The sequence below is a fragment of the Lentzea pudingi genome, assembly GCF_014646255.1.
In the GTDB taxonomy this organism is placed as follows: Bacteria; Actinomycetota; Actinomycetes; order Mycobacteriales; family Pseudonocardiaceae; genus Lentzea; species Lentzea pudingi.
On record NZ_BMNC01000007.1, the window covers coordinates 103,771 to 216,436 of the forward strand.

Genomic DNA, 112,666 nt, shown 5'->3' on the forward strand with positions numbered 1-112,666 from the left:
GAGGCCGAGGCGGGGATGAACGGGCGGACGGCAAGGTCCAGGCGGGGAGGGAGCGGACGGAGGGCCAGGCAGAGCGGGGCGAGTGAGGCAGTGGCAGCTAGGCGGAGGCGCGGGGGCGCGGGGGCGCGGGGTGGCGCAGGGTGGAGGCGCGGGGTGGCGCGGAGACGTGGCGCGGCGTGGAGGCGGAGCCTCCGATCGCACGCGATGCCGCAGGCGAGCCGTCCCTCGCTCTTGCGATGCCGCAGGCGAGCCGTCTTTTCCATAGGCACTGGGCGGTGGGGTCCCATCACGAGTCGCGCCATAGCACTTGCTGCATGCCTGAAGGGGTGTCAACTCGACACGCTTTTCGTCGAGTTGACACCCCTTCAGGCATGTGGCCCGCTCTTGGCTCGGCTCGTGATGGGACCCCACCGCCAACGCAACCCAGCTACGCAACCGGCAGCCGCCCTGAGCAACAGGCGTGCCATCTACCTACGAGTGGCGCGGGCCCCCTGATCAGATTGCCGGGGGTCTGGGGGCAGCGCCCCCAGGGGAAGCCCGCAACAACCCGGCCGCCCGCAACAGCAACCACCAACAAAGTCAGCGTCAGACCAGCCCCAACGCAGCCGGCGCCTTCGGATCCGAGTCGGCGAGGAACCGAGAGCACCGCTCCCACTCCTCATCCTCCCCAATCTCCCGAGCAGCCAGAGCCAACGCCCCCAACGCCCTCAAAAACCCCTGATTGGGCCGGTGATCCCAAGGAACAGGCCCAAACCCCTTCCACCCAGACCGACGCAACTGGTCAAGCCCGCGGTGGTACCCGGTCCGGGCATACGCATAAGCAGCAACAGGGTCCCCACCAGCCAACGCACGCTCAGCCAGCAACGCCCAAGCCTCGGAGAAGTCCGGATACGCACGGACGATCTTGGCGGGATCAGTACCGCCATCAGCGGCAGCCTGCGCCTCAGGACGTTCGGGAAGACGGGTCGGCTCGGGCCCGAGGAGGTTCTCAACCATGGGACCCATCGTGCCGCATGGACGAATCGGGGCTAGCCGAACGTCCTCATCCTGGGACTGGTCCGGGAGCTAGATGAACATCCTCAGCACCGCCGCCACCACGGCCAGCATCAGCACGGTGACGAGCACCCCAGCGATGACCCGCTGCTTCGTGGTCGCCTTGTAACTGTCGGTCTCGGAGCTCATGGCCGTGCACCTTGCCCTGACCACCCGACCAACTTCAACGCCGTTCACTCCATCGTGCACACGAACATGGACACGAACATGCGCACGAACATGCACACGAATTGAAAACATCAGGGTAAAACCAGGGCCAATCAGCCCACCTGGCCCCCAACAACCAGCTCATGATGTTCGGATGATCCAGGGGGCACGGCAGTTCAGGGACCAGTACTGGGAGCGGGGCACACCGGGCAGGGAGACTCCGGCCAAGCTCACGAAGCAGCTCTACCAGCTGTGGCTCGTCGGTCTCCTGCTGAAACTCATCGGCTCGTCGTGGGACGTCTCGTGGCACTTCAAGTGGCTCAGGGACGACCTCGCGCCGCCGCATCTGATCAACACGGTCGGCACGGTGACCGTGGTCGGGCTGACGTTGTTCCACACGTTCACCGGCTACGGCGGCGACAAGCTGACCATTCGGTTGATGCAGGTCGGCAGCGGCATCTTCCTGATCGCGCTGCCGATCGACATCATCAACCACCGCGTCAACGGGCTCGACATCACGAGTTGGAGCGGGTCGCACGCGCTGCTCTACCTGGGTACGGCGGTGATGCTGGCCGGCGCCATCCGCGGCTGGATGAAGTTCTACCCCGCGGGCAACGCCAAAACTCTCGGCCTGGCCGCGCTGTGGTTCTTCTTCCTGGAGAACGTCTGGTTCCCCAACCAACACCAGGAGTACGGCGTGCGCGCGTTGCAGGCCTACGACAACGGTAGGGCCGAGGCAGAGCCGATCCTGTTGCAGTTCGCCGCGGATCAACTGGGCGTGCCGGTCGGCAGAGAAGCCGTCGTGCACTTCGCGCTGCCCATCGCGGACTGGGTCTCCCCGGTCTGGGGACTGGTCGCGGCCGCGATCGTGCTGGTCATCGCCAGGCGCACGATCAACAAGCGCTGGGCGGCCACCGCCGTCGCGGCCGGGTACGTCGCCTACCGCTGCCTGATCTGGCCGATGCTCGCCGGGATCGACTTCCCGAAGTCCGCGGTGCCGCTGTTCCTGGTCCTGGTCGGGCTCGCGATCGACGCGGCGCACGCTATCGAGATGCCGACGCCGGCCGCTGCCGTGCTCGGGTCCGCGGCCGTCACGACGGTCGGGTACGTCGGCATCTGGTTCCAGCAGGAGTACCTGTGGGGGCCGCCGATCTCGTTCTCGTCGGCGGCGGTCACGGCCGTGCTGCTGGCGGTGCTGTGGACGGCCGGGGACGTGGTGCTCCACCGGCCGCAGACCCGGCAGCTGATCGCGTCACGCCTCGAGCTGGGCTGACAACCTGCTGGTGATCCGGCCGAACAGGTCGGCCAGCGGCTCGCCGACGTCCCGCCCGAACTCAGTCAACCCGTAGGTGACCTGAGGCGGGGTCGTCGGCGCCACCTGACGCCAGATCAGGCCGTCGTCGACGAGCCCGCGCAACGTCTGGGAGAGCATTTTCTCGCTGATGCCGCGGATGCTCTCGCGCAGCTCGAAGAACCTGAGGTCGTTGGTCTGCAGGGAGATCAGCACCCAGATGCCCCAACGGCTGGTGACGTGGTCGACCATCTCGCGTGCGGGGCAGGTGGTGTGAAACACCTCATACCGCTCTGTCGCGCCGGACCGCGTGAACTGTTTTCCGACCTCCACGTCCGGAGCTTACCTCCAGGTACGTCCTTACGAAAAGTAAGCCTGGTTCCTAGCGTCGTGCCCGAAACGACGACGAAGGAGCCAGAAGATGATCGTGGTGACCGGGGCGACCGGCAACATCGGACGACCCCTCACGAAGGCACTGGCCGAGGCGGGCGAGCAGGTGGTGGCCGTGTCGCGGCACGCGGCGGAGGTGCCGGACGGCGTGCGGCACCAGGTGGCGGACCTCTCCGATCCGGCGAGCCTCGACCTGAGCGGTGCGAAGGCGTTGTTCCTGCTGCTGTCCGGCGACCTGCACGCCGTCGGCGCCCGCCCCGCCGAACTGGTCGAACGGGCCGCCGCGCAGGGCGTGCGCCGGGTGGTGCTGCTGTCGTCGCTGGGCGTGCGGACCAGGCCGTTCGGCACGACGCGGGTCGAACTGCGCGGGCTGGAGGACATCCTCCGGAACTCCGGGCTCGACTGGGCGGTCCTGCGGCCGGGCGGGTTCGCGTCCAACGCCCTGTGGTGGGCCGAGGCCGTGCGCACACAACGGACCGTCGCGGCGCCGTTCGGGGACACCGCCCTGCCGATCATCGACCCGGCGGACATCGCCGAGGTCGCGGCCGCCGCCCTGCGCAGCGACAGGAACGGCGTCCTGGAGCTCACCGGCCCGGAGGTGATCACGCCGCGGCAGCAGGCGGAGGCGATCGCGGCCGCGCTGGGCGAACCCGTGCGGTTCCACGAGCTCACCCGCGCCGAGGCCAAGGCCGGCATGGAACAGCTGATGCCGGGTGAGCTCGCCGACGACACCCTGGACATCCTGGGATCGCCCACGCCGGACGAGGTGGCGGTGAGCCCGGACGTCGAGCAGGTCCTCGGCCGCGCCCCGCGCACGTTCGCCGACTGGACCGCACGCCACGTCGAGGCGTTCCGCTGACAGCAAGAGGGCCCCCGGAGACCGGGGGCCCTCTTCACCACGAAGATCAGCCCGCGATCATGCGGCCCGACGACTTGAGGTGCTCACAGGCCTGCGCGATGCGCGCGCCCATGGCCGTCTCGGCGGCCTTGAGGTAGCTGCGCGGGTCGTACGCCTTCTTGTTGCCGACCTCGCCGTCGATCTTCAGCACACCGTCGTAGTTCGCGAACATGTGCGCGGCGATCGGACGGGTGAACGCGTACTGCGTGTCCGTGTCGATGTTCATCTTGATGACGCCGTACGACACGGCCTCGTGGATCTCCTCGAGCAGCGAGCCGGAGCCGCCGTGGAAGACCAGGTCGAACGGCTTCGAGCCGGCCGCGAGGCCGAGCTTCTCCGCGACGACGTCCTGACCCTGCTTGAGGATCTCCGGGCGCAGCTTCACGTTGCCCGGCTTGTAGACGCCGTGCACGTTGCCGAAGGTCGCGGCCAGCAGGTAGCGACCCTTCTCGCCGGCGCCGAGGGCCTCGACGGTCTTCAGGTAGTCCTCGGGCGTCGTGTAGAGCTTGTCGTTGATCTCGTTGTCGACGCCGTCCTCCTCGCCACCGACGACGCCGACCTCGATCTCGAGGACGAGCTTCGCCTTGGCCGACAGGTCGAGCAGCTCCGAGGCGATCTGGAGGTTCTCGTCCAGCGCGACGGCCGAGCCGTCCCACATGTGCGACTGGAAGAGCGGGTTGCCGCCCTTGTCCACCCGCTCCTGGCTGATGGCGATCAGCGGACGCACGTACCCGTCGAGCTTGTCCTTCGGGCAGTGGTCGGTGTGCAGCGCGATGTTCACCGGGTACTTGGCGGCGACGACGTGCGCGTACTCGGCGAGCGCGACCGCGCCGGTCACCATGTCCTTGACCTTGGTGCCCGAGGCGAACTCGGCTCCACCGGTCGAGACCTGGATGATGCCGTCGCTCTCAGCCTCGGCGAAGCCGCGCAGAGCCGCGTTGAGCGTCTCCGACGACGTGACGTTGATGGCGGGGTAGGCGAACTCGTTCGCCTTGGCCCGGTCCAGCATCTCCGCGTAGACCTCGGGAGTTGCGATGGGCATCGGTGGTCCTCCTCAGGCGCCCTGAACGGGTGTCAGCCCGCATCCTACGAGGCGGGGTCACGGGGCCGCGCCAGTGGCCGTCCTCACAGAAGGATCGATCAAGTACCAGCTGACCAGCCGGTCCGCACTACTCGTCAGTACGGCGGATAGTGGATGACATGGCAACTGCTCAGTGGAACGGCAAGATCATCGCCTCGAGCGACGACACCGTCGTGGTCGAAGGCAACCACTACTTCCCGCTGGAGTCCGTCGACCCGGCCGTGCTGAAGCCGACGGACCACACCTCGCACTGCCCGTGGAAGGGCGACGCGAACTACTACTCACTGCAGGTCGACGGCGCCGAGAACACCAACGCGGCCTGGTACTACGCCGAGCCGAAGGAAGCGGCGAAGCAGATCAAGGGCCACGTGGCGTTCTGGAAGGGCGTCGAGATCAGCGCCTGAGCCCCAAAGCGCCGGCCAGTTCCGCGTAGTGGCCGTTCAGCGACTGGACGGCCACGTGGTCGGCACCCGCGTCGACGTGCGCGCGCAGCTTCTCGGCCACCTGGTCCGGGCTGCCGTGCGCGACCAACGCGTCGATCAGCCGGTCGGAGCCCTGCACGTCCTCCTCGGAGAACCCGTACCGGCGCCAGTTGTTCACGTAGTTGGTGAGCCCGAAGTAGATCGCCAGCTTCTCGCGCGCGAGGGCACGTGCCGCTTCTGGATCGTCGTCGACGACGACGGTCACCTCGGGCGCAAGGAGCTTGTCGCCGAGCGCCTTGCGTGCCTCCGCCGTGTGCTCGACCGGGACGAGGTACGGGTGGGCGCCCGCGGTCCGGTCGGCGGCGAGCTTCAGCACCTTCGGGCCGAGCGCGGCGAGCACCAGCTTGTCGGCGGGCACGTCGAGGCGGTCGAGGTAGCCCACGAGCTTGTCGTAGGGCTTCTCGTAGGCCTGGTCGATCTGCCGGTGGCCCACGCCGACGCCGAGCAGGAACCTGTCGCTCGCGAGGCGGTGGAACCCGGCGGAGACCTCCTCCGGTTCCGACTGCCACACGTTGACGATCCCGGTCGCGATCGTGATGGACGTCGTGGCGCCGAGCGCCTGCTCGACCTGGGCGAGGTCGGGCGAGCCCCCGATCCAGAACGTGCCGTAGCCGAGGGCCTCCAGCTCCGCGACCTCGCCGTACTTCTCCGCCCACTCGTAGTGCGAGCCCCAGACACCGAACGTTCCCAGCATGCGAACCCCAATCGTCGTGGCGGACTACCTTTCGCAGTATGCCGATCTTGAGCACCACAGACCTGGACGTGGCCCGCCTCTGCCTGGGCGGCAACGTGTTCGGCTGGACCGCCGACGAGGCCCAGTCGTTCGCCGTGCTCGACGCCTACGCCGAGGCGGGCGGGAACTTCGTCGACACCGCCGACGTGTACTCGGCCTGGGCCGACGGCAACTCCGGCGGCGAGTCGGAGACGATCATCGGCAGGTGGCTGGCGAAGCGCGGTGACCGCGACCGGATCGTCGTGGCCTCGAAGGTCGGCATGCTCGCCGGCTTCAACAACCAGAAGCGCGACACCGTGCTGACCGCGGCCGAACGCTCGTTGAAGCGCCTCGGCGTCGACCACATCGACCTCTACTACAACCACGTCGACGACCCGAACACGCCTCTCGAGGAGACGCTGGCCGCCTACGACCAGCTCGTGCGGGACGGCAAGGTCCGCTACGTCGCCGCGTCCAACTTCTCCGCCGAACGGCTGGTGAAGGCGCTGAAGATCCAGGAACGCGAGGGCTTCGCGAGGTTCGTCGCGCTGCAGCCCGAGTACAGCCTGGTCAGCCGCGAGAAGTTCGAGGGCGAACTGCAGGACACCGTGGCGAAGCACGGCCTCGCCACGCTGACCTACTCGTCGCTCGCCAAGGGCTTCCTGAGCGGCAAGTACCGGCCCGGCGTCGAGGTCGAGAGCGCACGGGCCGGCGCGGCCTCGAAGTTCCTCGACGAGCACGGCCTGCAGGTGCTCGAGGTGCTCGACGAACTGGCCGAGACGCACGGGACGACGGTCTCGGCGGTCGCCCTGGCGTGGCTCGCCCAGCAGCCGACGGTGGCCGCGCCGATCGCGTCCGCCCGCACGTTGGAGCAGCTCAGCGACCTCGTCCCGGTGCTCACGCTCGAACTGACCCAGGCGGAGGTGGACCGCCTGAGCGCAATTTAACTTGCCAGTAGCTTACTGGGAGTAGGTTGCGTTACCGTGACGGGCATGGACGTCACGGGCAAGGTGGTAGTGATCACCGGCGCGGCCAGGGGCATCGGCGCCGAGGTGGCGAAGCAATTGGCCGCGCGCGGGGCTCGTCTCGCGCTCGTCGGGCTCGAGAAGGCCCAGCTCGAAGAGGTCGCGCGGGAGACCGGTGGCAAGGCGTGGGAAGCCGACGTCACGGACTGGGACGTGCTCGACCGGGTCATGAACGAGGTGGCGGCCCACTTCGGCGGGATCGACGTCGTGGTGGCGAACGCGGGCATCGCGGCCACCGGGTTCATCCGCTCGATGGACCCCAAGGCGTTCGAACGCGTCATCGAGGTGAACCTGCTCGGTGTGTGGCGCACGGTTCGCACGGCGCTGCCGCACCTGATCAAGAGCCGTGGCTACTGCCTGGTCGTGTCGTCGCTCGCGGCGATCGTCCACATCCCCGGCAACGCGGCGTACTCGGCGGCGAAGGCGGGCTGCGAGGCGTTCGCGGACAGCCTGCGCGCCGAGGTCAGGCACCTGGGCGTCGACGTCGGCACCGCGTACTTCTCGTGGATCTCCACGGACATGGTCAACAGCGCCGACGAGCACCCGGTCTTCGGCAGGCTGCGCCAGGGCATGCCGGGGCTCGCGAGCAAGAAGTACCCCGTCCGCAACGTCGGCAAGGCCGTGGTCAGGGGCATCGAGAAGAGGTCGAAGGCGGTCCACGTCCCCGGCTGGGTCGGCGCTCTGAAGTACTTCCGCGCGTTCACGCCGATGGTCGTGGACCGCCAGGCGGTCGAGGAGGTGGCCGACGCGGACCGCCAGATGGCCGCGAACGACACCTCGGGGCTGGTCGGGCCGGGCGGCCAGGCCGCCAGTCGTTGATCGCGAGTTCGTGTCGGTCGTCCGGTCAACCGTTCACGCCGGAATCGGCGAAGCCTATTTCGGTGTGAACGATTCGGCCGGACGACCGACTTCAAGACGAACTCGCCGCCGCGCCGCAGGCGCGGCCATGTCACGCGATCCAGGGGCCCATCAGCGGGTTCCACTCGCGGATCGTCCACTGCGCGACGTTCGCGGGCGTGTACGGGTCGGCGGCGATGATCTCCTTCAGGGACGCCTCGTCCGCCGCCTCGTAGATGATCAACGCACCGAGGTCGTCCGCGTACGGACCCGACGCGAGGATCACGCCTTTCTCGACGAGGGAAGCGATGTACTCGCGGTGTTCGGGTCGCACCGCGAGGCGCTTCTCACGATCGGGACCGAACACCAATTCGACTGCAAAGCGGGCCATGCCACCACCGTAGTGAAGCTGACCGGTACCGTCCTACCTTGTGGTTGGCGAAGAAACCCCGCGCACCGTGCAGGACACCCTGACCAACCTGCGAATCAAGGACGGCGTCGCAGGTCCTCCCACAGGGCCCCTCACGCTCGAAGACCTGTACAAGCAGCACCGCATGCGCCTCGTGAGGCTCGCGCTGCTGCTCGTCGACGAGCCGTCGACGGCCGAGGACGTGGTGCAGGAGGCCTTCACCGGCCTGCACCGCAACTGGAAGGGTCTGCGCGACTCCCAGGCGGCCGTCGGTTACCTCCGCACGGCCGTGGTCAACGGCTCCCGCAGCGTGCTGCGCCGCCGCAAGACGGCCCGCGACTACACGCCGCCGCACGTGGCGAACGCACGTTCGGCCGAGTCGCTGGCGATGCTGACCGCGGAGCACCAGGCAGTGGTCAAGGCGTTGCAGCAGCTGCCGCCGCGCCAGCGCGAGGTGCTCGTCCTGCGCTACTACGGCGACCTGTCCGAGGCGGAGATCGCCGAGGCCACCGGCATCTCGAAGGGCACCGTGAAGTCGACGGCGTCCCGTGCGCTCGACGCGCTGCAGAAGATCATGGCGGGCTAGCGTCCCGACCATGACGGTCATCCTGTCCGTGCCGTCCGCAGGGGCGGCACCGGCTCTGCAGTTGCGCCCGTGGCAGCCCGGCGACCTGCAGGCCCTGCTCGCGGCGCACCGCGATCCGCTGCTGCGCCGCTGGCTCGCGACCTCCCTGACCGACGAGGCCGACGCCCGGCGGTGGCTGGACGCGCAGGCCACCGGCTGGGCGGACGCGACCCGGTTCAGCTTCGCCGTGATCGCCGGCGGCCCGGTGGGCCACGTGGTGGTGAAGACGGGGCCGGACGGCACGTCCGAGGTCGGCTACTGGACGGCCGCTCAGGCCCGTGGCCGGGGTGTCGCCGTCAGCGCGGTGAACGCCGTCTCGCGGTGGGCGTTCGACGTCCACGCGCTCACCCGGCTCGCCCTGCTGCACGCGGCCGGCAACGAGGCGTCGTGCCGGGTCGCGACCAGGTGCGGTTACGTCCTGCAGAACGCGCTCCCCGCCGCACCACCCGCGTTCCCCGCCGAGGGACACCGGCACGTGCGCACTGCCGCCGACCGGGCACGCCAGCGGTAAGCAAACTTCACCGTTTCCCCAGCTGAGGTCGTTTTGACCGATGCGAGTGGTTTCAACTCGTAAGACCACCCGCCCAAATCGGCACTTGGTATAGACCAATAGGCCTCCCATGCCGCAGGATCAGATCCCGTGGCACGCAGACACGTGGTCGCCGTTGACATCGGTGGCACCGAAACCAAGGCGGCGCTCGTCACCGGGACCTCGGAGGCGGTGGCGGCGCAGAAGCACGCGCGCCGGGCGACTCCCGGTGAGCTGGAGCCCCTCCTCGACGTCATCGCTGAGCTCGTCGACGAGCTCAGCAACGCCTCCGAGCACGACATCGACGCCGTGGGGATCGTGGCGCCGGGCATCGTGGACGAGGCGAACGGCGTCGGCGTGTACACGTCGAACCTGCCGTGGAGCCAGTTCCCGTTCAGCACCGTCCTGACCGAACGGTTCGGCGTCCCCGTCGCGTTCGGCCACGACGTGCGCGCCGCGGGCCTGGCCGAATGCCGCATGGGTGCTGCGAAGGACCTGCGCAACGCGGTGATCATGCCGATCGGCACCGGGATCGCGGGCGCGCTGCTGCTCGACGGGAAGATCTACAGCGGCGGGGGCTTCGCCGGTGAGATCGGTCATGTGAACGTCGGCCACGGCGTGCCGTGCGCCTGTGGCCAGATCGGCTGCGTGGAGACAGTGGCGTCCTCCGCGGCGATCGCCCGCCGGTACACCGCACGTACCGGCACCTCCGTCAAGGGCGCCGCTGAGGTCGCACTCAGGGTCCGTGACGGGGAGGAGGACGCCGTCGCCGTGTGGCACGAGGCCGTGGACGCGCTCGCCAGGGGGATCCTGGTGCTGGCGACGTTGCTCGGCCCGGAGGCCGTGGTGCTCGGCGGTGGGCTCGCGCTGGCAGGAGACCTGCTGGTGGATCCCTTGCGGGAAAGGCTGGACGGGCTGATCGCCTTCCAGCGCCGACCGGAGCTTCTGCTCGCGGCGCTCGGCGACGAGGCGGGCTTCCTCGGCGCGGCGCTGCTGGCCATCGACACGCTGGAGGCGTGATGAGCACGTGGGGTGGACCAGTCGACGTGACCCTGACCGGGGGTCGGGTCGTCACGCCGGGAGGGGTGCTCGAGAACGGCTGGGTGAGCGTCCGGGACGGCAGGATCGCCGCGGTCGGTGAGGGCGCCGCGCCCGACGGCCCGACGACCAACGTCGGCGGGGGCACGATCGTGCCGGGCTTCGTCGACATCCACTGCCACGGCGGTGGCGGTGCCGCGTTCACCAGCGCCGACCCGGCCAAGGTGCGCAAGGCCGCGGCCGCACACCGCAAGCACGGCACCACGACGATGCTGGCCTCGCTGGTCACCCGGCCGGTGCCGGAACTGGCCGACCAGGTGGCCGCACTGGCCGAGCTCGTCCAGGAGGGCGTCGTCGCGGGCGTCCACCTCGAGGGCCCGTTCCTGTCCGCCGCCCGCTGCGGCGCGCACGACCCGGCGATCCTGTGCCCGCCGGAGCAGACCTCGGTGACGAAGCTGCTCGACGCGGGCAAGGGCACCGTCCGCATGATCACGATCGCGCCCGAGCTCGAAGGCGCCGTGAACGCCGTGCGCCAGCTCGTGGACAACAACGTCATCGCCGCCATCGGCCACACCGACGCCACCGAGGCCCAGGTCCGTCCCGCAGTGGACGCCGGCGCGTCCGTGGCGACCCACCTGTTCAACGGCATGCGCCCGCTGCACCACCGCGAGCCCGGCCCGATCGGCGCCCTGCTGGACGACGAACGCGTCACCGTGGAGCTCATCTGCGACCTGGTGCACCTGCACCCGACCGCGGTCCGCCTCGCCGCCCGTCACGCGGGCCCGCAGCGCACCGTCCTCATCACCGACGCCATCGCGGCGGCGAGCGTGGGCGACGGCGTGTACGACATCGGCGGCCTGGAAGTGCGCGTCGTCGACGGCGTGCCGACGCTGGCCGGTGGCGCCTCCCTGGCGGGCAGCACGCTCACGATGGACATGGCGTTCCGCAACGCCGTCAACTCGTGCGGCCTGACCCTCGTGGAGGCCGCGTACGCCGCCTCGACCCGCGGCGCCGAGCTGCTGGGCCTCGACACCGGCAAGCTCGAGGCGGGCCTCGCGGCGGACATCGTCGTCCTGGATGCAGAATTGAAGCCGCAGGACGTGATGGTCAGGGGCGAGTGGGTCAAGGACTAGGTGCATGGCGGACGATCCGGAACGACTGGTGACCGACGCGTTGCGAGCCCAGGCGACCAGCACGAATGCCGGATTTGTCGCACATGTCCCAATCGCCGAAGAGCCGCCCGCGCAGATGTCGGTGTGGTGGATCCTGGGTCTCGCGTTGATGTTGGGGCTGGCAGCGGGCACGGTGGCGGCCGTGATCACGCTGAGCTGACCTGTACCGTTGTCGCCGTGACGATTGCCTTGGGACCTGACTGGCTGGACCCCGTAAATCTGCTGAGCGGCTTCGGTCCGTACATGCTGATCGGGCTGTGCCTCATCGTCTTCGCAGAGTGCGGGCTGCTCGTCGGCTTCTTCCTGCCCGGTGACTCGCTGCTGTTCACGGCGGGTCTCTTCGTGGCGGCGGGCACGATCGACACCCCGCTCTGGCTCGTCTGCGTGTTGCTGACGGTGTGTGCGTTCGTCGGCAACGTCGTGGGCTACTACATCGGCAAGAAAGCCGGTCCGGCGCTGTTCAGCAAGCCGGAGTCGAAGATCTTCAAGAAGGAGTACGTCGACAAGACGCAGGAGTTCTTCGACAAGTACGGCGCGCGCGCCATCGTCCTCGCCCGGTTCGTGCCGATCGTCCGCACGTTCATCACGGCGATGGCCGGTGTCGGGCGGATGGACCCGAAGAAGTACTTCACGTACTCCGCGATCGGCGGCGTCGCGTGGGCGGCGGGTCTGACGATCCTGGGCTACTTCCTCGGCCAGGTCGAGGTCATCAAGAACAACCTCGAGATCACGCTGCTGGCCATCGTCTTCCTGTCGATCGTGCCGATCATCATCGAGGTGATCAAGGCGCGCAGGGAGAAGAAGACGCTGGTGCAGGCCGAGGCCGACGACATCACCCAGGTCATGCAGGCCCAGATCGACGACGACTCGACGCAGATCATCCCCCGCGTCGAGCGCTGACCGGACACACGTGAAGGCCCGCTTGCCCCGGCAGGCGGGCCTTTTCCGGTTCTCGTCCCGGTACGAACGAACACCTGCTCGCACTATTGCGGCGGACCGGACATCGGCCCTAGGTTTCTTTGGTCTGGACCACTGGGGTGGAGGCCACCGATGTCGTTGTTCCGCAAGGGGTTGGCGGTCGCCCTGGCCGCGCTGTCCGTCTCAGCCGGCACCGGTGTCGCCGACGCGTCACCGAAGAAGATCGTCGGCGCCTACTACGGCAACTGGTACAGCGGCTCGAAGCCGATCTCGTCCATCCCCACGAACACGCCGATCACGCACCTGTTCTACGCGTTCTCCACGATCGAGAACGGCAAGTGCACGATGGCGGCGGAAACCGCCCCGAAGGACTTCGCGGACATCCGGGATCTGAAGAAGCGCAAGCCGTCGTTGAAGGCCCTGATCTCGCTGGGTGGCTGGGGCGCGGGCGGTTTCTCCGACGCGGCACTGACCGCTGCCTCGCGCAAGGCGCTCATTCAGTCCTGTGTGGACCTTTTCTTCCGCGACGGCACGTTCGACGGGATCGACATCGACTGGGAGTTCCCGGTCTACGGCGGCCCGGTCGAGATCACGGACCGTCCCGAGGACAAGCGCAACATGACGCTGCTGACTCGCGACTTCCGCAAGGCGCTGGGTTCGCGCAAGCTCGTCACCGCCGCACTTCCGGCGGGCCGCCTGCAGACCGACGGCCCCTACGACCCGGCGAAGTCGTTCGAGCTGCGCGAACTCTCGCGGATCATGGACTTCATCAACGTCATGACCTACGACCTGGGCACGGGTTTCTCACCCGTGGCCACGTTCAACGCCGGGTTCCGCGAGGTGGCGAACGACCCGATGCCGGCTGCGGACCGCAAGTGGAACAACGTCGTCGGAGCCATCGACTACTACCAGCGGCACGGTGTGTCGCCGCGCAAGATGGTGCTCGGCACGCCGTTCTACGGCCGGGGCTTCAACGTCAAGACCGAGGGACCGCAGCACGGTCTCTACCAGCCCTACGACAGCGCGTTCTGGGTCGACGGCTACGCCGAGGCGTTGAGGCTGAAGGCGACGCCGGGCTGGAAGGAGTACTGGCACCCGGTCGCGCAGTCGCCGTGGCTGTACAACGCGGCGGAGAAGAAGTTCGTGTCGTACGAGAACCCGCGGTCGATCGGGATCCGCGCGGACTTCGCCAGGTCACGTGGGCTGCTCGGCACGTTCATGTGGGAGCTCGGGCACGACGACGCCCAGCACTCGCTGCTCGACGCCATGTCCCGTTGAGCGGTGCGGCAGCAGACGGAGGACCGCATCGCGTTGCTGCGCCAGGCCTTGCGCAGCCGCAACGCCTGGCAGGTGTCGGCCGCGCTGGAGTACGTCGCGGAGCAGCTGGACCCGGAACACCGCGCGGCGCTGGTGCCGGAGCTCGTCGAGCTGAGCACCAGCCCGCTCTGGGCGGCCGACGCCCGCGAGGTGCTCGAAAGGATTTGAGTCTCACGTAACGTCACGGTGTTGGTTGAACGGCATGACAACCACACGACGTGAAGTGCTGGGATGGCTGGCCGGACTCGGTGCGGCAGCGGGTGCGGGCCTGCTGCCCGGCGAGGCGAGTGCCTCGGCGAACGTCACGGCACTGCGCGGTGCGACGCTCATCGACTCGTCCGGCGTCCGGTCCGGCGCGACCATCGTGCTGGCGGGCGACAAGGTTCTCGCGGTCGGCTCGTGCGACCTGCCGTTGCCGCGCGGCTCCACGGTGCTCGACGTCGCCGGCAAGTTCGTCATCCCCGGCCTGTGGGACATGCACGTGCACGGCGCGTTCCTCGACAAGATCACGTTGCCGCTGTGCCTGGTCAACGGCGTGACGGGCATCCGCGAGATGTGGGGCTTCCCGCCGATCTACGAGCTGCGCGAAAGGATCGAGCGCGGCGAGGTGTTCGGCCCGCGGCTGGTCGTCGGCAGCACGATCATCGACGGACCGCACTCGACCCTGCCCGGCGCGACGGTCGTCAGCACGCCCGAGGAGGGCCGCCAGGCGGTGCGGGACGCGAAGGGCGCGGACTTCGTGAAGGTCTACTCGTACCTGGACCGCCCGACGCTCGAAGCCATCGCGGACGAGTGCGGCCGGCAGGCCATCACGTTCGCCGGGCACTGCTCGAACCACGTGCCGCTGGGTGACGCGAGCGACCTGGGGCAGCGCACGTTCGAGCACATGTACGGCCTGCCGCTCGCCACCAGCACACGGGAAACCCAGCTGCGCCAAGCGATCGCGGACCTGCCGCTCGACCCGGCGAACCCGTTCGCGTGGTTCAAGCAGGTGCTGGAGTTCGAACGGCGGGCAACGCTGACGCACAGCCGCGGCAAAGCAGTCCAGCTGGCGAAACGTCTGCAGCGCAACAACTCCGCGTTGTGTCCGACGATGGTCGCGATGCGGGTGTACGCCAGCCCGGCGGACCGGTTCGCGAACGACCCGCGGATCAGGTACATGCCCGCGTTCTACCGGGACTTCTGGCGCGACGGCCTCACGAACTGGGTCCCGGTGACCGACCAGGAGATCCGGCAGCAGGCCGCGTTCTTCCGGCGCCGCCAGGAACAGGTCGCCGAGATGCACGCGCTGGGCGTCGAGGTCCTCGTCGGCACCGACGCGGGCAACCCGTACTCGTTCTCCGGCTTCTCGGTGCACGACGAACTGGAGTTGCTCGTCGAGGCGGGCCTGTCGCCGAAGGCGGTGTTGCAAGCCGGTACTCGCGGTGCGGCGGTGAAGCCCGGCGCGGACGCGAACCTCGTCGTGCTCGACGGCAACCCGCTCACGAACATCCGCAACACGTCACGGATCCACACCGTGCTGACCCGAGGCCGGGTGCTCGGGCCGGCGGAACGGCAACGCATGCTCGCGGACGTGGAGAAGGCCGCCCAGGAACCGTTCCCCACGGCTGTCCGCACCTGTTGCTAGAGACCGAACATCGAACCGGGGTTGAACAGGTTCTCCGGGTCCAGCGCGCGTTTGATCTCGCGGTGCACCCGGAGGCCGACCGGCCCGATCTCCTTCGCGAGCCACTCGCGCTTGATCTTGCCGATGCCGTGCTCGCCGGTGACCGTGCCGCCCAGCGCGAGCCCCACGGCCAGGATGTCGTCGAACGCCTTCTGGGCGCGCGCGAACTGGTCGGCGTCCGCGGGGTCGTAGACGATCGTCGGGTGCATGTTGCCGTCGCCCGCGTGGCCCACGACGGCGATCTTGAGGCCGACCTCCTTCGAGATGTCCTCGCAGCCCTGGATGAGCTCGGCGATGCGGGTGCGGGGGACGCACACGTCGTCCGTCAGCCACGAGCCGTAGATCTCCAACGCGGTGAGGACGGCCCTGCGTGCCGTCAGCAGGTCACGGCCCTCGTTCACGTCGGTCGTCGAGTAGACGAGGTCGGCCTCCAGGCAGATCTCCTCGATCTTGGCCAGTTCGTGCCTGGCCTGCTCGCCGCCCGCGTCGGACTGGCAGATCAGCAACGCGGCGCAGCCCGGTCCGGCGCCCAGCTCGGTCTTCAGGTACGTCTCGGCGGCCTCGATCGAGGTGCGGTCCATGATCTCCATGAGCGACGGCACCAGGCCCTCGCGGACGATCCGGCTGACCGCCGCGCCCGCGGTGGCGGTGCTGCCGAACGCGGCCACCAGCGTCGCCGGGGCCTGCGGGAGGGGCCGCAGTGCCAGCGTGGCCTTGGTGATCACGCCCAGCGTGCCCTCGGAGCCGACGAAGAGCTTGGTGAGGTCGTAGCCCGCGACGCCCTTGACCGTGCGACGGCCCGTCCGGAGCACCTCGCCGTCGGCCAGGACGACCTCCAGGCCGAGCACCGAGTCCGTGGTGACGCCGTACTTCACGCAGCACAGGCCGCCGGCGTTGGTGGAGAGGTTGCCGCCGATCGTGCACCAGTCGTAGCTGCTCGGGTCCGGCGGGTAGAACAGGCCGTCCTTCTCGACGGCGCCGCGCAGGTCGAGGTTGACCACGCCCGGCTCGACGACGGCGAGGCGGTTGTCGGTGTCGATCTCGACGATCGCGTTCATCTTGGTCATGACGAGGACCACGCAGCCCTCGACGGCGTTCGCGGCGCCGGACAGGCCGCTGCCCGCACCTCGCGGCACGATCGGGACGCGACGGCTCGCGCAGGCCCTCACCACCGCCTGGACCTGCTCGGTGTTCAGCGGGAACACCACCGCCAACGGGCTGCCGTGCGGCGCCAACGGCATCATGTCGCGCTGGTAGCTCGCGGTGACGTCGGCGTCGGTCAGGACGCCGGAGTCACCCACTGCGGTGCGGAGTTCGGCGAGCAAGGTCTCCATGCGCTCCACGCTAGTGGGGCGGCTGGGCGAGGTGGCGAAGAAAATTTCAGGCCTGGTGAGACCCCTGCCAGCTCGCGATTCTCGCGCGGCGTCGAGTCGAAGCGCCCCGCTTCGTCCCGTTCGCCTGGTTCACTCGAAGGTGATCTCGATCGAAGGGAGTTCACGTCGTGACCCAGCGTGCTCAACCCAGATTTCGCCGACCCGTCGACCCGCTGTCGCCGCGCCGCCGGCACAGCACGACGTAGGCTGGCTCACCGTGGCGCATGCTTTCGCCTCGCTGGAGACCGCGGGTCCGGTGGCCGTCTGGGTCATCGTGCTGAGCTTCATCTTCGTCGAGTGCGCTTTCATCTTCGGGCTGTTCCTGCCCGGTGACTCGCTGCTGTTCGCGGCCGGCGTGGTGCTGGCCAGTCACAACAGCGAGTTGTCGGCGTGGCTGCTGTCCCTCGCGGCCCTGATCATCGCCGTCGTCGGGAACCAGGTCGGGTACTTCATCGGCCGGGGTACCGGCACGCGCGTGCTCGCACGCAAGGGCGGCAAGGTGCTGAACCGGCAGAACCTGCAACGCGCGGGCGAGTTCCTCGACCGCCGCGGGTTCTGGGCCGTGGTGCTCGCCCGCTGGATCCCGTGGATCCGGACGCTGGCGCCCATGATCGCGGGCGCGGCCAGGATGGATCTCCGCAAGTTCACGCTCGCCACCACCATCGGTGCCATCGCCTGGGTGCCGACGCTGGTGCTGGCCGGGTACTACGGTGCGGGCATCCTGCAGCAGCTCCCGTGGCTCGAGACCGCGGCGATCGTCGTCAGCGTCGCGTTCTTCCTGGTCGGCACCGGCTGGGGTGTCTGGCGCTACCGCCAGGAGATGGCGAAGCCGATCGACGAGACCAGCGAGGACCTGGAGCACATCAGCCACCCGCACGCGCGCTGATCCGGTCGCCTGCAGGCTTTAGAGCACCTCGGTGATCAGCAGGTCCGCTGACCCCTTCGACGAGTTCACCATCAACGCGTTGACGTGGTCCGTGCCGTGCAGCACCCGTTCCTCCGCCTCCGACAAGGTGCGCCCGTACCGCAGGTGGCGGTCGATCAGGCGCTGCACGCGCACGTCCTCGTCGATGAACAGGAACCACGCCTCGTCCAGGATGATCCGGACGCGCTTCCACTTGTCGTAGTTGAGCAGCAGGTAGTTGCCCTCGGTGACGACGAGCGGGACGTCCGGGTGCACCGGCACGGCGCAGGCGACCGGTTCCTCGATCTCGCGGCGGAACTCCGGTGCGTAGATCATGTCCGGTCCGCACGCCTTGATCCGGCCGAGCAGGTCCACGTAGCCGGGGATGTCGAACGTGTCGGGCGCGCCCTTGCGTTCGACCAGCCGCAGCCGTTCGAGCTCGCTCTGCGCGAGGTGGAAGCCGTCCATCTCGACCAGCACGGCCTGACCGTCGAGGGCCTCGACGAGCCGGCGCGCGAGTGTCGACTTGCCGGAACCGGGTGCGCCGCCGATGCCGAGAATCTTGCGCTCACCCTGGTCGGTGAGCACCCGAGCCCGTTCTAGCAGCTCGTCGAACCTGACCTGCTGTCCTGCCACCGCGCCAGCTCCTCAACCCAGTCCCCGACCGCACCGACGCGAACGGCGGCCGCCTCCGACGCGAAACCGATGGCAGCCACCGGGTCCGCGCCTGACGCCAGCGCGTAGGCGTACGCGCCGTGCCAGACGTCGCCGGCACCGTTCGTGTCCTTCACCTCCACCGCGGGGACGGGCAGCTCTCCGGCCGAGCCGTTCCGCGACCAGGTGACCGGCTTCGCACCCTGCGTGCGAATGACCAGCGGCACCCCGTAGGAGTGCACCTCGGCCTCGGACCGCTCGAACCCGGCGGAGCAGGCGGCCACGTCCACCAGCGGCAACAGGTGATCGAGGACAGGTTTCCAGCTCCCGGCGTCGAGCACCACAGGCAATCCCAGTGCTTTCGCCTGCCGGGCGGCGGGGATCACCAGCCCGTCATGATGTCCGTCCAAGAGGACGACGTCCGCGGCGGCCAGGAGATCGGTCAAATCCGGCGCGATCACCGGCACGGAGGCGTTGCGGGAGACGACCGTGCGCTCCCCATCAGCGTCTCTGACGACGACCATGCTCACGGGCGTCGTGCCCTCCACGGCGGTGACTTGAACAGGATCCAAGGACGCCCGGACGAATTCACCCAGTGCGTCGGCACCCAGTGCGGTGAGCAACGACGCCCGCCCGCCCAGTGCCGCGACCGCACGGGCCGCGTTCGCCGCCGGACCACCGGGCGAGAGCACCGCACCGAGCGAGCGGATCTTCTCGCCGGGTCGCGGGAATTCACCCACCCGTTGGGTCACGTCGAGAGTTGTGAGCCCGACACACAGCACGGCGGCCATCTGGCCTTCCTCCAAACGGGTATGGTCCCAGGTCATGGTCACCATGCGGGATGTCGCGGCTCTCGCGGGGGTCTCCATCACCACGGTGTCACACGTGATCAACGAGACGAGGCCGGTCGCCGGGGACACGCGCGAGCGCGTCCAGAAGGCGATCGACGAGACCGGGTACACGGGGGACGCGATCGCGCGTTCGCTGGTCATGGGCGGCACGAAGTCGCTGGGCCTGGCCGTGTCACTGGTCTCGCACCCGTACTTCGCCGAGCTGATCGCCGCCATCGAGTCCGAGGCGACTCGCAACGGCTATTCGCTCGTGCTGATCGACACGAGGGACACCCCCGAATCGGAGCAGACCGCGGTCAGGATGCTGCGCTCGCGAAGAGTCGACGGGCTGCTGCTCACACCATCGGCCGGCGCCGGGGGGAGCCTCGTGCTGCCGGAGCTCAAGAGGCTGAACATCCCCACGGTGCTGGTCGACCGGCTGACCGTGGCCAAGGACATCGACCAGGTCGGCCCGGAGAACGTGCAGGCCACCTCGGGCCTGGTCAAGCACCTCGCGGAACTGGGACACCGCCGGATCGGCATCGTCTGCGGCCAGGCGGGCGTGGCGACGACCGAGGAACGCATCCTCGGCTACCGCCTCGGCCTCGGCCGCGCGGGCCTGAAGTGGGACGAGGCGCTGGTGTCCCAGAGCGGCTGGCTCGCGCCGCTGCTCGACCAGGAGGACCCGGCCACGGCCGTCGTCGCGGCCGACCACCTCGTCACCGTCGGCATGCTGCACGAGGCGCGGGCCCGCGGTCTGAAGCTCGGCACGGACCTGGCCGTCGTCGCCTACGACGAGGTCGAGTGGGCCACCCTGATCGAACCGCCGCTCACCACCCTGGCCCAGCCGGTCGAGGAGATCGGACGGACCGCGGTGAAACTGCTGCTCTCCCGCATCGCCGACCCGGAGAGGGCACCGGAGACCATCCGGCTCGCGCCCTCCCTCATGCACAGGCAGTCCTGCGGATGCTGATCCCCGGGCTCGTCTCGGTCACGTTCCGGCAGCTCACCGTCTCCGAGATCGGTGAGCTGGCGACGGAGTGCGGGCTGCAGGCCGTCGAGTGGGGCGCCGACGTGCACGTGCCGCCCGGCGACTTCGCGGCGGCACGGCGGGCGCTCGACACCGGTCTGAAGGTGGCCGCGTACGGGTCGTACTACCGGGCGGGCGTGTCCGACCGCGCCGACCTTGCGCCGATCCTGGAGACCGCGGCCGAACTGGACGCGCCGTTCGTGCGGGTCTGGGCCGGCACGTCCGGCTCGGAGGAGTGCGCTGACCGGGCGCCGGTGGTGGAGGCGCTGCGACACGCCGTCGAACACGCCGAGGCGATGGGCACGAAGATCGCGCTGGAGTACCACCGGAACACGCTGACAGACACGCTCGACTCGACGGTGCAGTTGCTGGACGAGGTCGACGGCGTGGTGTCGTACTGGCAGCCGAGCGGCGGTCAGGACGTGTTCTCGGCCATGCACGAGGTGCGGACGCTGGAACCGGTGACGGCGCACGTCTTCTCGTGGGGTCCCGGTGGCTTCAAGGAGCGGTTCCCGCTCGCGCAGCGCCGTGACCTGTGGAAGCCGGTGCTGACCGAGCTGGCGCGCGACGGCATCGAGCGCAACGCGCTGCTGGAGTTCGTGCTGGACGACTCGCCGGAGCAGTTCCGCGAGGACGCCAAGACGTTGCTGGGCTGGCTCAGGCCGTAGCGACGTCCATGCCGTGCCGTTCGAGCAGGGCGGCCGCCTCCAGGCACATCCAGCCACCGAGCTGGACGGACAGGTCGCGGCCCTCGTTCTCGTCGGCCGGGACCGACCACTCGGGACCGAACAACGGACCGCTCACGGCCATCACGCGGTTGAGCCACGCCGCTTCCGCCGACTGCACCACGAGTTCCCGCGCCAGGTCCGCGGTCTCGTCCCGGTCGGGGTCGAGGTCGGGGATGATCAACGCGGCCTGGGCGAGGTAGCGCGTCAGGATGCCCGCGAACAGGCCGCCGTCGCCGCCGCCCTGGCCCCTGATCACACCGTTGGTGGCGAGGTCGTCGTGCACCGCGGTGATCGTGCGAGCGGCCTTGTCGAGCCACTTCTCGGGCTGGCCGTGCTGGGCCAGTTCGACGCACGCGCCGATGAGAACCCCTTGGCAGTACGTGTAGATGTTCTTCTCGTACTCGCGGATCTCACCATTGGGGTGGACGTGCAGGCCGTCCCACGCGAGGCCGTTCCCGGGGTCGACGAGGTGCTCCTCGACCCAGTCCACGATGGACCGCGCGCGGGCGAGGTCGGTGCGGTCGTTCTGACGGGCCAGGAAGATCGCGGCCGGTCCGTTCGCCGGGACGTTCTTGAAGTCGTCCTTGCGCTTCCACCAGATGCCGCCGCCGGCGTGGTCCGTCCACGCGTCGCGCAGCTGCTCGGCGATCGCGCTCAGGGCCTTGGGCTTCGCGATGCCGACCTCGCGCTCGGCGCGTTGCAGGGCGAGGCCGAGCCACGCGATGTCGTCGTAGAAGTCGTTGGTCCAGCCCAGGATGTTCCGGACCCGGATGCCCCGCACGACCTTGGTGATGGCCGTCTTGCGCAGCTCGTTGGGCGAGCGCAGGTAGCCGTCGATCATGCAGTCCAGCAGGTGCGCCTGCCACCAGTAGTTGAAGCTGGTGTGGATCTTGTCCCGGAAGAGCGGGGGCCACGCCCTCGCCCCGAGGAGCGTGCCCGGCACACCCCAGACCCGCCGAAGGTGCCTGGAGTACACCGCGCGCTCCGCGACGCCCGCGCGCGCCGCCAGCAGTTTCGCGATCGCCACAGGATCATGGTGCGTGCTTGACCGGTCAAGAAGCTCGGTGAATCGCCCAGTGGTACAGGCCCATGGCCACAGAAGTTGTCAGGTTGTAACTGCTGACCTTCTCGCGCATGGGCAGCCGCACGATCCGCGACGCCTTCGCGCGGACCTCGTCGGACAGCCCGTGGCGTTCCGAGCCGAACGCCAGCACGGCGTCGTCGGGGATCGGGCCTTTCAGCAGGTCACCGTCCGCGTCGAACGCGATCAGCTCACCGGGGAAGTCGAGGCTCGTGACCTTGGCGACCGGCAGCGCGAAGTGCAGGCCAGCGGACCCGCGCAGCACGTTGGGGTGCCACGGGTCGATGTCGCCGGTGGAGATCACGCCACCCGCGTCGAGGCCGGCGGCCACCCTGATGGCGGCACCGAAGTTGCCGAGGTTGCGCGGGTTGTCGAGCAGGACGACCGGGGCGGGCCGGTCGAACGGCAGGTCCGGCTTCTCCGCGAACCCGGCCACACCGGTCGGGTGCGTGCGGCCGACGCGCAGCTTGAAGTGGTTCTGGTCGACCTCGGTGGCGGCGGCGAACCGCTCGCGCAGATCAGGTGCGTGCGTCTCGGCGAGGCTGATCGCGGCGGCGAGGTCCGTCGTGATCAACGGGTGCACGGCGGCGCCGAAGCGCAACGCGTGCTTAACAGCGTGAAAGCCTTCGAGCAGCACGGTGACCAGCATAGAAGCCGGCCCACGAGAAGATCACGATCGACCCCAGCACCAGCTGGACCAGCGTCGACGCGCTCTCCGGGTACCAGACGCCGTCGATGTAGTGGTCGATGAACCCGGTCTCCAGCACCGGCATCCCGGCCAGCGCCCGCAGGTCGTTCTCCCACACCGTGAGCGGGCACACGGTCGGCGTGATGATGCTGAGGACCGCCCACGCGGCCAGTGCGAGGTGCGGGTAGATCACCCAGTGCCAGCGCCACGCGAGGAAACCGCCCGCGAGCAGGAACGCCAGCACCGTGAAGTGCAGCACGACCACCGCATCGGCGAGGAATCCGGCCATTCTCACCACCCCGTCCTCCAGACTAAGACGGGGTGGCTCGAAGCGCTCTCAATAAAACCTCAGGCGAGCCCGAGGTCGTTCAGGTCGAGCAGGTAGCGGTACTGCAGCCCCTCGGCCTCGATGGCCTCCTTGGCGCCCGTACCGCGGTCGACGACCGTGGCGACACCGATCACGTCAGCGCCGTGCTCGCGCAGCGCGTTGACGGCCGTGAGCACCGAACCGCCCGTGGTGGAGGTGTCCTCGACCGCGAGCACCCGCTGGCCGCGCACGTCGATGCCCTCGATCTGGCGCTGCATGCCGTGGGCCTTGTTCGCCTTGCGCACGACGAACGCGTCGAGCACGTCACCGTCGGCACCGGCGGAGTGCATCATCGCGTAGGCGACGGGGTCCGCGCCGAGGGTCAGGCCACCGACCGCGACGAAGTCCCAGTCCGACGTGAGCTGCCGCAACAGCTTGCCGATCAACGGGGCCGCCGCGTGGTGCAGCGTCGCGCGGCGCAGGTCGACGTAGTAGTCGGCTTCCTTGCCGCTGGAGAGGGTCACCTTGCCGTGCACCACGGCCAACTCGCTCACGAGACGAGCGAGTTCCGACTTAGCGTTCGCGTCCAAGACCACTTCAGTTCGCACGGGTCGTCAGCTTCGCACATGCGCGCGCTCGACGCCTCGTACGCTGCATCACCGTGAGCACCCTGTACGTGGAACAGCCGTGGACGTTCCTGAGCCTGCTGGCCCGGCCGCACTACCGCGTCGAGGTGTTCGACGAACGGGACGCGCCGGTCGCCGTCGTCCGCGAACGGACCGGGCCAGGCCTCCAGCGGCCGCTGCGGCACACGGGATTCTCCGGCTGGACCGCGTTCGACCTCGACGTCGTCGGGCCTGACGGCCGGCCGCTCATGCGCATCGACAGGGGGTTCGGGCGACGCTCGCGGGTGCGGGTCAGCACGCCGCAGGACCAGTTGATCGGGACCATCGAGACGCACGGCCCGTGGCAGCAGTCACTGCACGACGCGAACGGTCAGCAGCTCTGCTTCTTCGGCGACGTCGCGCGGATCCAGACCGGCGGGCGGGCCAAGCGCAACGGCTCGCGGGTGCGCCGGGACGTCGTGCAGATAAACCCGGCGGTGACCGAACCGTTGCGGTCGCTGGCGACCGCCTGCGCGGTGGCCTTCGACGTCGTTCGCGGGACTGGGACCAGTCACACCAGCAGCGGCGGCGTGGACTGGCCGGTCTGACTTACCAGGCGTCCTTGCGGAAGTGGGTCGGGCCGTCGTTCTCGCCGGTGACCTTCTCGTAGATCCAGTTGACGCCCTGCAGCTTCCACCCGGCAGCCTCGATCAGCTCCTTGGTGGTCTGCCTGCCGGGACGGTTCTCGGCGGCCGCGTTGAGCGCGACCGACGGGTCCTGGACGTCCGCGTACGCCGTGGTCATCGGCCACCGCTCCGACGCGCCGTTGGGCCGAACCGTTCCGCTCAGGTGCGTCCGCGCCCACCCGCGAACCGCGACGCCATCCGGCGCACGAGTGCCCGCGGCAGCAGCCTCGAGATGGTCACGATCGCCTTGTACTGCAGGCCGGGGATCGACAGCGGCTTGCCCCGGCGCAGGTCGCGCAGGGCCTCGTGGACCAGCCTGTCGACGTCGACGTAGAGCCAGTTCGGCGTCTTCGACATGTCGATCTGCGCGCGCTTGTGGAACTCGGTCCGCACGAAACCGGGTGCCAGCGCCATGATCCGCACGCCGGTGCCCTCGGCCGCGAGCGCCGTGCCCTCGGAGAACGCCGTCACCCACGCCTTGTCGGCGCTGTAGCTGGTGCCGCGGCCGGGCAGGAAGCTGGCGACGCTGGACACGTTGATCACGTCGCCCTTGCCCCGCGCGATCATGGCCGGGATCGCGGCCCGGCTCAGCCGCAGCACGGTGGTGACGTTGACGTTCAGCTGGTTCTGCAGCTTCTCGACGTCCGTGGCGAAGAGCTCGCCGTTGTTCGCGAAGCCCGCGTTGTTGACCAGCAGGTCGACGGGCGACTCGGCCAGCCGCTGCTCGACCTTCAGCCGCTCGTCGTGGTCGCTGAGGTCGGCCGGCAGGACGTCGACCTGCACGCCGTGACGCTCGTGCAGCTGCTTCGCGAGCTCCTCCAGCGCGGACGCCGTGCGCGCGACCAGCACGAGGTCGTAGCCCTCGGCCGCAAGCCTGCGGGCGAAGGCGGCCCCGATCCCGACGGTCGATCCGGTCACCAGTGCGGTTGGCATGCCACCGAACGGTAGTCGGAAAGTCGCCGGGGTCGAAGGCCGCCGATGATCACACTTCGTTCTTCGCCGGGCGGCGGAGCACGAACAGGCGCAGCGCGAGGCCGGAAACGACCATCGCGACCCCGCCGAACAGCAACCACCCGACCGACGCACCGGTGTTGGCCAGCGTCACCACGGACGCCGTGCCGGCGACGGCAACGGGTGTGACTGCCTTTCCTCCGTACATCGTGGATCCCTTCCGGGGTTGGGGGACACGACGGTCGTGCTGTTCGGAGTATCTGAATCAGGGCCGAATGTTTTACACGGAGCGAAGTGTGATGTGAGTCACAGCACTTTGGATACGGCCTGGAATAGCGCTGGTCGGAGCGCTACGAACTCCGGTACAAAATTTTGTTGATCACCCAACGTCACATGAACCAGGCGTGCGCCGGGCATGAAGAAGCCGCTGCCGGGTGTCCGGCAGCGGCTCGGGTGAAGGTTTCGTCAGGGCTGCTTGCGACCGAACGACGGGCGGTAGACCTCGCCGCCCTCGTCCTCCTCGGCCACCGGCTCCTCGCGCTCGGACGGGTCCGGGTCGAACGGGTCGATGACGTCCGCGAGCTCACCGACGTCGCGCAGCAGCCGTTCGAGGCGGGCGGGCGACGAGTTCGGCGGCGCGGCGGCCAGCACCCAGTCGTTCTCCATCCAGACGACCGTGACGTCGCCACCGATCTCCTCGGCGGCGTCGATCAGGTCCGGTGTGATGATCTTGCGAGCCGCCGGCACGTCCGTGACGAACGCGTACCGCGACCCGACCGGCCCGAGCATGTCGGGCATCGGCTTCTTGTCGTCGTCGCGCTGGAACGGGACCGTCGACAGCCACAGCTCGATCACCACCGACAGCGCCCTGCGGCAGCGCACGCCGACCAGCACGGAGTTGACCTTGCCGCCTGTCTCGTGGTCGAGCACGTAGACCTGCCTGCGGCCGTCCGCGGTGAAGGTGGAGCCCGCGACGACGTCACGGGCGAGGCCCGTGCCGTAGTACGCGATGGCCCCGGCTTCCCACCGGGTCGGCAGCACGTGGTCTGTCTCCTCGAACTGCCAGCCACGCAGGGCAGCCCAACGGCGCCGTTCACGATTACGCGCGGTTCGTTGCGCCCGGTCGGTCGCGAGCAGGGCGAACCCCGCCACGCCCGCCACCGCGGCGACGGTGAACCAGACCCACGCCGGTATGCCCACAGCCAGAGCCTAGTGGGTCGGGGGCGAGGAACGAAGATCACTTCCGCGCGTCGTGACCTGGGCGTGCCTTTCCTCAGGTCAAGACGCCGCACGAGTGCGGCACCACGACGACCTGGTCGGCGTCCTCGTAGACGATCCGGCCGGGGTCGTCGCTCTCCACCCGCTCCCACGCCACCCCGTGCGCGTCGAGCAGGGCCAAGTACCCCGGCAGGCGTTCCTCCAGGTGCGTCGCCTCCGCCTTGAACCACGCGCGGGCGCCGGGGTTGACCTCCCGGTCGTAGACCGTCGGGTCGACCGTGGAGGGGTCGGTGTAGGCGGCGTTGTACCAGGCGTTGTTCACGCGTACGAACTCTTCTTGCTCCGCGGTGAGCTCACCGCGCCGGCGCAGGCCGTTCACCAGCCCGAAGACCCCGGGGAAGTTCCCGTTGGCGTTGGCCTGCGCCGCCTGGTACCTGGCGAAACGAAAATCCCCCATGAGGCCGAACCTACCGACCTCATGGGGGACCCGGAACTCACGCCGTGCGGCCGACGATCAAACCGCTGTTGTCGTCCAGCACGTCGACCCGCACCGCGTCGCCGTCGCGCACCTCGCCGGCCAGCAGTTCCTTCGCGAGCTGGTCACCGATCGCCGACTGCACCAGCCGCCGCAACGGCCGGGCCCCGTAGATCGGGTCGAAGCCGTTGAGCGCCAGCCAGTCGCGGGCCGACGGCGTGACGTCCAGCGTCAGCCTGCGGGCCGCGAGCCGGTCCGCCAGCCTGGCGATCTGGATGTCCACGATGGACGTCAGCTCCTCGGTGGCGAGCGCGTGGAACACCACGACGTCGTCCAGCCGGTTCAGGAACTCCGGCTTGAAGTGCCGTTGGACGACGGCCATCACCGCGTCGCGGCGCTCCAGGTCGGTGAGCGACGGGTTCACGATGGTCTGCGAACCCAGGTTCGACGTGAGCACCAGGATCGTGTTGCGGAAGTCGACCGTGCGGCCCTGACCGTCGGTCAGCCGGCCGTCGTCGAGGACCTGCAGCAGCACGTCGAACACGTCCGGGTGCGCCTTCTCGACCTCGTCCAGCAGCACGACCGAGTACGGGCGGCGGCGGACCGACTCGGTGAGCTGGCCGCCCTGGTCGTAGCCGACGTAGCCGGGAGGCGCGCCGACCAGGCGGGCCACCGAGTGCTTCTCGGAGTACTCGCTCATGTCGATGCGGATCATCGCCCGCTCGTCGTCGAACAGGAACGCGGCCAGCGCCTTCGCGAGCTCGGTCTTGCCGACGCCGGTAGGGCCGAGGAACAGGAACGACCCTGTCGGGCGGTCCGGGTCGGCGACTCCGGCGCGCGTCCTGCGCACCGCGTCCGACACGACGCGCACGGCCTCGGCCTGCCCGACGACCCGCCGGGCCAGTTCGTCCTCCATCCGCAGCAGCTTGGCGGTCTCGCCCTCCAGCAGCCGTCCGGCCGGGATGCCGGTCCACGCCGACACCACGTCCGCGACGTCGTCGGGGCCGACCTCCTCCTTGAGCATCGCGGCGTCCTGTGTGGACTCCGCGGCGACGGCGAGCTCCTTCTCCAGCTCGGGGATCCGGCCGTAGCGCAGTTCGGCGGCACGGCCGAGGTCGCCGTCGCGCTCGGCGCGTTCGGACTCGCCGCGCAACGACTCCAGCTGCTCCTTCAGGCCACGAACGCGGTCGATGGAGCTCTTCTCGTTCTGCCAGCGGGCTGTCAGCGCGGACAGCTCCTCGCGCTTCTCCGCGAGCTCGGCGCGCAGGGCGTGCAGCCGTTCGACCGAGGCCATGTCCGACTCCTTGGCCAGCGCCATCTCCTCGATCTCGAGACGCCGCACGGCACGTTCGACGGTGTCGATCTCGACGGGCCGCGAGTCGATCTCCATGCGCAGCCGGGACGCGGCCTCGTCGACGAGGTCGATGGCCTTGTCCGGCAGGAAGCGCGCGGTGATGTAGCGGTCGGACAGCGTCGAGGCGGCGACGAGCGCGGCATCGGTGATGCGCACGCCGTGGTGCACCTCGTAGCGCTCCTTGAGCCCGCGCAGGATGCCGACCGTGTCCTCCACCGAGGGTTCGCCGACCAGCACCTGCTGGAAGCGGCGTTCCAGGGCGGCGTCCTTCTCGATGTGCTCGCGGTACTCGTCCAGGGTCGTGGCACCGACCATGCGCAGCTCACCGCGGGCCAGCATCGGCTTGATCATGTTGCCGGCGTCCATCGCCGACTCACCGGTCGCGCCGGCACCGACGATCGTGTGCAGCTCGTCGATGAACGTGATGACCTGCCCTGCCGAGTCGGTGATCTCCTTCAGCACGGCCTTGAGCCGCTCCTCGAACTCACCGCGGTACTTGGCACCGGCGACCATCGAGCCGAGGTCCAGCGACACGACCTTCTTGCCGCGCAACGACTCCGGCACGTCACCGGCCACGACGCGCTGCGCCAGGCCCTCGACGATCGCGGTCTTGCCGACACCGGGCTCGCCGATCAGCACGGGGTTGTTCTTGGTGCGCCGCGACAGGACCTGCACGACCCGGCGGATCTCGGCGTCACGGCCGATCACGGGGTCGAGCTCGCCCTTGCGCGCCCGTTCGGTCAGGTCGACGCCGTACTTCTCCAGCGCCTTGTAGGTGCCCTCGGGATCGGCCGACGTCACCCGCGCCGACCCGCGCACCTTGGCGAACGCCTCGGTCAGCGCGTCCGGCGTCGCACCGTGCCGCCGCAGCAGGTCGGCCACCGGCCCGCCGTGCTGCGCGAGCCCGACGAGCAGGTGCTCGGTGGACACGTACTCGTCACCCATCTCGGTGGCGAGCTCCTGCGCCTTGTTGATCACCCGCACGGCGTCGCGCGAGAACTGCGGAGCGGACACGGTCGAGCCGGAAGCACTGGGCAGCGATCGGGACAGCTGCTCGAGCTCCTTGCGCACCTGCGCCGGGTCGGCCCCCACGGCCGACAGCAACGGCGCGGTCAACCCGTCCGTCTGCGCCAGCAGCGCACTGAGCAGGTGCACCGAACCCACGTCGGGGTTCCCGTTCAGCGTCGCGGCCTGCACCGCCGCGGAAACCGCCTGCTGCGTCTTGGTCGTCGGGTTGAAAGCGTCCATTCCTCCACCTCGTGGTCAGCCTCCAGCATGGACCATCATCCCGCACAACGTCAGAAAAGTTGAGCGTGTTCCGCTCAACCTTGAAATCAGTTCAGATCACACGCCGACCAGGCGATGATCACGCCCATGACGTCCATCATCCACAGCATCACGATCGACGCGCGGGACTCCTACGAGATCGCCTCGTGGTGGAGCAAGGTCCTGGGCCTGCCGATCCACCCGGACGACAACCCGGGCGACCCCGAGGCGATGATCGAACTGCCGAACGGCATCCGCTACCTGTTCATCAACGTCCCGGAGAACAAGGAGCTCAAGAACCGCCTGCACCTCGACCTGCAGCCGTCGGACACCACCCGCGACGAGGAGGTGGAACGCCTCGTCGGCATCGGCGCGACGGTCTTCGACGATCAGCGCAGGCCCGACGGCAGCGGCTGGGTCACCCTGCGCGACCCGGAGGGCAACGAGTTCTGCGTGGAACGCGGCGCAACCGAGCGCACCGCAACCTCCTGATCGCCATCACTCGAAAGCACCAACAGCTTGTCCACAGCGGACCCAGACTTGTCCACAATCCGCAGGTCAGTATCCACAGGTGAGTCAAGCTCAGTCGCGACCGTCCGTGCACCAGAACCCGTTGGGGTGACAATCGCGTCGTCCACCGAGTCCCGCAACGGCTGCTCCTTGATCAGCAACACCGCGATGACCGTGAACACGGCAAGACCAGCGGCGATGAGGAACAACTCACCCATCGCGTCACCGTAGGAATCACGCACCACCGGGGACAACGACGCAGGGTCGAGCGTCTTGGTGCTCACAGAGGCAGCCAGCACAGCCCCGAGCACCGAGACGCCGGCCGTCCCACCCAACGACCGCAGGAACGTGGCAGTGGAACTGGCCGCACCGAGATCAGCCATCCCCACCCCGTTCTGCACGGCCAGCACGAGGTTCTGCATGGTCAGCCCCACACCGACGCCGACCAGCGCCAGGTAGCCGCCCATCAACACCAGGTTCGTCCGGTGATCGATGGTCCCCAACAGCGCCAGGCCCGCCACCAGCGAGAACGACCCCCACACCAGGTAGCTCTTCCACTTGCCGCTCTTGGCGATCAACTGCCCGCTGACGGTCGACGAGATGCTCAGCCCGAGCACCAACGGCACCGTCAGCAGCCCGGCCTTGGTGGGCGAGAACCCACGGGCGATCTGGAAGTACTGCCCCATGAACACCGAGGCCCCGAACATCGCCGTACCGACCGCGACCCCACCCAGCATCGCGAGCACCACGGTCCGGTTCTTGAACAGGTGCAACGGGATGACCGGCGCAGAAGCCCGCCGCTCCACGAAGTAGGCCCCGATGATCGCCAGCAGCGCACCGCCCACGAACAGCGCACTCTCCCGACTCACCCAGGCGAAGTCCTTACCCGCGAACGACACCCACATCAGCACCAAACTGACACCACCGGTGATCAGCGTGGCCCCGAGGTAGTCGATCTTCACGTGCTGCTTCTTCACCGGCAGGTGCAACGTCTTGTGCAACACGGCCAACGCCACCAACGCCAACGGCACGCAGACGAAGAAACACCACCGCCACCCAGGCCAGTCGACGAGGAACCCACCGACCAACGGCCCGCCAACGGTCCCGGCGGAGATCACCATCCCGGTGTACCCGCTGTACCGCCCACGCTCCCGAGGACTCAACAGCGCCCCGACGACAACCTGCCCCAGCGCCTGCACACCACCCATCCCGAGCCCCTGCACGACCCGGAACGAGATGAGCTGCTCCATGTTCGAACTGAACCCGGACAGCACAGACCCGACGACGAACAGCACGATCGCCGCCTGCAACAACTTCTTCTTGTCGAAAAGATCAGCAAGCTTGCCCCACAACGGCGTACTGGCCGTAGAAGCGAGCAACATCGCCGTGATGACCCACGTGTACTGCGTCTGCGTGCCTTTGAGATCAGCCAGGATCGTCGGGAGAGCGTTCGAGACGATGGTGGAACTGAGGATCGCAACGAGCAACGCCACCCAGATACCGGACAGCGCTTCGAGGATCTCCCGATGAGACGAGGGCCGACTCAAACCGGCACACCTCCAGCAATTAGTTGATGTCATACAACTATATCTGGAGATACTTAGCAAGGCCAACTAATTCGGTGGCTGATCGGTCACACCCAGGGTCACGGACCCCGCTCGAGCCCGGATCGCACGCTCACGCAGGGGTCCCCCGCAGCGGAAGGTCCCCCGCGACCCAACGTAGTGAGCAGGTCTGACAGTCCCGCGAAGCCGCAGGGCGGCGTGAGGCGCGGTGTGAGGCGCGGTGTGAGGCGAGACGCGGTGCCACAGGCGCGACCTGGTGGACGCGATGCCGCAGGCGAGCAGTCCCGACGGCGAAGCCGAGGCGCTTGGCTCTTCGCTTTGAGCCAAGACCCAAGGGTGGTGTGTCCCATCACGAGTCGCGCCACAGCCCTTGCTGCATGCCTGAAGGGGTGTCAACTCGACACGCTTTTCGTCGAGTTGACACCCCTTCAGGCATGTGGCCCGCTCTTGGTGCGGCTCGTGATGGGACACACCACCAACGCACCCAGCTACGCAACCGGCGGCCGCCCAACGCAACAGGCGTGCCATCTACCTACGGGCGGCGTGGGCCCCCTGATCAGATTGCCGGGGGTCTGGGGGCAGAGCCCTCAGGGGAAGCACGCAACCGCAAGCTCGCCGCCCGCAAGGTGACCACCCACCAGGCCGCGAACCGCAAGGCAACCACCCGCTCAATCCGCGTCAAGCATCAACCTGAGCCCTCTTCCGAGCCTTGACCTCGAAAAAGTCCCCACCCTTCCGCCGAACGTCATCCGTCCCCCACTCCCGAACCCGATCAACAGGAACCATCCGGGGTATGTGCTTCCGACAGTGGATGTAGGCCTCCTCAACAGTCACCACCACCCACCGCTCGACCTTCCGCTCCTCAAGATCAGCAAACTCAGGAAACTCCTCAACCGCAGCGATCCGAGCCCCTCCGTTCACATGCAGCCCGATCAAATCCTCGGTGAAGTCCACCATCAACATTCCGACGTGCGGGTTCTCCATGATGTTCCCGAGAGAAGCCATCACCCCGTTCCCCCGGTACTCGGGATACACCAGGGTCCGCGAGTCGACCACCCGCAGGAACCCAGCCGCCCCAGCCCGCAGCGAGGAGTCGCACTCCCCGTCCGCATCGGCGGTCGAGATGAACGCCATCTCCATCCGGCCGACGAACGCGGCCATCACGGGGTTGAGGTGATCCAGAACCTGGTCCGAGTAGAAGCGCGTGGCGCGATCGGACGTCTCCAGGGCACATTGGAGGAAGTGCTCACCGCGTGAGCCTGGTTGCTCAACACGGTCGGGTGAGGTGGTTTCAGTCAGCTCAGGCAGGGACACGCGCCCAACCCAAGCACGCAAGCACGCAACCCGGTACAGACGGACCCTCACATTCACACTGTTGCGGTAACAACTAAACACATACAGTGACCATGCTTCGCTCGAAGGTGGCATCAAGGAGTCAAACAGCCCGATCAGGGGTTACTGTCCACCCTGTCGGGGGACGGATGCTTGACGAGGACGAGCGCCTTGCCGGCGCCACTGAGAACGACGATGAAGAACGTGGAGACTGCGCGCGGACCATGACTGCGAACGCTGTGCTGAGCCCCATCCCTACCCCGCCCCACCGAGAACCCCCGCCTGGTGTCACCGCGATGGTGCGGATGATCCGGGAGAGCTTCGCGGTGGTGGAGCCGCACTCCGAAGAAGTGGCGAAGTTCTTCTACGGAATGCTCTTCTCGCTCTCGCCTGCCACACGCGAGATGTTCCCCGCGAACATGGAGGTGCAACGCAGCCGTCTGCTGCGCGCCCTCGTGCACGTGGTGCAGATGGTCGACCGCCCGGACGACCTGATCCCCTTCCTGCGTCAGCTGGGCCGTGACCACCGGAAGTTCGGTGTCATCAACGTCCACTACGAGGCGGTCGGGACCGCACTGCTGTCCGCGGTGAAGAAGTTCTCCGGCGCCGCCTGGACGCCCAAGGTCGAGATGGCGTGGGCCGAGGCCTACACCCTCATGGCCAGGGCGATGCAGGAGGCGGCCGACGCCGACAACGGGCCCGCCTACTGGCACGCGACGGTGCTGGAGCACCAGCGCGTCTCGTGGGACCTCGCCGTCGTGCGCCTGCAGCCGGACCACCCGGTGAGCTACAAGGCCGGTCAGTACGTCAGCGTGGAGACGCCGCAGCGCAAGCGCCTGTGGCGGTACTACTCGCCGGCGAACGCACCGCGCGAGGACGGCGTCATCGAGTTCCACATCCGGTCCGTCGACGGCGGCTGGGTGTCCCGCTCGGTGGTCGGCCACACGCAGGCCGGCGACACGTGGCGCATCGGACCGCCCATGGGACGTCTCTCGGTCGACCGCACGGCCGGGACCGACATCCTGATGGTGGCCGGCGGCACGGGTGTCGCGCCGATGCACGCGATCATCGACGAGATGGCGCAGTACGGCGAGAACCCGCGCGTGCACCTGTTCTACGGCGGCCGCACCCGCGAAGACCTCTACGACCTGGACAACCTGCAGCGCATCGCGACCACGAACCCGTGGCTCACGGTCGTGCCGGTGCTGGAGTCGGACCCCGGCGTCCGGGGCGTCGAGCAGGGCAGCCTCGCCGACGTGGTCACCCGCTACGGCGCGTGGGAGGACCGGGACGTCCTGGTCTGCGGCAGCCCGGCCATGATCAGGTCGACGGTGTCCCGGATGCTCGTCGCCGGAACTCCTCTCGACCGGATCAAGTACGACCCGTTCACCCTGGACTAAGCTCGGCACGTCGTAAGCGACTGGCGTGCCGAGGGTGGAACTGACCACCGGGAAGCGACGGCCGAGCGCACCGAACGCCTGGGTGCCCGGCACGGAGTGATGCCGTGCTGCGCGAAGTCGATCCCGAGATCGCCACCCTCATCCAGGCAGAAGAACGTCGTCAGGCCAGCAAGCTGCGCATGATCGCGTCGGAGAACGACGTGTCGGCGGCCGTGCTCGAGGCAACGGGCTCGGTGCTGACCAACAAGTACTCCGAGGGCTACCCCGGTAAGCGGTACTACGAGGGCCAGCAGGTCGTCGACCAGGTCGAACAGCTCGCCATCGACCGGGCGAAGTCGCTGTTCGGCGTGGACCACGCGAACGTCCAGCCGCTGTCCGGCGCCCCGGCGAACCTCGCCGTCTACCTGGCGTTCCTGCAGCCGGGCGACACCGTGATGGGCATGTCCCTGCCGATGGGCGGGCACCTCACGCACGGCTGGGGAGTGTCCGCGACCGGCAAGTGGTTCACCGCGGTCCAGTACGAGGTCCGCAAGGACACCGGCGTCGTCGACATGGACGAGGTCCGCGCGCTCGCGCAGGCAGAACGCCCGAAGGTGATCTTCTGCGGCGGCACGGCGATCCCGCGCACCATCGACTTCCCGGCGTTCGCGGAGATCGCGAGGGAGATCGGCGCGGTCCTGGTCGCCGACATCGCGCACATCGCCGGCCTCGTCGCGGGCGGCGCCCACCCGTCGCCGGTCGGGCACGCGCCGGTGATCACCACGACCACGCACAAGACGCTCCGGGGCCCGCGCGGCGCGATGATCCTGTGCGACGCCGAGCACGCGAAGGCCATCGACCGCGCGGTCTTCCCCGGCCTGCAGGGCGGTCCGCACGACCACACGACGGCCGCGATCGCCGTCGCCCTGAAGGAAGCCTCGCAGCCGGAGTTCCGCGAGTACGCGCACACGATCGTGAAGAACGCGCAGGCGCTCGCCGACTCCCTCCTGGAACGCGGCTTCGACCTGGTGTCCGGCGGCACGGACAACCACCTGGTCCTGATCGACCTGACGTCCAAGCTGGTCGGCGGCAAGCCGGCGGCCAGGGCCCTGGACCGGGCGGGCATCGAGCTGAACTACAACGCGGTCCCGTTCGACACCCGCAAGCCGTTCGACCCGTCCGGCATCCGCCTGGGCACGGCGGGGGTCACCACCCGAGGCCTCAAGCCCGAGCAGATGCCGTTGATCGCGAACTGGATGGACCGCGCGATCGCCGCCCACGACAACGACCAGGCGCTGGACCGCATCGCCGCCGAGGTCGGGGAGCTACTCGGCTCCCTCTAGCCGTCCGACGGCCGCACGCACCTCGCCGAGGGTCCGGCGGGCGACTTCCGCGAAGTCCCCGCCGGTCCCAAGCCAGCGCTCGTAGCCGTGGTTGAACGCCAGCACACCGAGCTCCGCGGCCACGGAGGCCTCCAGTTCCGGCACCCCGCGCTGCTTCAGCGCGTCCGTCATCGCGACGGCGAACCCGACCATCTTCAGCGCGGCCCGCTCGCGCAGCTCGTCGTTGCTCGCGATCACCGCCAGCCGCTGCGGCCCGTGCGCCCGCCGCTCGTCGGTGAACGTCACGGCCGTCGCCACCAGCGCCGCCTCGACCACCTCCAGCGGCCCGGCCTGTGCGGGAGCGCCTGAGATCGCGCCTGTCATCAGCTCGGCCAGCACGTCCTGACCGCCGAACAGCACCTCGCGCTTGTCCCGGAAGTGCCGGAAGAACGTGCTCTTCGTGAGGCCCGCGCGCTCGGCGATCTGCGCGACCGCGGTGTTCTCGTACCCCTGCTCGCCGAACAGGTCGAGTGCGGCGCGCACCAACCGCTCCCGCGCGTCCGGCTCCCATCGACCCATGACGCACATCCTAAGTGATGCGACTAAGTCCCATCACTCTGCTACGGTGATGAGACCAAGTCCCATCACTTAGGAGGACAAGCACATGAAGGTCTTCGTCACGGGTGCCAGCGGCCACGTCGGCTCAGCACTGGTCCCGGAACTGCTGCGTGCGGGCCACCAGGTCGTCGGCCTGGCCCGTTCGGACGCCTCCGCCGCGAAGCTCGACGCCCAGGGCGCCGCGGTCCGGCTCGGCGACCTGGACGACCTCGACGGGCTGCGCAAGGGCGCGGCTGAGGCGGACGCGGTGATCCACTTGGCGTTCAAGCACGACGAGATGTACGCGGGCGACTACCAGGGCGCCTCGGACGCCGACCTCGCGGTGGTCCAGGCGTTTCTCGACGAGCTGTCCGGCACCGGCAAGGCACTGATCGGCACCGGCGGCACGCTGTCGTACTCGGGCCTCGGCCGCACCGCCACCGAGGCGGAACGGGTCTCCAGCGAGAGCCCGCGCGGCGCCGCACGCAACGCCATCGTCGACGCCACGGACGTCCGGGGCGCGGTGGTGGTGCTGCCGCCGACCGTCCACAGTGCACTCGACACCGCCGGGTTCATCCCGATCCTGGTCAGGACCGCCCGCGCCACAGGGGTTTCCGGCTATCCCGGCGACGGCACGAACCGCTGGTCCGCCGCGCACACGCTGGACGCGGCGAGGCTCTACCGGCTGGCGGCGGAGAAGGCTCCGGCCGGCTCGGTGCTGCACGCGGTCGCGGAGGAGGCCATCACGATGCGGGAGATCGCCGAGGTCATCGGTCGGAAGCTGGACGTGCCCGTCGAGAGCATCCCGGCGGAACGCGGCCAGGAGCACTTCGGCCCGCTCGCATTCATGGTCTCGCGGGACGCGCCGACGTCCGGGGCGCGCACGAAGGCGTTGCTGGGCTGGGAACCGGAGGAACCCGGCCTCCTGGACGACCTGGAGACCGGGTTCTACTTCGAGCAGAGATGAGCTTCGAGCTCCGCGTGCGCGTCGGAGAGCACACCGCTGGAATCCGGCTCGCTCAAAGCCGCTTCCTCCAGCAAGGCAAGCGTTTCCGGTGTCCGCGACCACGTGGTCAAAGGGCCTTCCTTCGGCCCTTCGCGCACGAGCCCGGCCAACGCGACCGGTGTGGCGAGGAAGTACTCGCGGACGGCCGCCTGCTCACGCGGGTCGCCCTTCGCGTAGGCCTCGGCCACCAGGCGCAGCCAGAAGAAGTCCGCTTCCAGTTCACCCGCCGCGATCAGCTCCATCACGCGCGGGAGCAGGTAGCGCACGAAGTCGTCGTCGCCGATCGTCCCCGACTTCAGCCAGAACCTCCCGACCTGGTCGGAGGTCAGCTCTCGCAACGGAACGGTCGTGAACGGCGCCACGGCCTCCGGTGTGACGCAGTGGTCGCAGAACTCGACCACTCGCGGACGCGGCATCGCGAAGACGTCGTACAGGCGCTCGATCATTTTCGGGGCTTCGGTTTCCAGACGACGAGGGCGGTCTCCTGCCGAATAGGCACGAGATCACGACGGTAGGAAGCGTGCACCGCGGCGGCCGTGGAGTCGGCCGCCGCCAAGGCTTGTGCGAGTTCCTGCTGGAGTTCTACAACCCGCGACCGCAGCGCGTCGACCTGGTTTTCCAGGTCGATGATCCGCTTGATGCCGGCGAGGTTCACGCCCTCGTCCTGCGAGAGGCGCTGGACCTCGCGCAGCAGCACGATGTCCCGCATGGAGTACCGGCGACCGCCACCGTTCGTGCGGCCCGGCGAGACCAGGCCCAGCCGGTCGTAGGACCGCAGGGTCTGGGCGTGCAGGCCCGACAGCTGGGCAGCCACCGAGATCACGAAGAACGGCGTGTCTTCATCAGTTCCTGGGGGGAACGGAAAACCCACCGGACTCACCGCCCTTCGAGCAGCGCGTTCAGGTCACCGCGCGGGTCATGATCGGTCGTCACGTCGGCGTACGCCTCGAGGGCCTTGCGGGCCTCGGACGAGAGGTTGTTCGGCACGGCGACCTCCAGGGTGATCAGGAGATCCCCCGCGGTCCCGTCCCGCTTCGTGATCCCCTTGCCCCGCGCCCGCAGCACGCGCCCCGAAGCCGTACCGGCGGGCACCTTCAGGGAAACCTTGCCGTCGAGCGTGGGCACGGTCAACGTGGTTCCGAGCGCGAGCTCGGAGAACGTCATCGGCGCCGTCAGCGTCAGGTCGTTGCCCTGACGGCCGAACACGCTGTGCGGGTTGACGTGCACGCGCACGAACAGGTCGCCGCTCGGGCCACCGTTGCGCCCCGGTTCGCCTTGTCCCGCAAGGCGGATCCGCTGGCCGTCGGCGACCCCGGAGGGGATTCGGACGGTCAGCGTGCGGGTGCGGGTGCTGACGCCGTCGCCACCGCACTCGAGGCACGGGTCGTCGATGATCCGGCCGGTGCCGCGGCAGTCGCGGCACGGCTCGCTGAACGCGAACGCGCCCTGCGACCGCGTCACCAGGCCGGAACCCGAACAGGTCGCGCAGGTGTGCGGCGTGGTGCCCGGCTTGGCGCCGGAACCGTTGCACGTGGTGCAGGCGGCGGGGGACGACAGGCGCAACGGCACCGTCGCCCCCTTGACCGCCTCGGTGAAGTCGATGCGGACGTCGGTCTCGACGTCCTCGCCACGACGCGGACGCGTGGGCGAGCCCGCCGCCGCGCCGCCGCGCCGGTTGAACAGGCCGCCGAGCAGGTCGCCCAGGCCGCCGCCACCGGTGCCCTGCGCGGCACGGCCGAACAGGTCGTTGACGTCGAACCCGCCGGAGCCGAAGCCACCGGAGCCCGGGAAGCCGCCGCCCGCGAACAGGCGGCGGGCCTCGTCGTACTGCTTGCGCTTGGCAGCGTCCGACAGCACGCCGTAGGCCTCGGAGACCGCCTTGAAGCGGGCCTCGGCCTTGGCGTCACCGGGGTTCGCGTCGGGGTGCAGCTCGCGGGCGAGCTTGCGGTACGACTTCTTGATCTCGTCCGCGGACGCCTCGGAGGAGACGCCCAGCTCGCGGTAGAAGTCCTTCTCGATCCAGTCCCTCTGACTCACCGGACGGCTCCTCCTCCCTAGGCTTCTTCAGACGGCGCCGCGGCGGCGGGCTCGTGGTCGGTCACCGCGACGAGCGCGGGCCGGACGAGCTTGTCGCCGAACGTGTAGCCACGACGCAGGACGGCCGTGACGGTCGGGCCGTCGACGTCCGGGGACGTGCTGTGCTGCACGGCCTCGTGCACCGACGGGTCGAACGCCTCGCCGTCGTGCGCGAACGGCTCCAGACCGGTCTTGGCGAGCGTGGACACGAGCTTGTCCGCCACCGCCTTGAAGGCACCGGTCAGGTCGCCGTGCGCGGCGGCCCGCTCGATGTCGTCCAGCACCGAGAGCAGTTCGGAGGCGACGGACGCCTTCGCGTTGTTGATCACCGCTTCCCGGTCGCGTTCCACCCGCTTGCGGTAGTTCGCGTACTCGGCGGTGAGCCGCTGCAGGTCGGCGGTGCGCTCGTCGAGCTGGGTCTTCAGCTCGGCGGCCACCTCGTCCACGACCTCGGCGACCAAGGGCTCTTCCACCGGAGCGCTGTCCTCGGCAACGTGGGCCGGCGGCCGGACCTCACCCGTTTCGGGGTCGATCCGGCGCCGGTCGTTCACGACTACCTGAGGCTGCTCCTCGTCAGGGGCGGCATGCCTCGGTTCGGTCACTTCTTCTCGTCCTCGTCCACGATCTCGGCGTCGACGACGTCGTCGTCCTTCTTCGCGTCGGCGCCCGCACCAGCGGCACCGGGGGCGTCCGCACCAGGGGCCTCGGCGCCGGGGGCACCCGGAGCGTTGGCGTAGATCGCCTGGCCGATGGCCTGGGACTCGGTCGCCAGCTTCTCGACCGCCGTCTTGATCGCGGCGATGTCGGTGCCCTTGAGCGCCTCGTTCGCCTCCGCGATCGCGGCGTTGACCTTGTCCTTGATCTCGGCCGGGAGCTTGTCGTCGTTCTCCTTGACGACCTTCTCCGTCTGGTAGACGAGCGTCTCGGCCTGGTTGCGGACCTCAGCCTCCTCGCGGCGGCGCTTGTCCTCCTCCGCGTGGGCCTCGGCGTCCTTCACCATGCGGTCGATGTCGTCCTTCGGCAGCGCGGAGCCACCGGTGATCGTCATCGACTGCTCCTTGCCGGTGCCCAGGTCCTTCGCCGACACGTGGACGATGCCGTTCGCGTCGATGTCGAAGGTGACCTCGATCTGCGGCACGCCACGCGGGGCGGGCGGCAGGCCGGTCAGCTCGAACATGCCGAGCTTCTTGTTGTGGGCCGCGATCTCGCGCTCGCCCTGGAAGACCTGGATCTGCACGGACGGCTGGCTGTCGTCAGCGGTCGTGAAGGTCTCGGAGCGCTTCGTCGGGATCGTGGTGTTGCGCTCGATCAGCTTGGTCATGATGCCGCCCTTGGTCTCGATGCCGAGGGACAGCGGGGTGACGTCGAGCAGCAGGACGTCCTTGACCTCGCCCTTGAGGACACCGGCCTGCAGGGCGGCGCCGACGGCGACGACCTCGTCCGGGTTCACGCCCTTGTTGGGCTCGCGGCCGCCGGTCAGCTCCTTGACGAGCTCCGCGACGGCGGGCATGCGGGTCGAGCCACCGACGAGCACGACGTGGTCGATGTCGCCGACGGAGACGCCGGCGTCCTTGATCACGTTGTTGAACGGCGCGCGGGTGCGCTCGAGCAGGTCGTTGGTGATGCGCTGGAACTCGGCACGGGACAGCGTCTCGTCGAGGAACAGCGGGTTCTTGTCACCGTCGACCGTGATGTACGGCAGGTTGATCGAGGCGTTGTTGGAGCTCGACAGCTCGATCTTGGCCTTCTCGGCGGCCTCGCGGATGCGCTGCAGGGCCATCTTGTCCTTGGTCAGGTCGATGCCGTTGGCCTGCTTGAAGCGCTCGACCAGCCAGTCGACGACGCGCTGGTCCCAGTCGTCGCCACCGAGGTGGTTGTCACCGGAGGTCGCACGGACCTCGACCACGCCGTCGCCGAGCTCGAGCAGCGAGACGTCGAACGTGCCGCCACCGAGGTCGAAGACCAGGATGGTCTGCTCCTTCTCGCCCTTGTCGAGGCCGTAGGCCAGAGCGGCCGACGTCGGCTCGTTGACGATGCGGAGCACGTTGAGACCCGCGATCTGGCCGGCCTCCTTGGTGGCCTGGCGCTGCGCGTCCTCGAAGTAGGCGGGGACGGTGATGACCGCGTCGGTGATCTCTTCGCCCAGGTACGCCTCGGCGTCGCGCTTGAGCTTCATCAGCACGCGCGCGCTGATCTCCTGCGAGGTGTACTTCTTGCCGTCGATCTCGTCGGTCTGCCAGGTCGTGCCGACGTGGCGCTTGACCGAGCGGATCGTGCGGTCGACGTTGGTGACGGCCTGGTTCTTCGCGGGCTGGCCCACGAGGACCTCGCCGTTCTTGGCGAAAGCGACGATGGACGGGGTCGTCCTGGAGCCCTCCGAGTTGGCGATGACCGTCGGCTCACCGCCTTCGAGGACTGCGACGACCGAGTTGGTCGTCCCGAGGTCGATGCCGACTGCACGCGCCATTGGAGTTCCTTCCGCTAGTACTTGTTGAGCGTTGCTGGCTCAAGTTTGCCACCCGCTCAAACCTGAGCCTACCCGACTCAAGCTTTCTGACTGGCTCAACGGCTGGGAATGTCTGCTTGTTCCCTCACAACGCGACGAGGGCCACCCCTTGTGGAGTGGCCCTCGACACATTCACCCTGGCCGGACTCAGGCGGCGAACACCTGGACGTCCCCGGAGTCCGCGGTGAGGCTGAGTTCGAGCGATGCGCTGGGATCGGTCGGGACGTGGATCGCACGCTCACCGCTGCCCGACGATCCGGTGATCTTGAACGGGCCTCCCGGCACCCGGACGGTGACGCCGCCGGACCCGCTGTTGGCCCTCACCGACTTCGCCGCCGACAACGTCAGGGCGATGTCCCCGGAGTCGGCTTTGGCGATCACCTCGTTCTCGAGCGAGGTGCCCTCGATGTCTCCGGAACCGGTGTCGAGCAGCGCCTTGCCCTTGACCGCGTCCAGCGCGATCCGGCCGGACCCCATGTCGGCCGTGACGGCGCCACCGATCCTGGTGCCCTCGAAGCCACCGGACCCGTTCTTCACCTTGACGTCTCCCGCGATGTCGCGGGTGGTGATCCTGCCGGAGCCGGTCTTGAACTCGACGGACGCCAGCCCCTCGATCATCACGTCGCCCGAGCCGATGTCACCGACCACCGTGGTGTTCGCGGACGGCACCAAGACCTCGTAGTTGATCTCGCAGTCCCTGCCGCAGCCGTCCAGCACCAGGGTGTTGCCCTCGACCCGGTGCGCGACACCCGACGGCTTGTTGTTCTTCTCGTGCTGGACCTTGCGGTGGATCTTCGTCTCGTTCAGCCCCTGCTGGTACCGGATCGTCACGTCGCCGGAGTCCTGGTCACTGCGCACCTTCACCGAGGTGAACTTCTCCGCGACCACGTGGTCGTCGGAGAACTCGTACATCATGATGCGGATGCCCCCACAGGCGGTCGACACTGTGAGCACCGCCCCCGCCACCAACGCCACCAGCGCCGTCCTCATCATGGACTCAAAACTAGAGGCGATGGCGCTCGGCTACACGGTTGCAAGCCCCCGAAGGCGGGGTGGGGTTGTCCCTACCCAGGACTCAGACGAGATCTTCGAGCACCGCGCGCAACGCCGGTGCGGTGCGCGCGGGGTCGTTGAGGAACCGCGTGGACGCGAGCACGTGCGCCGGCGCGATGCGTTCCCACAGCAGGCCGTCGACCGGCACCTCGGCGATGTGCAGTTCCACGCTCTGCGCCCACCTGCCGATGCGCGACTCGATGCCGCGCAGCACGTCCCCCATCGGTAACGCGGCGGGGCTCTGCACGCGGTGCAGCTGCTCGATGCCGGGCTTCAGCGCGAGCACGGCGGCACGGCTGGCGGGACGGGTCAGCAACGCCTCGGCGTCCTCGGGGGTGGCGGGCTCGACGCCGCCCCTGCACGCGTCCAGCGCGTCGGCCCACCAGCCGGGCCACTCGGCGGTCACGGCGGAACGGTCGGTGCCCAGCGGCACCTGGACGGGCAACGACGGGTCGAGGCCCGGCACGTGCGGTTCGACGTCCACCGACAGCGCCAGCGAATCCCGCACGTAGAGCGCGGCGAGGAGGCCCAGGCTGACCCCGTGGCTGATGCCGGACACCTCTCGCGCGAACTTCATGACCTCATTCTTCCCGCGGAGCGGCCGTGGATTCGTCGCGGCCGCGGATCAAGAAGGACACGATTGGCTCCAGCTCGTCCTCGTTCGGAGCAACGTCGGCGATCAGGCCCTGCATCAGCAGCCCGTCGATGGCCGCGAGGAACGCGCGGAACGCGACGGGGTCCGCCGGCCGCGCGACCTCGGTCGCCAGGTCGAGCCACCGGCGTGCGGCGGGCTTCAGCTCGGGACGCCGGCCCGCGAGCAGGTACAGCTCGTACTCGGCGAGCGTGCGGCCGCGGTTGGTGTCGACCGCCGTCGCGAGGCTCCGCGCGATCTCCCGCGCGGTGCCGCTGGCGATGATCTTCAGGACGTCGTCGCACATCGCCTCGGCCGACCACAGCAGCGTCGCGATCAGCAGGTCGTCGAGCGTGGCGAAGTAGTAGGTGGGTGCCGTCGTCGGCACGCCGGCCTCGCGGGCGACGCTGCGGTGCGTCACGCCGGAGACGCCGTCGCGTTCGATCACGCGCAGGGTCGCCTCGACGATGGCGCGCCGCTTCTTCTCGCCGCGCGCCTTGCGTCCGTCGACCTTCTGCAACTCCACTACCGCGGTCAGTGCGTCCTCCCGAGTTCGAGCGTCACCACGCCTCCGATGATCAGGACCAGCCCGATGACCATCGTGGGGTTGAGGGTCTCGCCCAGGAACCTCCAGCCGATGATCGCCACGGATGCGACACCGATAGCGGACCATACGGCGTAAGCGACGCCCACGGGCATACCCAACTTCAACGCGCGCGAAAGTGCGGTGAAGGCGATGGCGTAGCCGAGGACGACGATGACAGACGGCCAGAGCCTGGTGAAGCCTTCGGACAACTTCAACGAGACAGTGGCGGCGATCTCCGCCGCGATCGCCGCTGCCAGATACACGTACAACAAGGTGACCCCCGGGCTGCTCAGGACAACTACTTGAACAAGTGTTCCACAAGTTTTTGATCAACTTATGGGTACTTGACCGGTACTCCACGAGACACCGGCCACGTCCAAGTGGTTACTCGGCAGTAACCTGGCCTAGAATCCCGCCATGACCCTCCAGCTGGTTCTCGGACTCGTCGCCGTGGCGGTGAGCGTCGTCGCCTGGGGCGTGTTCGTCGCCGCCGTGCTGAAGCAGATCAAGATCATTCGGCTCGGCCAGCCGGACGGCACCCGCTTCGGACCGTTCGTGCCGCGCATGAAGACGATGATCGTCGAGTTCGTCGCGCACACCAGAATGGCGAAGTTCCGCTCGGTGGCCCCGTGGCACTGGATGGTGATGTGGGGCTTCCTCATCGGCTCCGCGGTGCTGTTCGAGGCGTACGGCGAGGTGTTCGACCCGCGCTTCCACTGGCCGATCATCGGCACGTGGTCGATCTGGCTGCTGCTGGTCGAACTGCTGGGCGTCGGCACCGTCGTCGGTGGTGTGGCCCTGGCCGTGATCCGCCAGCGCAACCACCCGCGCCGCGCCGACCGGGTCTCCCGCTTCCAGGGTTCGGACTTCAAGTCCGCGTACTTCGTCGAGGCCGTCGTCATCATCGAGGGCGTCGGCATCCTGCTGGTCAAGGCGTTCAAGCAGTCGAGCGGTCTCGAGGCCGCCCCGCTGTGGACGTCGTTCGTGACGCAGCCGCTCGCGCAGATCCTGCCCGCCGCGCCGATCTGGGTGTCCGTGATGGCGCTGGTCAAGCTGCTCAGCGGCATGATCTGGCTGATCGTCGTCGGCCGGAACCTGACGATGGGCGTCGCCTGGCACCGGTTCTCGGCGTTCTTCAACATCTACTTCAAGCGCGAGGACGACGGTGGCGTCGCCCTGGGCGCGCTGAAGCCGATGATGTCCGGCGGCAAGGTCCTGGACCTGGAGGAGGCCGACCCGGACAAGGACGTGTTCGGCGTCGGCAAGGTCGAGGACTTCACCTGGAAGGGCGTCCTCGACTTCTCCACCTGCACCGAGTGCGGCCGCTGCCAGTCGCAGTGCCCCGCGTGGAACACCGGCAAGCCGTTGTCCCCCAAGCTGGTCATCACGCAGCTGCGCGACCACATGTACGCCAAGGCGCCGTACCTGCTGGCCGGCGGCTCGAAGGACATGGGCGGCGACGAGGTCGGCATCACCGAGGACAAGTACGAGGACTACAAGAAGCGCCTCGAGTCGATCGACGTGCTGGCGATGGCCGAGGCCGAGCGCCCGTTGATCGGCGGCCCCGACGAGCTGGGCGTCATCGACCCCGAGGTGCTGTGGTCCTGCACGACCTGCGGCGCGTGCGTCGAGCAGTGCCCGGTGGACATCGAGCACGTCGACCACATCGTCGACATGCGCCGCTACCAGGTGCTGATCGAGTCGAACTTCCCGACCGAGCTCGGCGGGATGTTCAAGAACCTGGAGAACAAGGGCAACCCGTGGGGCCAGAACGCCAAGGACCGCCTGGCGTGGACCGAGGGCCTCGAGTTCGAGGTGCCCGTGTTCGACGGCGACCTGGGCGACGCGGAGTACCTGTTCTGGGTCGGCTGCGCCGGTGCGTTCGAGGACCGCGCGAAGAAGACCACGCGTGCCGTCGCCGAGCTGCTGCACACCGCGGACGTGAAGTACACGGTGCTCGGCCCGGAGGAGACCTGCACCGGTGACCCGGCCCGCCGCGCCGGCAACGAGTTCCTGTTCCAGATGCTCGCCCAGCAGAACGTCGAGGTGCTCAACTCGGTGTTCGAGGACCGGCCCGCCGGCCAGCGCAAGATCGTCGTCACGTGTGCGCACTGCTTCAACACGCTGGCGAACGAGTACCCGCAGGTCGGTGGCACGTACGAGGTCGTGCACCACACGCAGCTGCTGAACAAGCTGGTGCGCGAACGCCGCCTGGTGCCGGTCGCGCCGGTCACCGAGGACGTCACGTACCACGACCCGTGCTACCTGGGCCGCCACAACAAGGTCTACGAAGCACCGCGTGAGCTCATCGGGGCGTCGGGCGCGACGTTGCGCGAGATGCCGCGGCACGAGGAACGCTCCATGTGCTGTGGTGCCGGTGGCGCCCGCATGTGGATGGAGGAGCGGATCGGCAAGCGCATCAACGTCGACCGCGTGGACGAGGCGCTGTCCACCGCGCCGTCGAAGATCGCGACGGGCTGCCCGTTCTGCCGCGTGATGCTGACCGACGGCGTGACCGCGCGTCAGGCCGACGGCCAGGCCGGTGCGCACGTCGAGGTCGTGGACGTGGCGCAGATGCTGCTGGAGTCGGTGCGGCGCGGCACGGAGAAGAAGGACACGCCGACCGACGAGGTCCCGACCGGTACGCCGCTGCCGGACGAGGACAAGTCGAAGGTCTGAGTCTGGAGCAAGAGAAAGGCCCTCGGTCCGTTGTGGACCGAGGGCCTTCTTCGTTGTTGTTCAGTCGTTGTCGGTGATCTTGTCGTAGACCACGTTGAGCACCCAGCCGGTCAGGGCGACGATGATCGCGCCCCAGAACGCGGGCCAGAAGCCGTCGACGCGGAACGGCAGGTCGAGCTGCTCGGCGAGCCAGCCGGTGAGCATGAACAGCAGCGCGTTCACCACGAGCCCGATGAGGCCCAGCGTGACCAGGTAGAACAGGCAGCCGAAGAACTTCACGAGCGGCTTCACGATCGCGTTCACGAGGCCGAAGATGACCGCGACACCGATCAGCGTGAGGATTCTCGACCCGGTGGAGCCCTCCCCGAGGTCGATGCCGGGGAGGGCGGTCGACACCCAGACCGCCACGGCAGTCAGCAGCACATGCACCAAGATGCCCATGCCGCGCAGACTAGCCGTGGCGGGTCCTATGTGGTCAGGACCGGCGACGGCGCGCCATGAAGAACGCGCCCGTTCCCGCCGCGAGCAGCAGCGTGCCGAGAGCGAGGAAGCCCAGCGGCGAGGCGCCCGTGGACGCGAGACCTGTCTTGTTGCCCGCCTTGGCCACGGCCTGCGTGGTCGTGGTGGTCGGTGCGGCGGCTGTGGTGGTCGACGTGGTCGGTGCGGTGGTCTCCGCGCTCTTCTCGACGACCTTCACGGGGAACTGCAGGAGGTTGTCGCTCTGGTCGACGTCGGTCAGGCCGGCGAACGATCCGAACTCGACCAGCTTGAAGAGGGTGAAACTGGTGTTACCGGGCACGAACGTCAGCTCGATCTCGGCCGTCTCGCCGGGCAGGACCCGGTTGCGGAGCACGAACTGGGTGGCGCCCTCCGCCTCGAGGTTGTCGCTGTGCCGCACCACCTTCGCGTCGTGCAGGCCGAGCCCCACCCGCGGCGCGACCGGCGCGTCACCCGAGTTGACCAGCTTCACCTGCGCGGTGATCTGCTCACCGACCAGGTAGGTGTCCTTGGCCGGCGAGAGCGCTCCCTTGACGGTGATGTTCGCCTTCGCGACGAAGTAGCGCAGGTCGACCTGCTCGGTCTTCCCGGTGCTCGCGACGGAGATCGCGCGGACGCCGGTCGCCCAGTCGACGTCGGTGGCGGCCCTGGGCTTGGCGAGGGCGAGGCCTTCACCGAGGAGCGGCGCCATGAGCGTGAACTCGCCGAGCGGCAGGTCGATCGCGTAAGAACCGTCCGCACCCGGCGTCGCGGCCTGGTCGACCGCGGACCCGTCCTTGGCCTTGCCGGCCACCTTGATCTCACCGGTGGTCGGCTTCTCGTCCGCCTGCCGGGTGCCGTCACCGTTGGTGTCGACGAAGGACAGTCCCTTGACGAGGTGGCCGACGAGCGGGAAGTCGCCGTCGGTCACGGTTCCCGAGGCCGTGAACGAGGTCTTGGCACTCGTGTAGTTGACGAGGTCGAGGTTCTCCACCAGGTAGGTGGACTTGGCCAGGTTGAAGACCCCGTACCGGCCGTCGGCGCCGACCGCGAGGGTGAACGTGCGCCCGTCCTTCTGGTCGGTGACCCGGACACCGGCGCCCCACGCGCGGACGCCGTCCCCGGCGTCGTACGCGTCGTTCCCGTTGTGGTCGAAGTAGAAGCGGCCGGCGATGTTCATCTTCTCGTCCTGCGCGAGGGCAGGAGCGCCCATCGCGAGCAGCACGAGGGCAGCCGTCGTCCCGGCAGCGAAGATTGTGCGCACTGTGTCCCCCAGCGATCGATTCATCCACTTAGGACATCGGTACGCCGGGGGTCAGTGTTGCGTGTTGCAGGTCACTCGGACAGCGGATAGCCACCCATCTCGCACCCCTCCCTCTCGTGCCAGTTAGCACGATATCGGATAGTACGAGTTCGTAGCAATTACTCCTTGCTGTCGAGTGCGAGCCTGGTGCGACGACGGGCGGGCCCGAGCTCGCCGGACAGCACCTCCATCACCTGGCGCAGCAGGTCGCGCAGGTGCTCCAGGTCGCCGCCCGGCAGTGCGGTGAGGAGGTCGCGCTCCCGTTCCGCCTGGCCCGCGACGATCTGCAGGAAGATCTCGCGACCGGCGTCGGTCAGCGTCGCGGGCAACGACCGGCGGTCGCTCGGGTCGAGCTCGCGGACCACCAGGCCTGCCTTCTCCAGCCGGTCGAGCCGGCTCGTGATGGTGGTGGCCGGGCTCAACGTGCCGTTCGCGAGCTGCTTGGGGGTGAGCCGGTGAGGCGGCCCGATCCAGAACAGGCGCGCGAGGATCTCGTAGTCAGCACGGTTCAGGCCGTGCGGCGCAGCGATCTCCGTGGCGAGGAAGTCGAGGTACTTGCTGATCTGGTGCACCCGGTCGACCACGCCCTCGACCACCGGATCGATCGCCGGAACCATGGCCCTCCACGACTCGACCTCGGCATCGGTGTCGTCCGCACCACGGTTGCCCATCCCGCAATGGTAGTTGCGCCCGCATGCAGAACGGCCCGCGTCTCTCCCGGACGCGGGCCGTTCCGCCTTACCCCCTGGTGATCAGCGTTCCCCCCGGTGCGGATCCCGCCTGTAAGACACCCCAGGGGTGCCGGATGTTGCCCTTGCCGCCGAATGTCACTCGAATGCAGTAGCGCTCACACCTGCTCGCTGCCACCGGATCTCCGTCGCGCGCAACGGGTGCGGGCACGTCAGGAGGCTTAGGGTGATCATCCATGAGCGAGAAGCCGCAGGGCTCAGGCGAAAGCAGCCTCACCGTCGTACTGGCTCTGCTGGTGAACCTGGCGATTGCGGTCATGAAGGCCATTGCGGGCGTTTTGACCGGTTCAGCCGCAATTCTCTCCGAGGCCGCGCACTCGGTGGCCGACACGTTCACCGAGGCGCTCCTGCTGACCGCACTGCGCCGCTCGGACCGCCCGGCCGACCGCAGGCACCCGTTCGGCTACGGCAAGGAGCGCTACTTCTGGTCGCTCCTCGCAGCGGTCTCGATCTTCGCCTCGGGCGCGACGTTCGCGTTCTACGAGGGTTTTCGCACGGTCTTCGGCGAGCCGGAGGAACAGACCAGGCCGCTCGTCGGCTACATCGTGCTGGGCCTCGCGTTCGCACTCGAGTCCGTCTCGTGGACGCAGGCGTTCCGGCAGGTCCGTTCCGAGTCGGCCGCACACGGCCGCGGCTTCTGGGACTTCCTGCGCGTCTCCGACGACCCGACCGTGAAGACGGTGTTCCTGGAGGACTCGGCCGCCCTGGTGGGCCTGGTCCTGGCCTTCGCGGGCCTCGGCCTGCACCAACTGACCGGCTCGTCGCTGTGGGACGGCCTCGCGTCCCTGGCGATCGGCGCACTGCTGGCGACGGTCGCCTACGTGCTGGCCCGCACCAACCGGGGCCTGCTGATCGGCCGCCAGGCAGACCCGGTGATGGTGAAGGCGATCTGGCGCCGGCTCAGCGAACTGCCCGAGGTCGACGCCGTGGTGGACGTGCTGACGATGCTCATCGGCACCGACCGCGTGCTGCTCTGCGCCCGCCTCGACTTCGACGACGCCCTGACCGCACACCAGCTGGAAGACGCGTGCGTACGCATCTCCGCGGAGCTGCGCACCGCGTTCCCCGACCTGGACGAGATCTTCCTCGAACCGGTGCCGCGCACCGACCCCGACCTGCGCCGCCGCGTGCTGGAGCGCTACGGCGACCTGAGCTAGCGACGCGTGTCGGTCTGGTGGAAGTTGAGGTAGGCACGGCTGGGCGTCGGCCCGCGCTGCCCCTGGTACCGGCTGCCGGCCTGCGCAGAGCCGTACGGGTGCTCCGCCGGGCTCGACAGCTTGAACAGGCACAGCTGCCCGATCTTCATGCCGGGGTGCAACGTGATCGGCAGGTTCGCGACGTTCGACAGCTCCAGCGTGATGTGACCGGAGAAGCCGGGGTCGATGAAGCCCGCCGTGGAGTGCGTCAGCAACCCGAGCCGCCCGAGACTGGACTTGCCTTCGAGCCGCCCGGCCAGGTCGTCCGGCAGCGTCACCATCTCGTAGGTGCTGCCGAGCACGAACTCGCCGGGGTGCAGCACGAACTGCTCACCCGCGGGCGTCTCGACCAGGCTCGTCAGCTCGTCCTGCTGCTGCGAGGGGTCGATGTGCGTGTACTTGGTGTTGTTGAAGACCCGGAAGAACCGGTCCAGCCGCACGTCGATGCTCGACGGCTGGAGCATGTCGACGTCGAAGGGGTCGAGGGCGAGACGGCCGGACTCGACCTCTTTGCGCAGATCCTGGTCACTCAGCAGCACCCGGACAGGCTAACCGAAGACGGTGGCACCGCCCCCGTCCGCGTCTGTGTATGATCGGCCACGAGCTTGCTCACGCGGGTGTAGTTCATTGGTAGAACGACAGCTTCCCAAGCTGTAGAGGCGGGTTCGATTCCCGTCACCCGCTCCACGCCGAGGCCCCGGCGAGTCACCCCAGACTCGCCGGGGCCTTCGTTTTGCCCTCTTCTCGCCGATTCATTTATCGAAGATGAAACGCTGGCCGCTCGCCGTGGAATGCTTCACTCGATCAGGTGACGCTTGGCGCGCCTTTACTGTATCGGCGGGTAAGAAGTAGCTCGGCCGGTCGCTCTTTCGATATCGGACCTACACCCCGAACGAGTGATCAGCACACAAGACAACCCCGCTCTGTTAGTCCGAATTAACCCGGAGTCACCCCTGAGACGCGAAAATCGAGTCGCATTCGACGTCCTCGCGCAGGCCCTCGCGCAGTGTCATGCGGATCGAGTCACCGGAGCGTTGCGCATTGTGGGCAATGCGGGTGGGCTGTTTCATTTGCGCGACGGCGCGGTGATCTCGGTGGAAAGCCCTGGTTCGCCCGGAGTGGAGTCCTTGTTGCTCAGCTCCGGCCGGATCGAGGAAGCGGACTGGACCGCGGCTCTCGTGGAGAGCGTCGAGACGCGGTCGCTGCAGGCGGCGCTCGTGGGTCGCGGGGTCATCGGTGCGGCCGAGCTCCAAGGTCTGGTGGTGGACGGTGTGCAGGACGGGGCTTTTGCCGCGGCCGTGGGTGAGATCGAGCGGCACGTCGTCGACGAGGGCAGCGATCCACCGCTGTTACCTGCGACGGAGGGTGTCGCGCCGGACTTGCTGCTGGCTGCCACCGGCCGCCGGCTGGAGGCGATCGCCTCGTTCTCGCTGTCGCCGTACCGGGACCGCGTGGTGCCCGGCGGCGCGGCGGAAGAGGCTTCGACTGCTGCGCGGCGGGAGATCGTCGCGCTCGCCGACGGACGGCGGACCGCGCGGGACCTGGCGTTCGCGCTCGGGCGCAGGCTCTACCCGGTCACCGTCGAGATCGGCCTCATGCTCGCTGACGGACTGCTCGAAATCGCCCCGCCCGCGACGTCTTTCCGATGTTCGCACTGGGGACTGGCCGCGCTGCGCCCTCGGGCGGAGGTCCGGCCGGATCTCGGAATCTCCCTGAAGTCTTCGGAGGTGTGATGTTTGTCCTGAGCGGTTCGACATTTCCGATTCTGAAAGGGAGTGAATTGGACTACGACGCTCTGAGCGCCGAGCTGCGAAAGCTCCGGGAGAACGTTGCCGGTGTGACCGACACGGTCATCGCCGCGTCCGACGGAATTCCCATCGTCGCCGACGTGGCGAAGAACATCGATCCCGCCCACATCTCCGCGCTGGCCGCCGCCGACCTCGGCATCGCGCGGCAGGCGGCCGAGGTCATCGGCCTGGGCACGCTCAGCCAGACGGTGGTGTTCGGCAGCGAGGGCTACATGGCCGTGTACGCCATCGGCAGGTTGTCACTGATGGTCGTGCTCGGGGACAAGGGCCTGAACCTCGGGCGGCTCCTGCACGAGACGCGGCCCGTGATCGAACGGGTCGGCGCGATTCTGTCCGCGTAGACGCCCGCGCGAAATTGGTCGCAGCACATGTCCACGATCGGTTCATGGCTCTCGTCAATGATGCCTCCCTCGTGGAGGCAGGTCCGCACACGGCCGAGGCACGGCAAATCGGATGCGCCGCCCTGGCCACCAGACGACATAGGGAAGTGGAGTTTGATGAACATCGATACCGCGTTGAAAGAGGCCATGTCCATCTCCGGCGCTGTCGGTGTCGCGCTGGTCGACTACGACAGCGGAATGTCGCTCGGCACCAGCGGCGGGGGCGACTGGCTCAACCTGGAGATCGCGGCGGCCGGGAACACCGAGGTCATCCGCTCGAAACTCCGGGTGATGCAGTCGCTCGGGCTCAGCGACACCATCGAGGACATCCTGATCACGCTCCACCGGCAGTACCACCTGATCCGGTTGATGGGCGGCGTGAAGAACAGGGGTTCGCTCTTCCTCTACCTGGTGCTGGAAAGGGACAACGCGAACCTCGCACTGGCCCGGCACCAGCTCAAGCGAATCGAGAACGACCTGATCGTCTAGAGGCACCCCGCGACAAACGCCGAAGGCCCTCTCGTCCGAGAGGGCCTTCGGCATTCAACGAATTCAGTCGACCGGCAGGCCCCACGGCCGGCGGTCCAACTCGACCCAGCCGCCACCACGTGCGAGTGCAGCGCGCACACCGGCCACGTGGTCGGCGAACGACGCCAAGTCGCCGTGTAGCAATTCGGCGCGCTCGACGTCCAACGGGTGTGTGTCGTCATGCCACAGGTCGACCGCGAACGAGGCGACGAACGACATCGACTGCAGGAGCTGCAACAGCGCAACGGAAGGGCGCGGGTTCTCGTCGAGGTAGGAGAGGCGGATCTCCTCGCACACGGCGAGCAGCGATCGGACCTGGCGGATGGCGTCAGCCGGCGTGCCGTCCCACGACGGGTCCGGCCACACGCGGTCGCTCAGCTCCAGCCAGAGCCGCCAGCCCGTGGCGAGTTCCTCGTCGTCTGCAGGAGACCACTTACCCATGCATCCACTGTGCATGCGCGAGCAACAAGAGTCTCGTGACGATGACGCACGCCACGGCAACCGATGCGCCACACGTACGTCCTGTAGCGCATGACGCGTAGCTGGCAAGGGCAAAGCGTGAAGAGCCTCGCGAGAGGGCTCGCCCTGGGCGTGGTCCTCACGGCGCTCGCCCTCCCCGCACTCCGGTACGAGATCACCGACCACGCCAACCTGGTGACGCGCGTGCTGGCCTACGGCTTCCTGCTCGTGCCCTTCGCGGTCGTCACGGTGCTGAGGAGCGACTTCCCCGTCACGCACACGACCGGACTGGTCGCGGGTGCGACGGTGGTACTGGCGGGCACGGCGCAGACCTACACCGGCACGCCGATGCCCTACGTGTGGCTCGCGGCGGCGACCCTGTTCGGGTGCGCCGCCGCGAGGATCGTGCGGAACGAAAGGCTTACGCCTTCACCTTCTCCGGTTCCGGCTCATCGGAGTTGAGCGAGTCCAGCAGCACGTCCCGCTCGGTGGAGGGCTCCTTCTTCAGGAAGCCGATCGCCAGATAGAGCACCAGCGAGAGCAGCAGCGGCCACGACACGAGCACGCCCTTGGTGACCCAGGCTGCCTTGTTCATCTGCTCGATGTACAGGAACGCCCACATGCCCAGGCCGCCGACGACCGAGGCGATCGCCGCGGTCGAGCCGATCCTGCGGAACCACGGCAGCAGGCCGAGCATCAACGGGATCGCGATCGGGCCCATCGTGGCGGCGACCAGGTCGACCACCACCTTGAGCACGAAGCCCTGGCCTCCCGAGGCGATCGCGATGATCATGCTGATGCCGATGAAGGCGAACGTCGTTATGCGCGCCAGCTTCAACTGGTTGTCCGCCGAGAACGTCTTCACCTTCTTCCACAGGTGGGGCAGCATGTCGCGGTTGATGACCGCGGCGATGACGTTCGCGTCCGACGACACCATGGCCATGGTGTGCGAGAAGAAGCCGGCCAGGACCAGACCGATCATGCCCGCGGGCAGCATCTGCTTGCCCATCTCGATGTAGGCGTTCTCTGCCTGCGCGCCCTCGAGGCCCGGCACGATCAGCGGCGCCGCCCACATCGGGAAGAACAGCACGAGCGGCCACACGAGCCACAGCGCGGACGAGAGCAGCGCGGAGCGCTTGGCCGCGAAGCCGGACGGCGCGGCCATGTAGCGCTGCGCCAGGTTCCACATGCCGCCGTTGTACTCGAGCGTCTTGATCAGGAAGAGCGCCATGAGGAACGTCGACGTGTAGGGGCCCGCCAGCGGGTCGCTGTGGCTTTCGGGGAGCTTGTCCCAGATCGTCACGGGGAAGTCCCAGCCGAGCGTGCTGGCGACGGCGAAGAGCATCGCGAAGCCCGCGGCCGCCTGGATGATGAACTGGCCGAAGTCGGTGAGCGCGTCGGCCCACAGGCCGCCGAGCACGGAGTAGACCATCGTGACCAGGCCGATGATGATGATGCCCCAGGTGATGGGGACGCCCGCGAAACCGCGGAGCAGGATCGAGACGGCCGCCCACTTGGCGGCGATGTCGACGACCTTGAGCAGCGCGCCGGCGTAGGCCATGACCTGCTGGGTGGGCACGTTGTACCGCTTGGCCAGGTACTCGAGCGGTGACTTGACGTCGTGCTTCGCGCGCAACCGGTTCCACCTCGGCGCGAACAGGAACGCACCGATGCCGACGCCGATGCCGATGGTCAGCGACCACCAGACGTAGACGGTGAGTCCGAGCCGGTACGCCTCAGAGGCGAACGCCACGAACATGACGGCGCTGTAGCCCGACATGTGGTGGGAGATGCCCGACAACCACCACGGCATCCTGCCGCCTGCCGTGAAGAAGTCGGCGATGTTGTGGACTCGCCCGCGCGACCAGAGCCCGATCCCGACCATCACGAAGAAATAGCCGACAACCACGATCCAATCGAGGGTGCCCATGTGACCTCCTTGCGTGCACACACGTGTGCCCGCGAGAGCACCAGGCCTCATGGCGGCGGAACCTGGCACATCCGCACGGGATATGTGACGTAGGTCTTACGAGACTGTTGCCCCGTGGCGGAAGAGTTTCGACGGTCTTGAATCACATTCGTGACCCTTGTTCATCTACATGAACCGTCTCAGGCTCTTGTCGGCCCTGAGCTCATTGCCTGACCCATTCCGCGTCACGCGGAAGAGGGAACGCCGTCACTCCTCTGGAAGCACGAACGGAGGTGCTGATGCTCCCGCCAAGCCGACCTGCTCCCGGCGTCGCGCTGATCGACCCAGTGCCGCTGTACCGCGAAGGCCTGTCCGCCCTGGTCAGACGCACTCCCGGCCTGCGCTGGCTCGGCTCGACCGGCGATCTGCACGCGGCCGTTCGCCTGCACGAACGCCTGCGTCCCGACGTCCTGCTCGTCGACTCCGTGCTCGACCCGGTGGGCCACCTGGCCCGCCTGCTGGTGGAGCGCGATCCGACGCTGCTCGTCATCGGGCTGGTCCGCGACGCCCACTCGCACGCCAACTACGTCACGACGGCGCTGGAGGCGGGTGTCCGCGGTGTCGTGCCGCGCAGTGCCCAGCCTGAGCAGATCGTGCGGGTGATCGCCGAAACCTGCCGTTCACGCGGCTACGTGCACCCCGACCTGCGACCGACGGAACGGCCGACGCTGACCAAGCGCGAGTACGAGGTGCTCACGCTGATCGCTGAAGGCCTGGAGAACCAGCAGGTCGCGAAGGAACTGATCGTCTCCGTGGAGACCGTGCGCACCCACGTGAAGGGCATCCTGCGCAAGCTCAGCGCGCGCGACCGCACGCATGCGGTCTCGCTCGCCTACCGCTCAGGCCTGCTGATCGGCAGCCCAGCCGTGCTCGAGTAAGCCGAACACCTCGGCGGCCGCCTGCTCGCGGTCGGACCGCTCGAAGATCACGTCCCGCGCCTCCAGCGCGAACCGGGCCAGTGCCGCACACCGGACGTCGTCCGCCGGCGCACCCGCCTCCTCCGCGATGGCGCGGGCCAGCGCGCCCTGGTGACGCGTCCACATCCGGTGGCCGTACTCGCGCAACGCCGGCGTCTCCAGCACGAGCCGCTGGAAGACCTCGAACTGCGGGTGGTCGGCGTGCCCCCGCGCCGCCTGCACGAAGTGGTCGCGCAGCGCCGCCGGGATCGACCGGCCCTCGCGCTTGCGCACCGCCTCGACCAGTGCCGACTCCTGCTCCTCGTCCTCGTCGAAGAGCAGCGCCTCCTTGCTCGGGAAGTGCTTGAACAGCGTCGTGACCGACACGTCCGCCGTGTCGGCGATCTCCTTCACGCCCACGTCCTCGAAGCCGCGTTCGAGGAACAGTCTCGTCGCCGCGTCGGAGATCGACTGACGGGTCTGCAGCTTCTTCCGCTCACGGCGGCCGGGCTCGGTCACCCACCGATCATACCACCTCGGTTTAGTCGGTTCAAAAGTGTAGTGATTGCACTTTCGCAGTCGATACGCTTTCATGGAGCCATGACCTCACCACGCATCGCCATCGCCGGAGCCGGCATCGGCGGCCTCACCTGCGCCCGCGTCCTCCAGCTGCACGGCTTCGAGAACGTCACCGTCTTCGAGCGGGAGGCCTCACCGGAGGCCCGCCAGCAGGGCGGCACCATCGACCTGCACGCCGACAGCGGCCAGGAGGCCGTCCGCGCCGCCGGGCTGTTCGACGAGTGGCGCGCGCTCGCCCGGTTCGAGGGCCAGGAGCAGCGCAAGGTCGACCACACCACGGCGGCGTTGCTCGAGCACGAACCCGCCGAGGGCGACTTCCGGCCCGAGATCGACCGCGGCCAGCTCCGCGACCTCCTGCTGGGCTCACTCACCCCCGGCACCGTCACCTGGGGCCTCGGCATCGACTCGGCGGAGCCGGGCGAGGTGCGGTTCCCCGACGGCTCGACCGCCGCGTTCGACCTGGTCATCGGCGCGGACGGAGCCTGGTCGCGGGTCCGCCGCGCCCTGTCGCCGGCCCGGCCGGAGTACACCGGCGTGCTCTTCGTCGAGATCCGGCACGACCACGACGAGCAGCTGCTCGCCCTCACCGGCCAGGGCACGATGGTCGCCGACGGCGACGGCCTGATGATCTGGTCGCAGCGCAACAGCGGCGATCGCATCCGCGCGTACGCGTGCATGCGCGCGAGTGAGGATTGGAAGCCCTCCAACGCCGACCTGCGTGACCTCTACGCGGACTGGCACCCGTCGCTCACGGCGTTCCTGGAGGGCGAGCTGATCCACCGGCCGCTGTACTCGCTGCCGGTGCCCCACACCTGGGAGCACACCTCCGGCGTGACACTGCTGGGCGATGCGGCCCACCTGCAGCCACCCCTGGGCGTCGGCGCGAACCTCGCCATGCAGGACGCGGCCGATCTGGCGCTCGCGATCGCCGAGCACGGCGTCCACGAGGGCGTCCGGGCGTACGAGGCCGTCATGGTGCCGCGGGGCGTGAGTTGTGCTGAGCGCACGAACCCGGCACTTCTGGAGATGGTGCCCGAGCGACCGGTGCGGGTCTGAGGGCCGCGGGGATGCCTCGAACAGGCCCACGCGGTCGCAGCGCCGTCCCACGTCCGGGACGCGACCACGGGCCTCACGGAAAGCCTCCACCTGGCTGCGGTGCCGCCCGAAACAGCGCCCGACCCCTCGGATCCGCCATCCCACCCGTCCAGCCGACCTCACGGCGCACATCCGGTTTCCAAGCACCCACACGCGTCTGACCGGCTCTCATGCCCGATTCAGGCCATGCGGAGGAGTGTCTGATTCGCCACCAGTGGGTGGTCGGCCTTGCCGGGGTTACTGTCGGGTAATACTCTGTTGTTACCGGTCAGTAGGCGACCCCGCCGCGACCCTGAGGAGTGAGCTGACGAGATGGGCCACTACAAGAGCAACGTCCGGGATCTCGAGTTCAACCTGTTCGAGGTCTTCAACGTGCAGGACCACCTCGGCACGGGGCCGTTCGAGCAGTCCGACGAGGACACGGCGCGCAGCGTGCTGGCCGAGGTCAAGAACCTCGCGGAGGGTGTCCTCGGGGACTCCTTCGTCGACGCCGACCGCAACCCGCCGGTGTTCGACCCGGCGACGCACTCGGCCACGCTGCCCGAGTCGCTGAAGAAGTCGTACCAGGCGGTGTGGGACGGCGAGTGGTACCGCCTGTTCCTGCCGAACGAGCTGGGTGGCTTCGGCACGCCGCCGTCGGTCACGTGGGCCGCTTCCGAGCTGCTGCTCGGCGCGAACCCGGCCGTCTACATGTACCTGGCGGGTCCGAGCTTCGCGACGGTCGTCTACAACAACGGCACCGAGCGCGACAAGCAGTGGGCTCAGCTGATGATCGACCGCGGCTGGGGCGCCACGATGGTGCTGACCGAGCCGGACGCCGGTTCCGACGTCGGCGCCGGACGCACCAAGGCCTTCAAGCAGGCGGACGGCAGCTGGCACATCGACGGCGTGAAGCGCTTCATCACGTCCGCCGACCAGGACCTGACCGAGAACATCATGCACATGGTGCTCGCGCGTCCCGAGGGCGAAGGCGTCGAGGCGAAGCCGGGCACCAAGGGCCTGTCGCTCTTCCTGGTGCCGAAGTTCCACTTCGACCCGGAGTCCGGCGAGCTGGGCGAGCGCAACGGCGCCTTCGTGACCAACGTCGAGCACAAGATGGGCCTCAAGGCGTCCACCACGTGCGAGCTGACGTTCGGCCAGCACGGCGTGCCCGCCAAGGGCTGGCTGCTGGGCGAGGTGCACGACGGCATCGCGCAGATGTTCGACGTCATCGAGTACGCCCGCATGATGGTCGGTACCAAGGCCATCGCGACGCTGTCGACCGGGTACCTGAACGCGCTGTCCTACGCCAAGGAGCGCGTGCAGAGCGCCGACCTGACGCGCATGACGGACAAGACCGCTCCGCGCGTCACCATCACCAACCACCCGGACGTCCGCCGCAGCCTGATGCTGCAGAAGGCGTACGCCGAGGGCCTGCGTGCCGTGTACCTGTACACCGCAACGCAGCAGGACAAGGTGATGCTCGGCGGCGAGGACGCGAAGCTGGCGGCCAAGGTCAACGACCTGCTGCTGCCGATCGTCAAGGGCGTCGGTTCGGAGCGCGCGTACGAGCAGCTCGCGCAGTCGCTGCAGACGCTGGGCGGTTCGGGCTTCCTGCAGGAGTACCCGATCGAGCAGTACATCCGCGACGCGAAGATCGACTCGCTCTACGAGGGCACCACGGCCATCCAGTCGCTGGACTTCTTCTTCCGGAAGATCATCCGCGACAAGGGCCAGGCGCTCGCGTTCATCAACGGCGAGATCCAGTCCTTCCTCGACAACGAGGGCGGCAACGGTCGCCTCAAGGAGGAGCGGGCGCTGCTCAAGCAGGGTCTCGAAGACCTGCAGGGCATGCTCGGCGCGCTGGTCGGCTTCCTGACCACCTCGCAGGAGGACGTCCGCAACCTCTACAAGGTCGGCCAGAACTCGGTCCGCCTGCTGATGACCGCGGGTGACGTCCTCGTCGGCTGGCTGCTGCTGCGCCAGGCCGAGGTCGCGCTGGAGAAGCTCGGTGGCACGCCGTCCGCCAAGGACAAGGCGTTCTACGAGGGCAAGATCGCGGTGGCGTCGTTCTTCGCGAAGACCGTGCTGCCGGAGCTCACCGCGCGTCGCAAGATCGCGGAGTCCACGGACAACGCGCTGATGGACATCGACGAGAACGTCTTCTAGGACTTCTCGCAGACGACGGGGCCGTACACCTCCTGCCCGAGGTGTGCGGCCCCGTTCTCATTGCCTCACAACGAAAGCAAGCCCGGTTCTACCGCGAACGACACCGCGCTGAGCACGAACACCAGCAACAGCAACAAGATCGGTTCCCTGCCGAGCACGTCGAGGCTCAGCCGGCCGACTGCCATCACCGGCCCGCCGAGTGCCACGACGAGACGCGGCGAGAGGTCGGCGAGAGGTCGGCGAGCCTACCGCCGGCGTTGACACCGACGAACGACCCGACGCCGAACAGCACCAGCGCGACCGGCACCCACCACTCGCCCAGCCCGGCGACATCGGTCACCACCGGGGCGAGGAAGGTGAGATGGCCGAACGTCACCGCGTTCACGAGCACCGCGAGCGCGATGACGAGCAAAAGCCCCGGCGAGCATGAACTCAAGGGTGCCCATCGCGAACACGGCCAGGGCGAGCAGCACGCCGGCGCGATCACCTCACACGATGCAGCTTGATTTCGTTGTCAGTTGACAGTCGCTCGTTCGGAATCAAAGATTGGCTGGTGTTCCTGTACCTGCTCATCACGTGTGCGATCGTCGGCGTCGTGGCGCTCGCGACGATCGTCCTGCGGCGCTTCAACAACCGGCAGGTGCGCCAGGACAGGCTGTGGTTCGGGTACCAGCAGCACATGAACGAGCTGCGCGAGGCGTCACCCGAAGCGGAGCTGGCGACGGTCGCGCGGGTGTACCAACGGGCGGGGAGCGGCGCCAAGGCCGTGATCGTGTGGCAGCGGACGGGAGTCGAGCAGGACTCCTGGTTCGAGGGTGCGAGCCCGGGTCCCGGTGATCTCCTGCTGCTGCGCGGAAGCCCCGGCTGGGGGCCGGATGCCGCCAGCCCCAACGTCTTCTACGTCGCGCCGGGACAGGTCCTGTCGTCCATGACGGTGGAGGCGCAGGAGGCCGCGGCCCGGCATCAGCACAGGCTCGCGGCCACCGGGGTCACTCCTTGAGAGCGCGCGCCGCAGCGAAGCAGTAGACGCCGAACGCGGCGATGCCGATTGCCACGGCGGACAGCAAGAACATGCCGTAGGGCTGTGCCGCCAGCGTCTTCAGCGCCTTGTCCATGCCGCCGGACTGCTGGGGGTCGGCGTTGATCGCGGCGAGTCCGACGAGGACACCGATCACGCCGTACGCGGCACCCTTGCCGATCCAGCCGATCCTGCCGACCGGCTCGATCCACTTCGGGGCCTTGCCCATGTCGAGGTCCTTCTCGAAGGACTTCTTGATGCCCTTGTAGATGATCACACCGGCGATCCAGAGGATGCCGATCGCGATGGCACCGACGATGAACTGGCCGCCGGGCCACGAGAGCACCTGCGCCGTGAGTTCTTTCTGCTGCTGGTTCTGGTCACCAGAGCCACCGGAGCCCGTCGCGTATTTGAAGGCACCCAGGGCGATACCGGTCGCCGTGACGGCGCGGGCAGCGGACCCGATGCGCTTGAAGATGCGCTTCCGCTTCTTCGCGATGTACGTGTAACCGACGAACGCGAGCAGCAGCTGCCACAGGGCGAAACACACGAGGCCGATGCCGAGTGTCCACAGCAACCACTCGCCGCCCTGAGCGATGTCGCTGATCGCGCCCTTCGAGTCGGCCTGTTCGGAGTCACCGAACGCGACCTGGATCGCCAGCCACGCCACCAGGACGTGCACGACCCCGTACATCACCATGCCCGCTCGCCCGAGCATCTGGACGACGGGATGTCTTCGCGCCTCTTGCGCAACAGTGGCCACGAACGGGTGATTACCCGCGCGTGGCCACTGTGAATCCGAGATTTTCTCAGCCGCCGGGCGGCGGCTCACACACGATCTTGAACTGCGGGTCGTAGCGGACGGTCCGCGACTCGTTGCGGGACTGGCCGGTGCGGCGGTCCTTGATGGTGCGCGTGTCCGTCACCGAGAAGCCGGGAGCGCCGTTGCTCGGGGCGCAGCCGGCCTTGTTGACCTTCTTCTCCTGCGGCTGCGTGGGGTTGAAGTCGCCGCTCGTGGAGCCGGTGACGTCGTAGTTCTTGGTGCCCCAGAGCTTGATCGTGATCGACGAGCCGGTCCAGATGGTCTGGATGGCGACGCCGGTGTCGTCCGGGTTCGTGAACGAGATGTCGATCAGGCTGTTGCCCGCGCCGTCCATGAACACGGTGGCCTCGCGGCCCTTCGGGTACCGCGTGATCCAGTAGCTGTGCTCCTTGTGGCCCGCGTCCTTCATGCCCGCGTAGTAGTACGCGTTGTAGAGCGTGGTCGCGAACTGCGAGATGCCGCCACCGACCGCCATGCCGGGGATGCCGTTCTCGATGATGCCGGCCTCGACGTAGCCCTGCGCGGTACCGCGGGGGCCGGTGTACTTGTTGAGGCTGAACGTCTCCTTGGGCTTCACGATCGCGCCGTTGACCTTCTCGGCCACGACCCGGATGTTGACGCCCGACGCCGGGGCGAAGCCACCGGTGGAGAACTCGCCGATGACCTCCTTGATGCCCATCTTGTTCGCCTGCTCGGTGGTGACCTTCGCGGGCGTGTGCTTGTACTCGAACTTGACCTCGCGCGCGTCCGTCTTCTTCAACGTGTCGAAGTAGGGCTGGAGGTTCTTGTCCCAGTCGAGGTCGAGGCCGTCCACCGAGGGCTTGACCGTCGGCCTGCCGCCCTCGAAGACGATCTCGGCGTCCTTGCCCTGCTTGACCGTGTCCTTGAGCTGCGGCGTCGTGACCTCGGCGAGCTTGTCCTTGTTCGGCGTGACGTTCAGCGCGCCACCCTCACCGGGAGCGAAGGCCAGCGTGGACCCGATCTGCTCCGGCGTGAGCGTCGCGTCCTTGCCCTCGCCCTTGATGACGACCGGACCGGACACCGCGGTCTTCACGACGTCGTTGAGCGCCTTCTCGACGCCCTCCTTGGTCGTCTTGACCGGGGTGAAGTCCATCGGGACCTCGACCGGGTTGCCGGACGCCCAGTTCGCGACCACCGCGGTCACGGCGTCCTCGGCCTTGAGCTTCTGGCCGTCGTGCGGCTCGACCGCGACGGGCGTCGCACCCTCGAACTTGATGGTGCCCTCGATCGGGTCGTGGTCGAGCTTGGGGCGCAGGGCCTCGAGCGCGCCGGAGACCTTCGCGTCGTCCGCCTTCGTCGCGACACCGACCTCGCGGCTGGTGAAGAACGAGGTGACACGCGTGAACGGGCTGAGCGGCTGGCTGCCCGCACGTTCGATCGTGCCGTTCCAGTCGAGCTCCAGGCCCGCGGCCTTGGGGTCGAGCTCGGACGTGACGTCGCCGGCCTTGAGCGCGACGGGCTTGTCCAGCCGCGGGCCGATCTGGTCGCGGAGCTTCTTCTCGGCCTCGTCGTGGCCCATGCCGCCGACGTCGACGCCCGCCACCGTCACACCGCGCGGCACGTTGCCGCTGGAGACGAGGATGTCGAGGCCGTAGAGCAGGCCGAAGGCGCCGACCACGGCCGCGGCCACGATCAACGCCTTCTTCTTCGTGTTCTTCGGCTGGGCCTCGTCCTCGCCCGGCTCGATCATCACGGGCCCGTAGACGCCGGAGTCCTCCGGGCGCGGCTCGGGTTGCGGGACGGGCGGCGCCACCGGCTTCATGTACTCCGTGGCGTCCTCGCCGGCCGGGAACCCGACACCGGGCACCGCCGCGGTGATGGTCGGCTCGCTCGAGTCCGGCTCCTCAGACGGCCAGGCCGCGGTCGAGGCGTCCACCTGGACCGGCGCGATCTTGGTCGTCTGCTCCGAGGACGTGCCGCCGGGACCCACCGGAGGCATCGCTCTCGTCTTGTCAGCGTCGTACGGCACAGCTCTCCCCGTTGCCCTGTCTCCTGAGGTGGCCCATGTGTGTGTAGCTATCAGGCGTCGATCACGAACCGGCGCTCATAGGTACAGACCAGTACCGTGTTCGGTGAGCTCCGTCGCCACCGCGTGCAGATCGCGTTCCCTCATCACGAGATACGTGGTGCCGTGCACCTCGACCTCAAGCTGATCTTCCGGGTTGAACATCACCCGGTCGCCGACCTTCACGTGGCGCACGCTGGTACCGACTCCGAACACTTCACCCCACGCCAACCGCTTCGCCATCTGGGCCGTAGCGGGGATCACGATGCCTCCGCTGGAACGCCGCTCGCCGTCCTCGGGCGAGATGCGGACCATCACACGGTCGTACAGCATCTGGATCTCGAGCTTGACATCAGGCACCAGCAGAGTCTACGTGCCCTGCTGACCGTCCTCGTCCATGCCGCCCATCAGCAACGGGAGCCTGGTAGGTGCATCGGCAACCACTCGAACGGGGACACCCCAGTCCTGCCTGGTCAGGCGGCAGACCGGGTGTTCGTCGGCAGGATCGTCACTGCAACTGGCGGCCTGCGCTACGACGTGCAGAACGCCGTTCGTGACCTGATCGTTGATCCGCAACGCCCGTACCAGTTCGGTGGTGACGCCCGCGCCCTCGACGATCAGCTCCGGGGGTGAGCTCGTGATCTCCAAACGTGTTGAGGGGCCATACCTTTCGTCCAGTTTCGTCCCCTTCGGAGGGGTGAAGACGACGGCGAGCTCGAACTCCCCGGCCGCGATGTCGGTGGACGGCCGCTTCACCTCGTGGGCAGCGCCGTCGATCTTCACGGCCGCCGCCGTGAACCGCTCGAGCCGGTGCGCGGCACTCGCGACCACGACGAGCTCGTTGTCGACGACGAGTGCGTCGGACGGCTCGGCGACGTCCGTGGCGATGGTCGTCAGGGTGTTCGTCTCGGGATCGAAGCGCCTGATCGCGTTGTTGTAGGTGTCGCTGATGGCGACCGAGTGGTCCGCGAGGACCGTGACGCCCAGCGGGTGCTGCAGCAGCGCCTCGTCCGCGTCGCCGTCCTTGTGCCCGAACGAGAACAGCCCCTTGCCGATGACGGTGCGGACCTCGCCGTTCTCGAGGTAGCGCAGCGCGCTCGTCTCGGAGTCGACCATCCACAACCGGTCGCCGTCGGCCGCGAGCCCGGACGTCTGCGCGAAGAACGCACCGTCCGCCGGCCCGTCGTTGATGCCTTCGACGGTGGTGCCGGCGAGTCTTGAGACGGTGTTCGTGGCGGGGTCGAAGAAGCTCAGCGTGTGGTTGCCGGCCATCGCGATGGTGACGCCACCGTTCCACCACGCGACGTCCCACGGACTCGTCAGCTCGATCTTGTCGGCCGGCCCGTCGGTCTCGCCGTCACGCCACTGCTCACCGGTGCCCGCGAGCGTCGTGACCTCACCGGTGTCGAGGTCGAGGCCGCGCAGCAGGTGGTTGACCGTGTCCGCGACGACGACCTGGTTGGTGCCGGGCACCAGCGTGAGGCCCGCGGGCTCGGAGAAGGTGGGGTTCAGCCCGTCCAGGCGACCGCGCTCACCGGTGCCGATGCGGCGGATCACCGTTTCGCCGTCGGGTTCGAGCTCCACGATGCTGTGGTGCGCCGAGTCGCTGACGAGGATCGTGTTCCGCGGCGTGACGATGGCCTTGGCGGGGAAGCGGAGCGTGGTGCTCGCCGGCTCCGGCGCCTGGTACGGCCCCCGCCCGCGGTGCAGCGTGCCCTTCTCGTCGTGCTCCTCGACCAGCTCCCTGATGATGGTCCTGAGGGCCTCGACGTGCCCCTCACCAGCGGCGACGTGCACGACGTAGCCCTCTGGGTCGATCAGGTCCAGCGTGGGCCACGCCTTCACGGCGTAGTTCTGCCACGTCGTGAGCTCCGGGTCGTCCAGGACCGGGTGGTGCACCTCGTACCGTTCGACGGCGGCCTTCAGCGCCTCCGGGTCGGCCTCGTGCACGAACTTCGGCGAGTGGACGCCGATCGTGACGAGGACGTCCTCGAACTCCTTCTCCAGCGGGCGCAGCTCGTCGAGGACGTGCAGGCAGTTGATGCAGCAGAAGGTCCAGAAGTCGAGCAGCACGATCTTGCCGCGCAGGTCCTTGAGGCTGATCTGCTCGCCACCGGTGTTCAGCCAGCCGCGTCCTACCAGTTCAGGGGCTCGGACACGGGCACGGCGCTTCACAGTCGTCACGGCCGTATCCAACACTGTGGACGGTCGCGCTGTTCCGGGGTCCATCAGGTGGACTGCTTTCGTTTTGTTCGTTTTGAGCTAGCCTGAAGGCATGACGGCAGGTGCGAGCGAGCGAACAGTGCTGCCTCCGGCCCAACCGGAGAGCTTGTCCCCGTGGGTCGCGGCACTGACGCGTTCGGGGAACGAGGCCGCCGCGCTCGTGGCACCCGACGGCACGAACCTCCCACTACCCCCGGAAATCTTCGACGTGCTGAGGGAGGTCGTGTTCGCGATGTCACGAGGCCTGGCGATCACGGTGGCCCCGCAACACACCGTTCTCACGACAAGCGAAGCCGCACATCTGTTGGGGGTCTCACGGCCGACCCTGGTGCGTTTGCTCGAGGCCGGAGAGATTCCTTACGAGCAACCCAACAGACATCGCCGAGTTCGCTTGGCAGATCTTCTCGCCTACCAGGACCGCTCCCGCAGAGCACGCGGCGCTGGACTGGACGAGATGGTCCGCGACGGCGAGGACAGCGGACTGTACGACCTCCCGTTGGACACGCCGTTCGAACGGATGCCGACGAACGACGACTTCAGGTGATCAGTGCTACCCGTCTTCATCGACACGTGCGTCCTGCTCAGGCCCTATCTGTGCGACACGTTGCTGACAATCAGCGAATGCGGCGTCTACCGTCCGCTGTGGTCGAGTGACGTGTTGGCCGAACTGGATCGGAACCTGCGCAAGCGCGGTGCCTCCGAACACCAGGTGTCTCACCGGCTCGGCCAGATGCAACGGCACTTCCCGGACGCCGAGGTGACGGGCTACCAGCACCTGATCAACGCGATGGAGAACGACGCCAAGGATCGACACGTTCTGGCAGCTGCGGTGTGGGGTGGCGCCGAACTCCTGGTCACCGAGAACCTGAAGGACTTCCCTGACGCGGCCGTCAGCCGGTTCGGCATCGAAGTGCTGCACCAGGACGAGTTCCTTCTGGACCAGCTCGATCTCGCCCCCGAACTGGTGATCGCAGCGCTCGGGCGACAGGTGTCCCGGTATCGGCGAGCACCGCGTTCTGTCGACGACCTGCTTGAGATCCTGGCCAACGACGGTCACCGGTGCACTGGGTTCGCCGAGGCATTCCGCAGCGCTCGGCCGTTCGGTACTTGGAGACGTTGAGACGGTCGCGCTGTTCCGGGGTCCATCAGGTGAGAAGGACGGCCCTGAGGTCCGCCACACCCTGCCGCCACTGCGGCCCGTACTCCGTCTCCTCCCACAGCTCCAGCAGCTCCGAGTTCGGCGCCACGACGCGGTCGAGCGCCTGGACCGCGAGAGGCCGCAGGTCCGGGGAGAAAACCGGCAACGGCTTCTTCGGCGCGTACGAGGTGGTGATCGGGGCGCCTCCCGGCAACTGGGCGGCGATCAACGCGGCCGAGGCCAGCGCCTTGCACGCCTCGTAGCTGTCGAGGTACTCAGCCGATTCGATCGCGTCGGTCAGTGCCGACCGGACGAGGGTCTCGCTCTCCAGCGCGTCGTCCAGGTGGCCGGAGAAGTCCGCGGCCGTGTCGTTGTCGAAGTGTCCGATGTCCCAGGTGCCCATGGCGGTGATCATGGCATCAGGCACCGACAGTTCCGGGCAGCTTCAGGCCGGGCTTCTCGCCGTCGTCGAACATCGGCGGCACGGTGATCACCGCCTCGGACAGGTCCACCTCTCCGCCTGCGAACTTGGCGCCGCGGAACGACACCTCGCCGCCGTTGAACGCCGCGCCCTCGAACTTCACCCGGCCGCTGCGGAACTCGGCACCGTCGAACGTCACGCGGGCGCCGTTGAAGGAGGCGCCGCCGAACCACACCTCGCCGCCGTCCACCACCATGCCGTCGAACGAGATCCAGCCGCTCGGGAACCTCGCCAGGCTCAGGAAGAACTTGCCCGACGGCAGGTGGATGCCGGAGAAGTCCGCCGAGCGCAGGACCGCGCGGACCAGGTCGAAGTCGTGGCCCTGCCAGCTGAACGGCGCGCCGGCGCGGAGGTGGCGGGAGATCACGCTGGTGATCGCCAGGCGCACCTCGGACTCCGCGTCGAGGTACCACTCCGAGTCCAGCGACGGCTCGTACGGGATGCGCAGGTACGAGCAGAGCACGTCGATGCAGACCTGGCGCTGTTCCGGCCACTCGTCGGCCAGCGAGGCAAGGGCGTAGATGCCCGCCAGGCGGACGGTCGGGGCCTCGTTGCCGATCTGGGTGCACGCGGCGCCGAAGCGGTCGGTGAGCAGCTTCGAGCGTTCGCGGGTCTCGGCGGACTCGCTGATGCGTTGTTTGCGGTAGGCGACGACCAATGCGACGACGCCGCCGACGCCCGCCACGACGGTCAGGGCGACCTTGATGATGTCCAGTCTCGACGACGGCGCGGTGGGGAAACCCAAGGCGACCCACAGGAGTGCCGCGGACGACGCGAAGACGGTCAGGCCGATCAGCACCACCAGGCCGATGTGCTTCTTGATTGACCAGAGCAGGCCGGAGTCCACGGTGCTGGACGTTAGCGGCCAGTCTCGCTCAGCGGGACGGAATTGACCGGAACCCGGTGGTAGCCCTCATGATGGGACGCAGACCGCCCGTCTGAACCTTTTCGCCGTGATCGGCGTAGAGGACCCCGGGAGGTGCGTGATGGTGGAGTACCTGGTGATCGGTGCAGGTCCGGCGGGCTTGCAGATGGGGCGCTTTCTACACCGGGCGGGTCGCGACTACCTGATCGTCGAGGCGGGGCCGGAGCCCGCGGGTTTCTTCCGGACGTTCCCGCGGCACCGCGTGCTCTCGACGGACGACAACTCGTTGTTCGAGGGCGTTCCGTTCGCGCGCTACAGCAAGCGGTCGTTCCCCGGTGCGGACGATCTGGTGCGCTACCTGGAGGACTTCGCGCGGCCGTTGAACATCCGCTACGACACGCGGGTCGACGACCTGACGCGGTACCAGGCGCGGCACGTCGTCGTCGCGACCGGCAAGAAGCCCCACGTGCCCGGCATTCCCGGTGTCGAGCACGCCGAGACGTACGCGAGCGCGAGCACCGACCCGACCGAGTACGCGGGGAAGCGGGTGCTGATCATCGGACGCGGGCCCAGCGCGTTCGAGACGGCGGACAACATCGCGGCCACGGCACGGCTCACGCACACCGTCGGGCGGTCGGTGCTGCGGATCGTCAAGGACGGCAACGAGTTCGTCGCGACGATCGACGGCACCGGCGAACTGCGGTACGACAGGGTCATCGTGTGCGCCGGGTTCCGCAGGGACACCTCGCTCGACGGTCCGGACGTGCACGTGCTCGCGGGCGACTCGATCAAGGCGATCCGGCACGCGGCCAGGGCGTTGCACCGGTCGCTGGAGGCCGAGCACCACGGGGTGCCGTGGCCGCACCGGCGGTTGCGCAGCAGGCCGGACGCACTGGCGGCGACGATCGCGACGCGGGCCAGGGAGATCCCGGACGGACTGGCTGATGTCGTTGTGACGCAAGGACAACACGCGTTGCTCTACGACGAGATGCCCACGACCGAACGGCGCGGGTTCGTCGTCACGAGCACGCAGGTGAGGCACTACCGGCGCAACGAGCTGATCGCCGTCGAACGCCGGTTGCACCGCAAGCCGCTGGAGAGGTTCTTCTCGCAGCAGCTCGCGGTGCCGTGCATCTCCTAGTGGCGTAGCTCAGAACGTTGCCGGTGAATTCGTGGTCAGACGGATGTGTCGCGGTGCCTCCCCCGCACCCTCGTACTGGTTGTACGGGGGTGCGGGGGAGGTGCCGCGACGGATCCTGCTGAGCGCGGATACGCCGCCGACGTTCTGTGTCACGCCACTAGACCGGCAGCGTGCGCGCGAGGAACTTCGCGGACACGTCCCAGGCGCGGTCGGCGGCGTCCTTGTCGTACCAGGGGCCGAGGTGGTTGAGGAACGCGTGACCCGCGGCCTCCAGGTGCATCTCGGCACCCTCGTGCGCCTCCACCGCGTCCACGACCTTCTGGTAGCCGGTGATGAACGCGTCCTCGGTGCCGAAGACGAACTGGATCGGGCACGACACCTGGTCGAGCGCGCCGATCTGGTCCGGCACGCCCGAGCCGTAGAACGACACGGCGGTGTCCGGGTCGGAGGTGACGGCGGCCGAGTAGGCCAGGGTGCCGCCGAGGCAGAAGCCGAGCACGCCGACGCCACCGGTGACCTCGGGCAGGCCGCGCAGGTACTGGACCGAGGCCACGACGTCCCGCACGGCGAGCGGGAAGTCGAGGTTGCCGACGACCTCCATGGACTTCGCGATGCCGGCCTCGTCGTGCTCGCCGACCCAGCCCGGCTGGAAGCGGTGGAACAGCTCGGGCACGGCCACGACGTAGCCGAGCGCGGCGAGCTTCTCCGCGATGCCGCGCAGGTACCCGTCCAGGCCGAAGATCTCCTGGATCAGCACGATGCCGGGGCCGGAACCGGACTCCGGGAGCCAAACCGGCAACGGCATGTCGTCAACTCGATGGGTCATGGGATCGATCTTGCCTGAGCAACCCGCTCAGCGGCCGACGACCTCCACGGACGTGCAGGTGAGGCGTTCGGCCTCGGCCCACAGGCGGGCGGCCACGGCCTTGTCCCGCGCGGACCGGGGCATCGAGGCGGGCTTGGCGGGACCGACGAGCGCCCAGCGCGGCCCGTAGTAGCCGCCTTGGACCGCGTCCGGGTCGGCAACGGCGTGCAGGAGCGGTTCGGTGCCCTGCTCGACGCCCTGCGAGGGCAGGACCCGGTACCCCACCGACTCGAGGAGACCGGGCTTGCCACCGTTCAGGCGCGGTCCCGAGGTCATCAGGTTGGTGCGGGTGTAGCCGGGGTGCGCGCCGACCGAGAGCAGCGGCCAGTCGTTCTCCGCCGCGAGGTCCGCCAGGTGGTTCATCATCAGCAGGTCGGCCAGCTTGGAGTGCGCGTAGACCAGCGTGGGGCTGTACCGGCGGCGGGACTGCAGGTCGTCGAAGTCGATCTTGCCGCGGTAGGCGGCGCCGCTGCTCATCGTCACGACCCTCGGCGCGGGAGCGGCCAGCAGCAACGGCAGCAACCGGACGGTCAGCGCGAACGGGCCGAGGAAGTTGCTGGCCAGTTGCAGCTCGAAGCCATCGGCGGTCTCGGTCCGCGCGGGCACGTTCATCACGCCCGCGTTGTTGACCAGCACGTCCAACGGCCGGCCCTCGGCGATCAGCTCCTCGGCGAACGTGCGCACCGACGCCTGGTCGGCCAGGTCGAGCCGCCGGACCTCCAGCCGTGCACCGGGGTGGGCGGCGAGGATCTCCGCCCTGGCCTGCTCACCCTTGGCCTCCGTGCGCACCGCGAGGACGACGTCGGCTCCGGCTCCCGCCAGCCGTTTGGCCGCCTCCTTGCCGGTGCCGCTGTTCGCGCCGGTGACGACGATGCGCTTTCCGTGCTGGTCAGGAACCTGGTACATGGCCATCCCTCGTAACGTACTGACGGTCTCTTATGTCTCCAACATAACGGACCGTCGGTATCTTAGTAAAGTACCGGCGGTCTGTAACATGCGTGACATGAGCTTCCAGCGGGCGCGCACCGACGAGCAGCGCGGCGAACGGCGGCGGCAGATCCTCGCCACCGCGGCCGCGATGCTCATCGAGGTGCCGGTCGCCGACCTGACGCTCACCGCGCTCAGCCGGCGGGTCTGCCTCGCCAAGGCCAACGTCCTGCGCTACTTCGAGTCGCGGGAGGCGGTGCTGCTGGCGCTGCTGGAGGCGGAGATCGCGGACTGGATCGCCGACCTGGAGCCTGTGGCGGCCTCCAACGGCTCAGTCCGGGAGCGTGGAGACCGGCTGGCCGAACTCCTGGCCACCTCGCTGGCACGTCGCCCGGTGCTGTGCGACCTGATCAGCGCCCAGGCCACGGTGCTGGAGCGCAACATCTCCGCCGAGACCGCGCTCCAGCACAAACGCGCCGTCCACGGGCACCTGGGGATGCTCGTCCGGCTCGCCGGACGGCACCTTCCCGAACTGGGCGACGAGGACGCCGCCGCGCTGATGCAGACCGTCATGCTGGTCGCGGTCGCCGCCTGGCCGGGCAGCCGTCCCCCGCAGGCGGTCCTCGACGCCTACGCCGCCGATCCGGCCCTGGCCGTGATGTGCGTCGACTTCACCGAGGTCGTGCGCCGCGCCGTCGAGGTGACGGCTTCCGGACTTCTGGCCCGCGAAAGCTAGTCCCTGACCGATAATCAGCCCATGATCAGGTTGATCGCGACCGACCTCGACGGCACGCTGCTGCAACCGGGCGGGGTGCTGAGCGATCGGACCCGCGCCACGCTCCAGGCCGTGAACGCGGACGTCGTGGTCGTCACGGCACGGCCGCCGCGGTTCGTGCAGGACCTGGACCTGACCGGCACGGCGATCTGCTCCAACGGCGCGATGCTCTACGACCTGACGAACCGCGAGGTCACGCACGCGCAGACGGTGCCGCTCGACGTCGTGCGCAAGGTGTCCGAGGCGTTGGCAGAGGTGATCCCGAACGTCGGCATCGCGGTCGAGACGGGGTTGGAAGTGTTGTCGGAGCCTGGTTTCCAGGGCTTCGGGCCGAACAATCCACACAGGACACTGGAGCTGCTCGAGCACGTCTTCGCCGAGGCGCACCAGGTCGTGCAGATGCTCGCGTGGGCGCCGGACGCCGAGTCCGACCACATGATGGAGATCGCGCGCGAGGCCGTCGGGCAGCACGTGTCGGTGACGCACTCGGGCGGGCTCGGGTTGCTGGAGATCAGCCCGCCGGGCGTCTCGAAGGCGGCCACGCTCGAATCCCTGTGCAACACAAGGGGAATCGGCAAGCACGAGGTCGTCGCGTTCGGGGACATGCCGAACGACCTGTCGGTGCTCGGGTGGGCCGGCACGGCGTACGCGATGGGCAACGCGCACCCGCTCGTGAAGCAGGCCTGCGCCAACCACGCGCCGCCGAACACCGAGGACGGCGTCGCGCAGGTACTCGAACGGCTCTTCAGGATCTAGGCACCGAGGTGGGACCGGCCACCTCGGCACCCAGCGCCGTCACCCGCTGCCGCAGCTCGCGGTCAGCGGTCACCACCGTCACGACGCGTCCGGCGCCCTCGGCCCGCACGACCTCGACGATCGTGTCGTCACCGTCGCCGGGTGCGGAGACCACGCGGACGTCGTCGACGGAGGACACGTTGCGCGCCTTGCCCTCCACGACCAGGACGACCTCCTCGTCACGGCCGCGCAGGGCGTCGCGGAGGCGTTCGGCCGCGCCCGCTCGGTCGCGCCACCACCCGTCGGGGACGGATCCCACGACGTTGGCGGCGTCGACCACGAGCAACGGCTTCACGCCTCCAGCGTGCCTCAGCCCCGGCGCGCCCGCAGCGCGTCCAGCGAGTCCGGGCCCTCGTCCACGGCAAGCGCCCCAACGGCAGCAGCCTGGACGCCGGCCCAGCGCAGGACGGCGGCCGTGGCGGCAGCGCGTTCCTTTTCGGGCAGCTTGGCGATGTTCGCTCCGTGGTTGCCACCGGGCACCGAGAACGACAGCGAGTCGCGCGTGCCCCACCCGAGGCGGAACGGTTCCGCGCTCCACGGGTCGTTCTGCCCGTTCACGAACAGCAACCGCGAACCCTGGTAGCGCACCCACGAGTCCACGTCACGCATCGCGGAACGGTCGAACCGCGGGAACTCGATGTCCGGCGAGACCATCGAGCGCGGCACCGAGGAACCGGGGTGGCGCAGCAGGTCCCGGACAGCGGACTCGTCCGCCTCGGGCCAGCCGAGCTGCGTGCCAGCCTGGTAGTAGTACGCCGTGTAGGGCGCGACGCCCGCGTCGGTGTAGAAGTCCCAGCCCACGGTCGTGTCGATGAACTTCCACAGGTCGTCCACCGAGGCACCCGCACCGGGCACGATCGCGCACTGCTCCTGGGTGCCGTACTGCCAGAACGTGAAGGGCGTGTCCAGCACCAGGATCTCCAGCGCCTTGTGCGCGCTGCCGAACTGCTTGTAGGTGTAGCCGCGCGCTTCCAGGCGCGAGACGAACTCGTCGCGCTGCTCCAGGATCTGCCGCTGCACGCCTTCGAGACGACGGTTGCACGTCGGGTCGTTGCCGACCTCGCGGATGAACTTGCCATAGACGTCGCGGTCGTTCACCACGTCGTTCGGCGCCACGTACGCGATGGTCGCGTCGACGTCGCGCGGGAAGAACCTGCGGTGGTAGATCGACGTCATGCCGCCCTTGCTGGCACCCGTCGACAGCCACTTCGCGCCGTAGATCTTCTTGAACGCGGTGACGATCCGGTGGTGGTCGTTGGCCGCCTGCCAGATGTTCAGGTCGTCCCAGTCGGCGGGGGAGGGCCGCGACGGCGCGAAGAACCGCTGCTCGACGCTGATCTGGTTGCCGTCGACGAGCCGGGTGGGTTCGGACGGGTTGGGGCCGGACAGGTTGTAGCCGCTGGTGTGCAGCACCATCGGCTTCGACTCGGCCTTGTGCAGCAACGAGAAGCGCTGCTCGAACTTGAGGCCGCGCGGCTTGCGGTGGTCCGCGGGCTGCTGGAAACCGAGGACGAACGTCCGGGCGGTGCCGGACGTCCCCTCGCTGATGATCCGCACACCGGGAACGGCGCTGATGCGGTCTTTGATGTCAGGGGCGGCGGACACCACTGCGGCGGTGGCGGCGACCTGCGCCGATGCCAGGCCGAACGCCAGCAGGGAGCGTACGAGTCTGTTCACCAGGCCAAACTATTGAGCCCGCACGCTCTGCCGGACCGGCCGATCGTCGGGGGCTTGTCAGTAACTCGCGTAATAGGACGCGGCCATGTCCTCGTCGCCGTGTCCCTTGGTGACGGCACGGTTCAACCTCGCGCTCGACGCCTGCGCCACGTCGAGTTGCACTCCGGCGCGGACCGCGGCCTCGTTGACGAGCAGCGCGTCCTTCAGCGCGTTCTGCACGGTGAACGCGGGCGGGAAGGACCGTTCGATGATCGCGGTGCCCTTCGTCTGCAGGTAGGCGCAGTCCATCGCGCCACCGGACACGGCCTCCAGGAACAGCTTCGGGTCGAGTCCGGACGCCTCGGCCAGCGACACGGCCTCGCCGACCGCGGCGGTCAGGGCGAGCACCCAGCTGTTCGCGACGAGCTTCAGCTTCGACGACGCTCCGGCCTCGCCCACCCACATCGTGCGGGCGCCGATCACGTCGAACACGGGCTGGACGCGCGGACGCAGCTCCTCGGCGCCGGACGCGAGCACGACGAGCTTTCCCTCGGCCGCCGGCTTGGTGCTGCCGAGCACGGGCGCGTCCACGAACTCCAGCCCGAGCGAGCGGGCCAACGCAATGTGGTCCTCCGTGGCCTCGACACCGACCGTGGACGCCTGAACCCACACAGCGTCGTGCGGCAGTGACGGCGCGGCTGCCTGCATGGCCGCGGTGACCGCAGGGCCGTCGTTGAGGACCGTCAGCACCACCTCGGCGCCCTCGACGGCGTCAGCGGGGGTGTCGGCGACGGTGGCGCCGTGAGAGGCGAGCGGTTCAGCCTTGGCGCGCGTGCGGTTCCAGACCCGGACGGTGTGTCCGGCGCCGGCGAGGTTGGCTGCGATGGGGGCACCCATGAGGCCGGTGCCGAGCACGGCGATCTCCATGTCCCCCAGCAAACAAGAAACCTCGCGGTGCTGCCAGGTCGGGGGTCCGACAGCACCGCGAGGTCAACAGTGACATCGGCGGACCGACGTGCGCTGTTACAACGCCATCATACTGTGGCGTGGATCACGTTTAACAGAATGAAACCCCTGGAGCGCGGGAGGTGCTCCAGGGGTTCCAGGTAGGGAGGCACTCGCAAGCGGGGCGCCGCGCGAGTGCCGGGTCGAAGGTCAGCGGAGGGTGGTGACCTGAGCCTGGGCGATTGCCATCAGCTCGTGACGCATGGACGGGGTGGTCGCCATGTCGATCGCGCGAGCCACGGCCTTCTGGTTGCGCGCCTCGGCACGGCGGGCGCGGAGCTTCGCTGCGAAGTTCATCTGGGTCTGCACTTCCCTCTGTGAGGTCTTGCTGGGCTGGTGACTCAAGTATGCACCTTCACGCCCGCGAAAGCACGTGATTATCCGGTGAGGTGGGGCACATGCCGATGAATCATCGGCTGACAACGTGAACGGCCGGACAACGGCGGGGTGCGTCAGGTCACTCCTCGCGACCGAGCAGGAACCGCCCGAAGTGCGGCACGGTGAAGGCGATCTGACCCCGTTCCGCGCTGTAGACCAGGCCTTTCTTGATGAGCGAGTCCCGCGCGGGTGACAGCGACGAGGGCTTGCGACCGAGATGGTCGGCCACCTGGGCGGTGTTCACGCCCGCATCCTTTCCGTCGGTCAACTCGGCCATCGACCGGAGATACTCGCGTTCGGCGGGCGTCGCACGCTCGTATCGGGAGCCGAAGAAGCCCACGGCCAGCTCCGCGTCGGCCTCCGGGGCGGCCACCGAGACGTCCAGCGCGGTGATCGGATCGGCCGGGGCGGCGTCCCAGGCGGCCTTGCCGTAGGCCTGGATGAAGTACGGGTAGCCGCCGGACGCGTCGAACAACGCGTCGAGCGCCTCGTCGGTGATGCCCGCGTCCTCGCGTTCGACCGGGGCGAGCACGGCGCGGTCGGCGTCCTCACGGCTGAGCCGGTCGATGCGGACGTAGCGGAAGAGGCGTTCCGAGTACGACTTGCTGGCCGACAGCACCGCCGGCAGGTGCGGCAGACCGGCGCCGACGACCACCAGCGGCGCACCGATCTGCGAGAGCTCGTGGCAGGCCGCGCACAACGCGCTGATGTCGTCCGGCTTGAGGTCCTGCATCTCGTCGATGAGCAGCGCGACGCCCGTGCCGACGTCCTGGGCGAGTTCGGCGACGTCGGTGAACAGCTCGACCAGGTCGATCTCGATGTCACCGGAGTCGGCACGGCCGCTCGCCGCCGGGACGTCGATGCCGGGCTGCCAGCGGTCGCGCAGCTTGGCGCCGTCCGGGGCGGCTCTCAGCGCGAACGCCTTCAGGATGCCGAGGATCGCCTCGACCCGGTCCGGCGCGCGGTGCCGCACCGCGATGTCGCGGATCGCCCGGTGCAGCGCGGCGCTCAAGGGCCTTCTGAGGTCGGCGTCGGGCCTGGCCTCGACCTTGCCCGCGCCCCAGCCGCGCTTGACGGCCATCGACCGCAGCTCGCCGAGCAGCACGGTCTTGCCGACGCCCCGCAGCCCCGTCAGCACGAGGCTGCGTTCGGGACGGCCGCGGGCCACGCGTTCGAGCACCACCTCGAACGCGCCGACCTCTTTGTCCCGGCCGGCGAGCTCAGGAGGCCGCTGGCCTGCACCGGGAGCGAACGGGTTGCGCACCGGGTCCATGGCTCGCACCGTATCCGCGTTTCTAGGGCTCGCCTTAGAGACGCGCAGACGAAGCTCGAAGTGCGGCCGGATGCCGCTGTATACGTTTATCTAGTGATCGGGCAATAGAGTCTGATAGTTGCGGATGAACCCCGGTGCGGGTTGGCTGGTTCACGTGGCTGAAGTCGTGACCAAGGGAACCGGCGAGGTCGAGCGCACCGCCGACCGCGCCCAGGTGGACGTGACGTTCGAGGCTCTCGGCGCCGATCGCGCCGAGGCGGTGAGCACGCTCAACCAGCGCATCTCCGCGGTCGAGCCGTTGCTCGAGGAGTTCGAGGTGCGGTCGCGGCAGCTGTCCGCGCACGACAACTGGGACAACAACCAGCGCGTCGGCAGCCGGGCGTCGCAGCAGTACGTGATCTGGGTGAAGGACCTCGACCGCCTCGACGCGCTGCTCGCCGAGCTCGTCCAGGCCGAGCCGTCCTGGGTCAACGGACCGTCGTGGACGCTCGTCGACGACACCGAGGCCATCCGTGAGGCGCAGAAAGAGGCCGTGGCAGACGCACTGCGACGTGCCGAGGGGTACGCATCGGCGTTGGGGCGGCGGCTCGGGCCGTTGCTGCGCATCGGCGACACCGAGGGCGGCGCGCACTACCAGCCGCGGATGATGAGCGGCGCGGCGTCGTTCGAGATGGCCGGGCCCGCGGGGATGGTCGACCAGCTGAACCTGAAGGCGCAGCAGATCACCGTGTCGGCGTCCTGCACCGCAGCCTGGTCGTTGCTCGACTGATCGGAGACCGGCCTACGAGCCGTTGAGTGACTCCATCGCGTTGTGCACCGCCACGGCATCGCTGTCGTCCGGGTGTGCCTTCAGCCAGTTCAGGAGCCACTCGACGCGCCGTTTCGCTGCCGCTGCCAGCGTCAACGTGATGTAGGCGCGGCGCTCCCACTCGCGCGCCGATCGCATCGCGTCGGCGGCCGGACGCCATTCGTCGCGGAGGGTGCCGACGAGTGCGCGCGCCAGCACCGGGTCTCTCTCGGGATCAACCTGCAGGTCGTGCATCCCACCCCCAGTGTCGCTGTGAAACGACACTGAGAGTGTGCATGAGGGACTGTCGAGTTCGGCAAGACTAAGTGCGTCACCGTTCCAGAATCGCTGTGATCCCTTGACCTCCGGCGGCGCAAATGGACACGAATCCGCGTCCACTTCCCTTCTGGTGCAACAGCTTCGCCAGGGTCGCCACGATCCGGGCGCCGGTCGCGGCGAACGGGTGCCCTGCGGCGAGCGACGAGCCGTTGACGTTCAGCCTGGCCCTGTCGATCTCGCCGAGCTCCTTCTCCCAGGCCTTCAGCGTGGCGAGCACCTGCGACGCGAACGCCTCGTGCACCTCGTAGAAGTCGAAGTCCTGCAACATGAGGCCGGCCTTGTCGAGCATCCGCGGTGCGGCGTGCACGGGTGCCATGAGCAGGCCTTCGTCGCCGTGCACGTAGTCGACGGCGGCGGTCTCGGCGAACGTCAGGTAGGCGAGGACCGGCAGTTTGCGCGCCGCGGCCCACTCCTCGGTGGCCAGCAGCACCGCGGAGGCGCCGTCGGAGAGCGGGGTCGAGTTGCCGGCGGTCATCGTGTCGCCGAAGACCGGCTTGAGCTTCGCGAGCTTCTCGGCGGTGCTGTCCGGGCGGAGGTTCTGGTCCCGCGCCAGGCCGAGGTACGGGGTGACGAGGTCGTCGAAGAAGCCCTCGTCGTAGGCCCGGGTGAGGTTCTGGTGGCTGCGCGCGGTCAGCTCGTCCTGGTCCTCGCGCGTGATCTCGTACCGGGCCGCGGTGACGGCCGCGTGCTCGCCCATGGACATGCCGGTGCGCGGTTCGCCGTTGCGCGGCAGGTGCGGGACGACGTGGCTCGGGCGCAGCCTCGTGAGGAGGCTGACCTTGCGGGTGCGGTTGAACTCCAGCAGGAGCTTGCGGAAGTTCTCGTTCACGCCGATCGGGGCGTCGCTGGTGGTGTCGACGCCGCCCGCGATGCCCGCCTCGATCTGGCCGAGCGCGATCTTGTTGGCCACGGCGATGATCGCCTGCAGGCCGGTGCCGCACGCCTGTTGCAGGTCGTAGGCGGGGGTCTCCGGGCTGAGCCTGCTGCCCAGGACCGACTCGCGGACGAGGTTGAAGTCGCGCGAGTGCTTGAGGACGGCTCCCGCGACCACCTCGCCGAGCCTCTCGCCCTGCAGGCCGAAGCGGCTGACCAGCCCGTCCAGCACCGTCGTGAACATGTCCTGGTTCGACGCGGTGGCGTACGGGCCGTTCGAGCGGGCGAACGGGATGCGGTTGCCACCGATGATCGCTACTCGCATGCGGCCATACTACCTACTAGCGGGTAGACTTACTAGCGAGTAGGTTGTGTGACGTGGACAGGTACCAGAAGTTCGCGAGGTCGGGGCTCGGCCGTCAGCTCGTGCGCAGGCTCGGCCTGCCGAACCCGTACCCGTTGCGCCGCGACGCCGCGCTCGCCACACCGGTGCTGGTCGGTGGCGCGACCCGGTTGCCCTTCCTGAAGCAGCTGGAGACAGGCCCCGCCCCGTACGGCGCGCTGGTGTTCGACGCGTCGGAGATCTCCTCGGTCGGCGACCTGAAGCAGCTGCACGAGTTCTTCCACCCCACGATCACGCAGCTCGGGCCGTGCGGGCGGGTGGTCGTGATCGGGCGTTCACCGGACTCCATCGCGCAACGGGCCCTCGAAGGCTTCGTGCGGTCGGTCGGCAAGGAACTGCGCCGCGGCGGCACGGCCAACCTCGTGTACGTGGCGGACGGCGCCGAGGACGGGGTCGAGTCGACGCTGCGGTTCCTGCTGTCCGGACGGTCCGCGTACGTGTCAGGGCAGGTCGTCCGCGTCTCCGGGGTGACGCCGGTGGGCACGTTGGAGGGCAAGGTCGCGCTGGTCACGGGCGCTTCGCGCGGCATCGGTGAGGCGATCGCCGGGACGTTGGCCCGCGACGGCGCGCACGTGGTGTGCCTCGACGTCCCCGCCGCCGGGTACGAGCTGTCGAAGGTCGCGAACTCCGTCGGCGGGTCTGCGTTGCAGCTCGACATCACCGGCGATCCCGCCCGGCTGACCTCGTATCTCACGGAACGGCACGGCGGTGTCGACATCGTCGTGCACAACGCAGGCATCACGCGGGACAAGACGTTGGCGCGCATGGACTCCTCGAAGTGGGACTCGGTGCTGGAGGTCAACCTCGCCTGCCAGGAGCGGATCAACTCCGCGCTGCTGGACGGTGATGTGCTGCGCGAGGGCGGGCGGATCGTCGGGGTGTCGTCGATCGCCGGTATCGCGGGCAACGTCGGCCAGACCAACTACGCCACCTCGAAGGCCGGCGTGATCGGGATGGTGCAGACGCTCGCACCCGTTCTCGCTGCTCGCGGCTGCACCATCAACGCCGTGGCGCCCGGTTTCATCGAGACGAAGATGACCGCGGCGGTACCGTTCGCGACCCGTGAGGTCGGGCGCCGGATGAACAGCCTGTCGCAGGGCGGGCTGCCGGCCGACGTCGCGGAGACCGTGGCGTGGTTCGCGTCGCCGGGATCGGGCGGCGTGAACGGCAACGTCGTGCGGGTGTGCGGCCAGATGCTGCTGGGGGCCTGATGCTGTTGCGTGCCGCCCTGACGTCGTTGCGGCGCGGGGAAACGCTTGCCGCCGAACCTGTTTCCGCTTCGGCCGAGGTGTCGCTGAAGCACCTCGCGGCGTACAACGCGGTGTGCGGGTTCGGGCTGCGCGACGCGTTGCCGCTGACGTACCCGCACGTGCTGGGCTTCCCGTTGCAGATGAAGCTGATGTCCGGCGCCGGGTTCCCGTTTCCGTTGCCAGGTCTCGTGCACGTCGCGAACCGGATCACGCAGTCACGTCCGTTGACGTTGGACGAGACGTTGGAGATCACGGTGTCCGCACGCGCCCTGCGGCCTCATCCGCAGGGCGCCCAGGTCGACGTGGTGACGTCGGTTTCCGGTGTCTGGGAAGGGGTTTCGACCTATCTGCGGCGGACCGGGGGGTCTTCGAGCGCAGGTGAGCTCGAGCGGCCCGTCGGCTCGGCGGTGTGGAAGGTGCCCGCGGACATCGGACGGCGCTACGGCGCGGCGTCCGGTGACCGGAACCCGATCCACCTGCACCCGTTGAGCGCCAAGCTGTTCGGGTTCCAGCGCGCGATCGCCCACGGCATGTGGACGAAGGCGCGCTGCCTGGCCGCGTTGGAGGGGCGGCTTCCCGAGGCCGTGACGGTGGACGTCCGGTTCAAGAAGCCGCTGCTCATCCCTGGCCGTGTCGAGTTCTCGGCTTCGGAGGGTGCGCACGGCTGGGAGTTCGCCGTGTGGGGCAAGGGACCCCACCTGGTCGGCTCAACGACGTGACGGCGGATGCCAGACGTTGCCGTCGACCAGGTCGCCGAAGCCCATCCAGACGAGGTTCATGAGGCGGGCCGCGACGACGCCGGCGGGTTCCTCGGGGTGGTCCAGCCACCAGTCCGCGAGCGACTCGCCGGCCCCGACCAGCGCGGCGGCCAGCGACTCGGCCTCCAGCTTGGTCGCGGGCGCCTTGGTGGACTGGGTGAGCAGCGCCGCGACCAGTGACACCGCCCGGCCGCGCATGTCGGTGAGCTCGACCGCGAACGGACCGCCCTGCGTGGACGCCTGCCGGTGCAGCACCATCCAGCTCGCCCGGTTCTCGCCGACGAACCCGAAGAAGGCCCTGAGCCCGCTCCACAGCTGCACGTCGGGTTCCTGGTCGGGCTCGACGCCCGTCGCGATGGCCTCCATCATGCGGGTGGCCTCGCGCCGGATGCACGTCGCGAACAGCTCGTCCTTCGAGCCGAGGTAGGCGTAGAGCATCGGCTTCGAGATGCCCGCGACCTCGGAGATCTCGTCCATGGAGGCCGCGTGGAAGCCGAGCCGCGAGAACACGTCGACGGCAGCGTCCATGATCTGCCGCTCACGCACCGCGCGTGGCAAGCGCTTGGCTCGACCTTCTGTGCGCATCATTACCCCTCAGTTCGGAGCAGCAAGATTATCCGATCGGCTTGCCGCACTATCTACTGGTGAGTAGTCTTACTCGCGAGTAGGTACCAGGAGGTGTGTCCATGACGCTCGACCTCACGACCGAGGCGATCGCGAAGCTCAGCCCGGCCGAGCTGATCAGCACGTTGCAGCAGATCAAGCCGGACGACCCGGCGCTGGCCGAGGTGAACATCGACGTCATCGCCCGCGGCATCGACCCGAAGAAGCTCGGTCGCGACGACTTCGCCGCGTTGCTCAACGCGCTGGGCGCGCTGGCGGACGGCGGCGCCGACCTCGACCTGGCGAAGATGGACCCGTCCAACTTCGCCCGCATCATCTCGCGCGCCTCGAAGGACCAGATCGAGGCCGTCGTCGCCGATCCCGCGCTGCGCGTACGCGTGCTGGACGAGGTGTTCCGCCGCATGGAGGTCCACTTCCGCGCGGACCGGGCGGGCGCCACTCGCGCGGTCGTGCACTTCCACGTGCTCGAAGACGTCTACGAGGCCATCATCGAAGACGCCACCTGCGTGATCAACAAGGGCGTGACGCGCGAGGCCCGTGCCATCGTGACGCTGACGCCGGCGGACTTCCTCAAGCTCGCGACCGGCAACGCCTCCGCCCCCGTGCTGTTCATGACGGGCAAGCTGAAGGTGAAGGGCGACCTGGGGTTCGCGGCCGGGTTCATGAGCCTGTTCAACATCCCGAAGGCTTAGGAGACTTTCTGTGGGTGGCTTCTCGCTCGAGCTGAACGAAGACCAGACCGACCTGCGCGACTGGGTCCACGGCTTCGCTCGCGACGTCATCAGGCCGGCGGCCTCCGAGTGGGACGAGCGCGAGGAGACGCCGTGGCCGGTGATCCAGGAGGCGGCGAAGATCGGCCTCTACGGCTTCGAGTCCCTCGCCACCTGGTTCGCGGACCCCATCGGCCTGTCCCTGCCGATCGCGACCGAGGAACTCTTCTGGGGTGACGCCGGCATCGCGCTGGCCCTGATGGGCACCGGCCTCGCCGTGGCGGGCATCTTCGCGGGCGGCGAGCCGGAACAGCTCGCCGAGTGGGTGCCGGAGTGCTTCGGCGACGAGTCCGACCCGAAGCTGGCCGCGTTCTGCGCCTCCGAACCCCAGGCGGGCTCCGACGTGGCCGGCTACCGCACTCGCGCCCGTTACGACGAGGCCACCGACGAGTGGGTGCTGAACGGCCAGAAGGCGTGGGCCACCAACGGCGGCATCGCGAACGTGCACGTGGTCACCGCCGTCGTGGATCCGTCGCTGGGATCTCGTGGCCAGGCCGGTTTCATCATCCCGCCCGGTACGCCGGGGTTGTCGTCGCCGGGGAAGATCAAGAAGCACGGCATGCGCGCCTCGCACACGGCCGACGTGTTCCTGGACGACGTGCGCGTGCCTGGGCGTTGCGTGCTCGGCGGTCGCGAGCGTCTCGAGGCTCGTCTTGCGCGTGCCCGTGAAGGGTTGAAGGCCGGCGGCCAGGCGGCGATGGCCACGTTCGAGACCACCCGCCCGACCGTGGGCGCGATGGCCGTGGGCGTCGCCCGCGCCGCCTACGACTACGCGCTGGAGTACGCGAAGGACCGCGAGGCGTTCGGGCGCAAGATCATCGAGAACCAGTCGATCGCGTTCGACCTCGCGAACATGCGCATGGAGATCGACGCCTCGCGGCTGCTGGTGTGGCGGGCGGCGTGGATGGGGCGCAACAACGTCCCGTTCACCGCGGGTGAGGGGTCGATGTCGAAGCTCAAGGCGTCCGAGGTGTCGGTGTGGGCGACTGAGCGGGCGATCCACATCCTGGGTGGGGCCGGGTACACCCGTGAGCACCCCGTTGAGCGGATGCACCGGGACGCCAAGATCTTCACCATCTTCGAGGGGACTTCGGAGATTCAGCGGCTGGTGGTGTCCCGGATGATCTCCGGGATGCAGATCAGGTGACGTCGGGCGGGCGGCCTTCGGGTCGCCCGCTCCACTTCCGCGCCGGAAGTGCGATCAACGTCCGACCACCCGTTACCGGCCGTTGGGTGTCAACGGCAGCAGGGGCCGCGCGGATCAGAGCGGCAGGGTCAGGATCGTGCCGAGCCGCTTGAGCTCCCGCCGGTGCACCGCCAGCAGCACGGTGTCGTGCGGGCGGCGGAAGTGCAGCACCACGAAGTTCGGGTGCGGCGGGTCCTGGTCGACGATCTGCTCGACGCGGCCCTCCGCGTCGCTGAAGATGATGCGCTCGTCCCAGATGACCCTGGTGGGGCCGAAGAACAGCTCGCCCTCCTGCCACTCGCCGTCGATGTGGACGTCGGCGTCGCCGGGTGAGTAGGTCTCGTCGCTCGGCCCGAAGGCGTCGCCGAACACGCTCCCGAGAATTTCGAACAGAGCCGACATGGCGATTCCCCCTTCGTTGTCACAGGAACGAGCTGGGCGCCCAGCTGGTTCCCGCGGTGTGACGGAGGTTTAGCCGAACGGCTGGCCGGCTTCGCGCAGCCAGGCGCGCTCGCGTGAGTGGTCCGGCATCGCGGGCCAGCCGTTGACCTTCGCGATCAGCACCCAGTACCGCTCGGCACGCGGGTCCGCGAAGTCGGAGAGCTCGCGCAGCCTCGCCACGACGCTCTCGTCGTTCGGCAGGCCCAGCGCCTCCGCCCAGTTGGCGTTCACGCGGTCCACCACTGCGCGGGCCTCGGCGGACTGCGGTGCGATGCCCGCGTCGATCGCCTCGCGTGCCTGGGCGATCGCGAAGTTGAACGCCTCCATCTGGTCGCCCTGCGGCGGGCTCAGGTCGGCGCCGTTGCGGCGCTGTTCCTCGTGCTGCTGGGACATCCGCTTCACGACGGCGCGGAAGTCCGGGTCCTGCACGAGCTTGGCGAGCTCGACCCACGCTTCCAGTTGCTCGGTCGACGGGTCGTCCGGCAGTTCGACGCGCACGGAGCGCATGTGCTGCTCGAACTGCGGGTCCAGCTCGTAGGGCCCGAACACCTCCTCGAAGAAGTCGTCGAGGATCCGCTGGCGCTCCTCGTCCGACATGCGTGCCAACTCGTTCATCAGTTCCATCTCCCCTCCCTTGGCGACGGCGCGCAGCACGGCTCGCCTGAGCCGCAACGTCTTCATCTGCGCGTCGATCGCGTCTGCGTGTGCACGCGCCACGTCGGTCACCGACACCTCGCGGGCCAGCACCCTGCCGGCGGTCGGCAGGTCCACGCCCAGGTCCCGCAGCGTGCGGACGAGTTTCAGCCTCGCCACCGCTTCGGTGTCGTAGGTGCGGTAGCCGCCGGTGGTCCTGTCCGCGGGCGGGATGAGGCCCGAGTCGGAGTAGAACCTGATGGTGCGGACGGTGAGTCCGGTCATCCTGGCGAGCTCGCCGATCTGGTAGCGCGTCACGGGAGAACTCTGCAGTCTCCAGTAGGTGGAGAGTCAAACCCGATTGCCCGATTGGGTGGTTGAACAGCGAAAAGGCCCCCGCGCCGGAGCACGGGGGCCTTCTCGGAGCTGCCTCAGTAGGTCATCGCGATGCCCGGCTCGGCCAGCAGCGCGCCGACGTCGGCCAGGAACTGCGAGCCCTGCTGCCCGTCGACCACGCGGTGGTCGAAGGAGAGCGCGAGCTGGCAGATCTTGCGGATCTTGATCTCGCCGTCGACCACCCACGGCATGTCGCGGATCGCGCCCAGGGCGAGGATCGCGGACTCGCCGGGGTTGAGGATCGGCGTGCCGGTGTCGACGCCGAAGACGCCGACGTTGGTGATCGTGATGGTGCCGTTCATCATGTCGGCCGGCGACGTCTTGCCCTCGCGGGCGACCGTGGCGAGCTCGTCGAGCGCGACCGCCAGTTCCTTCAACGACATCCGGTCGGCGTCGCGGACCTTCGGCACCACCAGGCCGCGCGGCGTGGCGGCCGCGATGCCCAGGTGGACGTAGTCCTTATAGACGATCTCGTTCGCCGCCGCGTCCCACGTCGCGTTGACGTCGGGCGTGCGGCGGGCCGCGAGGATGATCGCCTTCGCGCAGAACGCGAGGGGCGTCAGCTTCACACCGCGGAACTCCGGCGCGTTCTTCAAGCGTGCGCGCAGTTCCATCATCGGCGTGACGTCGACCGTCAGGAACTCGGTGACGTGCGGCGCGGTGAACGCGCTGTCCACCATCGCCTGCGCGGTCGCCTTGCGGACACCCTTGATGGGCACCCGGCGTTCACGCGAGCCGTTGTCCACAGAGGACGCTGCCGGAGCCGCGACCGGTGCGGCGACGGCGCTTTCGACGTCCTCACGGGTGATGACGCCGCCGGGGCCCGAGCCCGCGAGCGCGTGCAGGTCGACGCCGAGGTCCTTGGCCAGCTTGCGCACCGGCGGCTTGGCCAGCGGCACGTACCCGCCAGGAGCCCGCACCGGCGCGGCCACCACGACGGGGGCCACGGGAGCAGGAGCCGGCGGGGCCACGACGACCGCGGCCGGAGCGGCGGCCGGAGCCGCGACCGGAGCCGCGGCGGGCGCGGAGTCCTTGCGGGCACGGCGTTTCGCGGTACCGGACTTCGGGCCGTAGCCGACGAGCGTCGCGATGCGCCCGCCCGGCATCTCCTCGCCGATCTTGCCGGACGAGGTGCCGTTCGCCTCCGCCGCAACGGGAGCAGGCGCGGGTGCGGGTGCGGCCGCGCCACCGGGGTCGGTGTCGATCGTGATGATCGGGACGCCGACCTCGACGGTCTGGCCGGGCTCGGCCAGCAGCTCCGTCACGACGCCGGCCCACGGGCACGGCAGCTCGACGGCGGCCTTGGCCGTCTCGATCTCGACGATGATCTGGTTGACCTTGACGGTGTCACCGGGCTTGACGTGCCAGGTGAGGATGTCGGCCTCGGTCAGCCCCTCTGCCGTGTCGGGCAAGGGGAATTGCTTGTACTGCGGCATTTCCGGTTGTCCCCTTACCAGGCGAGAGAGCGGTCGACGGCGTGCAGCACCCGGTCGAGGTCGGGGAGGAACTCCTCCTCGAGCTTCGACGGCGGGTACGGGGTGTCGAAACCGGTCACCCGCAGCACCGGTGCCTGCAAGGAGTAGAAGCACTCCTGCTGGACCTTGGCTGCAATCTCGCTGCTGATCGAGGACTCGGACGGCGCCTCGGACACGACGATCAGACGGCCGGTGCGGCGCACCGAGTCGTAGACCGGCGCGAGGTCCAGCGGCGACAGCGTGCGCAGGTCGATGACCTCGAGCGACGTGCCGTCCTCCGCGGCCGCGTTGGCCGCGTCCAGCGACGTGCGGACCATCGGGCCGTACGCGACCAACGTGGCGTCCGTGCCGGAACGCAGCACGCGCGACTCGAACAGCTTGCCGGGCTGGGCCGTGGTGTCGACCTCGCCCTTCTCGTAGTAACGGCGCTTCGGCTCGAAGAACAGCACCGGGTCGTCGCTGTCGATCGCCTGCTGGATCATCCAGTACGCGTCGGCCGGGTTCGAGCACGAGACGACCTTGAGGCCGGCGGTGTGCGCGAAGTACGACTCCGGGGACTCCGAGTGGTGCTCGACGGCACCGATGCCGCCACCGAACGGCACGCGGATCACGATGGGCAGCTTGATCTTGCCCTGGGTGCGGTAGTGCAGCTTCGCGACCTGCGACACGATCTGGTCGAAGCCCGGGAAGATGAAGCCGTCGAACTGGATCTCGCACACCGGGCGGTAGCCGCGGATCGCGAGGCCGACGGCGGTGCCGATGATGCCGGACTCCGCGAGCGGCGTGTCGAGCACGCGCTGCTCACCGAAGTCCTTCTGCAGGCCGTCGGTGATGCGGAAGACGCCGCCGAGCTTGCCGATGTCCTCGCCCATCATGATGACCTTGGGGTTGGCTTCCATCGCCGCCCGCAGGCCCATGTTCAGGGCTTTGGAGATCGTGAGCGTCTGCACCGGGGACGCCGGGGCAGCAGCTGTGGAACGGTCCATGGTCGGAGCAGCCATCAGTGCTCACCTCCAGCAAAACCCGAGACGTAGTCGAGGAATTCGTCGCGCTGCGCGTCGAGGACGGGGCTGCCCTCGGCGTACACGTTGCTGAAGATCCGTTCAGCGGGCGGGTCGGGCATGTTCGTGCAGAACTCCCGCAGCTCCTCGCCCAGCTTGTCGGCGTCCGCCTCGACGCTCTCGAAGAACTCGTGGTCGGCCCACTGCTGGCGGACCAGGTAGACCTTCACGCGCTCGATCGGGTCCTTGAGCTTCCACATCTCGAGCTCGTCCGACAGCCGGTAGCGCGTCGGGTCGTCGGAGGTGGTGTGCGCGTCCATCCGGTAGGTGAACGCCTCGATCAGGATCGGGCCGTTGCCGTGGCGGCACTCGTCCAGCGCCCACTTCGTCACGGCGAGCGTCGCGAGGACGTCGTTGCCGTCGACGCGGATGCCGGGGAAGCCGTAGCCGCGGGCGCGCTGGTACAGCGGCAGGCGCGACTGGCGCTCGGTGGGCTCGGAGATCGCCCACTGGTTGTTCTGGCAGAAGAAGACGAGCGGCGCGTCGTAGACCGCGGCCCACACGAAGCCCTCGTGCACGTCACCCTGGCTGGTCGCGCCGTCGCCGAAGAAGCACATGGTGGCTTCTCCCTCGTCGTCGCCGACCTTGCCGTCGAACTTCTGGCCCATCGCGTAGCCGGCCGCGTTGAGGACCTGGTTGCCGATGACGATCGTGTACGGGTGGAAGCGCTTCTCGACCGGGTCCCAGGTGCCCTGGTCCGTGCCGCGGAAGATGCCGAGCAGCTCCGTCGGGTTGATCCCGCGCGTCCACGCGATGCCGTGCTCGCGGTAGCTCGGGAACGCCATGTCGGTCTGGCGCATCGCGCGACCGGCACCGATCTGCGCGGCCTCCTGACCGAGCAGCGGCACCCAGATGCCGAGCTGGCCCTTGCGCTGCAGGGCGTTCGCCTCGCGGTCGACCCGGCGGATCAGGACCATGTCGCGGTACAGACCGCGCAGCTCCTCCGCCGTGATGTCGATGTCGAAGTCGGGGTGGGTCACCCGCTCACCCTCGGGGGTGAGGAGCTGCACCAGGTCGGCGCCGCCCTCGTCTGTCGCTCGCAAGCCTGCGATCACCTGTTCCGCTGTCGGTTTCGCGGCAGTGGCGGCCGGCGCTGCATCCGGCTCAGGGTGCGTCCATTGCTCAGGGGACGACATGCGCCTTCTCCTCTGTCTTCTCCGACCGCCTGATCGCTCGTGACGACCTCGTGCGGCGACGTCGGCGGTCGCCGCCAACCCTGTGGGGCCGGAGGCAGCCGTCGACGGTGACGGTGGCTTACGACCACATCCTGACACGGCCTCACCCGAGTTGGTGAGACCCGTCCCACTTCGTAACACACGAGTCAACGTTCTGATCAGCGACAACAGTCGGAAGTTCGACCTTTTGTCCTCCGACTAGGCCGTCCGACTACCGGACGTCGCTGTCCCGGTTACCGATCGTTAACTTAGTTCGAGGTCTCAGGGATAGAGGCTACGGACGCGGGCGGAGGCGGAGTCGTGACAGGATCGAGAAGTGGACCGCTCAGTTGTGACCAGCACTGTCAGGACGCTCTGGGACGACGACATCGTCCCGAGCCTGTCTCAGCTCGTCGCCGTGCCGGCGATCTCGCCCGCGTTCGACCCCGCCTGGGAAGAACACGGAGAGTTGGCAGCCGCGATCGAGCACGTGCGCCTCTGGATCGAGTCACGAGACCTCCCCGGAGCGACGCTCGAAGTCGTCCAACTGGCGGGACGAACCCCGCTGCTGGTGGTCGACGTCCCCGCGTCCGGTAACTCGGGCGACGACACGGTGTTGCTCTACGGACACCTGGACAAGCAGCCGCCGGTGGGTGGCTGGGGCGAAGGGCTCGGCCCGTGGACCCCAGTTCTGCGTGACGGACGTCTCTACGGCCGTGGCGCCGCCGACGACGGTTACTCCGGATATGCCGCGATCGCCGCGATCGAGGCCGTGCGCGCGGCGGGCGGCTCGCACTCCCGTTGCGTCGTGCTGCTGGAGACCGGCGAGGAGTCGGGCTCGCCCGACCTGCCCGCCTACCTGGAGCACCTGTCCGCACAACTGGGGCGCGTGGCTCTGGTCGTGTGCCTCGACTCGGGCGGCTCCGACTACGACCGCATGTGGCTGACGACGTCGCTGCGCGGACTCGTGCAGGTCACGGCCACCGTGCGGGTGCTGGACGGCGGCCTGCACTCGGGCATGGCGTCGGGCATCGTGCCGTCGTCGTTCCGGATCGCCCGCCAGCTGCTGGACCGGATCGAGGACTCCACCACCGGCGAGATCCTCGTGCCGGAGATGCACGTCGAGATCCCGGCCGGACGCCTGGCCGAGGTCCGCGAGGCCGTCGAGGCCGCGCCCGGTGCCCTGTGGGACCCGGTGCCGCGCGTCGGCGACCTGCAGCCCGTCTCCTCCGACGAGGTCGAGCTGGCGCTGAACTCCGGGTGGCGCCCGACCCTGTCCGTCACCGGCGCCGAGGGCCTGCCCCTGCCGGACGACGCGGGCAACGTGCTGCGGCCGTTCACCTCGCTGGTGCTGTCGTTCCGGCTGCCGCCGACGGCGTCCGCCTCGGTGGCTTTGGAAGCGGTGCGTGCGAAGCTCACCACCGACGTGCCCTACAACGCGACCGTGGAGCTGTCCCGGGTCGAGTCGGCCGACGGCTGGAACGCGCCCGAGCTGGCTCCGTGGCTGACCGCCGTGCTGGACGACGCCGGCAAGGAGATCTTCGGGGCGCCGTGGCGGACGGTGTCCTTGGGTGGGTCGATCCCGTTCATGGGGTTGCTGCACGAGGCGTACCCCGCCGCGCAGTTCGTGGTGACCGGGGTGATCGGGCCGGACTCGAACTGCCACGTTCCGGACGAGTGGCTGCATCTGGCGCACGCGGCTCGGGTCACGGAGGCGATCGCCCTGGTGCTGGACGCGCAGTCCAGGCAGAGCTGATTCCCGCTACTCTCAACTACTCTAAGCTACTCTCAACTGCGGTTTGAGAGTTGAGAGTAGGCACGCTTGGAAGCATCGACTCTGCAGTCGCTCATCGAACGCCTGCGCCGGACGGGCGCGGAGATGAGCGACGTGGAAGCGAAGTCGGCAGCGGGTGGCTTGCCGAAGAGCGCTGCCGAAAGCCTTTCCGCCTTCGCCAACACCAACGGCGGCACGCTCGTGCTCGGACTGGACGAGAACGATGGTTTTCGTCCGGTCCGACTCCTCGACGCGGCCAAACTGCGCGACGATCTGTCCGCGTTGGCCAGCGACTGCCTCCACCCTCCGTTGCGCATCGCGGTGGACGTCGTCGAGGTCGAGGGCCTACCGATCGTCGTGGCAGAGATCGATCCGCTGCCTTCCGACAACCGTCCGTGCTACGTGGCGTCCAAAGGCATCGCCACGGGCTCCTACGTGCGGGTGGGCGACGGGGATCGCAGGATGACCCAGGCAGAGATCGGCTTGGCCATCGCCAACCGCGGTCAGCCGCGCTACGACCTCGAAGCCGTGGCGGACGCGGGGATCGGCGACCTGGACCGTGTCTCCTTCGGACGCACCCTCGAACGTGTGCGGCAAACGTCGCGAGCCTTTCGCGACCTGGACGAGGTCGCAGCCCTGGAACGTCTGCGAGTGCTGGTACGAGCCGAGAACGGTGCGTTGGTGCCGTCATTGGGCGGGTTGCTGACCTTCGGCAGCTATCCCCAGCAGCACTTCCCGCAACTGACCGTCTCGGTCGTGGTGTTCAGTGGCGACGAGACCGGACCGCGCTTCGACGACAACCCGGTGATTCGCGGCCCGGTCCCGGAACTCGTGTCCGAGACGATGGCGGTGCTGCGCCGGCACATGCGAGTTCGCACCCACGTCGACGGCAGCGGTCGTCGCGAACAGCTCGACTACCCCATGGAAGCCGTCCGGGAAGCAGTGGTGAACGCCCTGCTGCACCGCGACTACAGCGGCGTGACCCGTGGCACCCAGGTCCAGATCGAACTGCACCCCGACCGACTGCTGGTACGCAGCTCAGGAGGACTCTTCGGACCTGTGGTGCTCGAGGATCTCGGTGCCGAGGGAGTGAGCTCATCACGCAACTCGTTCCTGGCCTCGTTGCTGTCTGACACCTACCTGCCGTTGAGCGACCGACTCGTCGCCGAGAACAGGGCCTCCGGCATCCCGTCGATGATCAAAGAACTGCAGCGGTCCGGCCTGGCAAGGCCGATCTTCCGCAACTTCGCGAATCGGTTCGAGGTCGAGTTCAGCAGGTCGGAGCTGCTCGACCCGGCCACGCGCCAGTGGCTCGCCCGGTTGCGCGAACCGGGGCTCACCCAGCTGCACGAACTCGCCCTCGCGACGATGTACCACGGCCGCTCGATCAGCAACGCGGCTCTTCGGCAGTTCGGCGCGAACCAAGCCGATGCGACAGCGGTGCTGCGCGACCTGGTGAACAACGGCCTCGCCGTGCGCACAGGTGGCCGCCGATACGCCACGTACTCACTGGGGGCACCGGCCGAGACTCCCGACCTCTTCACCGGCACCCCGCTCCAGACCGACGTCGCCGAAGTGCTGCGCACACTGGGTTCGGCCAGCGCCAAGGACCTCATCGCGGCGACCGGGTACTCACGCCCGACCGTGCTGATCCGGCTGGAAGAGCTGATCGGGGAAGGTCTGGCCAGGGCCGAAGGCGCGCGGACCAGCCCCAAGCGGAGGTACCTGTGGACAGGGCCGAAATGAGCCGTTCAGGTCATGCCCGGCCCTCGGCTCCACCCGGTGTCGAGTGAGGAAGGACTCAACCGAGACGTGGGCCCGACCAGCCGTCCTACCTGGTGTCCCACACTGGGGCGATGGGCGAACAAGCGGAACGGGCGCGTCTCGCGGAGTCGGACAACCCGACCTCGCCGTGGCGGCTGTGGGGGCCGTACCTCTCGGGTCGCCAGTGGGGCACGGTCCGCGAGGACTACTCGCCCGAGGGTGACGCGTGGGCCTCGTTCCCGTTCGACCACGCTCGTTCGCGCGCCTACCGGTGGGGCGAGGACGGCATCGCCGGCATTTGTGACGTGCACGGGTTCATGAACTTCGCCGTTGCCCTGTGGAACGGCAAGGACCCGTTCCTCAAGGAGCGGTACTTCGGCCTCGCCAACGAAGAGGGCAATCACGGCGAGGACGTCAAGGAGCACTGGTGGGTCACCGACGGGACGCCCACGCACTCCTGGATGCAGGTGGTCTACCGGTATCCGCAGCGGGAGTTCCCGTACGCGCAGCTGCGGGAGATGGCGCGCAACGCGGGGCGGGAGAACCGCGAGCCCGAGCTGAGTGACACCGGCGTGCTCGACGAGAACCGGTTCTTCGACGTGCAGGTCACGTATGCGAAGGCCGAGACGGACGACATCTGCATCGAGATCAGCGCTACCAACCACGGGCCCGAGGACGCGCCGTTGCACCTCCTGCCTCAGCTCTGGTTCCGGAACACGTGGGCGTGGGGGCGGGATCAACGGCCGTGTCAGCTCGTTGCGAGCACCACGGCCGGACGGAAGGTCACGGCTGACCACGGCAACCTCGGCCGGTACACGCTGCATCTCGACGACTCGCCGTCGATGCTCATGACGGACAACGAGAGCAACGAGGTGGCGCTCTTCGGGGCCGAGCGGAACCCGTCGCCGTGGGCCAAGGACGGCGTCTGCGACTACGTGGTGCGCGGCAGCACGAGCAGCTGCCAGGTGGTGGGGCCGGACGAGACGGGAGTGGCGGGCACGAAGTTCGCGGCCTGGTACTCGTTCGACCCGGTGGAGCCGGGCGAGACGGTGACGATCCGGCTGCGGCTCATCGGCGGCGACGGGCACCTGGACCCGTTCGGGCCGAGCTTCGGCGAGACCGTGGCCGCGCGGAAGGCCGAGGCCGACGAGTTCCACGACGCCATCGCGCCGCAGACCAGCCTTGAAGAGAAGCACGTGTTGCGGCGTGCGCTCGCGGGTCTCATGTGGACGAAGCAGCACTACCGGTTCCGCACGCGCGACTGGCTCGACGGCGACCCGACGAAGCCGGAAGCGCCGTCGAGCAGGCGGACGCCCCAGGCGCGCAACGTGCACTGGCGGCACCTCGACGTCGCCGACGTCATCTCGATGCCGGACGAGTGGGAGTACCCGTGGTTCGCGGCGTGGGACCTGGCTTTCCACACGATCCCGTTCACGCTGGTCGACCCGGCGTTCGCGAAGGAGCAGCTGCTGCTGTTCTGCCGTGAGTGGATGATGCACCCGAACGGCCAGATCCCCGCCTACGAATGGGAGTTCGGCGACGTCAACCCGCCGGTGCACGCGTGGGCGGCGTTGCAGGTCTACCGCGCGGACGGCAGCCGGGACCGGGCGTTCCTCGCCAAGGTCTTCCACAAGCTGCTGCTCAACTTCTCGTGGTGGGTCAACCGCAAGGACGCCGACGGCAGCTACCTGTTCGAGGGCGGGTTCCTCGGCATGGACAACATCGGGCCGGTCAACCGGTCGGAGCCGATGCTCGGCGAGTGGCGGCTGGAGCAGTCCGACGCCACGTCGTGGATGGCCGCGTACAGCCTGCACCTCATGCAGATCGCGCTGGAGCTGGCGCGCGACGACGAGTCCTATGAGGACGTCGCGACGAAGTTCGTCGAGCACTTCCTGTCGATCGCGGAGGCGTTCACGCACTTCGGTTCGCACGGTGGCGGGATCTGGCACGACGAGGACGGCTTCTGCTACGACCGGGTGTCACGGCGCCGTCCCGACGGCGGCGTCGAGTCCGAGCCGGTGCGCGTGCGGTCGATGGTCGGCCTGATCCCGTTGCTGGCCTCGGCGGTGCTGGAGCCGTGGGTGCTCGAGGAGCTGCGGGGATTCACCAGCCGGCTGGAACACCTGCTCAAGCGACGGCCCGAGCTCCGGCAGTTCATCACGTTCCACTACGAGCGCGGCGCGTTCGTGTCGTTGCTGGACGAGACCAAGCTCAAGCGCGTGCTGCACCGGATGCTCGACGAGCAGGAGTTCCTGTCACCGCACGGGATCCGCTCGCTCAGCGCGGCCCACCGCGAGGGTCTGGAGGTCAAGGTCGCGGGCCAGGACCACCGCATGGGCTACGAGCCGGGCGAGTCGCACACGCCGATGTTCGGTGGCAACTCGAACTGGCGCGGCCCGATCTGGTTGCCCACCAACGCGTTGCTGGTCGAGGCGCTGCGCACGGTCTGCGCGTTCCACGACGGCATGTTCCAGGTCGAGATGCCGACGCACTCGGGACGCTGGGTCACCGCGGGCCAGGTCGCGGACGAGTTGTCCGACCGGCTCGTCGGGCTCTTCCTGCCCGACCACGACGGGCGCCGGCCGTCGGACGGCAAGCGGATCGAGGCCTCCGAGTCACCTCTTTGGCGCAGGCACGTCACCTTCAGCGAGTACTTCGACGGGGACACGGGCGAAGGCCTCGGCGCGACCCACCAGACGGGCTGGACCGCTCTCGTGGCAGGTCTGATGAGCGAGAGAACACGCTGACCAGCACCGTCGTGATCAAATCCTGATCAAGGAGACACTCGCGGATCGTAATCATCCGTGTGCAATACGTGAAGAAGTTGTGTGATCTGAGCCAAACCACACAAGATTCTGCGATCAAAAAGGCGATTTGACGCAAAATCATTGCAAGGCAGTGGCCTGTAACACGCACGTGCTGTCCACCACGTCACCCGAGTGGCAGGATCCCGTTCACTCGTCCGCGACAGTTACGAGGAGTGACGCAGTGGCTCGTCGACCCAGGCACGTGCTCGCCCTGCTGCCCGCAGCGGCCCTAGCGCTGACCGCGCTCGCCGGTTGCGCGACGAGCACCAACAGCGGTGGTGGCAGCACCGACGGTGGCATCAAGCTTGTCAAGGAAGGCAAGCTCGTCACCTGCACCCACTTGTCCTACAAGCCTTTCCAGTACACCGAAGGCGACAAGACCGTCGGCTTCGACGTCGACCTGGTCGACCTGATCGCCGAGGAACTGAAGGTCAAGCAGGAGATCTTCGACACCCAGTTCGAGACGATCACGTCCGGCGCGAGCTTCAACGCGAACCAGTGCGACCTCGCCGCCGCCGGTATGACGATCAAGGAAGAGCGCAAGCAGTCGATCGACTTCTCCGACCCGTACTTCGAGGCCTCGCAGGCGCTGCTGGTCAAGAAGGACTCGCCGATCAAGGCGCTGGCGGACCTCAAGGGCAAGAAGATCGGCGTCCAGCAGGACACCACCGGTGAGATCTACGCGAACGAGAACAAGGCCGCCAACGGCTACGAGGTCATCCAGTTCGAGGACCTCCCGCTGATGGAGACCGCCGTGCGCACCGGTGCCGTCGACGCCGCGATCAACGACAACGGCGTGCTCCTCGACTACGTCAAGGAGTTCCCGGACACCGCCGTCTCCGCCGAGTTCGACACGAACGAGCAGTACGGCATCGGCATCAAGAAGGGCAACACCGCGCTCGCCGCCAAGGTCAACGAGGTCCTGAAGAAGGCCAAGGAGAGCGGCAAGTACGACGAGATCTACAAGAAGTGGTTCGGCAAGGCGCCGGAGAAGAAGTAGCGATCTGAGCTGAGCGGGGCGGCGGACGACGCCGCCCCGTTCGCGTCCGAACCACATCCGCTAGGAGTCGTACCATGGCGCTGTCCAAGCGCAAGCGGGCCGAATACTTCCGGTACTCGCAGTACACGCTGCTCGTCGTCATCGCCGTGGTGATCGCGTTCCTCGCCGACTGGGAGCAGATCCGCACGGCGTTCTTCAACTTCAAGACGATGGGGGACATGTTCCCCAACGTCATCACCATCGCGTTGAAGAACACGCTCATCTACACCGCGCTCGGGTTCGCGTTCGGCCTCGCGCTGGGCCTGGTCCTCGCGCTGATGAAGCTCTCGTCGATCGCGCCGTACCGGTGGATCGCGACGATCTACATCGAGTTCTTCCGCGGCATCCCGGCTCTGCTGGTGTTCATCGGCCTGGCGTTCGGCGTGCCGCTCGCGTTCCAGATCCAGTTCGACATCTACTCCACGGTCATGCTGGCGCTCGGCATCGTCGGTGCCGCCTACATGGCCGAGACCATCCGCGCCGGCATCCAGGCCGTGCCGAAGGGGCAGGTCGAGGCGGCCCGCTCGCTCGGCATGTCGCAGGGCCGCGCGATGATCACCATCGTGATCCCGCAGGCGTTCCGGATCATCCTGCCGCCGCTGACCAACGAGCTGATCCTGCTGACCAAGGACTCCTCGCTGATCTACATCATCGGACTGGCGCGTGACCAGTACGAGCTGACGAAGTTCGGCCGCGAGACGCTGAGCCGCAGCCCGTCGCTCACCCCGATCCTCGTGGTCGGCCTCTGCTACCTGATCATCACGTTGCCTCTCGGGTACCTTTCGCGGTATCTGGAGCGCCGCTCCGGCGGGAAGAAGGTGTCCGTCCTGTGAGCGAGATCAGTGTCGAGATCACCGGCCTGAAGAAGTCGTTCGGCTCGCTGGACGTCCTCAAGGGCATCGACGTCACGGTCAACCGCGGCGACGTGGTCTGCATCATCGGCCCGTCCGGTTCCGGCAAGTCGACGCTGCTGCGCTGCGTCAACCTGCTCGAGGAGCCGAACGACGGCAAGATCGTCGTCAACGGCGTCGAGCTGACCGACCCGGACGTCGACATCGACCTGGCCCGCACGAAGATCGGCATGGTCTTCCAGTCGTTCAACCTGTTCTCGCACCTCAACGTCCTCGCGAACCTCACCGTCGCGCAGCGCAAGGTGCTCAAGCGGGGCGAGAAGGAGGCGCAGGAGATCGCCCTGCGCAACCTCGACCGCGTGGGGTTGAAGGAGAAGGCCAACTCGATGCCGGCGCAGCTCTCCGGCGGCCAGCAGCAGCGCGTGGCGATCGCCCGCGCGCTGTCGATGGACCCGGACGTGATGCTGTTCGACGAGCCGACCTCTGCTCTCGACCCCGAGCTCGTCGGTGACGTGCTCGGCGTCATGCGCCAGCTGGCCGACGAGGGCATGACGATGCTGGTCGTGACGCACGAGATGCAGTTCGCCCGCGAGGTCGCCGACAAGGTGATCTTCATGGACGGCGGCTACATCGTCGAGGAGGGCCCGGCGGCCGAGGTGATCGGCAACCCGCAGGAGGAGCGCACCCAGGAGTTCCTGGCGCGCGTGCTCGACCCGACGCACCACGGCCCGAGCGATCCCGCCTAGCCTGGTCTGGTGGCGAGGGGGAAAGTCGCCGCGGCGGACGTGCTGCGGGGGCTGTTGGGGGAGAACGACAACTCTGGTGGTGGCGGGTGGAGGTTGCCTCGGCGGAAGCCGAGCACCCCACCCGTCATCCGCGTCGTGGACCGGGTGGTCACCGACGTCCTCGACCTGCGCGCGGTCGAGGTCCCGTACGTGCTGGAGTTCGAGCGCTGCCAGTTCGAGGCGGCACCGGACCTGCGGCAGGCGAACCTCGCCGGCATCTCGTTCGCCGACTGCGACCTGCCCGGTCTCGAGGCGCGCAACCTGAGCAGCAGCAACGACGTCTCGTTGCTCGACTGCCGCGTCTCCGGCCTGACCGACTTCACCGACGCCGAGATCGCGGGCTCGGTCCTGTTGCGCGGCACCAGGTTCAGCGTTCCCGGCGGGCTGTGCCTGCACGGTGACCGGCTGACGGTCGCGGGCGCGTTGCTCGGGTTCGGGATCGTCACCGAGGGCGAGGTGCGGCTCGCGGGCGCGCGCATCGGCGGCAACGTCAACCTCGGCAGCGCCGTGCTGGAGAACGCCGACGGCTTCACGTTGAACGGCAACGGCATGCAGGTCGGCGGCAACTTCCTCGGTGCGTTCACCTCGCACGGCATCGTCTTCCTGGCCAACGCGCGCATCAGCTCGACGCTGTCGTTGAGCGGCGCGACGCTCTCGCGCGGATCGGACTTCAAGCACACCAGCGACCCGCACGGAGACCCGTCCGCCACGCTCTTCCTGGACCGCGTGGACGTGTCCGGCGACCTGGAGCTCGACCGCGGGTTCACCAGCCAGGGCACGATCCGCGCGGTCAACGCGAAGATCGGTGGCACGTTCTCGCTGGCAGAGGCCGTTTTAGACGCCGTCTCGCCGCCTTCGGTGGGCACTGATCCGACCGGCTCCGGCCGCGCGCTTCACGTCGACGGCGCAGAGATCGGCGGTGACGTCGTCGGGCGCGGGGTGAAGATCAAGGGCCAGCTGCGCATGGTCGACACGCACGTGCGCGGCAGCATCACGATCGAACGGGCCACTGTGGACAATCCGGCCGCGGATGCCGTGCTGGCCAACCGTTCCCAGATCGGCAGCAACTTCGTGGTGCGCGAGTCGGAGGTGTCCGGCGGCCTGGAGCTGCGCGGCATCACCGTCGGCGCGAACCTCGACCTGCGCGGCAGCCGGTTGATCAAGCCGGGCAAGTACCGGCACCAGCCGCGCGAGAAGCCGTCGCTCGACATCGGCGGCGCCACGATCGGCCGTGACCTCATCTGCGCACGTGGTGACAAGGAGTTCGTCGCGCACGGCGGCGTGCGGTGCCGTCGCGCGGTGATCGGCCGCATGGCGAACTTCAACGGCGCGGTGCTCGGTTACAAGCTCGACAGCCACGCGTTGAACGCCATGGGCATGCAGGTGCAGGAGCTGATGCTCAACGTCGTGTCGCCGCCCAAGGGTCTCGTGACGCTGCGGCAGGCGCGCTGCACGTCGTTGGACGACAACGAGAACTTCTGGAACACCACGGGTTTCATCGACCTCGACGACTTCCGCTACGACTCCCTCGCGTACCCGATCAACCTGCGTGACGACGATCAGGTGCAGCAACGGCTGCGCTGGCTGCGGCAGGCGATGCGACGCAGCTACCACCCGCGACCGTACGACCAGTTCGCCGAGATGCTGACCGCGGCGGGCAACGAGGAGCACGCCTCGACCGTGCTGATCGAGAAGCAACGCCTGCGGTACAAGGCGGTCGCCGAGGGCATGCGGTTCTTCGGGCCGTTGGTGCTGCTGTGGAGCTTCCTGCAGCGGTCGATGGTCGGGTACGGCTACCGGCCGGCGCGGGCGCTGGGGTGGCTGATCGCGGCGTGGGTCGTCGGCAGCATCTGGTTCCACGTCAAGGGACCGCTGGTCGAGATCAACGACGACGACCACCTGCCGTGGAACGCGTGGCTCTACACGATCGACCTGGTGGTGCCGATCGTCGACTTCGGCAACAAGAACCGCTGGCAGACGCCGGGCGCGTCGCAGTGGATCGCGTCGGGGCTGATCGTGACGGGCTGGATCCTGGCGACGACCGTGGCCGCCGGCCTGACGCGCATGCTCAAGCGGTAGAACGCCACCATCGGGGTATTTCGCCGTCTGGTGAACAGTGGTGCGATCGTCCGGTGATCGCCGCCGAGTCCACCGAACTGTTCGTCGGACCTCGGACCGCGCTGCTGCAGGTGGTGCGGCTGACCTCACCTGCGTTGTCCGGGCCGGTGCACGCGCACGTGTCCGGGCCAGGCCTGCACTCGCCGCGGCACGGCGGTTCGCTGGTGCTGGGGCCGTTCGGCTACGAGCTCGCGGTCGACGTGTCCGAGCACCCGCCGGGTTCCGTGGTGCCCGCCCAGGCCGTCGTGCGGTCTGGCTCTGGCGAGGAGTCGTGCACGTTCTCGCTGGTGGTGGGTTCGCCGGGGTGGACGGTGCACCTCGTCGGGCACGTCGCGGGTGATGCGCCGTTCGACGCGCTGCGAGCGCACCTGGACCTGGCGCTGACCGATCCCGCGTACCGGTTCGCGGTGACGTCCGTGGAGTTGCTGCAGCCGTACTGGGACATGTTCCCGCAGCACCGCTCGTTGCTGCTGCGGCTCATCTCCGAGGGCCGGGTCGAGGTCGTCGGGTCGGAGTCCAACGTGGTCGGTGTGGCGCCGGTGCTGTCGTCGCTGCCGTCCGGGCCGTCGCTCGCGGCCTCGTCGCTCGGTGAGGCGGAGCGGTCGGTCTACTCGTCGTTCCTGGAGCTGCGGTCCGGTGCTCTCGCACCGCACGTGATGCTGCCGGTCGGTGCCGATCGTGATGCTCCGAACCCGTGGGTGACGGCGATCCATCATGACTGGAGCGCGCGCTACACGTGGCCACGGATCGTCTGCTCGTTGCCGCGCGACTACTACGTGCGTGGCTCTGTGCCCTTGCCGCGCGCTCCTCTCGACGACTCGCCCGCTGCTGTTTTCGCTTCGCACGCGGCTCGGCTGACCGGGGCGTCGTTCCCGTCCGCCGCGCTCTCCCGCGCTGCTCTGGCGCACCCGCGGGAGGCCTTCGACCTGCAGTCCGACGTCGTCTCGCGGTCTTTGGAGGCGTTGACGTCCTCTGTGGACTCGTCAGTGGTCGTGTGGAACTCGCTGCCTTCGGCCTGTACCGACATCGTGTCCGTGCATCTGCCGTACGAGCGCAACGTGCACGTGGAGTTCGACGGTGCCGTGCTGCCGACGTTGGTGGACGGCGTGACCGTGACGTTCTTGGCGCGCGATGTGCCCGCACGCGGGTGGCGCACGTACGAGTTGGTCGAGGACAACGTCGATCACGGCTGGCAACGCGGCTACGGCACCGAGATCGCATCCACTCACTACGTCCTGTCGTACGACCCGATCGCTTCCCTCGTCGCCGTCGACGGTCCCGCGCTCGAGGCGCCTCGTCTCGTCGGTCCGATCAGCGTGTGGCACAGCGAGGTCGGCGAGAAGATGGTCGGCTCCACGACGTTCACGCTGTGGAACGACGTGGGTCACCTCGGCCCGTCGTCGCTGCACGCCGTGCTGGGTTCACGGTCGCCCGCCAGCGGCACGCTGCCCTCCGTGGCGGCCAGGCTGGCGCTGGCCGGTCCGCCGCTCGGACCCGTCTCACCCGCGGTGACGCCGGTGTTCGCGCGCTACTGGCTGCACGAGCCCGCGCCGTTGGGCGGGCTGCCCGCGAACGTCCACCTGGAGGTGCTCGGCCCGACCAGGCTGCGCGTGGTGGCCGTGTCGGACGGCTCGAAGTTCTCCGGCGTCGTCCGTCTCTCGCTGCCCGATGGCTGGTCGTCGTCGTGGACCGAACTGCCGGTGTCGCTGCCGGCAGGCGGTCACGTGTCGGCCGAGGTGCAGCTGGAGCCGCCGCGCACACCGGGCTGCCACCCCGTACGTGCGACGTTGGAGGGCCTGCCGTTCGAGGTCTACGACGTCGCGCTGCTGACCGTCCCCGAGTGGGACGCCGACGACCCGGTCGAGGTGCTGTGGGTGGCCTCGTCGCCTTCGCACGTGTCGGTGCGGCCGGGCGAGTCCGCGTTGCTGCGGGTGGTCATGGCCTCCGGGGCCCACGGCGACCTGCCGGTCCAGGCCCGGTTGCTGTCGCCGAGGTCGTCGTGGGAGTTCGCCGGCCCGTTCTGCGTGGGCGGGTTGCTGCCGGCGCAGGGCCGCCTGCCGCTCGACTTCACGCTCGCCGCTCCTTCGTGGGCCACACCGGGCACGTGGCCGGCCGTGGTGCGCGTGAGTGCGGGTGACCTGGTGCGGACCACTGCGCCCATCCGGCTCGAAGTGGCTGGTTAAGCTGCCTCACCGTGACTGATCTGGTGCTGGCACTGGACTTCGGCGGCACCAAGATCGCCGCCGCCCTGGTGGACCCCTTCGGCTCCGTGGTGCGTTCCGCGCGAGTGCCGACGCCGTCCTCGAACCCCTGGGACGCAGTGGCCTCGGTGATCTCCTCGGTGGTCCAGGACTCGGCCGTCGCGGGCGTGGGCATCGCCTCGGCAGGCCCCGTGGATGCCGTTGCCGGCACCGTCTCCCCGATCAACGTGCCCTCGTGGCGGGCGTTCCCGCTGCGCGAGTCCGTGGCGTCGCTGTTCCCCGGCGTGCCGGTGGAGCTCGCGGGTGACGGCGTGTGCATGGCGCTCGGCGAGCACTGGCGCGGCGCCGGGCAGGGCAGCACGTTCATGGTCGGCCTGGTCGTGTCGACGGGCGTCGGTGGCGGCCTCGTGCTGGACGGACGGCCGTTCGGCGGGCGTACCGGCAACGCGGGGCACATCGGCCACATCGTGGTGGAGCCCGACGGCCTGCCTTGCACCTGCGGCGGGCGCGGGTGTGTGGAGACCGTGGCGAGCGGTCCGCGGATGGTGGCCTGGGCTCGGCGGGCCGGGTGGCGGGCGCCGGATGATGCGGACGCTGCCCTGCTGGCTGCCGCCGCGCTGGCCGGTGAGGAGATTCCGCAGGAGGCGTTCGAGCGGGCCGGGCGGGCGGTGGGCGTTGCCATCGCCGGGGCGGCTGCGGTGTGTGATCTGGAGTTGGCCGTCATCGGGGGTGGGGTGGCGCAGGCTGGGGAGTTGTTGTTCGAGCCGGTTCGGCGGGCCTTGAAGACGCATGCCGGGTTGTCGTACCTGGGTGGGCTTGAGGTGCGGGCTGCGGAGCTGGGTGGAGAGGCCGGGTTGGTGGGGGCGGCGGCTTTGGTGCGGCAGACCGTCTGACCTGGGCTGGACGCGGGGTGGCTGGGCTGCTGGGCTGGGCTGCCGGGCTGGGCGCGGGGTGGGTTCGAGCGCAGGGCGCGGATGGCTGCCGGGCGGGTTCGAGGGCAGGGCGCGGGGTGGCTGCCGGGCGGGCCTGAGCGCAGAGCGCGGACTCGCCGCCGGGCGGGCCTGAGCGCAGAGCGCGGGGTGGCCGCCGGGCGGGCCTGAGCGCAGAGCGCGGACTCGCCGCCGGGCGGGCCTGAGCGCAGAGCGCGGGGTGGCCGCCGGGCGGGTCCGAGTGCAGAGCGCGGGGTGGCCGCCGGGCGGGCCTGAGCGCAGAGCGCGGGGTGGCCGCCGGGCGGGTCCGAGCGCAGGGCACGGGTGGCCGCCGGGCGGGTCCGAGCGCAGGGCACGGGTGGCCGCCGGGCGGGTCCGAGCGCAGGGCACGGGTGGCCGCCGGGCGGGGTCCGAGCACAGGGCGGGGCGAGACGCGAGCGGCTGTGCTGGTGGGGGTGCCGCTCTGATGCGACAGACCGGCCTGGTCGCGGGTGATTGGACGGGCAGCCGAACGGGTTCGGGTGGCGGGGCTGGGCGCGGAGGCGGCTGCCGGGTCGGTTCGAGAGCTGGGCGCGGGCGTGACTGGGCCGGCCGTCGGGCGGGGTCGAGGGTCGGATGCGGGCTGGCTGGGCCACCTCCGGGTGAGCGTCCGGCTTGGGCCCGTCGGGTGGTCGGGCGTTGTCAGACTGCTTGGCGGGTGTGGCGGAGTGGGGACTCCACCCTGGCCACCGGTACGCCTGCCGCCTCCAGGGCTGTGCGGACGGCTCGGGCTGTCTCGACGGCGTTCGGGGTGTCGCCGTGCACGCAGATCGAGTCGGCCTGGATTCGGACCGGGCGGCCGGAGACGCTGCGGAGCCAGCCCTCGGTTGCCAGTTGGACGCAGCGGGCCGCGATCTCCGCCGGGTCTCGTAGGACGGCTCCTGGTTCGGTGCGTGGTACCAGCGTGCCGGAGGGGGTGTAGGCGCGGTCCGCAAACGCCTCGTGCCAGATGCGCAGACCCGCTACCGAGGCTCGTTTCAGCCAGACCGCGCCTGGTGGGCCCAGTACTGCGAGGGTCGGGTCGAACAGGCGGACCGCGTCCACCACGGCGTCTGCCTGGGCCTCGTGGCGGACGAGGGTGTTGTAGAGGGCGCCGTGTGGTTTGACGTACGAGATCCGGGTGCCTGCGGCTCTGGCGAAAGTCGCCAGGGCTCCCAGTTGGGCGAGGACCTCGTTCGTCAGGGTGTCCGGGGCGACGTCGATGAAGCGGCGGCCGAAGCCCGGTAGGTCTCGGTAGCCGACGTGGGCGCCTATCGCCACCCCCGCCGCTGCGGCCTGGATGCAGGTCGCGCGCATGGTGTCGGCGTCGCCGGCGTGGTAGCCGCAGGCGATGTTCGCGCTGGTGACGACGGCCAGCAGGGCTTTGTCGTCGCCCAGGGTCCAGTGGCCGAAGCCCTCGCCCAGGTCCGCGTTCACGTCCATGACCGTCCTCCCTCTTGCGCGCTCGATCGGTGGATTGTGGGATTGTTGAACGATTCTACGATAGTGCAATCGAACGATCCTGCAAATAGACTGCTGAGGTGACCGAGACGTGGGTGTCGACGCTGGCCCAGAACAAGGCTGACCTGGAGCGCGCGAGCACCGCGCAGAAGGTCGCCGACATGCTGCGCGAGCGGGTGCTCGACGGTGAGCTGGAGCCGGGCCTGCGCCTGAGCGAGGAAGCGATCGGCGGGGCGCTCGGCGTCAGCCGCAACACGCTGCGCGAGGCGTTCCGGCTGCTCACCCGCGACCGGATCCTGGTGCACGAGCACAGCCGCGGCGTCTTCGTCCGCCGCCCGACCGGCGCCGACGTCCGCGACCTCTACGCCGCCCGCCGGGTGATCGAGTGCGGCGCCCTCCGCCTCTGGAACGACGTCACCGAGGCGCAGCGGGAAGCGGTGCGCGCACCGGTGCGGCAGGCCGTCGCCAGGGCCGAGAAGAACGACTTCAGCAAGACCGGCAGCGCGAACATCCAGTTCCACCGCGGCATCGTCGGCCTCGCCGGCAGCACCCGCCTGAGCGACGAGTCCGATCGCCTCTTCGCCGAGCTCATGCTCGCGTTCCGCGTCGCGCACGAGGTGGACGCCTTCCACCAGACCTACCTGCCGTGGAACCGCAGGATCGTGGAATTGTTGAACAATGGGACGGTTGAACAAGCCGTCCAGCAGCTCGACGAGTACTTCGACGCCGCTGAGAAGGACCTCTCCGGCCGCCTGCTGGCGGATTAGTCCAAAGAGAACGTTAAGTCGAAGGCAACGATTGCGATCACGTAGCTGACGAGTCCGTCGAGCAGGCCTAACATCCGCGCAACACCGCGTACACGGAGGGCCACCATGCCGTCGGATCACAAGACCGGCTTGCGCTGGAGCAACTGGAACCTGCTGCTGATACTTCCGCTGTTCATGCTCATCACGCCGTGGTTCAACATGGACGAGCCCAGGATCTTCGGGTTGCCGTTCTTCTACTGGTACCAGTTCCTGTTCGTCCCGCTCGGCGTCGTGTGCGTCGGCCTCGTCTACGTCAAGACCAAGGACGAGCCCGTGGTCACCGGCAAGCCGGACAAGCTCGGCGTGGACGACCTGGACGAGGGAGCGAACTGATGCAGTGGACCGAGCTGATCGTTTTCAGCGCTCTCTTCCTGCTCGTCACGGTCATGGGCTTCCTGGCTGCGCGATGGCAGAAGGGCGACACCCTCGACCACCTCGACGAGTGGGGCCTCGGCGGCAGGAAGTTCGGCAGCTGGATCACGTGGTTCCTGGTCGGTGGCGACCTCTACACCGCGTACACCTTCGTCGCCGTGCCGGCGCTCATGTTCGGCGCGGGTGCGACCGGGTTCTTCGCGCTGCCGTACACGGTGATCCTCTACCCGCTCGTCTTCCTGCCGCTGGTGCGGATGTGGTCGGTCAGCCGCGTGCACGGCTACGTCACGCCCGCCGACTTCGTGAAGGGCCGTTACGGCTCGCACTGGCTGGCGCTGATCATCGCCATCACCGGCATCGTCGCGACCATGCCGTACATCGCGCTGCAGCTCGTCGGCCTCGAAGCGGTGCTGCGGTCCATGGGCCTCAACGGTTCCGGCATCCTCGGCCACCTGCCGCTGTTCATCGCGTTCCTGATCCTCGCTCTCTACACCTACCAGTCGGGCCTGCGGGCACCGGCGCTGATCGCGTTCGTCAAGGACATCCTGATCTACCTGGTGATCCTGGTGGCGATCATCTACCTGCCCGCGAAGTTCGGCGGCTGGGGCGAGATCTTCAACGACGCGCAGGCCAAGTTCGACGCGACGCCGAGCAAGACCGACGGCGTCCTGCTGACCGGTACGAACCAGCTGCAGTACGCCACGCTGGCCCTCGGGTCCGCGCTCGCGCTGTTCCTCTACCCGCACTCGCTGACCGGCATCCTCGCGAGCCGCGGCCGCAACGTCATCAAACGCAACATGGTCGCGCTGCCGGCGTACTCGCTGCTGCTCGGTCTGCTGGCACTGCTGGGCTTCGTCGCGATCAGCGCGGGCACCAAGCCGATCGTCAACCAGGCGACCGGCCGTCCCGACACCAACACGATCGTGCCCGAGCTCTTCGGCGCGAACTTCCCGTCGTGGTTCGCGGGCATCGCGTTCGCGGCCATCGGCATCGGCGCGCTGGTGCCGGCGGCGATCATGTCCATCGCGGCGGCGAACCTGTGGACGCGCAACGTCTACAAGGAGTACGTGAAGAAGAACGCCACCCCGGCGGAGGAGGCCAAACAGGCCAAGCTCGCCAGCCTCGTGGTGAAGTTCGGCGCCGTCGCGTTCATCGTGTTCATCGACCCGCAGTTCTCGATCGACCTGCAGCTCATGGGCGGCGTGATGATCCTGCAGACGCTGCCCGCGGTCGCGATCGCGCTCTACACGCGCTGGTTCCACGTCTACGCCCTGGTCGCCGGCTGGATCGCGGGCATGGGCTACGGCATGTGGCTGCTCTACAACATCGGCAACCCGGCCATCGGCAAGGCGCACTTCGCCGGTTCCGCGCTGCCGCTGGGCAAGATCTCGATCTTCGGCTGGCACCCGTTCGGTGAGTCGACGACGCAGATCTACGTCGGCATCCTCGCGCTGTTCGTGAACCTGCTCGTCGCGGTGATCGTCACGCTGATCGCCAAGAAGGCCAAGTGGTTCAACGGCACGGACCAGACCGATCCGTCCGACTACCACGTCGACGAGGACAACCCGAGGGTCAAGCCCATCGCCGCCCACTGAGACGAAGTCCGCAACACTATGGGCCACCTGCCGGTTACGGCGGGTGGCCCTTTGCGTTGAGGATCGATCACGTGAAAACCATCGCCGGACTGGTCGGGCTCACCGCGCTCGCCCTCACCCTGAGTCCCGCCGTCGCCCACGCGCAGGACGCGAACTGCTACGACACCTCCGTCCCGCTGACCGTCGAGGAGCAGCGGCTCGACGACACGCTCGTCACAAGCGGCCCCGCCGTCGGCCCGTCGCTCGTGCGGCTCGCCGGTTTCGACGGCCGCGTCACGGACTTCACCGCCAGGCTCTGCCGCCAGGTCGTGCCGAAGCAGGCACAGCAGTTCGTGGAACGCGAAGGCAACGCGCTGTGGAAGGCGGCCGTCGCCCGCGCCCAGAGCACAACACCCGTGACACACGACGCCTACGACGACCGCCCGCTCTACTGGGCACGACTGCAGCTCAGCTCCGCGCTGCGCCAGTGGAAGCCGCGGTTCGCGATCTCACCGGCCGACCGCGCGACGCTGATCCAGAAGTTCGACTGGGCCTCGCGCGGCCTGAGCGACTCGGCGTTCCCCAGCAGGCCCGGCGTGCGCAAGGTCGCCGTCACCGGCTTCGACCCGTTCCAGCTCACCGGCGTGAACGTGCGGCGCGCCAACCCGGCCGGTGCCGCGGCGTTGCAGCTCGACGGCCGTGAGATCTCCACGCCGACCGGCAAGGTCGTGCTGCAGGCCGCGGTGCTTCCCGTGCTGTGGGGCGGGTTCGACGAGGGTGTCGTCGAACGGTTCTACGGCTTGGCGTTGGAGCAGAAACCCGACGCGTTCGTGACGATCAGCCAGGGCAGGCCCGGCCGGTTCGACGTCGAACGGTGGGCGGCGCGCTGGCGCGGTGGCTTCGCGGACAACAACAACGTCAACTCGTACGGCAGCGTCCCGAACGCGGCGGGCTGGCCGCAGCCCGGGAACGAGTTCATCGAGACGACCCTGCCGTTCCAGAAGATGATCGACGCGGGCACCGGCCCGTTCGCGGTGAACTACAACCCGGCCTTCTGCGAGTGGGTCGTCGTCGGTTCGCAGCAGTCGTGCCGCACCGACCAGCCGACGCCGGGCAGGACCGCCGCGTCCGGTGGCGGCGGTGACTACCTCTCCAACGAGAGCATGTACCGGGCCAACCGGCTGCGAATCGGTTACGGCGCAACGAACGTCCTCGGCGGACATCTCCACACGCCGGTGCTCGGACAGCCCGCCGACCCGGCCGCGCTGACCGATCCGGCCTTCGAAAAGCAGCGTCGGGACATCGCCGATCAGGTGAAGGCCCTAGTCTCTGTGGTGTGACTCGTGTGCGGCTGGCGGTGGCAATTGTCCTGAGCGCGTTGACCCTGTCCGCGTGCGCGATCCAGGTGGGTGGCCAGGCGGTCCCCGGACCGTTGCCGTCCACTGCCTCCGCCTCCGCGCCCGCACTGCCGAAATCGGGGCAGTGCATGAACGCCTACGAGCTGAAGGTGCTGCAGTGCACCGAATCGCACGAGGCCGAGGTCATGAGCGTCGGTGAGCTCACCGGCCTGCCCACGACCTACCCGGACACGCAGGCGCTGCGCAAGGCCGCGCTCCCGCCGTGCCGCCAGACGCTCAGCGAGTACCTGGGCAGCGGCGACTCGGACTCGACGCGCCTGCGGGTCTGGGCGTTCTGGCCGAACGAGCAGGGCTGGAAGGACGGCCAGCGCTGGCGGCTGTGCACCGTCGTGGAGATCAGCCCGGACGAGAAGCCGCTGGCGCGCAAGGGTTCCGTGAGGGACGTGCTGAAGGGCAACGGCTTCGGCACCTTCCAGACCTGCACGCAGGGTTCGCCGTCGAAGGACCAGGAGGTCAAGGTCGTCGCCTGCACCACCGCGCACATGGCGGAGGCAGTGCCCGGCGGCGTCGTGTCGCTCGGCAAGTCGACCGACCCCGCTCCGTCCAAGGAGCAGATGAACTCGATCGCGACCGAGAAGTGCACCAAGGCCGTGCACGACTACCTGGGCTCGACCAAGCGCTCGGACGTGTTCCCGGCGTGGCGCAACCCGGGCTCCCAGGCCTGGTCAGAGGGATGGACCAACGCCGTCTGCTACGCGGAGGCCACCAAGACCTTCAACGGCACCCTCCTCGGCATCCGGGACAACCCGCTCCCGAACTGACCCGGCGATCACGACCATCAAAATGGCGGCCAGGGACAGCACGAGCATCGCGATTCCGGCGATTCCCACGGCACACCTCCCTCTCCGCCTCAGTGACGATCTTTGTGATCGTCATCACACATCTAAGACGTTCCCGGAAGGGGCCGGGTTCATTCCTGGAGCAAGACCGTTTCCATCAATTCGCTGACGGTCCCCAGGCTTGTCCACAGCTATCCACAACGTGTGCACAAAGCCGTCCACAACTGTGGACAACTTCGTCTCATGTGGACGATGAGCTGCGCTGACTCAGAGAAGATTGCTGCACAGGACCACTCCGGCGACCCCGCCGACCGCTAAACCGGCCAGGAACACGAGCGTGAAGCGCCACCACGGCGTGCGAGCCGGCGGGGCGGGCGGGACCGGGTAGTAGCGCACGATCCCGGTGGACGGTCCGACCTCCACATCACGCGTCGAACCGTCGAAGTTCAGCCCGCCGGGGAAGTCGTCCTGAGTCACACGACCAGTAGTACCCCAAGAAGAAGCCCCACCGGTCGCCGTTGACCGATGGGGCTTCGAAACACCTGGGACTGATCAGCCCAAGCGCTGCTTCAGGGCCGCCAGCTCGTCGCGGAGCGTGGTCGGGACCTTCTCGCCGATCTTCTCGAACCACTCCTCGACCAGCGGGATCTCGGCACGCCACTCGTCGGCGTCGAACGCGAGCGAGGCCTCGATGTCCTCACGCGACGCGTCCAGGCCCTCGAGGTCCAGGTCGGCCGCGGTCGGCACGTAGCCGATCGGGGTCTCCTGGGCGGCGGCCTTGCCCTCGAGGCGCTCGATGGCCCACTTCAGGACGCGCGAGTTCTCGCCGAACCCGGGCCACAGGAAGCGCTTGTCCTCACCGCGGCGGAACCAGTTGACGTAGAAGATCTTCGGCAGCTTGTCGGCGTCGGCGCGCTTGCCGAGGTCGACCCAGTGCTGGAAGTAGTCACCGGCGTTGTAGCCGATGAACGGCAGCATCGCCATCGGGTCGCGGCGCACGACACCGGTCTTGCCGACCGCGGCGGCCGTGGTCTCGGACGAGAGCGTGGCGCCCATGTAGGTGCCATGCTGCCAATCGCGGGACTCGGTGACCAGCGGGATCGTCGTGGCACGGCGGCCACCGAAGAAGATCGCCGAGATCGGGACGCCGTTCGGGTCCTCCCACTCCGGCGCCTTGATGTCGCACTGCTCGATCGGCGTGCAGTAACGGGAGTTCGGGTGCGCGGCCAGCTCGTCGCCGTCCGGCGTCCAGTCCTGGTGCTTCCACGAGGTCAGGTGGGCAGGGGCCTCGCCGATGCCCTCCCACCAGACGTCGCCGTCGTCGGTCAGCGCGACGTTCGTGAACAGCGAGTTGCCCTTGGCGATGGTGCGCATCGCGTTCGGGTTCGTGTGGTAGTCGGTGCCGGGCGCGACGCCGAAGAAGCCGTTCTCCGGGTTCACCGCGTACAGGCGGCCGTCCTCACCGAAACGCATCCAGGCGATGTCGTCGCCGAGCGTCTCGACCTTCCAGCCGGGGATGGTCGGCTCCAGCATGGCGAGGTTCGTCTTGCCACAGGCCGACGGGAACGCGGCGGCGATGTAGTACGCCTTGTTCTCCGGCGAGGTGAGCTTGAGGATCAGCATGTGCTCGGCGAGCCAGCCCTCGTCACGGGCCATCGCACTCGCGATGCGCAGCGAGAAGCACTTCTTGCCGAGCAGGGCGTTGCCGCCGTAGCCGGAGCCGAAGCTCCAGATCTCGCGGGTCTCCGGGAAGTGCGAGATGTACTTGGTCGTGTTGCACGGCCACTGCACGTCTTCCTGGCCGGGCTCCAGCGGAGCGCCGAGGGAGTGCAGCGCGGGGACGTACGGAGCGTCCTCACCGA

General features: G+C 68.5%; 118 protein-coding genes, 1 tRNA gene and 1 riboswitch (1 of these 120 cut by a window edge). Of the genes, 57 read left to right on the forward strand and 62 right to left on the reverse strand.

What is annotated here, in order from left to right; translation table 11 throughout:
* Positions 1-585: 585 nt before the first annotated feature.
* Entirely contained in the window at positions 586-996 is a 411-nt protein-coding gene (locus tag IEY88_RS25320) for a DUF3151 domain-containing protein (RefSeq protein ID WP_189157338.1), read from the reverse strand.
* 358 nt (positions 997-1,354) lie between these two features.
* Between IEY88_RS25320 and IEY88_RS25325 the strand changes: the two genes are divergently transcribed.
* Positions 1,355-2,473, forward strand: a complete 1,119-nt coding sequence (locus IEY88_RS25325) for a hypothetical protein (protein WP_189157339.1) — start codon at positions 1,355-1,357, stop codon at positions 2,471-2,473.
* Here the strand turns inward: IEY88_RS25325 and IEY88_RS25330 are convergent.
* Entirely contained in the window at positions 2,453-2,824 is a 372-nt protein-coding gene (locus IEY88_RS25330; protein ID WP_229693738.1) for a winged helix-turn-helix transcriptional regulator, read from the reverse strand. The two genes, IEY88_RS25325 and IEY88_RS25330, sit on opposite strands and share 21 nt — an antisense overlap.
* Before the next feature lie 88 nt (positions 2,825-2,912).
* Between IEY88_RS25330 and IEY88_RS25335 the strand changes: the two genes are divergently transcribed.
* Positions 2,913-3,740 (forward strand): SDR family oxidoreductase, encoded by an 828-nt coding sequence (locus tag IEY88_RS25335; RefSeq protein ID WP_189157340.1) that lies wholly within the window; start codon positions 2,913-2,915, stop codon positions 3,738-3,740.
* Between the two features lie 46 nt (positions 3,741-3,786).
* Here the strand turns inward: IEY88_RS25335 and fbaA are convergent, their stop codons facing one another.
* Positions 3,787-4,821: a class II fructose-bisphosphate aldolase gene (gene fbaA / locus IEY88_RS25340; RefSeq protein WP_189157341.1), complete on the reverse strand. Its 1,035-nt coding sequence runs from the start codon at positions 4,819-4,821 to the stop codon at positions 3,787-3,789.
* Between the two features lie 158 nt (positions 4,822-4,979).
* Between fbaA and IEY88_RS25345 the strand changes: the two genes are divergently transcribed.
* Positions 4,980-5,264 carry a DUF427 domain-containing protein gene (locus IEY88_RS25345; protein ID WP_090066173.1) on the forward strand — a complete coding sequence of 95 codons (285 nt, stop codon included), beginning with the start codon at positions 4,980-4,982 and terminating at the stop codon, positions 5,262-5,264.
* Here the strand turns inward: IEY88_RS25345 and IEY88_RS25350 are convergent.
* Positions 5,254-6,036 carry an LLM class F420-dependent oxidoreductase gene (locus tag IEY88_RS25350; protein ID WP_189157342.1) on the reverse strand — a complete coding sequence of 261 codons (783 nt, stop codon included), beginning with the start codon at positions 6,034-6,036 and terminating at the stop codon, positions 5,254-5,256. The two genes, IEY88_RS25345 and IEY88_RS25350, sit on opposite strands and share 11 nt — an antisense overlap.
* A gap of 38 nt (positions 6,037-6,074) precedes the next feature.
* Here IEY88_RS25350 and IEY88_RS25355 point away from each other — a divergent pair, with 38 nt between their 5' ends.
* Positions 6,075-7,001 carry an aldo/keto reductase gene (locus IEY88_RS25355; protein ID WP_189157343.1) on the forward strand — a complete coding sequence of 309 codons (927 nt, stop codon included), beginning with the start codon at positions 6,075-6,077 and terminating at the stop codon, positions 6,999-7,001.
* A gap of 45 nt (positions 7,002-7,046) precedes the next feature.
* Positions 7,047-7,898: an SDR family oxidoreductase gene (locus IEY88_RS25360; protein ID WP_189157344.1), complete on the forward strand. Its 852-nt coding sequence runs from the start codon at positions 7,047-7,049 to the stop codon at positions 7,896-7,898.
* Between the two features lie 130 nt (positions 7,899-8,028).
* On the opposite strand, the gene IEY88_RS25365 is transcribed toward IEY88_RS25360, so the two are convergent.
* Positions 8,029-8,307, reverse strand: coding sequence for a YciI family protein (locus IEY88_RS25365; RefSeq protein ID WP_189157345.1), 279 nt, complete (start codon positions 8,305-8,307; stop codon positions 8,029-8,031).
* 40 nt (positions 8,308-8,347) lie between these two features.
* Here IEY88_RS25365 and IEY88_RS25370 point away from each other — a divergent pair, with 40 nt between their 5' ends.
* The 9 genes from IEY88_RS25370 to IEY88_RS25410 all read left to right on the forward strand — a co-directional run bounded on the left by IEY88_RS25370 (position 8,348) and on the right by IEY88_RS25410 (position 15,551).
* Positions 8,348-8,911, forward strand: a complete 564-nt coding sequence (locus IEY88_RS25370; RefSeq protein WP_030477748.1) for a SigE family RNA polymerase sigma factor — start codon at positions 8,348-8,350, stop codon at positions 8,909-8,911.
* 10 nt (positions 8,912-8,921) lie between these two features.
* A complete protein-coding gene (locus IEY88_RS25375; protein WP_189157346.1) occupies positions 8,922-9,461 on the forward strand; it encodes a GNAT family N-acetyltransferase in 540 nt (179 codons plus the stop codon).
* A 129-nt stretch (positions 9,462-9,590) separates the two neighbouring features.
* On the forward strand, positions 9,591-10,499 hold the full coding sequence (locus IEY88_RS25380) for an ROK family protein (RefSeq protein ID WP_229693739.1): 909 nt from the start codon (positions 9,591-9,593) through the stop codon (positions 10,497-10,499).
* Complete coding sequence (nagA, locus tag IEY88_RS25385; protein WP_189157347.1) at positions 10,499-11,650, forward strand: N-acetylglucosamine-6-phosphate deacetylase; 1,152 nt, start codon at positions 10,499-10,501, stop codon at positions 11,648-11,650. The genes IEY88_RS25380 and nagA overlap by 1 nt, the downstream gene beginning before the upstream one ends.
* 4 nt (positions 11,651-11,654) lie before the next feature.
* Positions 11,655-11,849 carry a hypothetical protein gene (locus IEY88_RS25390; protein ID WP_189157348.1) on the forward strand — a complete coding sequence of 65 codons (195 nt, stop codon included), beginning with the start codon at positions 11,655-11,657 and terminating at the stop codon, positions 11,847-11,849.
* 23 nt (positions 11,850-11,872) lie between these two features.
* The gene (locus IEY88_RS25395) at positions 11,873-12,589 is read left to right on the forward strand and encodes a DedA family protein (protein ID WP_229693778.1); all 717 of its coding nucleotides are present in this window, start codon (positions 11,873-11,875) and stop codon (positions 12,587-12,589) included.
* A 150-nt stretch (positions 12,590-12,739) separates the two neighbouring features.
* Positions 12,740-13,885 carry a glycoside hydrolase family 18 protein gene (locus tag IEY88_RS25400; protein ID WP_229693740.1) on the forward strand — a complete coding sequence of 382 codons (1,146 nt, stop codon included), beginning with the start codon at positions 12,740-12,742 and terminating at the stop codon, positions 13,883-13,885.
* Positions 13,886-13,888: 3 nt separating this feature from the next.
* Complete coding sequence (locus IEY88_RS25405) at positions 13,889-14,092, forward strand: hypothetical protein (protein WP_189157349.1); 204 nt, start codon at positions 13,889-13,891, stop codon at positions 14,090-14,092.
* 34 nt (positions 14,093-14,126) lie between these two features.
* Positions 14,127-15,551: an amidohydrolase family protein gene (locus IEY88_RS25410; RefSeq protein WP_189157350.1), complete on the forward strand. Its 1,425-nt coding sequence runs from the start codon at positions 14,127-14,129 to the stop codon at positions 15,549-15,551.
* Here IEY88_RS25410 and IEY88_RS25415 read toward each other — a convergent pair.
* A complete protein-coding gene (locus tag IEY88_RS25415) occupies positions 15,548-16,924 on the reverse strand; it encodes an FAD-binding oxidoreductase (RefSeq protein WP_189157351.1) in 1,377 nt (458 codons plus the stop codon). The genes IEY88_RS25410 and IEY88_RS25415 overlap by 4 nt on opposite strands.
* 256 nt (positions 16,925-17,180) lie before the next feature.
* On the opposite strand from IEY88_RS25415, the gene IEY88_RS25420 reads away from it, so the two are divergent.
* Entirely contained in the window at positions 17,181-17,849 is a 669-nt protein-coding gene (locus IEY88_RS25420) for a DedA family protein (protein WP_229693741.1), read from the forward strand.
* Between the two features lie 18 nt (positions 17,850-17,867).
* Here the strand turns inward: IEY88_RS25420 and IEY88_RS25425 are convergent, their stop codons facing one another.
* On the reverse strand, positions 17,868-18,503 hold the full coding sequence (locus IEY88_RS25425) for a nucleoside/nucleotide kinase family protein (RefSeq protein WP_093595565.1): 636 nt from the start codon (positions 18,501-18,503) through the stop codon (positions 17,868-17,870).
* A complete protein-coding gene (locus IEY88_RS25430; RefSeq protein WP_229693742.1) occupies positions 18,467-19,348 on the reverse strand; it encodes a PfkB family carbohydrate kinase in 882 nt (293 codons plus the stop codon). Before IEY88_RS25430 ends, IEY88_RS25425 begins: the two co-directional genes overlap by 37 nt.
* On the opposite strand from IEY88_RS25430, the gene IEY88_RS25435 reads away from it, so the two are divergent.
* Complete coding sequence (locus IEY88_RS25435; RefSeq protein ID WP_189157353.1) at positions 19,347-20,324, forward strand: LacI family DNA-binding transcriptional regulator; 978 nt, start codon at positions 19,347-19,349, stop codon at positions 20,322-20,324. The two genes, IEY88_RS25430 and IEY88_RS25435, sit on opposite strands and share 2 nt — an antisense overlap.
* Entirely contained in the window at positions 20,318-21,049 is a 732-nt protein-coding gene (locus IEY88_RS25440; protein WP_189157354.1) for a sugar phosphate isomerase/epimerase family protein, read from the forward strand. Before IEY88_RS25435 ends, IEY88_RS25440 begins: the two co-directional genes overlap by 7 nt.
* Here IEY88_RS25440 and IEY88_RS25445 read toward each other — a convergent pair.
* The 4 genes from IEY88_RS25445 to pyrE are packed head-to-tail and all read right to left on the reverse strand — an operon-like array spanning position 21,039 to position 23,781.
* Positions 21,039-22,136, reverse strand: a complete 1,098-nt coding sequence (locus tag IEY88_RS25445) for a glycoside hydrolase family 76 protein (protein ID WP_189157355.1) — start codon at positions 22,134-22,136, stop codon at positions 21,039-21,041. The two genes, IEY88_RS25440 and IEY88_RS25445, sit on opposite strands and share 11 nt — an antisense overlap.
* Before the next feature lie 25 nt (positions 22,137-22,161).
* Complete coding sequence (locus IEY88_RS25450) at positions 22,162-22,827, reverse strand: TrmH family RNA methyltransferase (RefSeq protein WP_229693743.1); 666 nt, start codon at positions 22,825-22,827, stop codon at positions 22,162-22,164.
* Positions 22,799-23,167: a DUF2784 domain-containing protein gene (locus IEY88_RS25455; RefSeq protein WP_189157357.1), complete on the reverse strand. Its 369-nt coding sequence runs from the start codon at positions 23,165-23,167 to the stop codon at positions 22,799-22,801. Before IEY88_RS25455 ends, IEY88_RS25450 begins: the two co-directional genes overlap by 29 nt.
* Before the next feature lie 59 nt (positions 23,168-23,226).
* Entirely contained in the window at positions 23,227-23,781 is a 555-nt protein-coding gene (gene pyrE / locus IEY88_RS25460) for an orotate phosphoribosyltransferase (protein WP_090066190.1), read from the reverse strand.
* 65 nt (positions 23,782-23,846) lie between these two features.
* On the opposite strand from pyrE, the gene IEY88_RS25465 reads away from it, so the two are divergent.
* Positions 23,847-24,398, forward strand: coding sequence for an LURP-one-related/scramblase family protein (locus tag IEY88_RS25465; protein WP_189157358.1), 552 nt, complete (start codon positions 23,847-23,849; stop codon positions 24,396-24,398).
* A 1-nt stretch (position 24,399) separates the two neighbouring features.
* Here IEY88_RS25465 and IEY88_RS25470 read toward each other — a convergent pair whose 3' ends face one another.
* The 6 genes from IEY88_RS25470 to clpB form a co-directional block, all read right to left on the reverse strand.
* Positions 24,400-24,594 carry a hypothetical protein gene (locus IEY88_RS25470; protein ID WP_189157583.1) on the reverse strand — a complete coding sequence of 65 codons (195 nt, stop codon included), beginning with the start codon at positions 24,592-24,594 and terminating at the stop codon, positions 24,400-24,402.
* Between the two features lie 41 nt (positions 24,595-24,635).
* Positions 24,636-25,409, reverse strand: coding sequence for an SDR family NAD(P)-dependent oxidoreductase (locus IEY88_RS25475; protein WP_189157359.1), 774 nt, complete (start codon positions 25,407-25,409; stop codon positions 24,636-24,638).
* Between the two features lie 49 nt (positions 25,410-25,458).
* The gene (locus IEY88_RS25480) at positions 25,459-25,635 is read right to left on the reverse strand and encodes an LPXTG cell wall anchor domain-containing protein (RefSeq protein ID WP_189157360.1); all 177 of its coding nucleotides are present in this window, start codon (positions 25,633-25,635) and stop codon (positions 25,459-25,461) included.
* A 257-nt stretch (positions 25,636-25,892) separates the two neighbouring features.
* Entirely contained in the window at positions 25,893-26,627 is a 735-nt protein-coding gene (locus tag IEY88_RS25485; protein ID WP_030477725.1) for a TtfA family protein, read from the reverse strand.
* A 73-nt stretch (positions 26,628-26,700) separates the two neighbouring features.
* Complete coding sequence (locus IEY88_RS25490; RefSeq protein WP_189157361.1) at positions 26,701-27,102, reverse strand: hypothetical protein; 402 nt, start codon at positions 27,100-27,102, stop codon at positions 26,701-26,703.
* A gap of 37 nt (positions 27,103-27,139) precedes the next feature.
* Positions 27,140-29,722 (reverse strand): ATP-dependent chaperone ClpB, encoded by a 2,583-nt coding sequence (gene clpB, locus IEY88_RS25495; protein WP_189157362.1) that lies wholly within the window; start codon positions 29,720-29,722, stop codon positions 27,140-27,142.
* Positions 29,723-29,848: 126 nt separating this feature from the next.
* Between clpB and IEY88_RS25500 the strand changes: the two genes are divergently transcribed.
* Positions 29,849-30,232, forward strand: coding sequence for a VOC family protein (locus tag IEY88_RS25500; RefSeq protein WP_189157363.1), 384 nt, complete (start codon positions 29,849-29,851; stop codon positions 30,230-30,232).
* Here IEY88_RS25500 and IEY88_RS25505 read toward each other — a convergent pair.
* Together IEY88_RS25505 and IEY88_RS25510 are read right to left on the reverse strand one after the other, a co-directional pair.
* Positions 30,130-31,797, reverse strand: coding sequence for an MDR family MFS transporter (locus tag IEY88_RS25505; protein ID WP_373294181.1), 1,668 nt, complete (start codon positions 31,795-31,797; stop codon positions 30,130-30,132). The two genes, IEY88_RS25500 and IEY88_RS25505, sit on opposite strands and share 103 nt — an antisense overlap.
* Positions 31,798-32,493: 696 nt before the next feature.
* Positions 32,494-33,129: a pyridoxamine 5'-phosphate oxidase family protein gene (locus IEY88_RS25510; protein ID WP_229693744.1), complete on the reverse strand. Its 636-nt coding sequence runs from the start codon at positions 33,127-33,129 to the stop codon at positions 32,494-32,496.
* 314 nt (positions 33,130-33,443) lie between these two features.
* Between IEY88_RS25510 and IEY88_RS25515 the strand changes: the two genes are divergently transcribed.
* Positions 33,444-34,547 (forward strand): FAD-binding oxidoreductase, encoded by a 1,104-nt coding sequence (locus tag IEY88_RS25515; RefSeq protein WP_229693745.1) that lies wholly within the window; start codon positions 33,444-33,446, stop codon positions 34,545-34,547.
* A gap of 6 nt (positions 34,548-34,553) precedes the next feature.
* Positions 34,554-34,638, forward strand: a riboswitch (ZMP/ZTP riboswitch).
* A gap of 13 nt (positions 34,639-34,651) precedes the next feature.
* Entirely contained in the window at positions 34,652-35,869 is a 1,218-nt protein-coding gene (gene glyA / locus IEY88_RS25520) for a serine hydroxymethyltransferase (protein WP_189157366.1), read from the forward strand.
* On the opposite strand, the gene IEY88_RS25525 is transcribed toward glyA, so the two are convergent.
* Positions 35,852-36,427 carry a TetR/AcrR family transcriptional regulator gene (locus tag IEY88_RS25525; protein ID WP_189157367.1) on the reverse strand — a complete coding sequence of 192 codons (576 nt, stop codon included), beginning with the start codon at positions 36,425-36,427 and terminating at the stop codon, positions 35,852-35,854. The two genes, glyA and IEY88_RS25525, sit on opposite strands and share 18 nt — an antisense overlap.
* Positions 36,428-36,512: 85 nt before the next feature.
* On the opposite strand from IEY88_RS25525, the gene IEY88_RS25530 reads away from it, so the two are divergent.
* Positions 36,513-37,412: an SDR family oxidoreductase gene (locus tag IEY88_RS25530; RefSeq protein WP_189157368.1), complete on the forward strand. Its 900-nt coding sequence runs from the start codon at positions 36,513-36,515 to the stop codon at positions 37,410-37,412.
* On the opposite strand, the gene IEY88_RS25535 is transcribed toward IEY88_RS25530, so the two are convergent.
* The 9 genes from IEY88_RS25535 to IEY88_RS25575 all read right to left on the reverse strand — a co-directional run bounded on the left by IEY88_RS25535 (position 37,394) and on the right by IEY88_RS25575 (position 44,575).
* Entirely contained in the window at positions 37,394-37,897 is a 504-nt protein-coding gene (locus tag IEY88_RS25535) for a hypothetical protein (protein WP_189157369.1), read from the reverse strand. The two genes, IEY88_RS25530 and IEY88_RS25535, sit on opposite strands and share 19 nt — an antisense overlap.
* Positions 37,894-38,322 carry a heat shock protein transcriptional repressor HspR gene (locus IEY88_RS25540; protein ID WP_189157370.1) on the reverse strand — a complete coding sequence of 143 codons (429 nt, stop codon included), beginning with the start codon at positions 38,320-38,322 and terminating at the stop codon, positions 37,894-37,896. Before IEY88_RS25540 ends, IEY88_RS25535 begins: the two co-directional genes overlap by 4 nt.
* Before the next feature lie 5 nt (positions 38,323-38,327).
* Positions 38,328-39,488, reverse strand: a complete 1,161-nt coding sequence (gene dnaJ, locus IEY88_RS25545; protein ID WP_189157371.1) for a molecular chaperone DnaJ — start codon at positions 39,486-39,488, stop codon at positions 38,328-38,330.
* Between the two features lie 17 nt (positions 39,489-39,505).
* Complete coding sequence (grpE, locus tag IEY88_RS25550) at positions 39,506-40,129, reverse strand: nucleotide exchange factor GrpE (RefSeq protein ID WP_189157372.1); 624 nt, start codon at positions 40,127-40,129, stop codon at positions 39,506-39,508.
* Entirely contained in the window at positions 40,126-41,994 is a 1,869-nt protein-coding gene (gene dnaK, locus IEY88_RS25555) for a molecular chaperone DnaK (protein WP_189157373.1), read from the reverse strand. Before dnaK ends, grpE begins: the two co-directional genes overlap by 4 nt.
* A 186-nt stretch (positions 41,995-42,180) precedes the next feature.
* Positions 42,181-43,026, reverse strand: coding sequence for a DUF4097 family beta strand repeat-containing protein (locus IEY88_RS25560; RefSeq protein ID WP_189157374.1), 846 nt, complete (start codon positions 43,024-43,026; stop codon positions 42,181-42,183).
* An 82-nt stretch (positions 43,027-43,108) separates the two neighbouring features.
* Positions 43,109-43,663: a hypothetical protein gene (locus IEY88_RS25565; RefSeq protein ID WP_189157375.1), complete on the reverse strand. Its 555-nt coding sequence runs from the start codon at positions 43,661-43,663 to the stop codon at positions 43,109-43,111.
* Between the two features lie 4 nt (positions 43,664-43,667).
* A complete protein-coding gene (locus IEY88_RS25570; protein WP_189157376.1) occupies positions 43,668-44,243 on the reverse strand; it encodes a TetR/AcrR family transcriptional regulator in 576 nt (191 codons plus the stop codon).
* Positions 44,244-44,251: 8 nt separating this feature from the next.
* A complete protein-coding gene (locus tag IEY88_RS25575) occupies positions 44,252-44,575 on the reverse strand; it encodes a DMT family transporter (protein ID WP_189157377.1) in 324 nt (107 codons plus the stop codon).
* A 145-nt stretch (positions 44,576-44,720) separates the two neighbouring features.
* On the opposite strand from IEY88_RS25575, the gene IEY88_RS25580 reads away from it, so the two are divergent.
* Positions 44,721-46,982: a (Fe-S)-binding protein gene (locus IEY88_RS25580; RefSeq protein ID WP_189157378.1), complete on the forward strand. Its 2,262-nt coding sequence runs from the start codon at positions 44,721-44,723 to the stop codon at positions 46,980-46,982.
* Between the two features lie 60 nt (positions 46,983-47,042).
* Here the strand turns inward: IEY88_RS25580 and IEY88_RS25585 are convergent, their stop codons facing one another.
* The 3 genes from IEY88_RS25585 to IEY88_RS25595 form a co-directional block, all read right to left on the reverse strand.
* Entirely contained in the window at positions 47,043-47,423 is a 381-nt protein-coding gene (locus IEY88_RS25585; protein WP_189157379.1) for a phage holin family protein, read from the reverse strand.
* Between the two features lie 34 nt (positions 47,424-47,457).
* Positions 47,458-48,723, reverse strand: a complete 1,266-nt coding sequence (locus IEY88_RS25590; RefSeq protein WP_189157380.1) for a hypothetical protein — start codon at positions 48,721-48,723, stop codon at positions 47,458-47,460.
* Between the two features lie 158 nt (positions 48,724-48,881).
* The gene (locus IEY88_RS25595) at positions 48,882-49,433 is read right to left on the reverse strand and encodes a MarR family winged helix-turn-helix transcriptional regulator (RefSeq protein ID WP_189157381.1); all 552 of its coding nucleotides are present in this window, start codon (positions 49,431-49,433) and stop codon (positions 48,882-48,884) included.
* Positions 49,434-49,687: 254 nt separating this feature from the next.
* Here IEY88_RS25595 and IEY88_RS25600 point away from each other — a divergent pair, with 254 nt between their 5' ends.
* The gene (locus IEY88_RS25600) at positions 49,688-50,668 is read left to right on the forward strand and encodes a cation diffusion facilitator family transporter (protein ID WP_189157382.1); all 981 of its coding nucleotides are present in this window, start codon (positions 49,688-49,690) and stop codon (positions 50,666-50,668) included.
* Here IEY88_RS25600 and dcd read toward each other — a convergent pair.
* Complete coding sequence (gene dcd / locus IEY88_RS25605; RefSeq protein ID WP_189157383.1) at positions 50,665-51,246, reverse strand: dCTP deaminase; 582 nt, start codon at positions 51,244-51,246, stop codon at positions 50,665-50,667. The two genes, IEY88_RS25600 and dcd, sit on opposite strands and share 4 nt — an antisense overlap.
* Before the next feature lie 74 nt (positions 51,247-51,320).
* Between dcd and IEY88_RS25610 the strand changes: the two genes are divergently transcribed.
* The 4 genes from IEY88_RS25610 (at position 51,321) to IEY88_RS25625 (ending at position 53,384) form a co-directional block, all read left to right on the forward strand.
* Positions 51,321-51,394 (forward strand) — tRNA-Gly (locus IEY88_RS25610).
* Between the two features lie 407 nt (positions 51,395-51,801).
* Positions 51,802-52,440: a hypothetical protein gene (locus IEY88_RS25615; RefSeq protein ID WP_189157384.1), complete on the forward strand. Its 639-nt coding sequence runs from the start codon at positions 51,802-51,804 to the stop codon at positions 52,438-52,440.
* 47 nt (positions 52,441-52,487) lie between these two features.
* Entirely contained in the window at positions 52,488-52,856 is a 369-nt protein-coding gene (locus tag IEY88_RS25620) for a roadblock/LC7 domain-containing protein (RefSeq protein WP_189157385.1), read from the forward strand.
* A gap of 156 nt (positions 52,857-53,012) precedes the next feature.
* Positions 53,013-53,384, forward strand: coding sequence for a hypothetical protein (locus IEY88_RS25625; protein ID WP_189157386.1), 372 nt, complete (start codon positions 53,013-53,015; stop codon positions 53,382-53,384).
* Positions 53,385-53,447: 63 nt separating this feature from the next.
* Here IEY88_RS25625 and IEY88_RS25630 read toward each other — a convergent pair whose 3' ends face one another.
* Complete coding sequence (locus tag IEY88_RS25630; protein WP_189157387.1) at positions 53,448-53,864, reverse strand: hypothetical protein; 417 nt, start codon at positions 53,862-53,864, stop codon at positions 53,448-53,450.
* Positions 53,865-53,981: 117 nt separating this feature from the next.
* On the opposite strand from IEY88_RS25630, the gene IEY88_RS25635 reads away from it, so the two are divergent.
* The gene (locus tag IEY88_RS25635; RefSeq protein ID WP_189157388.1) at positions 53,982-54,344 is read left to right on the forward strand and encodes a hypothetical protein; all 363 of its coding nucleotides are present in this window, start codon (positions 53,982-53,984) and stop codon (positions 54,342-54,344) included.
* Here IEY88_RS25635 and IEY88_RS25640 read toward each other — a convergent pair.
* Positions 54,304-55,812: a sodium:solute symporter family protein gene (locus IEY88_RS25640; RefSeq protein WP_189157389.1), complete on the reverse strand. Its 1,509-nt coding sequence runs from the start codon at positions 55,810-55,812 to the stop codon at positions 54,304-54,306. The genes IEY88_RS25635 and IEY88_RS25640 overlap by 41 nt on opposite strands.
* A gap of 278 nt (positions 55,813-56,090) precedes the next feature.
* Here IEY88_RS25640 and IEY88_RS25645 point away from each other — a divergent pair, with 278 nt between their 5' ends.
* Positions 56,091-56,729, forward strand: a complete 639-nt coding sequence (locus tag IEY88_RS25645; protein WP_189157390.1) for a response regulator transcription factor — start codon at positions 56,091-56,093, stop codon at positions 56,727-56,729.
* Here IEY88_RS25645 and IEY88_RS25650 read toward each other — a convergent pair.
* On the reverse strand, positions 56,691-57,266 hold the full coding sequence (locus tag IEY88_RS25650) for a TetR/AcrR family transcriptional regulator (protein WP_229693746.1): 576 nt from the start codon (positions 57,264-57,266) through the stop codon (positions 56,691-56,693). The two genes, IEY88_RS25645 and IEY88_RS25650, sit on opposite strands and share 39 nt — an antisense overlap.
* 81 nt (positions 57,267-57,347) lie before the next feature.
* On the opposite strand from IEY88_RS25650, the gene IEY88_RS25655 reads away from it, so the two are divergent.
* Both IEY88_RS25655 and IEY88_RS25660 read left to right on the forward strand, forming a co-directional pair.
* On the forward strand, positions 57,348-58,382 hold the full coding sequence (locus IEY88_RS25655) for an FAD-dependent oxidoreductase (protein ID WP_189157392.1): 1,035 nt from the start codon (positions 57,348-57,350) through the stop codon (positions 58,380-58,382).
* Between the two features lie 351 nt (positions 58,383-58,733).
* On the forward strand, positions 58,734-60,569 hold the full coding sequence (locus IEY88_RS25660; RefSeq protein WP_189157393.1) for an acyl-CoA dehydrogenase: 1,836 nt from the start codon (positions 58,734-58,736) through the stop codon (positions 60,567-60,569).
* 184 nt (positions 60,570-60,753) lie between these two features.
* Here IEY88_RS25660 and IEY88_RS25665 read toward each other — a convergent pair whose 3' ends face one another.
* The gene (locus IEY88_RS25665; RefSeq protein WP_189157394.1) at positions 60,754-61,005 is read right to left on the reverse strand and encodes an MFS transporter; all 252 of its coding nucleotides are present in this window, start codon (positions 61,003-61,005) and stop codon (positions 60,754-60,756) included.
* 117 nt (positions 61,006-61,122) lie between these two features.
* Here IEY88_RS25665 and IEY88_RS25670 point away from each other — a divergent pair, with 117 nt between their 5' ends.
* Positions 61,123-61,569 carry a hypothetical protein gene (locus IEY88_RS25670; RefSeq protein WP_189157395.1) on the forward strand — a complete coding sequence of 149 codons (447 nt, stop codon included), beginning with the start codon at positions 61,123-61,125 and terminating at the stop codon, positions 61,567-61,569.
* Here the strand turns inward: IEY88_RS25670 and IEY88_RS25675 are convergent.
* From IEY88_RS25675 to IEY88_RS25690, 4 genes are all read right to left on the reverse strand, one after another.
* Entirely contained in the window at positions 61,559-62,305 is a 747-nt protein-coding gene (locus tag IEY88_RS25675) for a DUF1206 domain-containing protein (RefSeq protein ID WP_229693747.1), read from the reverse strand. The two genes, IEY88_RS25670 and IEY88_RS25675, sit on opposite strands and share 11 nt — an antisense overlap.
* Positions 62,306-62,396: 91 nt before the next feature.
* Positions 62,397-64,193: a VanW family protein gene (locus IEY88_RS25680; RefSeq protein ID WP_373294190.1), complete on the reverse strand. Its 1,797-nt coding sequence runs from the start codon at positions 64,191-64,193 to the stop codon at positions 62,397-62,399.
* Between the two features lie 282 nt (positions 64,194-64,475).
* Entirely contained in the window at positions 64,476-64,796 is a 321-nt protein-coding gene (locus IEY88_RS25685; RefSeq protein ID WP_189157396.1) for a GroES family chaperonin, read from the reverse strand.
* A gap of 9 nt (positions 64,797-64,805) precedes the next feature.
* Entirely contained in the window at positions 64,806-66,665 is a 1,860-nt protein-coding gene (locus IEY88_RS25690) for an NHL domain-containing thioredoxin family protein (protein WP_189157397.1), read from the reverse strand.
* A gap of 46 nt (positions 66,666-66,711) precedes the next feature.
* On the opposite strand from IEY88_RS25690, the gene IEY88_RS25695 reads away from it, so the two are divergent.
* Both IEY88_RS25695 and IEY88_RS25700 read left to right on the forward strand, forming a co-directional pair.
* The gene (locus IEY88_RS25695) at positions 66,712-67,203 is read left to right on the forward strand and encodes a helix-turn-helix domain-containing protein (RefSeq protein WP_189157398.1); all 492 of its coding nucleotides are present in this window, start codon (positions 66,712-66,714) and stop codon (positions 67,201-67,203) included.
* Positions 67,204-67,206: 3 nt separating this feature from the next.
* The gene (locus tag IEY88_RS25700) at positions 67,207-67,779 is read left to right on the forward strand and encodes a PIN domain-containing protein (protein WP_189157399.1); all 573 of its coding nucleotides are present in this window, start codon (positions 67,207-67,209) and stop codon (positions 67,777-67,779) included.
* A 25-nt stretch (positions 67,780-67,804) separates the two neighbouring features.
* Here IEY88_RS25700 and IEY88_RS25705 read toward each other — a convergent pair whose 3' ends face one another.
* Both IEY88_RS25705 and IEY88_RS25710 read right to left on the reverse strand, forming a co-directional pair.
* Entirely contained in the window at positions 67,805-68,200 is a 396-nt protein-coding gene (locus tag IEY88_RS25705; protein WP_189157400.1) for a DUF4259 domain-containing protein, read from the reverse strand.
* 16 nt (positions 68,201-68,216) lie between these two features.
* On the reverse strand, positions 68,217-69,125 hold the full coding sequence (locus tag IEY88_RS25710) for a pentapeptide repeat-containing protein (RefSeq protein WP_189157401.1): 909 nt from the start codon (positions 69,123-69,125) through the stop codon (positions 68,217-68,219).
* Positions 69,126-69,231: 106 nt separating this feature from the next.
* Here IEY88_RS25710 and IEY88_RS25715 point away from each other — a divergent pair, with 106 nt between their 5' ends.
* Entirely contained in the window at positions 69,232-70,284 is a 1,053-nt protein-coding gene (locus IEY88_RS25715; RefSeq protein WP_189157402.1) for an NAD(P)-binding domain-containing protein, read from the forward strand.
* A 157-nt stretch (positions 70,285-70,441) separates the two neighbouring features.
* On the opposite strand, the gene IEY88_RS25720 is transcribed toward IEY88_RS25715, so the two are convergent.
* Both IEY88_RS25720 and IEY88_RS25725 read right to left on the reverse strand, forming a co-directional pair.
* A complete protein-coding gene (locus IEY88_RS25720; protein ID WP_189157403.1) occupies positions 70,442-71,110 on the reverse strand; it encodes a dienelactone hydrolase family protein in 669 nt (222 codons plus the stop codon).
* A gap of 27 nt (positions 71,111-71,137) precedes the next feature.
* A complete protein-coding gene (locus IEY88_RS25725; RefSeq protein ID WP_229693748.1) occupies positions 71,138-72,061 on the reverse strand; it encodes an SDR family oxidoreductase in 924 nt (307 codons plus the stop codon).
* A 91-nt stretch (positions 72,062-72,152) separates the two neighbouring features.
* Between IEY88_RS25725 and IEY88_RS25730 the strand changes: the two genes are divergently transcribed.
* Complete coding sequence (locus IEY88_RS25730; RefSeq protein ID WP_229693749.1) at positions 72,153-72,812, forward strand: TetR/AcrR family transcriptional regulator; 660 nt, start codon at positions 72,153-72,155, stop codon at positions 72,810-72,812.
* A 21-nt stretch (positions 72,813-72,833) separates the two neighbouring features.
* A complete protein-coding gene (locus IEY88_RS25735; protein ID WP_229693750.1) occupies positions 72,834-73,607 on the forward strand; it encodes an HAD family hydrolase in 774 nt (257 codons plus the stop codon).
* On the opposite strand, the gene IEY88_RS25740 is transcribed toward IEY88_RS25735, so the two are convergent.
* The 5 genes from IEY88_RS25740 to IEY88_RS25760 all read right to left on the reverse strand — a co-directional run bounded on the left by IEY88_RS25740 (position 73,597) and on the right by IEY88_RS25760 (position 77,958).
* Entirely contained in the window at positions 73,597-73,941 is a 345-nt protein-coding gene (locus tag IEY88_RS25740; protein WP_189157405.1) for a hypothetical protein, read from the reverse strand. The two genes, IEY88_RS25735 and IEY88_RS25740, sit on opposite strands and share 11 nt — an antisense overlap.
* Positions 73,942-73,955: 14 nt before the next feature.
* Entirely contained in the window at positions 73,956-75,323 is a 1,368-nt protein-coding gene (locus IEY88_RS25745) for a S28 family serine protease (protein ID WP_189157406.1), read from the reverse strand.
* 57 nt (positions 75,324-75,380) lie between these two features.
* Complete coding sequence (locus IEY88_RS25750; RefSeq protein WP_229693751.1) at positions 75,381-76,229, reverse strand: NAD(P)-dependent oxidoreductase; 849 nt, start codon at positions 76,227-76,229, stop codon at positions 75,381-75,383.
* Positions 76,230-76,457: 228 nt separating this feature from the next.
* A complete protein-coding gene (locus IEY88_RS25755) occupies positions 76,458-76,604 on the reverse strand; it encodes a hypothetical protein (RefSeq protein WP_189157408.1) in 147 nt (48 codons plus the stop codon).
* A gap of 160 nt (positions 76,605-76,764) precedes the next feature.
* Complete coding sequence (locus IEY88_RS25760) at positions 76,765-77,958, reverse strand: ATP-binding protein (protein WP_189157409.1); 1,194 nt, start codon at positions 77,956-77,958, stop codon at positions 76,765-76,767.
* A gap of 154 nt (positions 77,959-78,112) precedes the next feature.
* Here IEY88_RS25760 and IEY88_RS25765 point away from each other — a divergent pair, with 154 nt between their 5' ends.
* Complete coding sequence (locus tag IEY88_RS25765) at positions 78,113-78,727, forward strand: SIMPL domain-containing protein (protein WP_189157410.1); 615 nt, start codon at positions 78,113-78,115, stop codon at positions 78,725-78,727.
* Positions 78,728-78,739: 12 nt separating this feature from the next.
* On the opposite strand, the gene IEY88_RS25770 is transcribed toward IEY88_RS25765, so the two are convergent.
* Together IEY88_RS25770 and IEY88_RS25775 are read right to left on the reverse strand one after the other, a co-directional pair.
* Positions 78,740-79,000: a hypothetical protein gene (locus IEY88_RS25770; protein ID WP_189157411.1), complete on the reverse strand. Its 261-nt coding sequence runs from the start codon at positions 78,998-79,000 to the stop codon at positions 78,740-78,742.
* A 76-nt stretch (positions 79,001-79,076) separates the two neighbouring features.
* Positions 79,077-80,282, reverse strand: coding sequence for an acetyl-CoA C-acetyltransferase (locus IEY88_RS25775; protein WP_189157412.1), 1,206 nt, complete (start codon positions 80,280-80,282; stop codon positions 79,077-79,079).
* Positions 80,283-80,335: 53 nt separating this feature from the next.
* On the opposite strand from IEY88_RS25775, the gene IEY88_RS25780 reads away from it, so the two are divergent.
* Both IEY88_RS25780 and IEY88_RS25785 read left to right on the forward strand, forming a co-directional pair.
* The gene (locus IEY88_RS25780; protein ID WP_189157413.1) at positions 80,336-81,571 is read left to right on the forward strand and encodes a 3-oxoacyl-ACP reductase; all 1,236 of its coding nucleotides are present in this window, start codon (positions 80,336-80,338) and stop codon (positions 81,569-81,571) included.
* Positions 81,571-82,329 (forward strand): MaoC family dehydratase, encoded by a 759-nt coding sequence (locus tag IEY88_RS25785; RefSeq protein WP_189157414.1) that lies wholly within the window; start codon positions 81,571-81,573, stop codon positions 82,327-82,329. Before IEY88_RS25780 ends, IEY88_RS25785 begins: the two co-directional genes overlap by 1 nt.
* Here the strand turns inward: IEY88_RS25785 and IEY88_RS25790 are convergent.
* Entirely contained in the window at positions 82,318-82,896 is a 579-nt protein-coding gene (locus tag IEY88_RS25790) for a TetR/AcrR family transcriptional regulator (protein WP_229693752.1), read from the reverse strand. The two genes, IEY88_RS25785 and IEY88_RS25790, sit on opposite strands and share 12 nt — an antisense overlap.
* 158 nt (positions 82,897-83,054) lie before the next feature.
* Here IEY88_RS25790 and IEY88_RS25795 point away from each other — a divergent pair, with 158 nt between their 5' ends.
* Positions 83,055-83,684, forward strand: coding sequence for an SCP2 sterol-binding domain-containing protein (locus tag IEY88_RS25795; protein ID WP_189157416.1), 630 nt, complete (start codon positions 83,055-83,057; stop codon positions 83,682-83,684).
* Positions 83,685-83,694: 10 nt separating this feature from the next.
* Positions 83,695-84,909: an acyl-CoA dehydrogenase family protein gene (locus IEY88_RS25800; protein ID WP_189157417.1), complete on the forward strand. Its 1,215-nt coding sequence runs from the start codon at positions 83,695-83,697 to the stop codon at positions 84,907-84,909.
* A gap of 114 nt (positions 84,910-85,023) precedes the next feature.
* Here IEY88_RS25800 and IEY88_RS25805 read toward each other — a convergent pair whose 3' ends face one another.
* From IEY88_RS25805 to pdhA, 5 genes are all read right to left on the reverse strand, one after another.
* Entirely contained in the window at positions 85,024-85,350 is a 327-nt protein-coding gene (locus IEY88_RS25805) for a hypothetical protein (protein ID WP_189157418.1), read from the reverse strand.
* Positions 85,351-85,419: 69 nt separating this feature from the next.
* Entirely contained in the window at positions 85,420-86,340 is a 921-nt protein-coding gene (locus IEY88_RS25810; RefSeq protein ID WP_229693753.1) for a helix-turn-helix domain-containing protein, read from the reverse strand.
* 113 nt (positions 86,341-86,453) lie between these two features.
* Positions 86,454-87,854 (reverse strand): dihydrolipoamide acetyltransferase family protein, encoded by a 1,401-nt coding sequence (locus IEY88_RS25815; RefSeq protein ID WP_189157419.1) that lies wholly within the window; start codon positions 87,852-87,854, stop codon positions 86,454-86,456.
* A gap of 14 nt (positions 87,855-87,868) precedes the next feature.
* On the reverse strand, positions 87,869-88,894 hold the full coding sequence (locus IEY88_RS25820) for an alpha-ketoacid dehydrogenase subunit beta (RefSeq protein WP_189157420.1): 1,026 nt from the start codon (positions 88,892-88,894) through the stop codon (positions 87,869-87,871).
* Positions 88,894-90,090 (reverse strand): pyruvate dehydrogenase (acetyl-transferring) E1 component subunit alpha, encoded by a 1,197-nt coding sequence (gene pdhA, locus IEY88_RS25825; protein WP_189157421.1) that lies wholly within the window; start codon positions 90,088-90,090, stop codon positions 88,894-88,896. Before pdhA ends, IEY88_RS25820 begins: the two co-directional genes overlap by 1 nt.
* 355 nt (positions 90,091-90,445) lie before the next feature.
* Here pdhA and IEY88_RS25830 point away from each other — a divergent pair, with 355 nt between their 5' ends.
* The 9 genes from IEY88_RS25830 to IEY88_RS25870 all read left to right on the forward strand — a co-directional run bounded on the left by IEY88_RS25830 (position 90,446) and on the right by IEY88_RS25870 (position 104,340).
* The gene (locus IEY88_RS25830) at positions 90,446-91,864 is read left to right on the forward strand and encodes a M20/M25/M40 family metallo-hydrolase (RefSeq protein ID WP_189157422.1); all 1,419 of its coding nucleotides are present in this window, start codon (positions 90,446-90,448) and stop codon (positions 91,862-91,864) included.
* A gap of 66 nt (positions 91,865-91,930) precedes the next feature.
* Entirely contained in the window at positions 91,931-93,628 is a 1,698-nt protein-coding gene (locus IEY88_RS25835; RefSeq protein WP_189157423.1) for an ATP-binding protein, read from the forward strand.
* 110 nt (positions 93,629-93,738) lie between these two features.
* Positions 93,739-96,393 (forward strand): MGH1-like glycoside hydrolase domain-containing protein, encoded by a 2,655-nt coding sequence (locus IEY88_RS25840; protein ID WP_229693754.1) that lies wholly within the window; start codon positions 93,739-93,741, stop codon positions 96,391-96,393.
* Positions 96,394-96,634: 241 nt separating this feature from the next.
* Positions 96,635-97,453, forward strand: a complete 819-nt coding sequence (locus IEY88_RS25845) for a transporter substrate-binding domain-containing protein (RefSeq protein ID WP_189157425.1) — start codon at positions 96,635-96,637, stop codon at positions 97,451-97,453.
* Between the two features lie 74 nt (positions 97,454-97,527).
* The gene (locus IEY88_RS25850; protein WP_189157426.1) at positions 97,528-98,325 is read left to right on the forward strand and encodes an amino acid ABC transporter permease; all 798 of its coding nucleotides are present in this window, start codon (positions 97,528-97,530) and stop codon (positions 98,323-98,325) included.
* A complete protein-coding gene (locus tag IEY88_RS25855) occupies positions 98,322-99,089 on the forward strand; it encodes an amino acid ABC transporter ATP-binding protein (RefSeq protein WP_189157427.1) in 768 nt (255 codons plus the stop codon). Before IEY88_RS25850 ends, IEY88_RS25855 begins: the two co-directional genes overlap by 4 nt.
* Before the next feature lie 9 nt (positions 99,090-99,098).
* Positions 99,099-101,207: a hypothetical protein gene (locus IEY88_RS25860; RefSeq protein WP_229693755.1), complete on the forward strand. Its 2,109-nt coding sequence runs from the start codon at positions 99,099-99,101 to the stop codon at positions 101,205-101,207.
* 53 nt (positions 101,208-101,260) lie between these two features.
* Positions 101,261-103,429: an NEW3 domain-containing protein gene (locus IEY88_RS25865; RefSeq protein ID WP_189157428.1), complete on the forward strand. Its 2,169-nt coding sequence runs from the start codon at positions 101,261-101,263 to the stop codon at positions 103,427-103,429.
* Between the two features lie 11 nt (positions 103,430-103,440).
* Positions 103,441-104,340 carry an ROK family protein gene (locus IEY88_RS25870; protein WP_189157429.1) on the forward strand — a complete coding sequence of 300 codons (900 nt, stop codon included), beginning with the start codon at positions 103,441-103,443 and terminating at the stop codon, positions 104,338-104,340.
* A 717-nt stretch (positions 104,341-105,057) separates the two neighbouring features.
* Here IEY88_RS25870 and IEY88_RS25875 read toward each other — a convergent pair.
* On the reverse strand, positions 105,058-105,837 hold the full coding sequence (locus IEY88_RS25875) for a LamB/YcsF family protein (RefSeq protein ID WP_189157430.1): 780 nt from the start codon (positions 105,835-105,837) through the stop codon (positions 105,058-105,060).
* 98 nt (positions 105,838-105,935) lie between these two features.
* Between IEY88_RS25875 and IEY88_RS25880 the strand changes: the two genes are divergently transcribed.
* The 5 genes from IEY88_RS25880 (at position 105,936) to IEY88_RS25900 (ending at position 110,786) form a co-directional block, all read left to right on the forward strand.
* Positions 105,936-106,622: a GntR family transcriptional regulator gene (locus IEY88_RS25880; protein WP_229693756.1), complete on the forward strand. Its 687-nt coding sequence runs from the start codon at positions 105,936-105,938 to the stop codon at positions 106,620-106,622.
* A 105-nt stretch (positions 106,623-106,727) separates the two neighbouring features.
* Positions 106,728-106,994: a DUF3311 domain-containing protein gene (locus IEY88_RS25885; RefSeq protein ID WP_189157431.1), complete on the forward strand. Its 267-nt coding sequence runs from the start codon at positions 106,728-106,730 to the stop codon at positions 106,992-106,994.
* Positions 106,994-108,628 (forward strand): monocarboxylate uptake permease MctP, encoded by a 1,635-nt coding sequence (mctP, locus tag IEY88_RS25890; RefSeq protein ID WP_189157432.1) that lies wholly within the window; start codon positions 106,994-106,996, stop codon positions 108,626-108,628. The genes IEY88_RS25885 and mctP overlap by 1 nt, the downstream gene beginning before the upstream one ends.
* Before the next feature lie 71 nt (positions 108,629-108,699).
* Positions 108,700-109,947, forward strand: a complete 1,248-nt coding sequence (locus IEY88_RS25895) for a pyroglutamyl-peptidase I (protein WP_189157433.1) — start codon at positions 108,700-108,702, stop codon at positions 109,945-109,947.
* The gene (locus IEY88_RS25900; protein ID WP_189157434.1) at positions 109,944-110,786 is read left to right on the forward strand and encodes a septum formation family protein; all 843 of its coding nucleotides are present in this window, start codon (positions 109,944-109,946) and stop codon (positions 110,784-110,786) included. Before IEY88_RS25895 ends, IEY88_RS25900 begins: the two co-directional genes overlap by 4 nt.
* 285 nt (positions 110,787-111,071) lie before the next feature.
* Here the strand turns inward: IEY88_RS25900 and IEY88_RS25905 are convergent, their stop codons facing one another.
* Together IEY88_RS25905 and IEY88_RS25910 are read right to left on the reverse strand one after the other, a co-directional pair.
* The gene (locus tag IEY88_RS25905; protein WP_189157435.1) at positions 111,072-111,281 is read right to left on the reverse strand and encodes a hypothetical protein; all 210 of its coding nucleotides are present in this window, start codon (positions 111,279-111,281) and stop codon (positions 111,072-111,074) included.
* Between the two features lie 75 nt (positions 111,282-111,356).
* Positions 111,357-112,666: the 3' portion of a phosphoenolpyruvate carboxykinase (GTP) gene (locus IEY88_RS25910; RefSeq protein ID WP_189157436.1), read on the reverse strand. Its footprint extends 502 nt past the window's final position; 1,310 of the gene's 1,812 nt are visible here — the last part of the coding sequence; its start codon lies beyond the right edge, outside the window; its stop codon occupies positions 111,357-111,359.

Coding starts and splice junctions, on each gene's coding strand:
- IEY88_RS25595 (WP_189157381.1), bottom strand. CDS start 49,433: ATGGGCAACCGTGGTGCGGACGACACCGATGCCGAGGTCGAGTCGTGG.
- IEY88_RS25470 (WP_189157583.1), bottom strand. CDS start 24,594: ATGACCACGGCGTACGCGGACGTCCAGGACCCGTCGGTCGCGCTCAAC.
- IEY88_RS25720 (WP_189157403.1), bottom strand. CDS start 71,110: ATGACCCATCGAGTTGACGACATGCCGTTGCCGGTTTGGCTCCCGGAG.
- IEY88_RS25355 (WP_189157343.1), top strand. CDS start 6,075: ATGCCGATCTTGAGCACCACAGACCTGGACGTGGCCCGCCTCTGCCTG.
- IEY88_RS25625 (WP_189157386.1), top strand. CDS start 53,013: ATGAACATCGATACCGCGTTGAAAGAGGCCATGTCCATCTCCGGCGCT.
- IEY88_RS25850 (WP_189157426.1), top strand. CDS start 97,528: ATGGCGCTGTCCAAGCGCAAGCGGGCCGAATACTTCCGGTACTCGCAG.
- IEY88_RS25375 (WP_189157346.1), top strand. CDS start 8,922: ATGACGGTCATCCTGTCCGTGCCGTCCGCAGGGGCGGCACCGGCTCTG.
- IEY88_RS25415 (WP_189157351.1), bottom strand. CDS start 16,924: ATGGAGACCTTGCTCGCCGAACTCCGCACCGCAGTGGGTGACTCCGGC.
- fbaA (WP_189157341.1), bottom strand. CDS start 4,821: ATGCCCATCGCAACTCCCGAGGTCTACGCGGAGATGCTGGACCGGGCC.
- IEY88_RS25600 (WP_189157382.1), top strand. CDS start 49,688: ATGAGCGAGAAGCCGCAGGGCTCAGGCGAAAGCAGCCTCACCGTCGTA.
- IEY88_RS25785 (WP_189157414.1), top strand. CDS start 81,571: ATGCTGTTGCGTGCCGCCCTGACGTCGTTGCGGCGCGGGGAAACGCTT.
- IEY88_RS25695 (WP_189157398.1), top strand. CDS start 66,712: ATGACGGCAGGTGCGAGCGAGCGAACAGTGCTGCCTCCGGCCCAACCG.
- IEY88_RS25790 (WP_229693752.1), bottom strand. CDS start 82,896: ATGGACGCTGCCGTCGACGTGTTCTCGCGGCTCGGCTTCCACGCGGCC.
- IEY88_RS25770 (WP_189157411.1), bottom strand. CDS start 79,000: ATGCACGACCTGCAGGTTGATCCCGAGAGAGACCCGGTGCTGGCGCGC.
- IEY88_RS25345 (WP_090066173.1), top strand. CDS start 4,980: ATGGCAACTGCTCAGTGGAACGGCAAGATCATCGCCTCGAGCGACGAC.
- IEY88_RS25475 (WP_189157359.1), bottom strand. CDS start 25,409: ATGCCAACCGCACTGGTGACCGGATCGACCGTCGGGATCGGGGCCGCC.
- IEY88_RS25515 (WP_229693745.1), top strand. CDS start 33,444: ATGGTGCGGATGATCCGGGAGAGCTTCGCGGTGGTGGAGCCGCACTCC.
- IEY88_RS25390 (WP_189157348.1), top strand. CDS start 11,655: ATGGCGGACGATCCGGAACGACTGGTGACCGACGCGTTGCGAGCCCAG.
- IEY88_RS25875 (WP_189157430.1), bottom strand. CDS start 105,837: ATGGACGTGAACGCGGACCTGGGCGAGGGCTTCGGCCACTGGACCCTG.
- IEY88_RS25410 (WP_189157350.1), top strand. CDS start 14,127: ATGACAACCACACGACGTGAAGTGCTGGGATGGCTGGCCGGACTCGGT.
- IEY88_RS25500 (WP_189157363.1), top strand. CDS start 29,849: ATGACGTCCATCATCCACAGCATCACGATCGACGCGCGGGACTCCTAC.
- IEY88_RS25675 (WP_229693747.1), bottom strand. CDS start 62,305: ATGCTCGGGCGAGCGGGCATGGTGATGTACGGGGTCGTGCACGTCCTG.
- IEY88_RS25805 (WP_189157418.1), bottom strand. CDS start 85,350: ATGTCGGCTCTGTTCGAAATTCTCGGGAGCGTGTTCGGCGACGCCTTC.
- IEY88_RS25755 (WP_189157408.1), bottom strand. CDS start 76,604: ATGAACTTCGCAGCGAAGCTCCGCGCCCGCCGTGCCGAGGCGCGCAAC.
- IEY88_RS25655 (WP_189157392.1), top strand. CDS start 57,348: ATGACCTCACCACGCATCGCCATCGCCGGAGCCGGCATCGGCGGCCTC.
- IEY88_RS25760 (WP_189157409.1), bottom strand. CDS start 77,958: ATGGACCCGGTGCGCAACCCGTTCGCTCCCGGTGCAGGCCAGCGGCCT.
- IEY88_RS25795 (WP_189157416.1), top strand. CDS start 83,055: ATGACGCTCGACCTCACGACCGAGGCGATCGCGAAGCTCAGCCCGGCC.
- IEY88_RS25705 (WP_189157400.1), bottom strand. CDS start 68,200: ATGGGCACCTGGGACATCGGACACTTCGACAACGACACGGCCGCGGAC.
- dnaK (WP_189157373.1), bottom strand. CDS start 41,994: ATGGCGCGTGCAGTCGGCATCGACCTCGGGACGACCAACTCGGTCGTC.
- IEY88_RS25735 (WP_229693750.1), top strand. CDS start 72,834: ATGATCAGGTTGATCGCGACCGACCTCGACGGCACGCTGCTGCAACCG.
- IEY88_RS25490 (WP_189157361.1), bottom strand. CDS start 27,102: ATGGGGGATTTTCGTTTCGCCAGGTACCAGGCGGCGCAGGCCAACGCC.
- IEY88_RS25320 (WP_189157338.1), bottom strand. CDS start 996: ATGGTTGAGAACCTCCTCGGGCCCGAGCCGACCCGTCTTCCCGAACGT.
- IEY88_RS25435 (WP_189157353.1), top strand. CDS start 19,347: ATGGTCACCATGCGGGATGTCGCGGCTCTCGCGGGGGTCTCCATCACC.
- IEY88_RS25660 (WP_189157393.1), top strand. CDS start 58,734: ATGGGCCACTACAAGAGCAACGTCCGGGATCTCGAGTTCAACCTGTTC.
- IEY88_RS25645 (WP_189157390.1), top strand. CDS start 56,091: ATGCTCCCGCCAAGCCGACCTGCTCCCGGCGTCGCGCTGATCGACCCA.
- IEY88_RS25585 (WP_189157379.1), bottom strand. CDS start 47,423: ATGGGCATCTTGGTGCATGTGCTGCTGACTGCCGTGGCGGTCTGGGTG.
- IEY88_RS25630 (WP_189157387.1), bottom strand. CDS start 53,864: ATGGGTAAGTGGTCTCCTGCAGACGACGAGGAACTCGCCACGGGCTGG.
- IEY88_RS25815 (WP_189157419.1), bottom strand. CDS start 87,854: ATGCCGCAGTACAAGCAATTCCCCTTGCCCGACACGGCAGAGGGGCTG.
- IEY88_RS25430 (WP_229693742.1), bottom strand. CDS start 19,348: ATGACCTGGGACCATACCCGTTTGGAGGAAGGCCAGATGGCCGCCGTG.
- IEY88_RS25360 (WP_189157344.1), top strand. CDS start 7,047: ATGGACGTCACGGGCAAGGTGGTAGTGATCACCGGCGCGGCCAGGGGC.
- IEY88_RS25840 (WP_229693754.1), top strand. CDS start 93,739: ATGGGCGAACAAGCGGAACGGGCGCGTCTCGCGGAGTCGGACAACCCG.
- clpB (WP_189157362.1), bottom strand. CDS start 29,722: ATGGACGCTTTCAACCCGACGACCAAGACGCAGCAGGCGGTTTCCGCG.
- IEY88_RS25525 (WP_189157367.1), bottom strand. CDS start 36,427: ATGGGTCGATGGGAGCCGGACGCGCGGGAGCGGTTGGTGCGCGCCGCA.
- IEY88_RS25350 (WP_189157342.1), bottom strand. CDS start 6,036: ATGCTGGGAACGTTCGGTGTCTGGGGCTCGCACTACGAGTGGGCGGAG.
- pdhA (WP_189157421.1), bottom strand. CDS start 90,090: ATGTCGTCCCCTGAGCAATGGACGCACCCTGAGCCGGATGCAGCGCCG.
- IEY88_RS25400 (WP_229693740.1), top strand. CDS start 12,740: ATGTCGTTGTTCCGCAAGGGGTTGGCGGTCGCCCTGGCCGCGCTGTCC.
- IEY88_RS25535 (WP_189157369.1), bottom strand. CDS start 37,897: ATGATCGAGCGCCTGTACGACGTCTTCGCGATGCCGCGTCCGCGAGTG.
- IEY88_RS25565 (WP_189157375.1), bottom strand. CDS start 43,663: ATGAAGTTCGCGCGAGAGGTGTCCGGCATCAGCCACGGGGTCAGCCTG.
- IEY88_RS25820 (WP_189157420.1), bottom strand. CDS start 88,894: ATGGCTGCTCCGACCATGGACCGTTCCACAGCTGCTGCCCCGGCGTCC.
- IEY88_RS25440 (WP_189157354.1), top strand. CDS start 20,318: ATGCTGATCCCCGGGCTCGTCTCGGTCACGTTCCGGCAGCTCACCGTC.
- IEY88_RS25455 (WP_189157357.1), bottom strand. CDS start 23,167: ATGGCCGGATTCCTCGCCGATGCGGTGGTCGTGCTGCACTTCACGGTG.
- mctP (WP_189157432.1), top strand. CDS start 106,994: ATGCAGTGGACCGAGCTGATCGTTTTCAGCGCTCTCTTCCTGCTCGTC.
- IEY88_RS25885 (WP_189157431.1), top strand. CDS start 106,728: ATGCCGTCGGATCACAAGACCGGCTTGCGCTGGAGCAACTGGAACCTG.
- IEY88_RS25560 (WP_189157374.1), bottom strand. CDS start 43,026: ATGATGAGGACGGCGCTGGTGGCGTTGGTGGCGGGGGCGGTGCTCACA.
- IEY88_RS25775 (WP_189157412.1), bottom strand. CDS start 80,282: ATGCGAGTAGCGATCATCGGTGGCAACCGCATCCCGTTCGCCCGCTCG.
- IEY88_RS25750 (WP_229693751.1), bottom strand. CDS start 76,229: ATGGAGATCGCCGTGCTCGGCACCGGCCTCATGGGTGCCCCCATCGCA.
- IEY88_RS25335 (WP_189157340.1), top strand. CDS start 2,913: ATGATCGTGGTGACCGGGGCGACCGGCAACATCGGACGACCCCTCACG.
- IEY88_RS25580 (WP_189157378.1), top strand. CDS start 44,721: ATGACCCTCCAGCTGGTTCTCGGACTCGTCGCCGTGGCGGTGAGCGTC.
- IEY88_RS25680 (WP_373294190.1), bottom strand. CDS start 64,193: ATGAAGCCGGTGGCGCCGCCCGTCCCGCAACCCGAGCCGCGCCCGGAG.
- IEY88_RS25690 (WP_189157397.1), bottom strand. CDS start 66,665: ATGGACCCCGGAACAGCGCGACCGTCCACAGTGTTGGATACGGCCGTG.
- IEY88_RS25730 (WP_229693749.1), top strand. CDS start 72,153: ATGAGCTTCCAGCGGGCGCGCACCGACGAGCAGCGCGGCGAACGGCGG.
- IEY88_RS25365 (WP_189157345.1), bottom strand. CDS start 8,307: ATGGCCCGCTTTGCAGTCGAATTGGTGTTCGGTCCCGATCGTGAGAAG.
- IEY88_RS25530 (WP_189157368.1), top strand. CDS start 36,513: ATGAAGGTCTTCGTCACGGGTGCCAGCGGCCACGTCGGCTCAGCACTG.
- IEY88_RS25725 (WP_229693748.1), bottom strand. CDS start 72,061: ATGGCCATGTACCAGGTTCCTGACCAGCACGGAAAGCGCATCGTCGTC.
- nagA (WP_189157347.1), top strand. CDS start 10,499: ATGAGCACGTGGGGTGGACCAGTCGACGTGACCCTGACCGGGGGTCGG.
- IEY88_RS25640 (WP_189157389.1), bottom strand. CDS start 55,812: ATGGGCACCCTCGATTGGATCGTGGTTGTCGGCTATTTCTTCGTGATG.
- IEY88_RS25325 (WP_189157339.1), top strand. CDS start 1,355: ATGATCCAGGGGGCACGGCAGTTCAGGGACCAGTACTGGGAGCGGGGC.
- IEY88_RS25480 (WP_189157360.1), bottom strand. CDS start 25,635: ATGTACGGAGGAAAGGCAGTCACACCCGTTGCCGTCGCCGGCACGGCG.